Raw genomic sequence first — 115,343 nt, 5'->3', positions numbered from 1 at the left:
TCAACAACGCGGCGCGTGACGGGACAGAGGTAAGCGTGCGTCAGCGGCGCAATGAAAGCCTTGCGGAAAGAGTAAGCCAGCCGGTTGCCGCTCAGCTGCAGCATCGGACCGATGCGGTTCCACGCCTCACCGAGGCATTCGTCCAGATCGTCGCCATCGCCCGCGTTTGAACGGTCGAGACCCAAACCGTGGATAAGAAATGCCTTGGGCCGGGCATCCGCCATACCGCGAAAACGGTTTGGCCAGCCGAGTAGCCCCCTGTCCTTGCCAACCTCGCCGTCTGGCCCGACCAAACTTCTCGGCGATCCCTTCGGCACGATCCAGTGGAGCAGATCGCGCGACACGTCGATCGCCCGTCCTGCGCGCACGAAATGCGTCAGGAGCATTTCGAGATAGGCCTTCCAGTCGGCGATGCTCTTGCCTCGACGCCTGAACGCGGACGGCAACTGCGCTTCCGATAAGACTTCGATCGCGGGATTGCGAAGGCGTGCGAGCCCAAGAGTCTCAAGAGAGTTCGCTCGCTTCGGGCGGCGGTCGAACTCGCGAAGCAGCAGGAATTCGGCGACGCGACGGCTGTCGCCGAACTGGTCGCCGTCCCGCGCCTGCCAGACGTCCTTGATCCATTCGGAGACCTCCGGACGTTCCGCCAAGCTCTCGACCATATCCGGCCAAGGCACCCCATCAGTGCTGCCTGACGCGAGCGCCGTTTGCTGTTGCTTCTTGTCGGCAATGATCCCTGCCAGGACCGGCTGTTTTGTGGCAGAGAAAGCCGCCTCGAGTCCTGCAATCTCTCCATCCAGCTTGGCAATCTGATCGGCATCACCGGTGGGTCGCATCGAAATTTGAACCTGATGATAGACGAACGAGCGCACAAAATTGCGCTCCGCCTCGCGCTGAAGACGTGCGGCGATGCGTGCCGTTCCCTGACGGCTGTCGGTGAAGGACAAAAGACGTCGGCCGCCTGCGGGGAGCGGCGTTTCCGTGGCGAATGCGGGCTCGACCCCGTCGAGCAGGATTGGCGCCGTGTTGCCTAAGACGAAGGGTGCGCCGAATCGTAGTGACTTCAATCGCCGTGTCGTGCCCGTGCCGGACGGATTGCAGTGCGGGCAGTAGGTTGAGCCCTCGAAGCTCCGGTCGCGCTCTTCGTAGAGCAGCGTTGCGCGACCCTCGCCTGGGCCGTCAGCGACCCGCCAATCCTTGCTTGAATCGAGCCAGCAGTTGCGCGCGCCGGCGCTAGGCTGCGCCGCGAAGAGGATGCCCGGGTCCACAAGCTGGATTTCGGAGTCGTTGGATCCGGCATCTTCCGGCTCGTCTCCGTCATCGGAGGCCGTGCCGTCGCCGGCGCTGTCGAATGCAAACTCGTCGCGCGGCGGCGTCCGGACTGGCGGGTTCAGCCGGCCGGCGCTTTCCACGCCCTCCAGGAACGGCTCACCGCATTCCGTGCAACTGATGATTTCTAGCACCGACGCCTGGCATGATGGGCAGCGATCGGCCCGCTCTGCGAGGATCCGGCCGAATGGCCAGTTCTCGGCGCGTCCAGCGCAATCGGCATTGATACAGCTCCAGAACCCGGCAACCGCCCTTTCAAACGCGTGGATGCGGACCGGTGCGAGCCGCTCGAGTTCGCCGCCGGGAAGATGACGCGCAGCCTGCGCCATCAGCGAAACCAGATCGGTGGCATCGCGGTTGTATCCCGCAGCCGCTGCTGAGAAGGCCGACAGCGGCAGGCCGCCCCTGAAAAGACCCTCCACTAACTTCCACACCTCCGGGTTGGAACCGAGGGCATCGTAGAGTTGATGCGGGCTCGCCGTTTCCAGGTCAATGTCCGAGATTTTTGCTACCGGCCGATTAGGCAGACGGCGATCGCCCGCGATGACATGAACCGACGCCTCAGGGATACCCGCCACATCGGCGAGGAAACGCTGCAGCTGCTCCCTAACCTGCTCACCGCTTCCGATCGTCGCCGACGTCGCGACGAAACGAACATCGGCAGGCGAGACACCGAAGGCGAGTAAAACGCGCCGGAGCAGAAGCGCGATCTCGGCAGCCGCTGCCCCCACGAGCGAATGCGCCTCGTCGAGCACGATCCACCTGAGCTTGCCACGCGAGACATCGAGAATTGGCCGGTCTTCCGCACGCGCCAGCATGTATTCGAGCATTGTGATGTTGGTGACCAGGATCGGCGGGGGGCTCCGACGAAGCTGCTCGCGGTCAATGACTTGCTCGGGCTTTTGTCGCTGCTCGGAGGCAGGCCTGCTCCGTTCTAGGTCGCCATTGTAGAGGCAGAAACGCAATTTCCCGCGGAACGGCGCCGTCCATGCGGACAGGCGCTCGCGTTGGCTTTCGATCAAGGCATTCAGCGGATAGAGCATGATGGCCTGCACGCCCTCGAGCGCGCTACCTTCTTCGGCCTGCCGCACCAGATCGCTCAGGATCGGCAGGAGGAAGCATTCCGTCTTGCCGGACCCGGTTCCCGAGGTCACCAGAACCGACTGCGGATTGCCGGGCTGAAGCAAGCGCCGCCAGGCCTCCAATTGGTGTCGAAACGGCTTTCTGTCGGATGGGAAACGGTAATCGTGTCCAATAGACAACCGGTCCATCGCCTCCACAAGCGCCGTCTGTAGCAGCGGACCGGCCAACTGTTTCATCGTCGCATCAGCGGTAGTGAAGGGGTGGCTCCCCTCGACAAGCGGTTCCTGGAGCAGTGCACCAACCTTCGCATCCGCGCCCGTGAGCATCTCACGCAGTTGCGTCCGTAGTCCGTTATGCGCGAGGCCGGATTGAGCGATGATGGCCTCGGCAGTTCGAGTTTTCGCGGCGGAAAGGGTGTCGAAGGGCGTCATGATCACCGGTAGAATGACAGGAAATGTGGGAAGGCTGCGGCAACGTAGTGAGGATCCTCGCGTAATATCCTGCGGGACAGAAGCATCAGCTCGCGATTGAGCTTGAGACGGCTCTGGGCACCGGCAGCGAGCACAAGCGGCGCGAACAGGCCCGCGTGCTCTTCATGCGTCATCGACAAGATTGCCGGCGGTGTCTTCAAGCTCAAGGACGACAAATGGCTCGCGATCTGGTTGCGGCCGTGCTCAGCGCCCTCGGCACTACCGGCAACGTGCCGGCTCATCAGCTCGACAAGGCTTAGTTGCCCCGCCAATGGTTCCGCCGGAACACCCGCCTCTCGGAGAACCATCGCCAGCGCTGGCTCGATCGACGACAAATTCGCGGCCAGGCTGTATAGCCGATCCATTGCGAGCCGGGCGGCCTGCTCACGCCCGAGATGCGCCTCAAGTGTGGTGATCAGGCTTTCCATGTCGGCGCCGATCGCCTCCCTCCACGAAACGATCGGAAGTGCGAGCCAGAGGAACGGCAGTTCATTTTGCAGGCTCCAGACCAAATGACGCTCTTCGTCCGTGGCTGCCAAAAGTAACCGCACCAGGGCGCTCGGGCACTGCGGTAGCCGCGCCAATCCATCGAGAGCGCTCGGCGGCAGCCCATTCAGATTGGTGGCAGCGTCGAGGAGCCATCTCAGGTCCGCGGCGGCACCCTGACCCGCTCCAATCGCCTCAAGCGCAGCGACAATCGCGGCTTGCCGCGTGCCAAAATCCGGGTTGGCCAATGCCCTCAGCAGACCTTCAGCGGGAGCGCCGGCCGCTTGCGCGACATTCGCCGGCAGTGGCCGAGATACCACGTCCGGACCATCGCGAAGATAAACCAGACAGACGTTCGCGCACCTCTCGGGCAGACGCCAAACGCCATCGGTCTCGCGCTCGAGCGCGTGTTCGCGACGCGGATCGAGAACCATGCGCGCGACCAATTGCAGATTTGTTTCCGATGCGCCCGGTGACCATCGAACCTTTTCGGCATCAAAGCTCAACGTATGCTCGCCGTAACGGCTGATGCGGATTGGTGGTCGCGTATCGCCGAGAAACTCGACCTCAACCATGTCGTCCTGGTGAGCCGAGGCCCCGAGCATCTCCTGGATGCCGGAGCGTAGCGTGCCGAGCGGCAGTTCGCCATCAACCTTCGGCCGAAACCCTCCAGACCTGTCCCCTTTGAGCATGAGCTGAAGCCAGATGGGACGCGGCGAAGTCGCGACCGCTCCACGCAAGCTGCGCAGGTCTGTCACCGAACCAGGACGCAACACTTTGCCGTCCGCTAAGGCGATGCAACCTTCGCGACCGACGAGAGAGACAGAGACGTCGAAGCCCTCGCCTTGCGGTGGAACGAGACGCACGGTCAGCCGATAGAGCGGTCGTCCCGAAAAACGAACGGCCAGTCTTCCAGGTGTAACCTGCTCGGCCGAGCACTCGGAGCCTGGAACCACGATTGTCCAGCCGGGCAACCCAAGCGCTTCGATCTCTCCAGACTGGGCATCGACGAGCCTGCCTTTGAGCGACGCCCCGATTGGAACGAGTGCCAGAAGCTGCTTTTCGATCTGGATTCCGGCCATGGGGTCGCGCCATGACAGTTCAACCACGCCCGCGCCCCCCAATTGGCCAATCACGGGCTCCCAGCGACCACCTCGGTGGCGAACAGACAATTCGCCTCCGCGAAGCGGGCGCGTCTTTCCGCCCTTCCCGCGGATGGCCGGTGTCGAGGGCGAGGAGATCAGGTCACAACGCTCATCCGTGAGCACGAGATTGTGGATCCGTGCGAGTTCGAGTTCCTCCTCACGCTCTTCCGCGTTGGTTTCGACCAAAAACCGCGACGCGTCGGGGTCGGCACTGCGAAAATAGGCTGCTCCCGAGATCGTCACGAGCTTGCGCCCTATCCCCGGCAGCACGTCTTCGCTCAGAGTCGTTTCCCCGTCCTTCGCCTCCACCGACCATGACTCGGGACATAGCGCGTAGAGTTTTTTGGCTGACGACGCGACTGAGCCGGCACGCAAGAAACGCAGCAAACGTTCGTTTTGGGTGGCGCCGTCGTCATCCCTGAACACCAGTAGCTCGGAGCGCAGTGCCTCGCCCCCTGGCCACGTCCAATTGTGTGGAACACCTGACGACGTCAATGTGACGGTGACTTTCGCCTCGAGGGGGAAGCCTGGCATCAGCCGTGTCAGGCGGTTCGACGGCCTGACACGCCAGCGCCGCTGCACCCCCACCGGCGGCTCGAACACCGCGAAGTCGCCAGCGAGATGATTGCTTAATTCGCCGGTGGGAACGGCGCGAGCGCGGCCCAGGGAAGTTGTCAGGTCGGGAACCTTGGCCGCAGGGATCTCCCCGTCGGCGAGGACTTGCAAAGCGGGCTTCCAGCATCCGGCGCGCTGAATCAGGAAGCGCTTTGCACCAACCCCTTCGGTTGACAGACCGCCGAGCTTTTCGTCGACAAGGCCAGCAAGCAGTCCTTCGACCACGATTTCGTCGTCTTTGCCCACGTAGACAGGGAGCTCTTCCCGCCACAATGGATGCTTGGCGTCGAGCAATTGCGTATTGCGTAGCGCCTGCGCTGATCCAGAGGGTCCTGCCTCTCGTTCGGCAACAGATCGCCAGTGCAACAGCCGCTCCGCGAGCTCGGCGCAAATGTGGATGAAATCTTCATGGCGATAGCTCTTGCGGATCCGCCATCCCTCCTCGTCGGCGACGAGCAGAACGTCCTCTGGAGCCGAGACTCCGAGCGTGACCAATCGATGCATGACCGCGCGCAGATAGTCCTTAAGCCATCCCTTGGCCCCATCCCTGAGAACCTTGACAGGCACGCCCCCTTCAAGTGCAACCGTCAACAGAAACTCGCGATTGCCATTGATCAGGCGTAGCTGCCGCCTCCAGGCATTGAGACCTCGTATCGCGAGCTTTTTCTTGCTGGCGTATGGGACCCGAGGAAATAGGTCGGGCGCAGGATCGTCCCAGCGAAGAAACGTGGACGCGGACTCTCGCCGAAACCACTCCGCACAATAGGCGACGAAGAGCGCACCTGATCGATCGTCAGGTTGGTCGAGGCGGCCATCACCAGCGAGACGCCGCAGAATTACTTTCGCCTCTGCATATTCGGCGTCGTTCATGCGATAGCGGCAGAGTAGTCGACCGTCTGGCAGCTTCAGGCCACGCGCGGCAAAGAATGCGCCCAGCCATGAGCGGACGGGCCCGGTTGGTGGTGGCGACTTCTGACCCGGAGGCTTCGAGATGGCTCCGGGTGGGGAAGAAACTACTGCCGCACGCTTTCGCAACCGGAGACGCGCGGCTGACACGGCAGTATGCAATTCAACTGCAACGTCCGAATCCCTGGCCTTGAGTTCTTCGTTCAGCGCGGCCAGCAGGCGTGGCTCGTCCTTGCCATTCTTGAATAAGTCGACAAGCTCGATATCGCTTAATCGCTCGAGCTCAATATACTGCCCTTGCACCTCACTTTTCCTCCCGTCCCCCGGAGCAATTTCGCATACTTAAAGCCGAAGTTGAAGATATTACTACCTTTCCCGCCCCTGTGGATCCAACGTCGCCGACTTGGTGGATTGCGATAGTGAGGAAATGGCGTAGATGGCCGCATATACCTCAGGGACTCCATCTAATTTAAGCATATTCTAATGCAGGTTTTGCCGGCTGAAATCTCCGCCCGGCCTTTGGCGATCTCACGACCGCACCGCTAGCTACGCATCGATCAGATCGTCCAAAAACTCAGACGGCGGTCTACAGGCAGAGATCCACAGCCTTTCCCGTGCGCGTGTTGCCGCGACATAGAGCAGGTGGCGTTCCGTATCGTAGATCTCCTTGAGCGCCCGCTCGTCGGAAGCTTCCAGCAATCGGCTCTCGCTCGGCAAGACATCGGCATCGCAAGCCATCACCGCGACTGCGCGAAATTCCCGTCCTTTTGCGTCGTGCATGAGCGAAGGCTGGACATCGTTGGCGGAAGACGCAGCAACAGCGGCGCTCGCGCGGAGCAATTCTTTCTCGGAGCGCACCAGGACGGCGATCGTCTCCGGCGTGATCCCGTCCTCCAGGCAGCCGTCGATCCAGGCGCCGACGGCGGCGCTCTCTTCCTCGGGCGTGTCGAAAAGGCGCAGCTCGGGCGATGGCCCGTGAAAGACGGAGGATACGCCCAGGCGGTTGTCCTCGCCGCCGTCGGCCTCGATCAGGCGTGGCGGCAGAAGCATGTCCGACTTCGACCGGATCTGGTGCGAGGTGCGGTAGTTCACCTTGAGGCTGCGCGAGCGGCCCTGGATGTCGACGCCCGCCGCCTTCCACGGAAAGGGCGAGCGGAAGATGCGCTGGCCGATGTCGCCAGCGAAGAACAGGCCGTTGGGCCGACCTCCAGCCATGGCCGCGACGAGGTGCAGCTCCGGCACCGAGATGTCCTGGGCCTCATCCACAACGACGTGGGTGAAGGGAGGCTCTTTCAGCTCACGTGCCAGCCGGTGCATAAGCCCGGCCTCGGTTTCCTCGCCCCGCGCGTCAAGGGCAGCCCGGACGCGCGCGAAGATGCGCCACAATTCGTCGCGCCGTGAGGCTGCCATGCGCACCTTGCGGCCGAGCCGAGGCAGATCGAGATAGGTATCGGCATCGCGCACATCCCAGGCATCGACGATGAGCCGCCACTCATCGGCGAGGAAGCCCGGCGCGATGCTCGTCCCCTCGGCTGCTGCAGCTTCATCGAGCAACGGGGCGACTTCGGCACCAGATGCGATCCTGGCGTCGCCGAGGCGTTCAGCGGCAAGCCGGCGCGCGATCTGCGGCAGCGTGTCGACGGTGATGCGCGCGGCGACGTCCGGATGGCTACTGGTCAGCCGGGCAAGCTTGCCAGCAAGCCCCTCCGCAAGTTCGGCGGAGAAGGTCGTGAGCAGGACGCGGTGGTCTGGATCCTCTGCGGCGAGCCGGACGGCACGGTGGAGCGCGACGACCGTCTTGCCGGTGCCGGCGGAGCCGATGACGCGCGCCGGTCCGTTGAAGTTACGATCAACGAATTCGCGCTGAGCGGGGTGGAGGAAGATCGCCCAGTCGTCCCACGGCGCCTCCAGCGCCGCTTCAAGCTCGGTCTGGTCGTCAACGACGCGGAAGCGGCGCTGGGCGTCCGGATGGCTGTATCCGGCCTCGGTCGCCACCGCCAGGCGCACCGTCGGCGCCTCCCCGACGGCCACCGCGAGCAGCGCCTCCTGCGCTTCGCCCGGCAGATGGCCGGCGATGTCGAGCACGGTGTCCTCGGTCGCCTGCCGAACCGTCTCCAGCCAGTCCTGCGGCACGCCCCAGGAGAGCAGCGTATCGTCGCTCCGGCCGGCAAAGATCGGCGGTTTTCTGACCGCCTCCTCGACATAGCGTCGGATCACGATCTCCTCGACCGTCTCGCGGATCTCGACGAGTTGCGCCGCGCCCGTCGTAGGGTGCCGTTCGAGGCGATGGCGCTCGGCCCAGTCATAGGCGTCATCATGATGGCCGACATAGACGAGCGCCGTGTCACCGCTTCGCTTGTGGAGCACGATACGGATGTCGCGGCTGACGCGCGCCGACCAGAAATCGGGATCGCGGCTTTTGTCGATGCGGTGCAGCGACAGGCCAGGGTTTTCGGGGTCGCTCTGGATGTCGAAGGCCGTAACCTTAACCGTCGCCTGCTCCTGGCCCGTCAGTTTGGCAAGTGACTTGGTGAAGCTGGTGGCGATGAGGACGGTCACTGCAACTCCGCGTTCCCAACCTGGACACAGTGCGCTCGTCGTTGCACTGGCGTCCTTTCGTATGGTGTGGTGTGATGCCTTCCTACGGCTTCTTCCCTCGGCTCTTTCTCATGCCTTGCGGCTTTCCTTTTGGAGTGGGCTTGGGGGTAGTTGTAAAGCTGTCAAAAAGCACATCCCGCTTGATCAACAGGGGTGGGCCAAGATCGGCATCGACTGGCTTGAAGTTCATTTTCAGCAAACCACCGCCAAATTTCTCCGCTCGTCTTTTGGCCGCCTGCTTAGATTTTTCTTTGAAACCGCCAAATATTGTGACGACGGTTGAACCTCCGTTGTATCCACCCTTGCCCACGCCTATACCCCCAGCACCTTCATCACGTCGTCGCCGAGGTGGTTGATCACTTTCACGGCGATCCGCCCGCTTTTCGGCTTGGCGAAAGGCCGCGAGATGGTGAGCTTCAGCGAGTCCCAGGCCTCCTCGTTGATCTCGGCCTTGAGCGTCGAGCGCAGCGCCTTGTAGGGCACCTCGGCGCCAGGGAAATAGGCGTGGCGGACGAAGAAGCTTTCGCCCGAATAGTCGGTGTCGATGAACCAACAGGCGATATCGTCGGGCTCGGAACTCACCACCTCGCCGGTCGCCGGCTTGAAGATGTCGACGCCCTTGAGCTCGACGCGGTAGCGGTCGCCGTCCTGCTTCACCTCGATGTCCGGCTCGCCGAAGACGACGAAAAGGTTGCCGCCGCCGGCCTTCAGCTCGCCGGCCATGTGCAGGTCGGCGTTCATGCGTGCGTGCAGGATCGGCACGCGGCCAAGCCGGTGCAATTCCTGCGCATGCGCCTCGAAGTTGAAGGCGCAAGCGATGACTATGTCGAAGCCGGCGTCGGCCGCCTCGCGCGCGCAGGCGACGAGGTCGGCGCGGGAGACGGTGCCGTATTCCGGGCCGATGAAGATCGCAGCGCGGCGCTCTCTGGCGTCGTCGCCTTCGCCCTCGCGGTAGCGGCCTTCGGCGCCGATCCACTCGCCCGGCCAGGGCACAAGACTGTCCAAGCGGATAGCGTCGGCCTTGCCCGACTGGTGCACGCCGGCCTTGGCGAGGTTTTCCATGATCGCCTTGCGGTAGTTCTCTGCCTCGCGCTCGCCGGGCAGGTGCAGGCCTTCGGCGGCGTTGAGCACGTCGATCAGTTCGCCATGCTCGTCGACGGCCGAGATCGAATGCGGCGACAGGCTTTCGACCGTGAAGGGGCCGGCGACGCGAATGCGCTTCTTGTCCTCGTAGGGCTTGTCGTAAAGATTCTCGAACTCGGCTTTTGCGGCGATCGAGGCGTCGATCTCCCTCTGACGGGCGATGCGCGCCTTCCAAAAGGTTTCGAGGGTAGCCTTTGCGGGCTCCGGCCAAGCCTCCGGCGCCTCGCGCGGAATCTCCCAATCCATGAATCCGTTGGCGCGCGCGGTCTCGCCGGATGGAAGCGTCACCTCGCCCGTCGCCGAAAAATCAATCGTCTTGCCGGCGCGGCCGCCGGTCTCGACCTTGAAAGGCGTCCTGTGCCCGGCAAGGGCGGCGTTAAGCGCCTCCCGCGCGGCCTCGACCGCCGGCTGCATCCTTTCCCAGATCACGTCGATCTCGGTGTTGTTGGCGATCGACTTCAGCGTGATGTGCGGCACGCGCTCGTAGACGAAGCCGTGACGGACGTCGCCGAAGGTAGCTGCCGTCGCCGGCGCCGTGCGCGTCACCTCGGCGGTCTTGCGCTGGCCCTCCGGACTGTCGGCCAGGATATACCAGGGATATTTCGCTCCCATTATGCGGGCGCGGGCGAGCGCCAGCGCGACGCGCGAGGTGTCGATAGTGATCCAACGCCTGCCCCACTGCTCGGCGACATAGGCCGTGGTCCCGGAACCGCAGGTGGGGTCGAGGACCAGATCGCCGGGATCGGTGGTCATCAGGAGGCAGCGTTCGATAACCTTTGGGGAGGTCTGGACGACATAGACTTTGTCTACTCCGAACCCGCTGACACCTGTGTCGATCCACTGGTTCGATATCTGCGACACGGGATCGTCCTGAAGAAATCCAGCAAACCTCGCACTCTTGCCGATTGGATAAATGCGGTCAGCCTTTGAAAGCCGAATGCGTCCGTCCGGCGAGTGCGTCCAATAACGTCCGGTAGGAGGTCGATACGTTACCCCATCATGTCTGAAGTCTACTCGGCCAAGGTTGTAAGGTTTGTTGCTAGAAATGTCGGAGGAACGAAATGGCTTTCCTATCTCGGACGCCTTGCCACCGGTCAGCTCATCAATCTGGAGGCGTCGACGCGCGCCAGACCGCTCCTCAACGTAATAATACTGCCCAATTTCTTCGACCCCGACTCCTTTTTGGCGATACAGTCTCCGAAACTTTGTCGAACCGACATCCTTGGCAAACCATACGATTGAGTCGAACAACGCCGGCAAGAGGGCATCCGTCTGAGCAGCGGTTTTTGTAACTGCGATCTGCGCGACGAAATTCCCCTCCCCAAAAATCTCGTCCATCAGCGCGCGCACGCGATGCACGTTCTCGTCGCCAATCTGAACAAAACAACTGCCGCTTTCGGTCAGCAGTTCGCGTGCGACTGTCAGCCGGTCGCGCAGGTAGGAGAGATACGAGTGGATGCCGTCGCGCCAGGTGTCGCGAAACGCCTTCACCTGCTCGGGCTCACGCGTCAGGTGGTCGAGCTTGCCGTCCTTCACATCCCGCGAGGTGGTGCTCCACTGGAAATTCGAGTTGAAGCGGATACCGTAGGGCGGGTCGATGTAGATCGCCTGCACAGAACCCTTCAGCCCTTCGCGCTCGGCCAGCGAGGCCATCACCTGCAGCGAGTCGCCCAAAATCATGCGGTTCGACCATTTTCGCGTATGGCGGTAGAACTCGATCTCCGCCTCGCGATCCTCCCCGGTCAGGCCGAAATGGCCGAACAGATCATCCGCCTTCTCGCGGCCGTTCCTTAGATCGTCGATCAGCGCCTTGGGGTGCACCTGCTCCTGCAAATAGATCGGCGGCGCGTCGATCGTCAGCTCGGTCTGATCCGGATCCTTGCCGCGCCAGACGAGCTGCGGGTCGAGGTCGCGGTTGCGCCGTTCCCAGGCGGTGCGGATAGGCTTTTTGTCGGCATCCTCCAACACCGGCTCCAGCTCGGCCGGTGGAATGTTGGCGCGCTTGTTGCCGTGCTTGGTAAAGCCGACCGGTGTTTCGTCGCTCATGCGGCCTCCGCCTCCCTTTCTTCTTCCTCGGCGGGATCGTAGGGCACCGTGGGCATGGGCGTGCCGGAACGCACGACCGGCCGACGCATTGCCCTCTCGACGAGGTCAGCCAGGGCCTCGCGCCGTGCCTTCCAGAACGCATCGAAGTCGTCGGCGCGCAGATGAGCCGGCTCGATCAGGTGGGAGCGCAGTATCTCGTCGAGCACGGCGGGCTCGAGCTTGTCGCGATCCTCGATGCGCTTGAGGTAGACCGACGGCGCATCTCCACCGATCCTGATGTTGGTCAGTTTCGACAGCGGCGACTTGTTGATGATCGAATCGTAGGTCGATGCCGGAATGTCGGCCTTCCTGCACCAGTCCCGTGGAAATATGTGGTGGATGTCCACCTGCTGATCGAAGTAGGTCATGATCTCGAACCGCTCGCCTGAGACGAAGTCGCGCGCGCCGCTCAACATCAGCCGCGCGCTCAGCGCCTTGTAGGCTGCCGCAAGCCGGCTCCGAAGGGACTCCAGCCGGTCGATCCGGAAGACGGCTTCGCCGATCGTCGCCACACCCGCCTCAGCATCGCGGATCCAGGCGAGGAGTTCGGGGATGTCGCGCGCGATTCGGGTTTCGACCGAGCCGGCATAGAGTTCGCCGAAGACACTGCTCCAGAACCAGTGGTCGAGGCGATCGTTCGCTGTCGCGGTCCGCTCGGCCGGCGGCAATCGCGAGAACACGGCGGCGAGCGTGATGGCCTGCGATGGATAAGGGACGTCCTTGAACCAGATGATGCGGCGGGCCGACAGGAATTTTTTCGCTTGGAGAAAGCCTTCCTCAACACTATTGGCCAGGCGCCTGTATTCGGCCAGAGGCAGGCCGAGCATCGCGTCTCGGCGGATTGTGATGGGCGGTAGATCCTTTCCGGTGCGCCCTTGCGCTTCGGCCTCCCTTCTCCGATCCATTGTCGATAGAGCGGTGCAGGCTTGGAGGAAATCAGTGCTGGCCATATGGGCGAAGACATCGCGACGCTTGTCGCGATCGCGCAGTCGGTCCAGGCGCCCGATCATTTCCGGGCGTCCATGCTCCTTCGGAGTGCCCAGCCAGTCGGCGCGGAGGTTGAACTCCTCGGCCGCATAGACGGCGGTCAGCAGCTCGAACGCATCCAGCTTCTTGCCGCCGGTGTTGACCTTCTCGAAGATCGTGCAGATGGCCTCGCGGTTGTTGTTCTTGGCCAGCCGGATGATCGGCATCTCGTATCGATGGATCGGACGGATGACGTTGCGGAACAGGGCCTGATCCGTCTCGTGAACATCCTGCGCTCGTTCATGCCAGTAGTTCTTGTAGCCATAGAGCCAGTCATGTTCTCGGAAGACCCGATTCAGCGGGAAGACACGAGCCTCGTATTGCTTCGCCTCCGTGGAGTAGTCCCGATCAACCTTCCGCCCGAAATCGCTCGTCTCCCTTCCGTCGCCGCGCGTCATCACGATCCAGTCGGCCGGGTCGGCACCCGGCTGGGCGGCAAGCGTCAGATCGGCGAAGAACCGCCGCTCGACCGTCTCGCCCTTCGCGGTCTTGGTGAGGACCGGAGCGTCGCCGGTTAGGCACTGAACAAGGCTGGTCAGCCGTTGCTGACCATCAAGAAGAAACTCCTGTGGCAGCACGCCATTCGCTTCGATCGTCGCAAGAGGTCTCGGGAGAAACTTGACCTCACCTCCCGCCTCCAGGGTCAAAATGGCGCCGACGGGAAACCCTCGGACAATGCTCACGAGAAGCGAGTGAATGCCGTTCTCGTCCCAGACCCAATCCCGCTGAAAATCCGGCAACTGTAGCTTGCGCTCGCGCACATGTTCCAAGAGTGTGCGCAAACTTTCCTTCGTGCTGTCAAACAAGCGACTTTTCCCCCAATGATCTTGCGATCGCCGCGTCGAGCTCCGGCCCGAAATCATAGACGCTGCGTAGTTCCTCGAACGCCCAGCGGCCGTAGGCGCCGAGGCGATTGACTGCCGGGATCCACTTGTTGCGCATCGCCTCGGCCTTGAGCATGGCGTCGTGATTGCGAAAACCCTTCACCTCGAGCACGAGCGTGACGGGCGGCTCTCCGTCGGGTGTCCGCAGCCGCACCAGGAAGTCCGGCCGGTATCGATGCGGCTCGCCCTCCTTCGAATAGGGCACCTCGAAATGGAGATTGTGGTTCTTGGCGTAGGCCTCGACGTCGGGGTGGTCGTCGAGTAGCTCGGCGAGCTTGTTTTCCCAGTCCTGGTCGGTGACGATCCAGTTGACGTGGCTGCGCTCCGGGTTCGGCCAGTGGCGGCTGGCGCTCGACGTGTTGAAGCTGACGCTTTCGGTCGAACCTTCCGGTGCAAAGGGATCGAGCACCGCCCTTATGATGGGCTGACCACCCGGCTGGTCGAGCAGCGCGCCCATCAACAGGTCGCAGACCTCGTCGGCGAGCTGGCGGTAACGCAACTGCGCCGGTTTGGTGTCGCCCTTGCAGACCAGCCGGTCGGAGTTCAGCCATTGGAGCACGATGCGCTTGGCGTGCGGGAACAAATGCGTCTTCGGCGCGCCGTTCGGGTCGCGCAGCTTCTCGGACACCCAGTAGCTGGCGATGTCGAAGGCGATGCTGGAAAGGCGCCTGTCGTCCAGATGCTGGAGGCCGAGCTGGTGGCGCTCGCCGATGATGCCGGACATCTGCACGACCGTGGCGCCGACCTTGTCGGGCGTCAGCACATAGGGCTCCATGCGCGACAGGTCGACGTCGATGCGCTCCTTGGGGAAATCGGTGCGAAAACCCTCGACGCGCGGGAAGACGATCTCCAGATGGTCACGCTCCGGGCTGACGGCGTGGACGTGGATCACCTCCCGCGGCGGCTGCGGCGGAGCCGGCCGCGCCTGGTCGGAGAAGTTGAGGCCGTCGATGCCCATGATGTCGGCGTATTCGGTGCAGTAGAGGCCGGTCGCCGGATCGACGTCGTAGGAGAGGCGGCGCAGCGCGCGGCCGATGACCTGTTCGCAGATCAGCCGCGAGCCGAAAGCGCGCAGGCCCATGATGTGGGTGACATTGTTGGCGTCCCAGCCTTCGGTGAGCATGGAGACGGAGACGACGCAGCGCACCTGCTCACCGAGCTTGCCCTTGCGGCCGACCGTGTTCATCACCTCGCGCAGGATCTCGGCGTCGCTGATCTCGCCGGCGGTCGGATCGCGGCGGGTGCGCTCGCGCTTGAATGCCTCGATCTCGGTGGCGTGGGCGTCGCGAAAAGCCTTGTCGATCTCGCCACCCGCCTCGAGGGCCGCGGAGTCAATGAGGATCGTTCTTGGCCTATCTAGCCGCTGGTCGTGGTCATCGTAGTTGCGGAAGAGCTCGAACTCGCCGTTGCGGATACGTTCCTGGTCGTGCTCGTCGGTCCATGCGTAACCGGCGACGTAGTCGCGGACCATCTCGGAGTTGGTGGTGTTGTTGCAGACCGCGATGAAGACCGGCGGGATGCCGACCCGCTCTTGTTCCCATAACCGATAGGTCTTCTCATAGTGGCCGTAGAGCGCGTCGAGCGCCACCTTGAGCTCGATCGGCAGCTTGTGGGGGTCCGGCTTGCCCTCACCCTTCTTGCGCTTGTCCGGCATGCGTTGGCGGATTGCCGGCCAAAGGTTGCGATACATCACGTTCTGGCCGTCGGCGCGGTTGTCGGCGATCGGCACGCGCGGCAGCTTGACGATACCGCATTCGATCGCGTCCATCAGCGAGAAGTCGCTCATCACCCAGGGAAACAGCGTGCCCTCCGGCCAGTTCGAGCCGGAGAGGAAGAACGGCGTCGCGGAGAGGTCGTAAACGGCACGCACGCCCTGCTGGCGGTTGAGCGCCTCGAGGCCGGAGATCCACAGGCGGGCGGCTTCCGCATTCTCCTCGGCCTCCTTGCGCTCCTCGCCGGAGAGCTTGACCGCCTCCGCGGTGGGTCGTTCGCGATAGCAGTGATGGGCCTCGTCGTTGATGACGACGACGTTTTTCGTCCCCATCAGGTCGCCCATCACGCGCTGGATCATCTGGCCTTCAGTTTCGAGCGTCTGGAGAGCGTCTCCGTGGCCCTGGAGCACCTGGCGGGTGCCGCTGGCCGCATCGAAGGTCTCCCTTAGTTTGAAGGCGTGGTAGTTGGTGATGACGATGTCGGCGCGCTGGAGATCGGGCAGCAGGTCGTGCGGCACGAGCTTCAGCAGGTCGTAATAACTCTGCTCATCGTTCGGCATCAGCACCCGCAGCCGGTCGCGAATGGTGATGCCTGGCGTGACGATCAGGAAGCCCTTGGAAAAGCGCCTGCTGTTCGGCGAGCGCACGGCGTTGAGCGCCTGCCAGGCGATCAGCATCGCCATGACGGTGGTTTTGCCGGCACCGGTCGCCAGCTTGAAGGCGATGCGCATCAAGTCTGGAGCGGAGTCGGAGGGCGGCGTGCCCTCGGCCTGGACGGCAAAATTGTTGGCGATCGAGATCCAGTTGAGGAAGCGCCGGCCACGCCTCCCCATGTCAGGCGCCACCTCGGCCAGCCAGATCGCAGCCTCCACCGCTTCGAGCTGGCAGAAGAACGGCCGGATGGTCTGGCTCGCATCCTGCTGGATTGCGCGCCAGTGCTGAAGCAGGCGCTGCGTTGTCGGCGTAACCTTCCACTGCGCCGGGTTCGGCAGGTTGCGCCAGGTCTCGAGTTCCTGCCGAAGATCGTTGATCATCGGCGACGGATTGAACTCGGTCGCGTCGGTCGACAGATCGGTGTTGAACACCAGGCTTGCCTGCGCCGAGTTCTTCGTCGTCGAGGCGGCGCCAGGCAGTGCCGTCCAGAGTGCCGAGCCGCGTCGCTGCTCGACGATGACGTCGGTGGGGCGTCCATCGAGGTCAAGCTCCCAGTGCCGCGAAGGCGGCTCGTAAGGCGAATTGATGATCGGCCTGTCGAAAAAGCTCATGTGGCAGCGCGATTCTTGCCTCCCCAACCCCGGTTGTAGGAGAGCAAGGAATCGCGCGGTGAGCAAGATGGCTGGGGCCTGTGCCTGAACCGACGGTCACCAGACCGACTCAGTCGAGGTTGCTGGCGCGCGTTGGCGCGAGACTAGTGTGAGACAGCGGGAATCCGACGACGCTTGCCAGCGACCTTCTGTGAGTCAAACACGCCATATCTGATGCTGATCGACGCCGATGTGCTGGCCGTCGGCAATCTGATCGGCCAGAACCGAGTGAGAGCCGGAGGCGGGCATCCCGATGGTTCAACCCATGGGAGCCCGCCACGTCGGGATGAGCGGGGCAGAAGATCTGGCACGCCCCGGAAGCTCGTGCCGGTGGTAGTGCTTCGAATTCCAGCCTCAAGCATGCTGAAATACGTCCCGTGTTCGTCCGTTAGGCCGGAACAGAGATATTCCGGAGAAGGACATATCGGAGCTATGTGACGCAGCCCAATATATAAGTATTCTTCATTTTTAAGGGTTAATTATATTTTGGGCTGCGTCACCTGTTTTCTGGGCCGCGTCACCGGCTTTGCCTTTAGCTCGCGCTATTTCCTGACCTGTTCCGGCTGAGATCCCGGACGCGGTAACAACACAATCAAGGAAAAGAAGAAGTAGAAGGAGGGCTCCCCGCGCGCTTCTGGCGATACCGCTGCTGCCGGGCGCGCTGAAGTTTGAGCTTGCGTTCGCGGACGGGATCTGCCGACCCGGTCTTCTTCTTCAGGGCGGCGTCGACCAAGGCCGCCATGCCGGCGCAAGAATCTTGCTGCGGGCAGGCTGAACATGGGGCACATTCCTTCACCGGAGCAACAAGTCCGAAACAGGACTGCCAATCGCCGGTGCTCGTCAGTGGGGGCAGAGGCTCGCTTGCCGTCCCATAGTGCCGGACGTCTGATCGGAGCCGCTCGACCTGGTGCTGGAAGACGTCATCGCCTAACACGTCCGTGAATGCCTCAAGCGGGATCTGCTGCTTGACATGCGAAAGCACCATCATCCAACCCATCGGCGACGATTGAGAAGCCGCAGCGATACGGGTCATCCGGTCGCGAAAATTCACCTGCGCCGGGAGGTCGCGGAAATACTCCAGCCGATACGCCACCGCCTCGGGCATCTGGACGACACGGTCATCAAGCCGCTCGGACCAGAACGTGGTCCAGAATTCGAACCAGTAGGAAGCAGCGGCACCAGGGTGATGGAGTTGCGACATCGACAGCAGCATCCGCTTTTTCCTTTTGCCGGCGACAATCTTGACAGAACGCCTCCGCCAGAATTCGAACGATGCTTCCATATATTCAGGGTATGGCATTCCAGTTTCGTCAGCGCGTTGCCTCGCGCGCCAGATCTGGGTGCGCATTCCGACATCATTCAGTTGGCTTAAGCTGGCCCCCGCGACGCTCGCTGCCCTGCCTTTGTCGATCCAAGACGCGAACGCTCGGCGATATGCCTTTTGATATTCGAGCACGAACAGTTCAGTCCCCTCCCATGGGGACATGAACCGGTAGTCGAACCACTTTGACGTCAGCAACGCCCGCTCCCGGTCGATGTCGCTGCGGATGAAGAGTTCACCCATCCGCACGAGGTCGTCGAAACGCTGTTTCCTTGTTTGAGACATGACTTCTCCATTGGACTGGATACACCAGTCTGCTGTTCGATTTGAGATTGTGGGTTACCTGGCTGCCGGCGCGCTCGACCCGCGGCACACATGGCGCTCTGGCGTCGATACCATGATCTTCCTGCGGCAGTTCGAGGGGGGTGTTTTGATGGAGTCGCTTACGGCTGCTGGGGCGTTGGTGTAGTGGCAACCGTCTGCTTCTGCCGGTGAAGTTCCATCAACGCATCATAAAGGAGAACGGGACCGATCACCTCAAGGGCCCTGCCGATGACAGAAAAGCTGGATCCGAATGCCTTCCGGATATCAAAAGCGATTTTGGCTGCGGCCTTCTTGCGAGTCTCAGCATCCGACGGACGCTTGTCGGCTTCAGCCCTCTCCTGCGCCGCCTTCTCGCGAAGCTCCCGTTCGACCTCGGCCTTCTCGGCCCAGTTGTCGCGGGCTTTCTCGGCCTGCTCGTGTGCGGCCCTCTTCTCGGGCGTCATGCCGCCGAGCGTCTTGGCCTGCCGCTTGATGGGCTCCTGTTCTTTCGCCGGCCTAGCGGCTTCCTTCCCTTGCTTGATCTTCTCGGCGATCTGGTCGCCGGTCAGCACGATGCCGGCCTCGATCTTCTTCGCAATCTCGTCGCGGACTTCCTGCGGCGTGCCCTTTGCGACCAGCTTGTCGAGAGTGGCATGCGGCAGGGCCGCGACCACAGCCGGCGTATCGGCGAAGTGCCTGGCGTAGTTCATGAAACGCTGTGCCGTGGTGTTCGACCAATTGAACTCAGCGGCAAGCCAGGGGCCGAACTTGCCGTGGTCGAGAATATTCTTCGCCTCGAGCAAGTCTTTGCCATTTGCGAGCACGTCTGCGGCAATACGGTCGCACCGAGACCGGATGCGGCTGGCGGATGCGCAAAGCTCCTTCTTCTGCCTGTCGGTGATATCAGTCCAATCGAGTTTCGCACTGGCTTCTAGAACGGCGGAACTTGCGCCGTCGTCAAGGGCGGCGAAGTAGTAGATATCTTCTTCGGAGAGGTTGTGGGTCGCGGTCTTGGGCTGTGGCGCCTTCCTAGGCGGGATGATCTCCCCCTCGAGGACGACCGGCGGGGTGTTCTCTTCGGCGTCGGTCGTGGCATCCAATCCGGTGATGTCGGACTCGTCAACCACATCGCCCTGATTGCAGGCACTGCCGTGGTCGAGGTCTTCGATCTCTTCTTCAATGGTGTCAGAGGCGTTCGTATTTTCGTTCAAGGTCATGAGTATCTTTCCCGTCCCGTGAGGAATTCCCCACGTATGGGGGATTTCGTTGCGTTCGCATGTGTGGATATAGCGACGAGCGAAGGGCTGCGCCGATTTGCGGGTTTCCATAAACAGGGGGCCGGCCGCGAACTGGGCCCATGAACTCTTTGCCTTCGAGCTTGCTGTCGATCGCGCTGTTGCGACCGGATGGAGGAACGCGCCAGGCCCTTCAAAAGGATCGCCCGCGTTTCAGCGGAACGCCGACGCGCTACCACCCGGTCACAAATTCGAAGACTCCCCCCCGGCGGCGAACCGGCAATGAGAAGCCCGCCGCGAGCTGCACGCTTCTCACGCACACTTTGAGGGTCAGATCGCGCCGGTTACTCCATCGAAGCCCAAATTTCGTCGGACTCGGCCCTAAGTAACTTCGCCACGTAGCGGAGAGTCTTAGCCGACTGGTCAAGGCGGGCTGCGCGCCGTTCCAGCCGCCGCATCTCGCTCATGATGCCAAACGCTCGACAGCGATCGTCAGCCTGCACAAAAGACCTTTCGCTCGCCTTCGTGACCAATGCCCTAAGTGCCGGGGTCATTGCCATCACGCTGCCTCCTCCGCGCAAGCAGATCCGGGCTGTTTAAGCTGATCCATCCAAGATCCGCACCCTGCGCGCCGAAACGTATTCAATACCCCGATACGCCGGTTATCCTTGGGCATTCCAAGTGAATGAAGCCCTTCGCGCAGATCGCGAGGGATCTTCCGGTCGTCGTTCTGCATGACCTCAAGCCCATATCGAAGGGCATTAACATGCGGCGCAGTGATCTTCTGCCGGAGCGCCTCGACAACTTCCTTCAACGCGGCGGTAATTCCGAGCTGATCGACGTAGCCATTGCGGATGTCCCGAAGATTGGCGGCGATGCCATCGGCCCGCTCGATCGCCCCATCGATGTTGCCAAGGACATCCGGGGCGGCCTCGGCGTTCACGTCAAATGGATTGGTGAGAAGTGACGACAAGTCGTCAAGTTCCGCCTCTACAAAGCTGATGAGGTATCGACCAGGGTCGCCCTCGATATAGGTGCGAAACGCTTGAAGCTCCGCATCAGCAGTGTTTGCAAGCGCAACGGGAACGATGGTATTGTCGAATTCCGACATGTAGATCTCCAATGATTGGTCGGACTAGGGATCGGTGCTGGTAACACCGGATCTCTGGGCGGCGCGACTTAGGTCGCGCCGTTCGTCTTTGGGCTGTCTGGGTCGTCAGTCTCCTTTCACCTTCCATTGCGCCAGCGTCCAGCGCACATCCTTTTCAAGCTGGGCGCGAATCTTCGTCAGCTGGACGATGTCGGCCAGTGCGCGCTTTTTCGCGGCGGGGTCGCTGAGATCACTAGCTTCAATGTCGGCAATTGCTTTCGCAATCTGCTCGCGCTTGTAGCGGTTGACATAGATAGCCAGTTCACCCGCTGCATCGAGTAAGCACGCAACCATCAATTCCGCGCGGCCGATCGAAGTCTTGTATTGGTCGTAGTAGCCTTCGCTGGTGCCCCATTCATCAAAAACGGCGGTAACATCGGTCGCACCGCGATCATCAGTGAATGGCTCTATTTCAAAGCCGATCAGCCCAAGCTTGAAATTAACGTCATCCCACCCGCGACCCATCCATTCGAAAAATGGCTGCTGAAGATACGGACGAGTGGCGTCCACCTGATTGCGCTTCTGCTCGGGCGAGTTGTCCTTTTCCTTCTTGCGCTCGCGATAACGGCGCTGCTTCTCAGCCGGGGTCAGTGCCATGTCGTCAACCTCTTGTAACGGTAACAGACTTCTACGTTACCGTTATCGAAAAGTCAAGCAGGATTTTCCGCGGCCGGAAAGAAATTCTCTCAACGTTCCCGCCGCCGGCGATCGTCGGACCGCAGGGCATCGACTTGCTTCCGCGGAACGGACCTGCCGGTCATAGCGAGCCGCTGGACGCTGTCAGGAATTGGCCGGGGGTTCACGCACCTTTTGCCGAGCGCGCTCCTGGCGGGCTCGCACGACCTCCTTACGCGTGCCACGACGTGGGCGTCGTGTTCGCCGTCCTCGCTGGTGTCACTGGTGTCGGTATTGGGCTCGTTGGACGGGTGTGCGGATCAGGCCACCTGTGGCCTACCCCCCTATCGAGGCGTCAGCCGGCATTTGCGCATGCTACCCCGCGCGGGGTCCGACAGGTATGAACTGCGCTTGGTCGATCGGATCACCCAATCAGCGCAGCGCTAGCCGAGAGGCGCCCTTCCGATCTGAATTTCCCACTGGCAGTCAGGGGAGCCAGCTGGTGCGCACCGATGGTTCAGGATTGTCGGACATTGGTAACGGGCAGGGACAGGCTGAGGTCCGGAATATCAATAGCTGCCGGAAAGGTGGACAGGAATTGGTAGGGGAAGGATGTGGCTGGCGTGGCGCCCTACCCGCAGATGTTCTCGAGTTCCGTCTCTCGGCCCCGATTATCGCTGTATCCCGTTTCCTGCACCTGGACCCTACGCCTGACGCACTTACGCTCTCTACTGGGCAATCTCTCGTTCGCTCTAGGTTGCTTGCAGGAATTGGTCTCGAAGGGCTTGGTGGGCCTGAGCTTGCTCTGCTCTAGGTGCGCCTGCGCTTCTCTTCAGTGTTTCCGGGCGTCGGCGCGGGCCAGATCGGTCGCCTAGTTTAAGATCTTGCCGTTTTGTAAAGATCGGGGCCGGGTTCTTGGCACTTCGTCAATCTTGCGCCCGGCTCAAAATCGGTTTTCCTCCAAGAACGTGCCAAGAAAAGGCAAGATACGGTAAAGCGCTGTCATGGGCTGCCATGACAATGTCGGAAAATGTAAAGTTCCAGGGCCGGCCACGGTCTCGTCGAACAGAACTGGTTTAAGCCGGGTTATCTGGATCCCACGACCGTGGAGACGATGGACCAGGTCCACAATAATCGGCACGGGACTGAGCCAGAGGTAGGGCGCCCGACCGAAACAGGTGGTCTGGATTGCCGAACCTCCGTCCACAGGGGACAATAGGATCAAAAGCGACAGGATCTTTGAAAGACCTCGCATCTGCGGGGGGGCTTTCGCTCTTTCGGCGTTAATCGGTTCTTGGATTTGAGGCTCGTCGACCGGCCCCGCTTGCAACGGTCCCCCGATCAACTTGCGGAGACTCGGGTCACTGGCTGCTTGCTGGGCACGTCGTGCATCGGACACGCGTGTCCGATGTCTCCATGCACCGTCGAGGTCAGCCGCAAGAGTGTGCTGACTGCCTACGCAGAGAAGCCGGGATACAAGCCGGGCTCGATTTACATCGACACAAAATTCAGCGGCGGCGGAGCTGCAGGCGTGGCCGGCAACGTGCTGGTCGGCGGCGTGGTTGATGTAAGCGACGGCTTCGGGACGTGGATGCCTTAGATCACTCCCGACGGATCATCGAGGAAAGACGTGATCACCTCACAGGATGTGTTTCCTCTTGGCGCGCGTCTTCTTCGGCGGAAGGGCGGCCTCCCAAGCCATCCGGGTCATCTGCTTGAGCGCGTGGTTGACGAACGTGACGCGATCTACAGCAAGGAGCTTGCGCACCCGTGGCGCGGTCTTGCTCGAATAGCGACCCCAACCATAACCGTCATAGAGGCACTTGCTGTGCACCTGAGTTGAACCCGACTTACCCGAGATCTTGCCACCGGCAGTAGCCAAGGCCTTGTGGAAAAGTTTGCGGTGTTCACCAGTTTCGGCGCGCAGAACGGCGGCACCGTGTAGATGGAGGCGGTCGTTATCATCGAGGTCGAAGCCAAAAGCGTAAGGTGGCGTGTAGCCGAGGATGCGCCCACACTGGCGGTCGATCTCCTGGTAAAGTGAGCGCCTGGGGTCGTTCCCGTTGGCAGCCACGATCATCAGATCCTGGATCTTCCGTGGAGAGAGGTTCAACGACCACGCCACCCCGAGCTTGTCATGCGCGACCTGGCAGGCACCCTTGAAGACGCCGACCTCGCTCGCCTCCCGCCACTGCACCCTGGCGGGATTGACGTTCGATTCGGTCGTAGGGGGTGACGCTGACGCCTTGGGCGGCGCGGGAAACGGCGTTGGAGGCTGGGAGAGTGGCTGAGGTCGGGGAAGAAGAGGCAACTGGACAAAGAATGGCCGGAGCTGACCGAAACCCTTGCGTTTCCTGGGCTCCGCCATCGTTCTCGTTGTCGTTCGGTGCATCAAATTTGTTAAGCGCGCTGGCGCCTGTATCATCAAGATGATCGAGTGCTGCCAGGAGCGCCTCGGTCTCCGCCTCGGTGCGCAGGAGCACTGGAAAGCGCCTGCGCGGGAGATCACCGTGGGCTTTTGCGAACTTGCCCTCTTCGGTTTCGAGCCAGTCCGTCGGGTTCAGCGAGCGATCCGTGCGTTTGTGGTATAGGGGGAGCCAGCCGCGTCGGACGGCAGACTGCGTGGCCGCCGCAACGTGCGAAGCGCCCGACCAATCGGACGAGCTGCCGCAGCCCGCAACCGCCTGAGACTCGCGACCGCAGCGCTCGTCATTGTCGGCCACGAAACGAGGATCGCCGGCCCGCGCAGTCTCAGGACCGCTGGTTCGATGATGGGTCGTGTTCGGTGGCGTGAGCGCGACGCCGACAGAAATCATACCATGAGATGTAGAGGGTGGCTCATTTGAGCAACCTGAAAAACCCAACTCGCAATTGAGCAAATGGACAGCAGGCGTCATGGACGTTGAAGGCACACGTTCGGCTTGAGGTAGCGCTTTGGGGCGGCGGTGGACTCGAATAGCCCGGTGCCTAGTTTTGCAGGTGCCTCGGGGGCTAAAATCGTGGGCCAGATGGAGTGCGCAACTCCAAAGCCCCGCGAAGTGCTTCTATACTAAGTTAACACTGACTTAGTTTTCAAGACGAGAATACGTGCAGGGATGAAATTTTCCGCCTGGATAGCTATCCGGTGGACATTCCCGCTGTGGTGGATTCGAAATCCAGAGCCACTAGCATTGATTACGCAGGATAAATTTCGCCGTAGCCGAACCATACGGTGGCGGTGTGCCCATTGTGCGAAGCGAGCACCATCGGCTGAAACGTGGGATGAACACGCTCGGACACGACATCGTTTCGCAAGTCATTTCAGAGATCATCCTAAGCTATTTCATAACAAGAGCGACAGATCAAAGTCAATTCGCGCTCTGGAATCGATTGTAAGTAATGATGGCTATTGCCCTGAAAAGGATAAAGCTGCTATATTGGCTATGACGTTGCCACATGACGTCACCTCCAGACGGGCTCCGAGGATGCCAGCCGTTCGGAGCCCGTCACACCAGGGGCTTCTGCATAGGACGTGGCGACCTCCAACCTTCATGGACAAGATCACGTTCGGCGGCGTCTTACATCCTACGTGGTGCTCCCATACGACGAGGTGGTTAGGATCACCGGACGTCGGCCGACAGGGGGCATCCTGATCAACGCACATCGGATTTTTCTAGGACTTCGTGTTTTCTCGCGGCTCCTATCAGACCGACATCAGTCGGTTCCTGGGCTCAGGGAAATCAGCGATGGATCCCGCTCGTCTCGGTTCCCCGTGTTCTAAGAGTGAACGGTGCCGACCCCGGCACGACGTAATAGTCGTCGTGCCGGAAACGGTTGAGGCGGCGCCTACTATGGCGCCAGCATGGCCTTCAGCTCGGCGGCCTGATCAGGAGTGATCCGCGGATCGGAGCCACTGCTTGCTTGACGAATTGCGTCAATCCAACCGCGCTCGTTGACGGTGACGCTCACAACCAGTTCCCTCATCTGCTGGAAGAGATTGGGCTCGATATACTGTTCGAGCGCCAGGACAAATAGATGCGACGGATCGCAGCGAAGGGCTTCCGCGAGTCCCGGCACCCGGTCGAGCGGGACCTTGGCGCGGCCGCTCATGAACTGGTAGAGGATGTTGGCACTCGTAAATCCGGCCATGATGGCCAAGTCCCGATAGTTGTAATTTGAGGCATTGGCATACTCTTCGATATATTTACCAATGTTATTATTAGTCGAAGTTTCAGAGTTTCCCATGTATATCTCCATATTAATGAGAAGCATTATTGCTTCAACTTCAATATAGCGAAATTTTAGCGGCTTCACTGTGGAGGGTAATGGGGTCTGAAGCCCCCATATTTGATCAGGTCTCTTCGTCATACGGCTGCAATTCTCCGCGACACGTGTTCTGCGGCTCCATCAGACCCGAGTAGTTCGTCCGTTCAACGATAACGTCGAGCATAGGACTAGTCATGGAGGGGTCCTAATGTGGCAAAGCCCTCGCCATGGAGGTGGATGGCCCCGAAGTAGAGCCCCCACGCTGCTTGGACGTCCCCTGCCCCGCTGGTGTTCGGCGCGTGATAGGCACTATCCCCCGGATCCTGCCTCAAACGCAGGCATCCGTTTGTCGTCAGATCAGAACGGTGACCCGGAGTTTGTCAGACCGGCGGCTCCGGTTTTCGATATCTGAACGATAACAGGCGCAGGCAATCGCCACCGGTGCTTATTTGACAGCAACACCCGAGCCTCGTTATGCACTCCTGCAAAGCACGGTGCCTCAGCGATCAGCGCCACATCCCGCGCATTCGATCCCTGAGATCGACGCGAACTGCGGGCGCAGGTGATCTTTGATCAGTGGTGCCCGCCATCGGCCAGCCAACTCTGTCAAACGCTTCCAGGATATGGTCCGGTATGAAGCGGGTGCGCGAGGCGTAGACATGGCGGTCGCCGCGCGGCGCTTGGCCGCTTGTGTAGAAACGTTGCGGCGTGATCAAGTGGAGTGAATCCTTTGCCCGCGTCATCGCTACATAGAGCAGCCGGCGTTCTTCCTCTATGTCATCTTGCTCACCAGCGGCGAGATCGATTGGGATGCATCCGTCCACGGAGTTGAGCACGAAGACATTCTTCCACTCCTGACCTTTCGCCGAATGGATGGTGGAGAGGATAAGAAAGTCCTCATCGAGATTTGGCGGGCCGGCGCGGTCGCTCGTCGCCTCCGGCGGGTCGAGAGTCAGGTGGGTGAGGAATTTTTGGCGCGACGGATAGCCGGCCGCGATCTGTTCCAGTTGCAGCAGATCTGCGCGGCGGGTTGTGGCGTCTTCGTGGATGCGCTTGAGGTGCGGCTCATACCACAGGCGAACCTGTTCCAGATCAGCCGGCCAATTCGACTTTGAACGGAGCCTGGCGAACATATCGATGAATGCGGGCCAATCCTGATGGGCGCGTTGCGGCACACGGTGCGCGGACAGACCCAATACAGGATTCAAAGCCGTCGTCATGGCCTCCATCGCGGCAGCCGCCGACGACGGTCCGATCCCCGGCAGGAGTTGCAGCACGCGAAAACCGGCCACGCGGTCGCGGGAGTTCTCGGCGAAACGCAGGACCGCGAGCACGTCCTTGACATGGGCAGCGTCCAGGAATTTCAGGCCGCCGAACTTCACGAAGGGGATGTTGCGGCGGGTAAGCTCGACCTCCAGCGAACCGCTGTGATGGGAGGCGCGGAACAGCACGGCCTGCGATTTCAGGGCGGTTCCACCCTCGCGCTCGGCGAGGACACGGTCGCAGACGTAATTCGCCTGGTCCGCTTCGTCGCGCACCGTGACGAGCAGCGGTTTCTCGGCCGATCTGCGCTCGGTCCAGAGGTTCTTGGTGAAACGCTCGACCGCTTCGCCGATCACCGCATTGGCGGCGGCAAGAATGGCGTCGGTCGAGCGGTAGTTGCGGTCCAGCGTGACGACCTCGGCTGGTGCGGGGAACTGCGCGGGAAAGTCGAGGATATTGCGCACCTCCGCCGCGCGGAAGGAATAGATCGATTGCGCATCATCGCCGACGACCGTCAGGCCGGCGCCATCGGGCTTCAGGGTGAGAAGGATGGAGGCCTGAAGCCGGTTGGTGTCCTGGTATTCGTCGACGAGGATGTGATCGAACCGGGCGCTGAGCCGCTCGGCCAGCGCAGGCTCGCTCGCCATCTCCGCCAAATAGAGTAGCAGGTCGTCGTAATCGAGCACGTTCTCGGCCTGCTTGGCATCGACATAACCGGCGAACAGCCGCTTCAACTCGTCGTTCCAGTCGCGGCACCATGGAAACGCCTTAGCCAGAACCTCGTCCAGCGGCTTCTGCGCGTTGACGGCCCGCGAATAGATGGCGAGGCACGTTCCCTTGGTAGGAAACCGGCTCTCGGTCTTCGACAGGCCGACTTCATGCCGGACGAGGTTCATGAGGTCCGCGGAATCCTCGCGGTCGTGGATGGTGAAGGCCGGGTCGAGCCCGATATCGAGTGCACAATCGCGCAGCAGCCGCGCACCGACGGCGTGGAAAGTGCCGGCCCAAGTCAGGCCATCGGTGAGAACGGATGTCTTGTCGCCCAGCACCTCCCCAGCGATGCGCGCGACACGCCGCGTCATTTCCGCGGCAGCACGGCGTGAGAAGGTCATCAGCAGGATGCGGCGCGGATCGGCGCCCTTGACGATCAGATGCGCGACACGATGGGCAAGCGTATTCGTCTTCCCCGAGCCTGCACCGGCGATGATCAGCAGCGGCCCGGCGATAGTCCCGTTCCCATGCTCCACCGCAGCGCGCTGCCCGTCATTGAGGGCGGCCAGATAGGATGGCTGGAAAGCCGAATCATGAAGCGCGACGTTCATGCCGCCATGGAGCAGCGTTTCCGGTTCGTTCGCAATCTCCATAATTTTTCTGCGTAGAAATATAGCTCTAACCTCGCACACCTCCCGGCCCACTGTTGGTTAGAAAACAGATTAGCCGTGGAGGTGTCCGCCCGCCCCGATCAGTGGATTAAGGTTCGTGGGTCAGAGCAATCGCCCCTCGACACCGTCGAGGGGCGATTGTGAGCAAGCCGCCTATCGAGGCAACCCCGGCACAATCGGGCGGCTGCCGAGCGGGTCCAATTCGGACGTAGCGATTTCTTCATCGTCATAGTCGCTCCACCCGTCAGCTTCGTATTCGTCCCTTCGCCTGTTGACATCCACAGGTCCCGCCTGGCCCAGTATGGCGGTAGCTGCGTCAACATGTGCGTCATCGACACGGGCGGTGACGAGAGTGCCCCCGCGGCGAATTCCCTCGGCATAAACATGCGCGTCGCGTTCATCCACGCCTGCATCGGTCAACGAGCCGATAAGCCCGCCGGCAACTCCGCCGGCAGCGGCGCCGATCAAGGTCGCGGCCAGCCAGCCCGCGCCGACCACCGGGCCGATTCCCGGAATAACAAACGCGCCGAGGCCCGCCAGCAAGCCGCCCACGCCGCCTACGGCAGCACCGATACCGGCACCTTCTGCTGCGCCACTTTCGTCGTCACTGCTCGGGCCAACAATACTGATGTCGGCATTCGGGATATCTGCATCCTCCAGAGCCGAAACTGCTCTGTCGGCCTGCTCACGTGTATCGAATAGCCCGGTAATTATTCGCATGCATTTTCTCCTGTTGGAGAGACTAGAAGCTGCGCCGAGGCAAAGCGTTCCACACATGAGGATTTATTGCTTTGAGGTGCATCGCGAGGGCGGCGGTATTCGCCCTACGCTCTCGAAGGCCAGTTGATATCGCAGCGGTCTCCTTGAGGCGTGGGACCGCAACTCCCTGGAAACACCGGCTTGCCGGAACCAGACGACTACCGCGGCATTGTGAGAGACGCGCCTGCGCGCCCCAACTTTTCGAAGGAACAGCAATGGCCAAGCCATCGAGCCGGTCGTCCGGCCAGAAAGCGACGGTTCACGACCAGAAGCTCGATCGCGCCAATGGCGGCGAACTTCATCAAGTTGCCGAAGGCGACGTTCCTATTCTGACCACCGCGCAAGGTGGGCCAGTTTCTGACGACCAGAACTCGCTGAAGGTCGGTGCGCGCGGCCCGACCGTTCTGGAAGATTTCCACCTGCGGGAGAAGATCTTTCACTTCGACCACGAGCGTATTCCAGAGCGCGTGGTGCATGCGCGGGGTTACGGCGCGCATGGTTATTTCGAGACCTATAAATCGCTGGCCAAATACACGCGCGCCGACATCTTCCAGCGCGCAGGCGAGAAAACGCCGGCCTTCGTCCGCTTCTCGACCGTAGCAGGCAGCAAGGGCTCGGCCGACCTCGCCCGCGACGTGCGCGGCTTCGCGGTCAAGCTCTACACGCAGGAGGGCAATTGGGACATCGTCGGCAACAACATCCCAGTCTTCTTCATCCAGGATGCCATCAAGTTTCCCGATATCATCCATTCGGTGAAGCCGGAGCCCGACCGCGCGTTCCCGCAGGCGGCGTCCGCACATGACACGTTCTGGGATTTCATCTCGCTGACGCCCGAGAGCATGCACATGATCATGTGGGTGATGTCAGACCGGGCGATCCCGCGTTCCTTCCGCTTTATGGAGGGGTTCGGCGTTCACACCTTCAGGATGCTCAACGCCAAGGACGAGTCGAGCTTCGTCAAATTCCATTGGAAGCCCAAGCTCGGCCTACAGTCGGTGGTGTGGAACGAGGCGGTGAAGATCAACGGTGCCGATCCGGACTTCCACCGTCGTGACCTCTGGGAGGCGATCCAGTCGGGCAATTTCCCCGAATGGGAATTGCGCGTCCAACTCTTCGATCAGGACTTCGCTGACAGTTTCGATTTCGACGTGCTCGATCCCACCAAGCTCATCCCCGAGGAGCTGTTGCCGCCGATTCCGGTCGGCCGCCTCGTGCTCGACCGCATGCCGGATAATTTCTTCGCTGAGACCGAGCAGGTCGCGTTCATGACGCAGAACGTGCCGCCGGGCATCGACTTCTCCAACGATCCGCTGCTGCAGGGCAGGAACTTTTCCTATCTCGATACGCAGATCAAGCGGCTCGGAAGCACCAACTTCACCCACCTGCCGATCAATGCGCCGAAATGCCCGTTCCATCACTTCCAGCAGGACGGGCATATGGCCATGCGCAATCCGGTCGGGCGGGTGAACTACCAGCCGAACTCGTTCGGCGAGGGTCCCCGGGAATCACGGCAGCGTGGCTTCCGTTCTTTCGTAGAGGTGGAGGAAGGGCCGAAGCAGAGGCTGCGGGCGGAGAGTTTCGCCGACCACTACAGCCAGGCGCGGCAGTTCTTCAACAGTCAGACCGCGCCGGAGCAGAAGCACATCGCCATGGCGCTGACCTTCGAACTTAGCAAGGTCGAGACGCCTGTCATTCGAGAGAGGATCGTCTCACATCTCCTCAACATCGACGAGGGGTTGGCCGAAACGGTTGCCGAGAAGCTGGGCATAAAGGATCTGCCGAGGCCGGCGGACGCTGCCGTTCCCACACGCGATGACCTTGAAGCGTCGCCTGCGCTCAGCATCATCGAAAACGGACCCGACAGTTTTGCGGGCCGCAAGGTCGGCGTGCTGGTCAGCCCAGGAGCGGACGCCGCACTTTTGAAGAAGCTCCTATCAGCGATCGAAGAGGAAGGCGCCACGATGGAGGTGATCGCGCCGCAGGTCGGCGGGGTCGAGGCGGCCGATGGCAACGTCATCCCCGCCAAGCACATGATCGGTGGCGGACCGTCGGTGCTGTTCGATGCGGTCGTGTTGCTGCTTTCAGAGGAGGGCGCTGAGCGCCTGGCGGGGGAGGCGGCCGCGCGTGACTTTGTCGCGGACGCTTTTGCCCACTGCAAGTTCATCGGGTTTACGCCCGGAGCCGCTCCTCTGTTGCGGAAGGCCGGCGTCGATGCGGAGGCTGATGAAGGGCTGATGGTCCTCGGCGATCCGAAGGCAATTGCTGGTTTCATCGAGTCCTGCCGAAAGCTCCGCCTCTGGTCTCGAGAGACGGCGGTAAAGCTGTAGCGCGATTTGCAGGAACGCAGACCAAGGAGGCGGCAACGGCCGGCTCCTTCGTCAAACGCCTACCCCGATACGCACATTTTCGTCAGCGCATCAGCCCCGCGGTCCGCAAGGCTTCCTCGATAATCTTCTGCACGCCTGACGTCGGAGTCGTTTCCCGCTTCGGAGACGCGGAAAGCTGGGGAGATCGCGCTGACGTCCCTGGTCCGGCTTTCGATCGGGACTCGATAGGCGGAGGGGAGTAGACGACCATGTCCTGCTTCCACCCGGCAAAACCCCTCGACTCCCCTTCCGCGATCCCCCAGAACCGCGCGACCTCCTGCGTCGAGGAAATGCCGACGTCGAGCATGTAGGGTCCCGGCGTTCCGTAGCCGTTCCTGTCGACCGGCGTGCCATGGCCCATTCCGGCAACCATGTTAATTTCCAGGACGACCGCTCCGCTGGCATCGCACCAAAATTGCCTAGCATTCTTGCCTTCAGTGGCAGAGCTCGCGGGCTCGTTTACGATCTGGTGGACCCCGCGCCATTGGCTGGCGATTGACCAGGCGTTGGACGCGTCCACAGTCTGGTCGCTCGTCCCCTGCCAGATCGAAATCCTGGGCCACGGCCCTAGATGAGACGACGCGTCCCGGAGCATACGCCTCAGGTCCCCGTCCGAGGGGCTGCCATGACCCCGCATGCGGTCAAAGGCTTCCGGGACCGTCGTCGCGCTGCCGTAAGCGAGACCTGCGATAATTGCGCCACCGGCGAACACATCGGGATAAATTGCCATCATGGCCGCCGCCATAGCGCCGCCGGCAGAGAGGCCGGTGATAAAGATGCGTTTGCGGTCGAGCCGATGCGCCGCAATCATTGCCTCAATCATCTGGCGTATCGAAAGCGCCTCGCCGCCATCCCGCTTCACATCGGCAGGCTGGAACCAGTTGAAGCAGAGGTTTGGATTGTTGCTTCGCTGCTGCTCGGGATAGAGCAGCGCGAAGCCGGCTGCGTCAGCAAGCTGCGACCAGCCTGAATGTTGGTCGTATACTGCCGCGCTCTGGGTGCAGCCATGCAGCACAACCACAAGCGGCGCACCTTCCGGCAGGTCATCGGGAAGATAGAATTTCGCATTCAAAGCACCGGGGTTGGAGCCGAAGCCGGCTAGCGCCGAAAGACGGTCGGGCGTGCCGAGGTTCGCGGGAGAGGCTGAGTTTCGGGCCCGAAGCGCGGCAAGCCGCGCGATCGTGTCGGAGATTTTTCGCAAAGGAGCCGTCCTTGTTGTGACGCCCGGAATTGGACGGCAATAGGTGCAACGCACCTGCAGCAATATCGTTGCTGCACCGCACAATAACAAGGACTGTGCTTAGACGGACTTGATTTCTGACGTCAAGCGATGAGCTTGCCTGCCGCATCCACCAGCTTCCTGACCATTCCTGTGCGGCCAAAAGCGAACAGCCTTGCGTCCGTATCGTCACGCCCGGCGATGGCGGTTGCAATGATCTCCGACGCGATCTGCGAAAAGGTGATTCCGTTGCCGCCATATCCCTGCACGGCGAAGATGCCGGGATGACCACGCAGCTCACCGATATACGGCAACCCCGTCGTCGTGGTGCCGAAGCATCCAGCCCAGGCGAATTCGGCCGTGGTATCCAACTGCGGAAACAGCTGTTTCAGCTTGGTGGAAATCGTCTGTGTCTTAGCCGCGAGCAAACTGTCCCGCTTCGCCTCGTCGACGAAATTCTCGTCCTCGCCGCCGCAGATCACCCGTCCGTCGGCGGTCGCGCGCATGTAGAGATAGGGATCGGACGCCTCCCAGACGAAAGTCGCGCCGGGCCAAAGCGCACTCTTCTGCGGCTTCGTTGCGATGGCGTAGGTCGAGATCACGGAATGGGTGTCCGAAGGCACGATGTCCATAAGCTCGTAACCCGTCGCCAGCACAACCTGTCTGGAGGAGATCACCGGCCCGTCCTTGGTTTCCGCGCGAACGCCGGTCGGCCCGGTGGCAAAGCCTGCGACCTCGACGGGAGCGTAGAAGCGGGCTTTTCGTTCGAGAGCCTTGCCTAGAAAGCCAGCGGTGAGCTTGCGGGGATCGAGGGCGAGATTATCCTGGCTGAGAATTGCGCCCTTGCGGTCGATGCCGAACTTCTCCTTGAGAACAGCAGGCGTCAGATACGTCGCGCGTATGCCCGCGTCAGTCCTGGCCTCCGCCTCCAGGCGCAATTCTCCAGGATCGAGAGCGTTGCCCGCGAGATACAAGGACTGGGTTGCTGTCATATCGCAGGCGATACCGAGTTCGCTGATGCGACCCCGCAAATTGGTCACCGCCATACGCGATCGTCGCCACGCCTGTTCGGCGTCGGCTTGTCCGATCTTCCGGCTAAGGTCGGAAAGCGGTTGATCGATCTCGAACTGCACCAGAGCGGTGGTCGCCGGCGTAGAGCCGAGCATGCTGCCACGGCGATCAACGCCAATGACGGCGAGGCCCTGGGCGGTGAGCGCCTCGACCAGCATTGCGCCACTGATGCCGAGCCCTACCACAAGCACGTCGCACGTCACGTCTCGCGTCAGCTTTTGCGTCGCTATGCGGGGAGCGCGGTAGGCCTCCCAAACAGGAACGCCGGTCCGCAGTTCGAGCTTGCGCGTCATCGTGGTCGCCAGGGTATGAGGGAAAACATGAACCCCGGCGAATGATCACCGGGGTCCATCGAAGATAGGTGCTGGCCGAGCAGGCCGAGCAGGCCCGGCCGACAACCGGCTATCGCGATGTCGTCACGTAGGCGATCTCGTCATCGTCACGCTGCCTGCCGCCGAGCGCGGCGGCGGCACTGGCGATGAAGGCGCCGATCAGCAATGACAACGCGCCGACCAGCGCAAACGTCGCTCCGGCCTTGCGTGCCGTGTCGGCAGCTTCCTGCGCAGCGACCTTAGTCTGCTCGACCTGAGCCAGGACGGCGTCGACACGGGCGGTCGCATCGGCCTGAGACAACCCCGTGCGGGCTGCTACGAGTTGACCAAGATAGACCTTGTCATCCGCCGAGATTTCTCCCGCTGCCCCGCTGGCGATGAGGATCCGCGAGGCCTGCGCGGCAGCGGCCGTGTCGTCTTCCGCTCCCGGTGTCGCCAGTCTTGCAGCGTCGGCGGGACGGAACAGGGAATCGACGAAATAGGAGGTCGCATCGGTTCCACCACCGTCTCCGGCATTTGCGGATGCTCCCGCCGAGGCGCCCATCGCGGCTCCGGATGCCACTGTGGAAGCAGCCTGAACGCCGGTGCCGATTGTCGACGATAGTGCTGAGCCCAGAACGAAGACCACCAACAGAGTCGCCAGCGCCCAGGCCATAAAGCCATGCGCGGTGTCACGGAAGAAGGTTTCGTCGGTATGGATGCCGACCCACTTCGTGCGAAGACGGCCAGTCAGATAGCCTCCGAGCCCGGACGACAGCCATTGCACGATGACGAGCCAGATCGCCGTCGAGACCGCAAAGGTTGTCACGCTGGCGCCCGTGTTGGACCACGGTGAAATCATGGTGAGGCCGAGGCCGGAGCCAAGGAGCATCAGGATGAAAGTGAGCGTGGCGGCCGCGAAGGAGCCGGCAACTATAGCTCCCCAGCTGACGGCCGATGAGGACGATTCGACCGGGGCGGCCGCATCGGTGGCTAGGATGGTTGAAGCCATGATTGTCCACCTATCGCATGAACAGAGCGAGAAGGATGATGATCGGAATCGGAACCCCGAGCAGCCAGAGCAGAATGCCGCGACCCATGATTGTCTCCTGTCGGATAGATGAGAGCTGAAAGAAACCAGCCACCGCGGCGACGCCGGGTGGCTGAATGTGGGTCAGGCGGCCTTGGCCATCTCGTTGGCGGATGCGTCCGCCAGGCCGGTCAAGGCCTTGTCGGTCATGGACTCCTCGCCGAGGGTCTGGTCGAGCAGCTTGGAGGCCTCTGCCATACCGAGGACCTCGGCCCAGCGTTTGAGCGTGCCGTAACGCGTGATCTCGTAATGCTCTACGGCCTGGGCCGACGAGATGAGACCGGCATCGATCGCTGGCGTGCCCTTGAAGGTTTCGATGATCTCCTCTCCTTCGGAGATAATGCCTTCGATCGCGTCGCAGGTCTTGCCCTGAGGCCGCTTGCCCATCAGCTCGAACACCTGCTGAAGCCTCTCGACGTGGCCCTCGGTCTCGTCCTTGTGCTTTTCAAATGCCGCCTTCAGATCAGGCGAGCTGGCGGCGCGCGCCATTTTCGGAAGGGCCTTCAGGATTTTCCGTTCGGCGTAGTAGATGTCCTTCAACGTATCGTGGAAGAGGTCTTCCAGTGTCTTGTCCCTGGCCATTGGTCGGCTCCTTGTTGAGAGAGGGTAGTGGCGACAAAACCCCAGCGCAGACAAAGAGTTCCGGGTGCAAAAATAATAAGAAAGTCCCGCTTGGTTTTGCGCATAAATCCGGAGAAATGCACCATCGAAATGGGATCGCCCTGCTGGGGAGCAACCTGTTCGAGCGCCGACTAATAGCGCTCCCTCCGATTCCCACTGTTCGACGACGCTATTGCTGTCGCCACTGCCGAGACAAGTGCGATTAGCACGAGGGTAATGTAAGGGCTCCTGTTTGCACTCACCTGCGGCCGGGAAAGAATTGGATCATCAGGCGCTGATGTTGTGAGGCGCTTCAGGTCTGGCCTCGTCCCGAAGCTCGTGGCGTAGGCACGAGTGAGTTCTGCGCCGAGAAGAAAAATCGAGGATGAGTAGAACACCCACAGCAGCAATACGATCAAGCTGCCTGCCGCACCGTAGGAAGAGGCCACCGCGCTGGTTCCGAGATACCATCCTATCAATGACTTCCCAATCGTGAAGAGAACGGCCGTCGTCACCGCGCCGAAACGGACGTCTCTCCAAGCCAGGGACCGATCCGGCAGGACTTTGTAGATTGCGCCGAAAAGCAGAGCCAGGAGCGATAACGATACAATGGTGTTGATGAGTGACAGGATAGCTTCGCCGAAGGCCAAATGCGAATTGATGAAGTCTGCCAGCCCTGAAATAGCGGCGCTCGCGGCCAGCGAAACCAGCAGCAGAAACCCAAGCGACGCAACCAGTCCCAGACTGGCTGCCCGGGCTCTCACCAGCCCGGACAGGCTATTGGAGCTGGGTTCAACCTTCCAGATCTGATTGAGAGACGACTGCATCTCGCCGAATACGCCAGACGCGCTGGCGATCAGAGTGATCAACGCAATCGAGGCGGCGATCACTCCGCTTGTGCTGTTCGAAGCTCCCTCGATAATCGACTTGAGCAAGTCGGCGCCCTGCGGACCTAACAGGCCGGTCAGTTGCGCGGTTACCGCGAGTTGGGCAGCGTCTCGTCCCACCGCAAGGCCGGCGATGGCAATTACGATGAGCAGAATTGGCGCGAGCGACGTGGCGGCGTAGAATGCCATAGCCGCAGCATGGGTTAGCGCATTATCGTTGATGAAGCCCACGACTGCGGTTCTTGCGAGAGTCCAGACGCGACCAAGAACGGGTTTCATTTGCGCTCCCTCGGCCAGATCACACAGATCTGCAGTTCGTATCCAACCTTGAAGTCGCCGTGCGGTCGGATTGTTCCGCACCTTCATTGCCCGAATGCGCATGCCGGCCGGCCGGTCGCTGCACGACTCGAGCCACCTATGAATTCGGTCGAGGCAGAAGTGGCGTTATCAACAGCGCTGCAGGACGGTTTGGACGATCGGTTCCTGCCGTGAAAGCCACGGGTCCGCCTATGGCGATCGGAGTGGAAACATATTTGACTGACGAGATGCCGGCAGCGCGGTATCTTGTGTCGGAACTCGTCCGGAACAGGATTTGATGACCGTTTTCTCGGTGCGGCATTCGACGGTCTATCGCTACCAGCGTCCGGTTGAATTCGGTGAGCATCGACTCCTGTTCAGGCCGCGTGACAGCTACGACCAGCGTCTGCTTGAGGCGACACTCGACGTTGATCCCAAGCCGGAGTCCATCAACTGGGTTCACGATGTTTTCGGAAACTGTGTCGCGCACGTCGCTGTCGCGAAACGAGCGAAGGAGCTTCGCTTCGAGACCCATATTCGCGTCGACCATACCCCGTCCGCCGCGCCGGATTTTCGTATCGACGAGAATGCCCTGGTCTATCCGTTTCAATACCACCCCGACGAGTTGCCGGATCTCGCAAGCACCATCCGGCCTCACTATGCAGACGACGGCGGAGCGGTCGCGGATTGGGCAAACCAGTTTGTGCGGACCGGGTCGAAGATCGAGACGGGCAAGGTGCTTATGACCTTGTGCTACGCCATCCATGAGGGCTTTTCCTATGCGCGCCGCTCCGAACATGGGACGCAACCGCCACTGATTACACTGCGCTCGCGAAAAGGCTCCTGCCGGGACTTTGCCCTCCTGATGATGGAGGCGGTCCGTTCGCTCGGTTTTGCGGCGCGTTTTGTAACCGGCTACATCTATGTTGCCAGTCGTGACGGTCAGGCCAATCTCGGAGGCGGAGCGACGCATGCCTGGTGTCAGGTCTATCTCCCCGGCTCAGGTTGGGTGGAATTCGATCCGACGAACGGCATTGTCGGAAACCGCGACCTCATCAGGGTGGCGGTCGCGCGTGATCCCCGGCAGGCCATTCCACTGTCAGGGAGCTATTTCGGTCGCGCCTCCGATGATCTGGGCCTGACGGTTCAGGTTAATGTCACGACAGAATCCGCCCCTCAGGACGAGGTCTCCAGCATTGCCTAGAATCTAGGCATGGAACGGAGCCAGTAGTATCGGCGTTGCAGCGCACCCTCCTTCAACTTTTCTTCGAGAGTTTCATGAAAATCCGCGCTGGCTTCAATATCGCTTACGAATGTCCGCAGCCGACGCAGATGCTGCTGGCGCTCGATATTCATCCTACGCGGCGCGGCGACCTTCTCACTGGCCATGAACTGAGGTTTGATCCTGCGGTCGAGGCGTGGGGTTATGTCGACGGGTTCGGGAATGCCTGCACGCGGGTGACGGCGCCACCCGGCATCCTCAACATCGCTACAGAATTTGAAATCTACGACAGCGGGCGACCGGATATCGTCGCCTGGGATGCGATCCAGCACGAGGTGAAGGATCTGCCCGACGACGTTCTCGTGTTCCTGCTTGCAAGCCGCTACTGCGACACCGACCGGCTTGGCGATCTGGCGTGGTCGACATTCTCACAAACTCAACCGGGGTGGGCACGGGTGCAGGCAATCTGCGAATTCGTTCACAACCACATTGCCTTCAACTACCAGAATGCGGATGCCTTGCGCACAGCGCATGGCGGTTGGACTGATCGGACCGGTGTCTGCCGCGATTTTGCCCATCTGGGGATCACGCTTTGCCGGTGCATGAATATTCCGGCTCGCTACTGCACAGGCTATCTCGGTGACATTGGTGTGCCGCCAGTGCCTGATCCGATGGACTTCTCAGCCTGGTTTGAAGCCTATCTCGGCGGGCACTGGTATACGTTCGATGCCCGCCACAATGTCCCTCGCATTGGCCGCATCTTGATGGCGACAGGCCGCGACGCCACCGATGTCGCGCTCTCGACCAGCTTCGGTCCTGCCAGGTTGGTGCGCTTCGATGTCATCACCGAAGAAGTCCTCGCATAGACCACTTACCGAAAATCCCTCGGCTTGACCTTGATGGTGTCGATGTGAAGGTCGGGGATGTAGATGTCGCGGGGATTCGGTCGCTTGGGTGGCAGCGTGCGAGGATCGAGACCGGGGCTCCCCTGATGGAACTCGTCACCTCGACCATGCGGCAGAGGGAAAGCCATATCCCGGCTGCCGACGCTGGCCAGCTCCGCGGACAAGTCGGTGAGTTGGTGCGCGACGAGATGCACGACCTCGCCTTCGCGCTGGATGCGGCCGCGCACGGCAAACATGCTGGCGGCCAGGATGATGCGTCGTTGCCGTTCGAACAGTTTTGGCCAGATGACGAGATTGGCGATGCCGGTCTCATCCTCGATGGTTATGAACATCACGCCCTTGGCCGAGCCCGGCCGCTGACGCACCAGGACAAGGCCGGCCGCTTCCAGCCATTGGCGCTCACGAGCGTTCATCGCCTCCCTGCAAGTGGCGATGCGACGGCGGCGGAGATCGCCTCGCAGGAATGACATTGGATGGGCTCGCAAGGTCAGCCCGACATGGCCGTAGTCTTCGACGACCTCGCTGCCGGCAGTCATAGGCCGCAATGTGACGTCGGGCTCGACGAGTTCCGGAACCTGCACTTCCTCTCGCCTGGCAGCGGCTGCAAACAGTGGCAAAGGCTCGTCGCGAAGTCCCTTAATTTGCCACAGCGCCTCGCGACGTGAGATGCTCAGCGCTTCGCGAAACGCATCGGCTTCGGCGAGTTGCACCAGGGCGGCAATCGGCGCGCCGGCGCGGCGCCATAGATCATCGATGGATGCGAAATGCTGGTCGGCACGCGCGGCAAGCAACGTCGCAGCGTTGGCGTTGGACAGGCCGCGCACCATGCGCATGCCGAGCCTAATTGCAAAGGCTTCGTCCTCCAATGGTTCCAGCGTGCAGTCCCAGCGCGAGGCATTGATGCAGACCGGCCGGACTTCGACATTGTGATCGCGAGCGTCGCGAACGATCTGGGCCGCCGCGTAGAAGCCCATGGGTTGGGCGTTGAGGAGTGCGGCGCAGAAGACTTCGGGATGATGGCACTTCATCCAGGACGAGGCGTAGGCGATCAGCGCGAACGATGCGGCGTGGCTTTCAGGAAAGCCGTAGCTGCCGAAACCCTCAAGCTGCCGGAAGGTCCGCTCGGCGAACTCCTGTTCGTAGCCATTGTCGACCATGCCCTTGACCAGCTTGTCGCGGAAATGGCTGACCCCGCCGGTGAACTTGAACGTTGCCATGGCGCGGCGAAGCTGGTCAGCCTGGCCGGCGGTGAAGCCGGCACATTCGATTGCCACTCGCATAGCCTGCTCCTGGAACAGCGGGACGCCGAGTGTCTTGCCCAGCACCTTCGCCAGTTCCGGCTTGGGGTAGTGGACTTCCTCTTGATGTTCCCGTCGTCGCAGATAGGGATGGACCATATCGCCCTGGATCGGGCCGGGCCGGACTATAGCGACCTCGATGACCAGATCATAAAAGGTTCGCGGCTTCATCCGGGGAAGCATCGACATCTGCGCCCGGCTTTCGATCTGGAAGACGCCGAGCGTGTCCGCCTTGCGGATCATCGCGTAGGTGGGACCATCCTCGTTCGGGATGGTCGAAAGGTCGTGTTGGACGCCCTTGTGCTCGGCGAGCAGGTTGAAAGCCCGCTTCATGCAGGAAAGCATGCCGAGCGCCAAGCAATCGACCTTCATGAAGCGCAAAGCGTCAATGTCATCCTTGTCCCATTCGATCACCTGCCTGTCCTTCATCGCCGCCGGCTCGATCGGCACCAGATCGTCCAACCGGTCATTCGTAAGCACGAAGCCGCCGGGATGTTGCGACAGGTGGCGTGGGGCGCCCATGAGCTGGCGCGCTAGATCAAGCGCCAGCCGAAGGCGCCGGTCGCCGAGATTGAGGTTCAGTTCCTGGACATGCTTCGGCTCGACGCCTTCCTCCGACCAACCCCAGACCTGCGACGATAGCATCTTGATCAAATCCTCGGTCAGGCCGAGCGCCTTGCCAACATCGCGCAGCGCGCCCTTGGAGCGATAGCGGATCACGGTCGAGCAAAGAGCCGCGTGATCGCGACCGTAGGTGTGGAACACCCACTGCATGACGATTTCGCGTCGTTCGTGCTCGAAGTCGACATCGATGTCTGGTGGTTCCCGGCGTTCCTCGCTGACAAAACGCTCGAACAGCAGATCATTCATCGCCGGATCGATCGCAGTGATGCCGAGCACATAGCAGACGGCGGAATTGGCGGCCGAACCTCGCCCTTGGCAGAGGATGTCACGCGACCGTGCAAACCGGACGATGGAATTGACTGTCAGGAAGTATGGCGCGTAGCTCAGACGGTCGATCAACGATAGCTCGTGCCTGAGCGACGCCAAGACATGATCCGGCAGTCCTTCAGGATAACGTGTCGCCGCCCCCTCCCAGGTAAGCTTCTCCAAGGTCTGCTGAGGCGTCAGCGAAGGATCATCGCGTTCCTCGGGATACTGATAGGCAAGTTCGTCAAGCGAGAATTGGCACCGATCTGCGATCTCGACAGTTCTGGCGATCGCCTCGGAATAGCGGGCAAACAGCCGCGCCATCTCTTCGGGCGGCTTGAGATAACGATCCGCATGGCGCTCGCGCCGCGCGCCGAGATCGTCGATCGTGCAGTTGTGGCGGATGCAGGTGATGACATCCTGCAGCATGCGCCGTCCAGGCTCGTGGAAAAGCACATCATTTGTGGCGACCGTCAGGACTCTTGCCGCGCCCGCTAGGTTGGCCAACTCGTGCAGGCGAAGTTGATCGTTCGGCCGCCGTCGCAGGGTGAGCGCTAGATAGGCCCGATCATCAAATGTCTGACGCATTCGCCGCAGCCAAAGCGCACAGTCGTCGTCGGCCTGATCGGGCAGGAAGATGGCGACCAGCCCTTCAGCGTAGGCCGCAACATCGTCCCAGCGCAGATCACACTTGGCCTTTCCCGCGCGCTTCTTGCCGAGGGATAGCAGCCGGCACAGGCGCGAATAGGCTGCGCGGTCGGTGGGATAGACGAGGATCGAAACACCTTCCGCAAGATCGAGCCGACAGCCTACAATCAGTCTCAAACCGGTGGTCTTCGCTGCCTCATGCGCCCGGACGATGCCAGCGAGAGTGTTGCGGTCGACAATTCCTAGCGCCGGCATTTCCATGACGGCGGCTTGCGTAAACAACTCCTCGCAGGAACTGGCACCGCGCAGGAAGGAAAAATGCGACGTGCACTGCAGTTCGATATAGCGGACGGCGCTCATGCAAAAATGCCGTGCAGGAACCAGCGATGCGAGCCGGTGGCAAGGTTTTCGCCGTCACCGGCGCGGTAGATCCAGAAACGCTCGCCGGCATCATCCTCCACTTGGAAATAGTCGCGCACGGCGGCGAGTTCGGCGTCGCGCTTCCACCATTCGCCAAAGACACGCTCAGGGCCATCGGCACGCCTCACACGCCGGCGGCTGCCACGCCAGGTGAAACTTGCCGGCGGATGATCGGGCAGTAGCGCCAAGGCCTCGATCGGCTCCGGTGGTGTCAGCAGCCGCGCTGGACGCGGCCAGTGATCCGGCCAGGCATCGCCCACTTCCGGGGCGCTGGGTGCCACGCGCTGCACGGAACGCTCGGGCACATCGCTGGCGAGTGGTGCAAAGCGATAGAGCTGACCATCGCCAACACGGTTGCTGAGCGTATCGATCAGATCGGAGATGTCGGCCTCCGGCTTGTCGATCAGTGACGAGATCGTCTGCTTCGGCGAAAGCGGTTCTGCCCACGAGGCGGCCAGCCGCATCAATTCGATCCCAAAGCCCGGATCGATCTTTTCGATTTTGTCGCAAAGAAGCCGAGTCAGCCGTTTTGTGTCACGCACGGCAAGCGCTGTGCTCACCCGAACTGCCTCGACGGTGTTGTCGACGCGATGCATCAGGAGATCGAGGCGCTTGGCCCCTAGTCCTCGTGTCTCCAACTCCCCGCAAAGGCTACCCACCAGCTTGCCGATGTATTTTGCAATGGTATCGGCGGCGGCGATCGGTTCGCCAAAACTGCGGCGCACTTCGACAATCTCCGCTGGCCGAAGCGGATCGATCGGCTCATTCAGGATGCTCAGCGCCTGGTCCAGTCGGCGCCCGAGTTCTGGACCGAAGCGCAGCGTCATCGGTGCTCGTGGCTGCGCGAGCAGATCTCCAACGCGCTCGAAGCCAAGCACGCGAAGTCCGTCGACGATCGCACCGTCAAGCCGCAGCGCCGCGATTGGCAGCTCTGCTATAGTGGCCTGTGTCGCCTCGACCGGCACCAAGCTTGTCGGCTGCCTGACAAAGCGTGCAACGGCATGGGCCGCACCCCAGCTCTCGGCGACAGCTGCGCGTGCCAAGATGCCCGCATGGTCTAGGCGCTGCACCAGGTCTACGAGCAAGGCCTGCTCGCCGCCATGCAGATGACTGGCACCGGTGATGTCGATCACCAGCCCGTCCAGCCCGTCTACAGCCACGATGGGCGAATAGCGGCGCAATGTCCATAACGCCAGCCGCCCAAGCGCCTGGGCGTCTTCCTGCGGTCTGGCGTCGTGGATGACCAATCCGGGCACGAGCGCCTGCGCCTTGGTTGCCGGCATGCCGACGCGAAGTCCCTGCTTCAGTGCATTCGTGTCCGCCGCAAGAACAATGCGCCTGTTGCCGTCCCGTCCAACCAGAACCAACGGCTGATCAGGCGGCAATGATGCGGCGTCCGATCTCCTTCTGAGGCGATCCGTCGGCCATTGCGGAAGGAACAGCGAGACGACCCTTGCCATCGCAGGCCTCCACCTCAAAATCAGCACTCTCAGCACCTCGGCAACGGATCAGTTCTAGCCGCCAGCGAGCACGACCAACACCGGGCACCGGCAATGGTCGCGACGGCAGCACGGAGACGCGCCATCGCGTCACCGAGGCGGTCGGCTGTCCGAAATCCGTTGCATCGGCATGGCGCCGCCATCTTCGGATCGCAATGCCAATGCCCGAAGAAGTCTCGGCGGCAAGCTGAAGGCGGCGAGAGGCGGTCATCGGCAGTCGCGCCAGTTCGCCCAAAACTGCGCCGAGCCCATTGTGCCGAAGTCCTTCCTCGAAGCAGGCAAGCACAGACTTCTCGTCGCCGGCCTCGACGAAGATGACCCTGTCGGGAGACAGGCCTGCCTGCGCGAGCGCGGGGGCAAACAGGTCTTGTCGCGTCACGCACCAAAGCACCTTGCCCTTCGTCCGGGCCGCGATGCCGGCAGCAAAAAGAGCCGCCGCTGCGCCATCGACCGCGCCGTTGGCCCCGCCCGCCACCTCATGCAGGGCGCCCAGCGCCAGACCGCCGCCCGGCAAATGCCGGTCGATGTCCGCAAGCCCAAACGGCAGCACGCTGCGACCCTGATACCTGCCGCCCTCAAGGCTCCGGACGCGCTCCTGCAACGCGGAAATGACGGCGCGATCGGGTTTGGCAGGCATCTGGAGGCGGCTTTCAGGCATCGTTTGACGGCATCATTCGCCGATTTAGGAACCCATTCCTGCCAGAGTCAATCACCTCTTGACTCTTTTGTTCCTTTTTTGTTCACTGTGCAAGTCCGGCCAATGTTCAGGAGTAAGGCTATGGCTGCATCAACCAAGGAACAAAATCTGGCGGGCGCTCGCGCCTGGGCCGCCGCTCATTTCGCCGAGGACGCGGACATTGAGGCCGCGCAGCATCTGATTATGGACCTGTCAGGCCGCCTGACGCAGGCTAGGACCAATCCTCAGACGATGATGACAGCACTAACAACGCTCATTGCCAACTTCATCTGGAACACGGCTACGACCCCGAAACTCGGCGACAAGCTACTGGGCGACTTCGGGGAGGATATCGCGGACGAACTTGCCAAGCTCTATGCGAGCGAAGGTCCGCTGACCGAGCTTGAGGCGGCCGTTCCCCAGCTTGTCGAGGACATGATCAACGAGGGCTATTTCAGCGGCGAGCGGCTGGAAGACGTTGTTGCCAAGGCACTGCTCCACCGGACTGAGGACGAGCTCACGACGAGCGAGCACGAGTTGTATGAGGAGAAGATATTGCCAGTCCTCAAGGCGAGGTTCGAGAAGTCGAAAGACTGGAAGAAGGTTTATCGAATGCTGCGCACGGCAGCTTAGAGGCACGGCCATGGCCGAAATCATTCCACTGAACGCCAGAAGGGCCATGCCGCCTGACGATCTCCAGGGCATGGACAAGGCTCGGGCGATTGAGAAATTGCGCGAGATAGCCAAGCGTCCGCCGCGCTTCTGGACAGATGGTGACCAGCGGGATGTGTCGGACTGGACCGATCTCGTGGCGGCGGACGCTGATGAGTATTGCATGGCACATTATGTCTGCAAGGTCGCCAACACCGCCGGCGACATCCAACTGGCCCAGATGAAGGGCGCGGCATCAGACAAGCTACTCTGGCCGTTCGCGGTCGCGGTCGAGGCGCTCATCAAGGCCACCGAGCTGGAAGAACCCCATCTCGTCCTCACGCTTTGCGATCTTGTCTCGAATGGGCTCTTCGCGGCAGGCCGGCTGGAAGACCCAGTCGCTCAGAAACTCGCCAACAGTGTCGCCGTCGACCGGGAAGACGGCGAGTTCCGGCTCTACCAGGCACACGACTTTCTGGATGAAGACGAGTTGCAGACATATCGGGAGCGTATCAGGCCCATCCTGGAGATCGCCTATGATGATTGGCGGTCGCTCCCGGAAAAATATCTGGAGCGACGGAAGCCGGGATTTTACGAGCGCCCGGACAGCGATCAGCGCCAGCTCTTCGACATGGATCCCAAACCCAAACCGCTGCCGGTCGAGGATCTTGGTCTGTTCGGAGACCTTCTGAAGATATCGCCCTCCCGGCCGTTCTGTTCGACAGCAGCTTGGGACTGAGACCTTCCTTATGGATTTGTCGGGAGTGAACCCAGTATGACCCCGATCAAGATATCCATTCCGACGGCAACGCCAGATGAACTGCGCCGCGGTGTCGAGGCAGCAATGGCGGTATTCCGTCAGGCAAGGATCGAACCACTTGTCGCGGCCAAAGGCCGGTTCGCGCGGGAGGCCTGGGATATGTCGGGCTTCGATGACGAAGTGATCACCGCCGACCAGTATGAGGCCGCATCGGTATGGGACAAGGCTGAGACGGCGGCCGTCGAGGCGCCTGCGCTGCATGGGACGAGGAGCGTAGACCGGCATCTGCCAACCTGGAAATCGTCTTCGATCCCGAGGCGCAACTCGCCGACCGAGCGACGGCGATCGCAGCCTTACGCCGCTTGGCCCGGAAACGCATCTGGACCCGACAAGATGGCAAACGCATCTTGATCTACGCCTGGATCGTCGCCGCCGACATGGACGAACTCGGCATCCGCTCCTTCGTCGATGACGTCACGATCACCGCCCACAGTATCGAAATGGCGCGCGATGGCAAAGGCGACCCGAGCGCCACTCTCGCGGGATTCGGCACTGCTGTCGAAGCTTTGATCGAGGTAACCGAACCGCAAGCACGACAATTGCTCGATGGGGCACAGGCAACCAGGGTCTGTTGACGCCTACGGCCTGCGCGGCCAGGATGCGCCGATGTTGCGCAGGGCATCCTTCTGATGTGTAGCCGATACACGCGCTTTCTCCCTTGGTTGGAACTTCATCGGCTCTACCGGCTGACCCTCGATTGGGAAAAGCAGCGCAACGACGAGCCCCGCTACAACATCGCACCGACACAGAACGTCTTCTTTGTCACGGCCGGCGAGGGCGGCAATCACAGCCTCAAGGAGGGACGCTGGTGGCTGGTCCCCTGGTGGGCGAAAGAGATGCCCAAGCAGGCGATGTTCAACGCCTGAATCGAGACGGCGGCCACGTCCGGCGCCTTTAAGGATGCCTACAAGTCGAAGCGATGCCTGATCCCGGCGGACGGCTTCTATGAATGGACAAAAAGCCCGGCGGATGGCGGCAAGGCTCGAGCCGGCGACGCCGGCGGACGACCTAAGGGACATCCTGTCCCACGACATTGGCGGCGAGCTGCAGTTCCATGACAGAGTCCATCGGCCACACGGAAGCCAGCACAACTATCCCTGCCGAGCGCGCACGGGCCGCTCGTTGGTCTTTCAAAGATGTCCGCCCAGCGATCGGATCGCTGCTCTGGGCACACGGGCTGAAAGAGCCGCCCGCTGGGTGGATGTAGGGACGCCCGGCCACAGTTCCGCAGCCGCTTCACTCGATAGGATGTCCGCTTGTCTCGCGGCAAACGATACCTTGCATATTCCTAGCCTCGCGGATTAGCGACCTCCAGTTGGGGCCTAAGTGAACGACAAGCTCAGCCGCCTGCGCGTGGGTGATTCCAGTTTCCTTGACAAGCCGCTTCGCAAGCAAACGCTTGACTTCACCGCTCACCCATTCGCCGGGCTGTATCATCAGATTTCTTGATCGTCTGGGATCGGCTCCAGGCCCAGCCATTCGGGCGAATGCCCATCCTGAAGGAGAGCAAGGTCGATCGGGCGCACCTCGTAATAGTCACTACCGACGCGCACAGTCGCCGACCACATCTCCCCATCTGAAATGCGCTGGCTGATGATGCGAACGCGCTGGCGATCGAGCAGCTCTTTGACGGCCCTACGCTGACGAAGATGGTTGCCAATCGAAGGCCGCACGGCCGGGGCCCTTCGGCTTGCCGGTGCAGATACTCGGATGCCTTTGCCTTTGGCCCACATACGCAACACCTCTCGACTTGGGCGAATCAATGCGCAGGCAGGCGAGTCGTTGCAGAAATCGGCGTGGAAAAACTAATTGGGGACATCAAACTTTATTGCCACCGCTTCAACCGCGCGGTGACCATGCAAAGTGGCTTCTCTGTCAGAAGCCGCACCCGACCGGCTCGGCCAAACCCCAATGTTAGGGCCGGGGTTTCCCACAAGACAATAGGAGAGTGCATGCCAGGCGTCGACGTCATCGAAGAAGGCAGAGCCGCTTCTTGCGGAGCGGCGCCACGTTCATCTTGCCCCTATGAGCCTGGGACAGCCGCAAATGTCGAATGGCATTTCGGTTGGGATCAGGGGGAGGCAATCGATCTCGATGAGAAGGTGATCGATCTGAGCGCCTACCTTTCAGCAGTCGGACGTGAGGGCTCTACTTCGCGGCGCGCACCGATCCCAGAACTTCGGCGACTTCGGTGACGGTCTCTGCAACGGCGAGCTTTTTGTCGGCACCGAGCACCCTGTCGAAGACCAGCACCGAACCACCAAGGGCGGGAAGTGCCTCGGCGATCCAGCCCATGTTCACGAGAATGGGTAGGCCGTCCCTTTTGGCGAGCTGAAGCCACATCGGGTGTCACCTCGCGCCGTGAAACTCGAATTTTATCTGGTTATGGTTTCAGTTTTGTAAATGGCTGCACTACGACCGTGGCGGTGGTGGCACCTTTCACGGCTGGCGTCCATTTCCCGCCGGAAAGAAGTTTCCTGCCAACATCTCCTGACATAGCGAAGTTGCTCGCCCGTTCCCACGCCGTTCGCGTTCTGAGCAAATACTGTCGCTCTCACCGCCGTGGCGGGACGTTGTGCCACTTGGCTTACGTGGCGATTGAGAAGCAAGTGCGCCTCACGAACGAGAGATGGCCAGCTCGTCCCAATGAATTCTGCCGCTTGATCCTCGGTGACGCCGGTTTCCCTGACGAGGTCGGTCGACAATTTGCCTTATGTAGCGGCTCGATTGGCCGTCTTGATCCTCTGCCATAATGCCATCCTTCCCCTCGGATGCTAACGTGAGTGGGTCATCAAGTTCCCCATGAACGTCCGCCTCAAACGCTGATCCCATCCGCACCACTTCGGCTTTGCCGGTGGTCGGAGAGCTCCTGCCATATCTCGGCTTCTACCGTCGCGCCCTGCTGGAAGACGCGGACGACTTCTGCCGCCAACGCCTCTCTTTGCTCCATGTCCTTTTGAGACAGGAGGCGCTCTATGCACAATCGGTCGAAGGCCTTTTGAAGGATTGCGAGTTCGTCGGGGTTGAACACGCCAAAATATCTGGTGAAAGGCATAATGCTTTCTCCCTTGGTCGGGCGTAAGCGTGATCGTCTCTTTCAAACGCCCCCTTGCCGTCAGGAATGGCGGGGATTGAGGACCATCTCCACCGCTCGGGATGACCCTTGGGCGGCGTTACGCGGAGTTGAGGGCGCCAAGGATGCGAGCGCCCCCCGTCATGGCTCGCGGGTCTAGAAATGATTCACGGCCGAGCTTCCAGAACCATATTGAATGGCGTCTCGGCGGCGCGCCGGAATCGGGTGAACCCTCCGCTAGTCACCACCTGCCGCAACTTCGCTTCCCCAGCCTGAGCGCCAAGCCCCAGGCCAACCTCCTGCGCTTGTGACGCCGGCGTGCAGACGAAGGTGGAAGCGGCATAATAAACGCGGCCTACCGGATTGAGATTGGCGGACAGGTGGTCATGCGCGAACGGCTCGACGACCATCCACGTGCCGTCCGGCTTGAGCGATCGATGGACGTGAGCGGCTGCGCCTTCCGGATCACCCATGTCGTGCAGGCAATCGAAGAAGGCCACAAGATCATAGGCTCCCGGATAGGTTTTGGCCGACGCGACCTCGAACTGAGTGTTGTCAGAGACGCCAGCCTCCCTGGCCGCAGCACGTGCGCGCTCAATTGAGGGACCGTGATAGTCGAAACCGGTGAAGCGGGAATTCGGATGGGCCTTGGCCATCAGGATCGTCGAGGCACCATGACCGCATCCGACATCAGCTACATCAGCGCCGCGTTCGAGCTTTTCAACCACACCATCGAGGGATGGCAACCAGGATTCGATCAAGTTGGCATTGTAGCCTGGTCGGAAGAAGCGCTCGGTGCCCCGGAAAAGGCAGTTGCTGTGTTCGTGCCAGGCGACGCCTTTTCCCGACCGAAACGCCTGCCTCACCTTCTCCTCGTCCAACCACAGCGACGACAGGACCTCGAATGCACCCGCCATGAAGGCCGGGCTGTCTTCATTCGCGAAGACCAATTCCTGCTCAGGGTTGAGATAGAAGCGGTCGGTTGCTTCCTCATATTCAATGTAACCTGCCGCCGATTGCCCAGAGAGCCATTCTCGGATCAGGCGTTGATTAGTGCCGGTTCGCGCAGCGAGTTCGGCGGCGGTCATCTTGCCGCCCTCCCGCATAGCCGTGAACAGGCCAAGTCTATCCCCTAGCACCACTCCCGCGCCGGTCGCGATTGCGCCCAGATCGCCCACCATTTTTCCCAAGAACGCGTCCAGCTTCTCCTGATCATGCGGCATGTCGATCTCCTGATGTCCCCTGGACTGGGCAGCCGTCGACCGGACCCTCGTCCTTCGTCGTTCCTCCTTCAGAGAGCACATCGGCCGGTCGATATAGCGAATGCCTCGATGGCCCGCTGTCTATGAGCAGTTGATAACACATCTGCCTCTGAGCAACCACCAACTGGCCCGGTCCAGGAGTGTCACGCCGCCTCCCGCTTCTCACGTTCCTGTTGTCGTTTGCAGCCGGTCGAAAGTCGTGCCGCAACTCGTCTCCCCCGAGGGATTTTACGCGAGATGCCGCAGGTAGCAGCCCAGCCGGCTCCGATCTGATATCGCGCGCAGGTAAAGGCGGGCCGCCGCAGTGATCCAAGCTTAGCCGTGTCCGTATTAGGTGAAGGCCGCTGGCCTTGGGTGATTGGGGCGGGGTAAGGCCAGCCGCCCCGGGCCACGTGACCTAGAGACAACTATGACCGAAACGCGGGCGATCCTGCTTGCAGGCGGCCCGGACAACGCCACTGCACAGAACCGGCTCGCTAAGGAAGCGACGGCCTTTATTAATGAACCGGCAACGAGCAGCCCTCCTGGCCGACCAGTTGGCAGTGGCAATCAGCTTCCACCGCATGCTCGCCGAAATGAACAACGAAACGGTCGGGCCTTGCCGGGAGGCGCTAAGCATCCTCGACGAGATCGAGATCGTCAGCGGCTAGCTGACAGCTGCCATCAGATGAGCCTCGCGCACGAGCGACGGCCACTCTGTGCCAAACGTTGTGACGAGATCGCGCGCATCTTTCTCTCTGATGCCTGTTTCGCGAACCAACCGCCGTATCAGATGGGAAAGCCGCAACATATCGAGTTCACTGGTCATCTATCTCGCCTCCAGGCCGGCAAAATAGTAAGGTTTTGTTTCTGGAGGGTGCCGGCGCCATGGCGTCCTGATTCAACCTGCCCACGCCTGTCGCGGTGGTGGTGCGGGCGCTTAGCGGCGAGTGTCTATTCTCAGATAGTGGAAGATGAGCCTACCGGTTCGGTCGTGAACGTTCGCGCCGTCTTGCTCACCTGAGTCGAAAAGCCTCGCCAGTTCCTTCGCTTTCAACAAGTCCTCACAGCTCTCGCTGCGGATCGATTGGCCATCCTGGATGTATGTGATCGTGAATTTCATCCGTTCCCCGAAGCGACGAAGAACGAACGGAATGTGATTTGTGGCGAACTTCCGCGTTGCGGACGGAATAGTTTCGCACGAGCAGCCTATCCGAACTCGCCTCATTTGAAACGGGGCGATCCGGCTAGGTGCCGCGAAGGACGCCGGGATCTATCTGGGAGACTTTGACAGCCCACCCGGCCAACTGTCCGGCGCCGGCATGAGGCTGCGGCAGACGATGTGCTGAGCGAGCTATTGATAAGCCAGACCTCCGGACCAGTCCCGTGATACACCCAAGCGCCTGTAGATGCCCGCGATGTCACGGATGCCGAATTCGTGGGGCGTATAGGCGATCAGCAGGCCCATGGAAACCAGGCGCTTCAGCGAACGCACAACCGTTTCCACCGTCAGCCCGAGGTAGCTCGCAATATCGGCCCTGGACATCTCCAAATGCACGCGTGAGCCATTGGTCAACGTGGGGTTGGTGCGCCGGCCTATCTCGAGTAGGAAGTTGGCGGCGCGTTCGTCCGCCATCAGATGCAGCCGACGCAGGGTCTGGAATTGCACCGTCCACGGTTCGCTTTCCAGGCATGCCACGTATCTCTCGTGCATTTCATCACGAACTTGGTTCGCCTCGATGTCTTTCCTGCTACGCCGGCGAAAAAGGCAGTCGGACAAAGCTTCTGCCGAGCAGAGATATATGCCTCTGTGCGACATGTTGAAGACTTCGCCGGCTAAAGCGAATCCGCATATCACGCGATGCTCGTCGGACATAAAGCGATAAAAGGCGACAGTTCCCTTCACCAGATGATAGACATTGTCTCCATCATCTCCTTCGAAAAAGAGTGAATTGCCGGCGCGCAATTGCGACAGCGGCTTCGCGACTTCAGGTCGCTGCGGCCTGTTCGAGGCGCCCTGCAGCGATGCTGCTGCCACATTCGACCGAGGATAGTTGGCATTGATGACAGTCTGCACTACACCCACCCGTCAATGCGCGTGCTCGGCGCACTGCCCAGTTACCTTTTCCTCCCCTGGCGAATTCAGCCGATAAGTCGCCATTGTGGAGGTGAGCCCGGTCTCGATGACCTGACCCGGATGTGACGCACCGCATCATCTCCCGGCCATCTTCCCTGATCTGTCTTCCTGCATTGTGCCAAAATAGGCTTGCAAATTCAGTTGAAGCAAAAGCCGTGCCAAGCCGCCGACCTCATAAGCGCGACAGTTTGAGCAGAGATCAGAAAATCTTTCATAACCTTGCGTCGACCTGTCGGTTTGCTTCGATGGGCAAGTGGTCTGCGTCAAAAATACCATCTATGGTTGCGACCGCCTTGATGCCGTGATTGAGTGAAACATGCGTGCGGCCGTGCCTGAGCAAGGACGTGTGAGCGGCCTATTAGCGGACGTCGAAAAATTCACGATCAACTCCGTCACATGATCTGAAGTGATCCGTGGATCCGGCGTGTTATGTGCTCTGTCAGATTCTGTGGCCGATGCCGCTAGCGGCGACGTGGAGGTGCTTAGTCGCGATACGACATCTTCCGCCGGATCTCGTTCAGCTTCTTTTTCGGCGGCCAAGCGGTGAAGATCTGCAATCCGTCAGATGCGACGTAGACGCGCGCGCGCACCCGCTCGATCCTGACCGAGTAGATCACCTTGCGGGGCGTCAGCTTCATCATCGGCAAGGCGGCTCCGTGCTTGATGTCGCGCAGCATGCTGGCGAACTCGCCAGCCGCCAACACGATCCCGTAGCGGGCGAGCAGTTGCCGATGAAAATGCCAGTCGCGCTGCGGGATCGATTTGCCGTGCCAGCGCGCGTCGAAGCCGGCCGGCCACAACTCCGGATATTTATCGTTCATGCGCGAAACACCTGTTTCAAAAGTTGCACGCGCGCGAGTGTCGCTCTGGGATCGGTATCGCGTGATACAAGCCGGATGAACTCGATCCAGGCGCGCTCGTTCTCGGTAAGGCAGAAGGATTTCGGCACAGGGTGCACGGACAAGATCTTCATTTGCCGAACACCGCCCGTAGCGAGCGCCGCGCCTTGGTGGTCAGCGTCGGATCGGAATGATCCGACGCGTCGCGCAGTTCCTCGATCCAGGCGGCTTCGTTGGCGGAGACGGCGATCCTGAGGATCTCCCTCACGACGACCGCCAGCGCATTGTCCTGCTGCTCGAGCGCCAGGACGAACAGCCGGGCCGGGTCGCATTCAAGGGACTTTGCAAGGGCCGGCACGCGATCGAGCGGCAGCCTGCTGGTGCCGCTCTTGATCATGGAGAGCATGTTGACGGACAGGAAGCCCGCCTCGTCGGCGATCTGCTTCTGCGACTTCCTGGGCCTGAGTTCGAGGATCCGTTTCTCGAGGAACCTCGCGAGATTGGTATTGGCAAATGGCCTGCCGACGACCTTGGGCATGATAGATATCCTCTAGCAACATTCAGTGATTTACTGATATCACTAGATATAGCAAAACAAAGTAGGCTATACGTGTAGGGGTATACTTTAAAAACTCAAAATGAAATCAAGAAAGATGGCAAGAGACGGAAGTATAGGTTCCAAATAATCCTTGATGAATCCTTAACTTGGCATGAGGTGAGATGTTTCAAGGCCTGGATAGGCGACGGCGTTGATCATTTCGACGCGCTGCATGAGCGGCCCTTCTGGCATTATGCCGTATTGGCCCGTCGTGCTGTGCTTCGTGTGCCCGAGCAACATGCCAAACTGCTCGTCGAGGAAGCCGGCGCTGCGGAAGGCATCGGCGATGCCATGTCGGAAGGAGTAGAGGGACAAGCTGCGGCCCATCTTCATGCCAATGCGCGTGAGGTAGCGGCCAAACTCGCGTGAGAACTCGGCAACCATCTGACCGCGCGCGTTGCGTTGTGCTTCCGGGAACAACCGGGCGCGTCCTGCCGTGTGCATGTCGTCGCGGTATTTGATGAAGCCAAGTTTGATCAGTTCCGGGGGAATCGGCACGACGCGCATTGCGCCGCTGTAGAGCAAGATGAGCGGCACCGAAAAGCAGTGATCGCGGATCATGACATTGCCGGGCTTGGCGACGTTGCGCCATTCGTCGGCGGACTGACAGCCGGTAAACAGCGGCGACCTGAACAGGTGTTCATCTGGTCGGTGGTGAAGGGGATGACGTCATTGTCCTTTTTCTTCGCCAGGAACATGTCGGCTATGCGATTGAACTCGTATGTAGGCTGCAAGAAACGCGAGGGACGCTGGTATGACCGAGAGCTCACCCGACAAGCTCATTCGCCTGTTCATAGAGGGCGACGTCGACAAGGCGCAGCAACTGCTCACCGAGGCTCCCCAGGAGCAGGCCGATGAGACAGTGACCGGCGTCATCGAGGCGCTAAAGAAGCTGGACATGAGCGGCAAATGGCCGAACGGACACAAGCTCACCGAGCAGGATCGGGTGATGGTCCGGATGATGCAGGATCTCGTGCTCGATCCGAGCCGGCTGGCGGTCTGGAGAGACCAACGGAGGAACCAGCCCTAACGGGATGATATTTTTGTGGCAACCCAGACAAATTGCTCGGCGGCGTCCATCCTCTTTTGTCGTGCGATTGCCGGCATCGGTCGTTTCAAAAACCTTGGCCTTCAGTGAGCCGATAGCGCCGGCAATTAACGCGACGATAGCCGGCGCGCGCAGCGCGGTCGCGGCATTGATCGACGGGCGTGCGACAGTCGGAATCGCATCGAAAAGCTTCAGCGCGGCAGGGTCGCTCAACGTGACCGACCCCTGGCGAAAAAGTTTCCTGTCAGGAATTCAGGTCGTAGGTGGGAAGCCGGTCGATCGCCCGCTTCCGAGCGATCACAGTCACGTCGCCGTAGTTATCACCGGCAGTCCTGCCAGCATGACCTTGAATGGCGTCGGCTACCCTATCAGAAATTCCGATCTCCGTCGCAACACTCTTGAAGCGGTGCCGCCATCCGTGGTTCGGCTGGACGCCTTCCGGGACGACGCCAAGCGCCTGGAGCCACTTACTGATGCGACCGGCCACCATTTGAGAGGCCTTCACGCTGTCACGGCCCTTCGCTGCCCTGTAAAAAAGCGGACCAGTCGGCGAGGCGTCCACGAAGTCGAGGAAGCCCATATCAATAAGCTGTTGGTGTATCGGCACGTCGCGGTAGCCACCGGCCTTCACGGTGCCGGCATCAGCGGTCACGCGCATGACGTAGGCGTCGCCTTCCTTGCGAATGTCTTCTTTGCGAAGCTGTGTCATCTCAGAGACGCGCGCGCCGCTGTGAGCGCACAAGATCGGCGTCCAGCGCTTGGCGGCGGTTGTCTGCGGTAGCTCGTTGTTCGCGGGGTTGTCGGTCACCTTCGGACGGTAGTCGGACGCCACGCGAAGGATCGTTATTGCCTCAGGCAGGGTGAAACCCGGTTCGCGCGTCCGCACTTTCTTCGCCTTCTCCTGCCGGACATCCTTCGCAACATTGGAAGGCAGGCGCTTGTTGGCAACCGCCCACGAAAGGACGGTGCGAACCGATGCGAGGTAAACGTCCGCGACGGTCTTTGGGGCGAGTGTCTTCATGCGCTCGTCACGCCAAGCAATAAGGTTGTCATCGGTAAGACGACGCGCGTCATCGTGTTTGATGAATTTCCGCAGGTCTGCAAAGACGGGCGTCCACCGCTTGTCAGCACCCCTCCCTTTTCCGACCAGCCGCTTCGCGGAAATGTAGTCGGTGAGCAAACCGGTCAATGATACGGGCGGAAGTTCATCGGCCGGCGGAACAGCGTTAACGATCAACGGGTGGGTGGGCGTGCCGGTGTAGTCACCTTCGTTACGCTCGGCGACGCGCTCCAGCGCCTCGTATTCGGCAATACAGATGGCACGCGCCAGCGTTCGCCATTCTAGTGTGCCACGCTCGGCGGTCGTATTTCCGATTTGCCGGAAGCGCTCAATCCGATGATCGACCAATTCGGCGAGTTCGTCGTCACGAAGTTCACCAGCCATACCGCGGCGAAGCTGCGCGACCAAATCGTCATCAATGGACATTGCCGCCCAAGCTGGCGTGATATTACGGGCACGCTCGTCCTGCGCGAGCCGATCCTGATAGCTGCGTAACGCGATTTGATCTGGCGCGAGCGGATACCGTCCAACCGTGACGTTGCGTTCGCCAGCATCGATAGCGCGGCGCTCGCCGAGAGAAATATCATGGTGAAGGACGGCGACGGCTCCTGGTAGCATCTTCAAGGCCATTCGATAGTCGGAGCCAAGGGCTTTTCGAAGCTCCGTTTTACCGTCCATGAACGGACGAAGCTCCTTCGGAATGACAAGCCGGGCGAAATACCGGCCGTCCCGATTGAGAAGATTCCGCACCTTGCCAGCCATCGGCCCATGCCATTTTGTTACGTCAATTGTAACATCAATATGGGCGGCGGGCCTTTGTTTGCAAGGGATTCAATGATATCAAGGGGATGGAATGGTGCTGCCAGAGAGGATTGAACTCTCGACCTCTCCCTTACCAAGGGAGTGCTCTACCACTGAGCTACGGCAGCCCGTCGAATGGGGCGCCTTCTGCCACATGGGGCGGGCAAGCGCAAGGCGTCTATTGAATGCCTTGTTGTCGCCGGCGCCGTGTCATCAGCGGGCCGCATTCTTTTGGCCTTGGTCAACCGTCGATCGCGCGGGCCGGATATCCTATATTCATCCTGCTTTCGCGGCGATGCCGGACGGGGACATGGCGGACAAGACAAAGGACAGGACAACCGACAAAACCGGGCGCGCCGCCCGGCTGGCGCAGGAGCTGCGGGCCAATCTCGCCCGCCGCAAGCAGCAGGCGCGCTCCCGCGACGCTGACGGCAAGGCGAAAACCGGAAGCGACGCCAAGGCTCCCGATACGCAGACCGAGCCGGAAAAATGACGAAACCGGCCGCGCAAGGGCCGGGCACCCCCCGCGAACCGGGGCATTTCTTGAACCGCGCGGCGCTATCGTCTACAGCGTGCGCTTTGGGCAATCCTATGAAATCCGGGTGATTCGCCGGGAAAGTGACCTATATGGACCGCATAAGACTGGTCGGCGGCAACAAGCTCAACGGCCGCATCCCGATCTCCGGCGCAAAAAACGCGGCCCTGCCGCTGATGATCGCCTCGCTGCTCACCGACGACACGCTGACGCTCGAAAACGTCCCTCACCTTGCCGATGTCGAGCAACTGATCCGCATCCTCGGCAACCACGGCGTCGACTACGCGGTCAACGGCCGGCGCGAGAAGCAGCAGGAAGGCTATTCGCGCACCATCAGCTTTACGGCGCGCAACATCGTCGACACCACCGCCCCCTATGAGCTGGTCTCGAAGATGCGGGCGAGCTTCTGGGTCATCGGCCCGCTGCTGGCGCGCATGGGCGAAGCGAAGGTTTCGCTGCCCGGCGGCTGCGCCATCGGCACCCGCCCCGTCGACCTCTTCCTCGAAGGTCTCGACGCGCTCGGCGCGAAGATCGACGTCGAGAACGGCTACGTCATCGCCAAGGCCAAGAACCGGCTCAAGGGCAACCGCTTCGTCTTTCCGAAAGTCTCGGTCGGCGCCACGCATGTGCTGATGATGGCGGCGACGCTGGCGCGCGGCGAGACGGTGCTGGAAAACGCGGCGCGCGAGCCGGAGGTCGTCAACCTCGCCGACTGCCTCAACGCCATGGGCGCCAACATCGTCGGCGCCGGCACCAGCACCATCACCATCCAGGGCGTCGACATGCTGTCGGGTGCCCGCCAGAAAGTCATTCCGGACCGCATCGAGACCGGCACCTACGCCATGGCCGTCGCCATGGCCGGCGGCGACGTGCTGCTCGAGAACGCACGGCCCGACCTGTTGCAGACCGCGCTCGACGTGATCGCCCAGACCGGCGCCGAGATCACGCCGACCAATTCCGGCATCCGCGTCACGCGCAACGGCCACGGCATCCATCCGGTCGACGTCACCACCGAGCCCTTCCCCGGCTTCCCGACCGACCTGCAGGCGCAGTTCATGGGCCTGATGACCATGGCCAAGGGCCGCTCGCGCATCACCGAGACGATCTTCGAGAACCGCTTCATGCATGTGCAGGAGCTCGCCCGCCTCGGCGCCCATATCTCGTTGTCCGGCCAGACCGCGACCGTCGAGGGCGTCGACATGTTGAAGGGCGCGCCAGTCATGGCCACCGACCTGCGCGCCTCGGTGTCGCTGGTCATCGCGGGTCTCGCCGCCGAGGGCGAGACCGTCGTCAACCGCGTCTACCACCTCGACCGTGGTTTCGAGCGGCTGGAGGAGAAGCTTTCGGGCTGCGGCGCGGTCATCGAGCGGCTTTCGTCGTAGGGATCAGGCCTGCTTCGGGTGCGTCCTTCGAGGCTCGCCCGCTGAGGATTGCGCTCCATTTTCAGCGCGTTGCGGGCTCGCACCTCAGGATGAGGGCGGTCGTGTCTGCAACCGCCAATCTCCAAAGCCTCAGGGTATGCTGAGCATGGTATCAGCGCACCGGCCAGCGGTGCCAGGATTTTCACCGGCACAACCGCCATGCCTGGACATTACCCGAATGTAAGCGCTGACGGTGACGATCAACGTCGATGGCACGACCTCCCTCATCCTGAGGCGCGAGCCCGCAAGACGTTGAAAATGTGAGATAAACATCCGCGGGCGAGCCTCGAAGGACGCACCCCGACATCGCACTGCCGAGACTAGCCGGCACTCACCCCGCCGGCAGCCCGCGCGCAATAAGCCGGGCGAGCCGCTCGGAAAACGCCTTGGCGTCCACCGGCTTGTCGCCATCGAGCACGCGCGCCTCGTCATAGAGCAGGTGCGCCACGTCCTCCCTGAACGCCTTGTCGCCGTCGCCTAGTTTTGCCAACGCGGCGACGCGCTCGTTGCGCGGGTTGATCTCTAAAATCGGCTTGGCCGTCGCCTCCAGCCTGCCTGCGGCGCTCAGCAGCCGCTCGAACTGGCGGTCGGGACCGTGCTCCGGCGCAACCAGGCAGACGGCGCTCTCGCGCAGCCGCTCCGACGCCCGCACGTCGTTCACCGCATCCCCCAGCGTTTCCTTGACGAAGGCGAGGAACTGGCCGATCTCCGGCGCGGTTTCGGCGTCCGCCTTCGCCGCCTCGTCGAGCAGCGGGATCTCCGAAAGCTCGCTGCCGCCCTGGGTCACCGACTTGAACGGTTTTCCGTCGAATTCCGGCGCGTTCATCACCCAGAAACTGTCGACCGGATCGGTCAGCAGCAGCACCTCCAGCCCGCGCGCCCGGAAACCTTCGAGCTGCGGTGAGGCTTCCAGTCGCGCCCGGTCGTCGCCGGTCATGAAGAAGATCGCCTTCTGCTTCTCCTTCATGGCCGAGACATAGTCGGCCAGGCCGCGCCAGCCGTCGCTCGAAGCCGTCGAGCGGAAGCGCGCCAGCTTCAGAAGCTGCTCGCGGCGCTCGAAATCCTCGTAGATGCCTTCCTTGAGGACGACGCCGAAATTCTCCCAGATTTTTGCGTAGGCATCGGCGTCGTTTTCGGCGAGTTTGGCGAGGTCGCCGAGGACACGGCCGGTCACGCCCTTGCGGATTGCGGTCAGCAGCGGGCTTTCCTGGATCATTTCGCGCGACACGTTCAGCGGCAGGTCGGCGGAATCGACGATGCCGCGCACGAAGCGCAGGTAGCGCGGCACCAGCTCGGCGTCGTCGGTGATGAACACGCGCTTGACGTAGAGCTTCATCCGCCCCTTGCGGTCCTGGTCGAACAGGTCGAAAGGCCGTGAACCCGGCACGAAGGCAAGCACGCTGTATTCATGCCGCCCCTCGGCGCGGAAATGGATCGTGACGGCCGGCTCGTCATACTGGCCGGCAACGCTGCGATAGAAATCCGTATATTCCTCGGGCTTCACCTCGCTCTTCGGCTTGACCCAAAGCGCGGTGCCGTCGGCGATCTCCTTCGCCTCCTCGCCGGGCTTCTCGACCACCGAGATCGGCACCGGGACATGCCCGGACTGCGATTTCACCAGCCGCTCCAGTGTATAGCGCTCGGTGTAGTTTTTAGCGCCGTCCATCAGGTGCAGCACCACGCGCGTGCCGCGCTTCGGCGCTTCCTCCAGAGAAGCCGGGCCGATCTGATATTCGCCCTTGCCGTCCGAGGACCAGCGCCACGCTTCGTCGCTGCCGGCCTGGCGGGTGACGACGTCGACGCGGTCGGCCACCATGAAGGCCGAATAGAAGCCGACGCCGAACTGGCCGACGAATTGCGCGCCGTCCTTCGCGGCTTCGATGCGCTCCATGAAGGCGCGCGTGCCGGAGCGCGCGATGGTGCCCAGCGCCTCGGCCATCTCGTCGCGGCTCATGCCGATGCCGTTGTCCTCGACGGCGAGCTTGTTCGCATCCGGATCGGCGGCGATGGCGATGCGCGGCTTCGGGTCATCGCCGAGCAGTTCGGGCCGGGCGATCGTCTCGTAGCGCAGTTTTTCGCAGGCGTCGGCGGCGTTGGAGATCAGCTCGCGCAGAAAGACGTCGCGGTCCGAATAGACCGAATGCACCATCATGTGCAGCAGCCGCGCGACATCGGCCTCGAAGCTCTTTTTCTCGGTCGTTTCCGTCGTCATGTCTTTCCGTCCGTCCTTGCGTTTCCGGCGGACGAGATGGCGGGCCGCCGCGCGATTTTCAAGATGGATTCTGGCGGCGCCAACCGCGATGGACAATCATCTGTAGGGACCTGATGCGGGTAAGACACCAGAAGGGGAACGGCTCCGCCGGTTGTGGCGCGACGTCGGCCTCACCTTGAGGTCGGCAATATCTGCCATCGGGCCTGGGCCAAGGAGCGCGTCCCGCGATCCTTAAAGCAGTAGCAACTTCTTGAAAATCGACAGCAGCTCCTTGTACGGCATCTGCGTCGCTCCAGCGGCCACGAGCGGCAGCAGGGCGGCGGCAGACACCGGCAAGAGCGCCGAGCGGTCAACCAGGAACGTGGCCATCTTTCGAGATGCCTCGAACTGTTTCGCCGGATCGGCGACATCCGGATGTTCGTCGGCCTCGCCGGGATCAGGAGAAACAACGTTTTCTCCAAGCAGCTTGCGCTCGGCCTGCCGCTGAAACTGGGTGCCTTTTGCGCTTGTCACCAGCAGTGTGTTCTGTTTGAGCGCCATAAGGGGCTTCGAGAAAGCCAAAAGCGGATAGGCAAACAGTGCCAGGACAATCGCCAGCCATGCGCCCATCACGTAGGCCCAGGCCGTCAGTGAAATGGACGACCTAAGCAGTTGATGTGCCAGGCCTGCGGCGATGACGCAGCTCACTCCGAAGACGAACAGAGCAAAGACGTTCGGGTATCGGCCGACAAATGCCAATCCAGCCTTGCCGTCCGGATGTGTGGTCACCAGCCGCAATCGAAGAGCGGCAATTCGCCGAAGCAGCATCGACCATACGAAATGACGCCATAACCCTCGGAGCAGCAGGAAGAAAAACAGAGGGCTGCTCACCAGCACACACCACCAGCCCGCAATTGTCAGCGAGTGCCCCGCCGGGGAGGCGCTTACGGCCCAGGATTGATCGGTGCCGGTGGCGACATTGATCAGCGAGGCAAGGGAAAGAAGGTACGCCAAAATGAGGCAGACTATCTCGGCAATTCGTGAATCGCGGCGCCGAAGTGCTGCTGCGACCGCTGCAGCCGCCCCTTCGAATGACGCAGGCGATAGCAACGGGGCTTTGGTGAACTGTCTGAGTGTCTGCTTGAGTTGCTCTTCGACCCGCCCCTCGGCGAAAGTGAATGCAGCAATCGCAATCGCGAACCTCGCCCAAACGCCGAGATCAAAGAGGAACGGCCGTTCTGCCGCGGGTCCCACGGCACGCCCCTCGATAAGGCTGAGCAACATCGGTACGCCCCAGGCGAGCGCAACAAAAACCGCGGTTCGACGTCCGGCCTGGAGCGAATGCTGCTCCAGCAAATGGAGCCTCATCTGCATTTCGTAAAACGGGCCGCCTCGTGCCGAGAGGAAGTCGCCGATATTCTTTTTTTCAGATTGCATCGGCGCGACGCCTTCTTGGCGGATGCGGGTCCGCTTTTTTCAGGATGACCCTTGGTGAATAAGACCGCTTCCCGACAGCGTTGCTGGCCTGGATCACACCAAGTCGGTTCGAGAAGCCCAACGCGAAGTCGAAGTCTACGCCGCCCCGATAGAAACAATCTTGCCGTCGGCGTCGATGATACATCTCGTCGGCGTGCCTCCGGCGTTGAGCTCCACCTGATAGTTCTTCGCGTCCAGCTTGCGCGAGCTGACGGGCAGTACCTTGCTGCTTTCCACCCCGGCGGATCGCGCGGCCTCGTTGGCGCACAGGAGCTGCAGGTCGGCCGGAGCCGTTTCGAGCGTCGTCCTCGCCATCTGGTCGGGTGTCGGGCCGGACGTGCATGCACTCACGACCGCAACAAGACCGGCTGCAAACAGCCCGGGCAACGGCCCCGACCTGACTACCCATTTTACGGATGCAGTCATCATCCCCTCCTTGAAAGAAGTCAAACGCCCTTGTAGAGGGCCGCCCCCTGCATCAGCACGATGACCTTGGCGCCGACTTCGATGCGTGAATGCAGGTCGACGATGTCGTCATTGTTCATGCGGATGCAGCCGGACGAGACGTCGAGGCCGATTGTCCACGGCTCGGGAGTCCCATGGATGCGGTAGATCGTGTCCCTGTCGCCTTCGTAGAGATAGAGCGCCCTGGCGCCCAGCGGATTGTCGGGACCGCCGGGCTGGCCGCCGGCCCATTTGCGCGCGTTGGGATCGCGCGCGACCATCTCGGCCGGCGGCGTCCAGGTCGGCCACTCGGCGGTGCGACCGACACGCACGATGCCCGCCCAGCCGAATCCATCGCGCCCGACACCTATGCCGTAGCGGATCGCCTTCTGGCCGGGCTGGACGAGGTAGAGAAAATGCTGGTTGCCGTCGATGATGATGGTGCCCGGCTTCTCCGCGGTGCGGAACTTCACCATCTGCGCGCGGAAGGCTTCGGGAACCTGCTTGTGCTGGCGCCAGTATTTGGCGGCCTTGGTGCGGTCGTAGCTGATCCACTGCCGCGTCTTCGGATCATAGACCTGGGTTCCTCCCGCGGCGAACGCTGCCGCGGTGGCAAGCACGAGCCCGGCCGCCAACAGCGCGGCCAGCTTGGCGAGCCGGCCGCGCGCCGGGGCGCCGGACGAGGCCTGACGGTTGAACGGTTCGGTCATGGCTTTGCCCACCCATCAACGCGAGCCTGGTTCTTCGCCACCCACTGCTCGGCGAAGGCAAGAGGGTCCTGCCGCTCGACCTGCAGCGCGTAACTCATGTCGATCGCCTCTTCCGGCTTGAAGTCGATGCGCTCGAGGAAACGGACGACATCGGGATGCTTCTGGCGCAGAGAGGCCGCATAGGCGATGTGGTAGTGCGCGGCGTCCCACCCCACCGCCGCGTTGGATTTCGACAACCAGTCGGGATCCTCGGCCGGCAGGACCACTTTCCATTTGGCCGGGTTGTAGGCCGGCTCGGTCAGACGCACGATGTCGTGCAGCTTGAACACCGCATGCGGCGCGTAGCAGGCAAAGACCATCGGGCGCTGGGTGGCCTCGGCGGCGTCCACGGCCGCCATGCCGACATCCTCCTGAACCTCCAGCAGCGTCAGCGTCTTGGCATAGCCGTAGCTGTTGGCCCGGATGCGCTCGATCTCGGTGGACGACCAAGTCGGGGCGCCGATCCACAGCTCGCCGCGGCCGTCGCCGTCGGTGTCGAGCACGGCCGTCTTCTTCTCGTCGCTGAGATCCGAAATGTCACGGATGCCGTCCTTGTCGGCGGTTGTCCGCGTCGCGCAGATGCCTTGCCAGGCGGGCACGCCGATCGGGCTCATGGCGACGGTGCCGGCGTCCGTGACATAACGTTTGACGAGATTGTCGAGGTTGGGCAGCCAGACTTCCGGATGAATGTCCACCTGGCCGGAATCCAGCCCGGCGAAGGCGGTCAGCGTGCCCATCTCGACGGCCTCGGCATCGATGCCGAACTCTTTCTTCAGGCCCACCTTGATTATGTTGGCCGTCGCCTTGCCCGACCACCAGTTCGGCATGGCGATCGTCAAGTCGGCTGCGTTGGCCGGGCCGCTGACGTTGACGATGGCCGCCAGCGCAATCACGGCACTCTGGATCACTCGCCGCATGTGCATCCCCTGTTTTCGCCGGTATCAAGAAGACGGCCAACCGACTCGCGCCAGCTTGCCGTCTTTCGCTTTACTCCGCAATGCTTCGGGACCACTGGCCTTTAGGCCACCCGGACGTGTGCAGGCGCAAGCTCCGCCGAGGCCGTCGCAATCCGCGTCTTGATCGCAGCGGGCACCTGCCGGTGGCTCATGGCGCGTGGCTGCCGCAATTCCTCGATCGCCGCCGGAGCCGGGCCGTAGAGCGCTTCATATTCGGCGTAGTTGTCGAAACGCTCGCGCGTCACGTTGTCGATGAAGGTCTCGGCCGGAGTGCCTTCCGCCAGCACGATCTCGTGATTCTCCGTCTCGATGTGATAGACGACGAAGCGCTCGCCGAGTTCATTCTTGGGGATGCGGCGGATGGTCGTGCCGTTGACGAGCGCGCCGGCATGCACCAGCACGCCGTCGATCAGCAAGGCATGGGTGGCGGTGACGCGCAGGTCGCGCACCGGCAGCCCCTCACCCAAGGCGCCTGCCGACACGCAAACCGGCCGGCGTCCTTCCGGAAAGCCGAACATCGTCGACAGCGACTGGCGGCCAAGCCATTTGACCGGCACAGTCCGGCCCTCCGCCGTGAGGAGAAGATCGCCGATCGCCAGCGTCTCGACGGCGCGCTCTCCGTCCGGTGTCGCGATCAGCGTGCCGGGCAGGAAGCAGAGGGGAATGTCCTCGGCGGCAAAACCGTTGAGATTCGTTCCGATCGGGATGCTGTCATCGTTGGAAAACAGGAAGTACTCGCCGTTGGTGTCTTCCGCGATATAACCGGAAAATGGCGTGGCGTGCCCGACATAGGTGTAAGTACCGCCAAATTGAGCGTTCACACCAGGATCGGTAAAAACCACGTTGAATTCTTCACCGATCGAGGCTGTGTTTGTGCCGTCGTCGACCACCTCGGTGGCGGTGCCCCCGGCATTCGCCACCTGCGAGTCTACATGACCATTTGTGCTGTTGCCGTTCTGGTCCAGCTCATAGAAAAAGTTGGTTTGATAGGTTGCCATCGACATCACCTCCGTTCGTGGATGCGCAAGCGCAGCGAGGCCCGCCTCTCACCTCGCTGCGTCAACACAACAAACTGGCGCCCTGCCCCAACCTCAGCGCCTAACCCACCTCTTCACGTGCCGGTGCAAGCGCTGCAGCCGCCGTGGCGATCCGACTGCGTATCGCAACCGGCACCTGACGGTAGCTCATGGCGCGTGGCTGTTGCAATTCTTCCATCGCCACCGGCGCCAAGCCGTAGAGCGCTTGGTATTCGGCGTAGTTGTCGAAGCGCTCGCGCGTCACGTTGTCGATGAAGGTCTCGGCCGGGGCGCCTTGCGCCAGCACGATGTCGTGGTTCTCGGTCTCGATGTGATAGACGACGAAGCGCTCGCCGAGTTCATTCTTCGGGATGCGGCGGACGGTCGTGCCGTTGACCAGCGCGCCGGCATGCACCAGCACGCCGTCGATCAGCAAGGCATGGGTGGCGGTGACGCGCAGGTCGCGCACCGGCAGTCTCTCTCCCAAGGCACCTGCCGACACGCAGACAGGCCGCCGTCCTTCCGGAAAGCCGAACATCGTCGACAGCGTCTGCCGGCCGAGCCACTTGACCGGCACGGTCCGGCCCTCCGCCGTCATGACAAGATCGCCGATCTTTAGCGTCTCGACGGCGCGCTCTCCGTCCGGTGTCGCGATCAGCGTGCCCGCAGCGAAGCAAACGGCGAAGTCGCCGGTATCGATTGGCAACTCATCGTTTTGAGTGACTGCCGAGTTCGAGTAGAAGAAGAAGTTGCCGCCTTGCTGGGCGACGAAGCCATCGCCGGTATGGCCAATATACTGACCGCCGCCGCCGTTCGCGCCGGTGATGGTCAGATTATCCCCAACCTCAAAAGTCGTGTCGCCGGGCTGGCCGCCGCCCACCGGCTCGTTATCCGTGGTGTCGTTGACACCGGCTACGCTGTCGGCGGTGGCCGTGAAGATGCCTGTGCCAGCGTCATAGGTGCCCAGGGTAAAGAAGCTGCTGTTGAAATCTGCCATGGTCCATCTCTCCACCTGCGCCCGCTCGCACGACGAGCACACAAAAGACCCCGGTCGCCAACATCACCTAAACAGAATAGACAGGCTCGTCAATAAATTTCGTCCAACTCGACGATAATTTTAACTACAATAACTTCTCGCAGATTTTCACACTTTCTATACTAAACATTATTCGTATCCAAAATATTTTATATATAATTTCGATCTTCTATTTTAAGGCTCTCTCCCCGTTTTGTTACGCAGTTTCTTAGCTCAGAACCTGAATCCGACTCCGCCCTTGAGTGGCAGGTGGTCGTCGAGACCGTTTTTTCCGCAGTTCAACGGAGGAAATTCCGAACGCGGAGGCTTCCGGGGCGGCGGCGGGTTCCGCGGGGGTGGTTTTCACGGCGATGGCTTTCGCCGTAGAGGCGCCGCACTCCAAGCACTAAGCAGGTCGGGAATGTGTGGCTTATGCCACACCGCATCGTCGACTGCCTCCGGCCGAGCGCCGCAGCGACGTATCTTCTGGAAAACCGCTGCGTAAAGGTGATTATTAAGATTGAGTCTGCGGCAGTTTCCGGAGGGATAGATGCGTTCATACAGAGCGATGGCGCATTCGGCGTTTCTGGTCATTGCGGCCGCTGGCCTGATGCCAACAGAGGCCTTTGCAACCGAGGCCGCCATGGGCCGCTACATCCCCGGCGCCTTCGCGGTGCCAGGCATCGGAATCCTCCCCCCCATGCCCGGCGTCTACTGGCAAAGCAGCAACGTCTACTACCACGGAGAAGCGTCGGCCGATCTGGAGATCCCGATCGGCGGGTCGACGCAGTTCGGCCTTGAAGGCGATATCGCCGCGACCAACTTCACCGGCATCTGGGTGCCGGGGGGGATCGAACTCGGCAACAATCTGACCTTCGGAACGTTCGCCACCGTGCCCGTCCAATACATGAAGGTCGGCGCCTCGCTCGGACCGCTTGGCAGCGACGATGAGGTGACCTCGCTCGGCGACATCGCCTTCGGCCCGATGCTCGGCTGGCATTCGGGCACGCAATTCCTCACGGCCAGCCTGCGAATCTTTGCGCCGACCGGCAAGTACGACGAGGGCGCACTCGCCAACAACGGCCTGAATTATTGGACCTTCTCGCCAAACCTTGCCTATACCTACATCGATACGACGCGAGAGATGCAGTTCGATATCACCGGCGGCATCGACATCAACACCGAGAATCCCGCCACCGACTATACCAGCGGCGCCATGGCGCATCTGGATGCCGTGCTGACGAAGAGCTTCGGAAAGTTCGGCGTCGGAGTGTTCGGCTCCATCCTCTACCAGTTCGAGGACGACAAGGGCGGAGCCGCCGATCAGTTGGACGGCTTCAAGGGGAGGTCCTTCGCCATCGGCCCCGTGGTGAAATATACGGCGGGCACCGAGAAGAACCCGATCAATTTCTCCTTCAGTTGGGCGCCGGAATTCGGCGTGAAGAACCGGCTGGAAGGCAACGGCTTCTACCTCAACATTTCGGGATCGTTCTGAGCGGAAACCCGAGCATCTCGGCGGCTGCGGGCCGCGACCGACAAGATGCGTCAACATCCGCTCGCAGCAGCCCGTCGATGGTCGACTGTATCGATTCGGCGGTCGACAATGCGCCATCCCCGGAACCCCGCCCACTTCTCATGGGTCGACTTCCGGCCAATCAGCCCCCGGAATTGTCGGCCCATCGCGGATTGAGCGGCGGAAGCGCTTGGATGTGTCCGGCACGCCGCTGTTGCTTCGCTAGCAACGCATGCCGTGTCCTCGCCAAGCCCGTGCCGAGTCCCCGGAGGTCGAGTGCTGCGCCGTCCGCGCCGCCGAAGACCGACTTTTCAAACGTGGCATAGGCGCGCCGCGCATCGTCATCCCCATTGCGGCGCAGCCACTCGGCAACCGGGCCGATTTCGCAGCGCCGGGCCCATGCGTCCAAGCGCGCATGGACGGCGCGGGCGTCACGGCCCCGACAGGCCTGTTCGAAGCGACGGAAATAGGCTGGCTCCGAATTTTCCCGTTCCGCGCGCCGCGCGCGAAGATGGGTCAGAAGGCGCGGCAGGCCTGAGAGCAGCAGCCAGCCTGCCGCCGCGAGCACGGCCACCGCGAAACCGGCGACCGGCAGCCATCGCCGCCAGTCGATGCGCGTCCAGGCCGGCTGCGGTTTCTCGACAGGCGCGGGGGGCGCGATCGCGGGATTGCTCGCCGCCGCCTCGGCCACCGTCACGGCGACGGCCGGCGCGGAGGCCGTTTCGGCCTTGCCGCTTTGCGGATCGAACCAGTGGACCTCCACGGCGGGCAGGGAATAATTCCCCGCCTTCTCGAAGACATAGGTCACGGTGTCGGTGCGCCGGCCGGCGACGAACTCGCCGCGCGGCGTCCGCTGGTCTTCGAGCTTCGGGTCATGGCGATAGATGCGAACGCCCTCGGGCGCCTCGAAGGACGGTTCCGGGATCATCATCGCCTGCATGCCGTCGGCGGTGACGGTGACGGTGCGCACCAGCGTATCGCCAGCCTTCATCGCCTTGGCGTCGCGGTCCAGCGCCTGCTCGACGTCGACACGCGCCGCCGTCACCGAGGCGCCGTCCGTTTCCGCTCCGGGCTGGGCGGTCACGGTGAACCTGGTCGGCGGCAGCGTCACCTTGCCGGGCGAGGCCTGGCCGGGCACGGCGGCATAGGTGAAGGTGATCTCGACCGGCGGCAGCACGTAGTCGCCGGCCGCCTGTGGCGTGACCAGATAGCTGCGTCGGATACCGGCAAAACTTTCGCCATCGACGGTTTCGTTGAGATTCTCCGCGCCCGAGTCCGGTAGCGTCACCACGGCATTCGGCAGGTCGAACAGCGGAAACTGCGGCGGAGACATGAAGAAATTCGGCACGAGCACGTCGACGGTGACCGTGACCTGCTGGCCCGGATAGATCGTGCCCTGCGCATCGACGCTCGCGCGGGCGAACGGGTCAGCCGCATGTGCCGCCGCGATCGGTGCCAGCAGCAGAAGCACGACTGCCGCCATACAGCGAAAGACTGATGCGCAGCGGCTCATGGCGTCCCGCCCTTGGCCTCGATGGCGAATTTGCGGGCGAGCAGGTCGGCGGGTGTCACCTGGATGTTGCGCATCCACATCTCGGCGGTCTGCGCGGCGGCGTCTACCGTGCCGGCCTTGCCCTTCTTGCCCTTGTCGTCGAACTGGATCTGGTCCGGCTTTTCGTTGGGGTCCTGCGCCTCCTGCTCTTCGTCGTCCTTCTTCTTGGCGGCGGCGAGCGCTTCGGCGACGGCGAGGTTGGCCTTGGCCTCGGCCCAGTCCGGGCGCGTCTTCAGAGCCTGCTGATAGGCGGCCATGGCCTGCTCGGGCCTGGCGAGATGCATCAGCACATTGCCCTGATTGTAGTAGGCTTCCGCCGTGTCGGACTGCGCGAACGCATCCAGTGCCTCATCGAACTTTCCCGCCCGGTAAAGCGCCACGCCCCGCCACGCCGGGTCGCGGAACCGCTCCGCCGCGCCGGCATAGTCGCCGCGCTCGAAGGCGAGCCGGCCCTGCTGGTCGGGCGTCAGCCACATGTCGGCGAGACGCCGGTCCGCCGCATCCGCCCGCTCCGGCAGGGCGAAGAGCATGACGGCGAGCATGGCGCCGGTCCATTGCACGCTCCAGCCGCGACGGAACCAGAAGGCGCCGAGCGCCGCGATGGGGATGGTCAGCCACCAGCCCATGTCGCGCCAGCGCGTAGCCCCTTCGGCGGCCTTCTGCTGGAACGCAGTCTGTATGCGCCGCACGATCCAGTCGACGTCGGCGTCGTCGGCCGTCACCGTCGCGACCTGCACGGAGGACTGCCGCTGCAGTTCCTTAAGCCCGTCCACGTCGAGTTTCGCGAAGACGCGCTGCCCGCCGGAATCGGTCAGGTATGAGCCTTCGCCGGTCTTGACCGGCCCGCCTTCCGCCGTGCCGATGCCGAGCACCATGAGGTCGTGGCGGCCGCGATAGCCGGAAAAGGCGCCGAAAGCCCCCTGCTCCACGCCGTCGGTCAGGAACAAGATGGTGCCGGGCGCCTGTTCGTTGGCGAGGCCGGCCTCGGCCGCCTGCAGCGCCTTGGCGGTGTCCTTGCCGGGCACCGGCATCAGGCGCGTGGCGAGCGACGCCACATAGGTCTTGATCAATGCCGCGTCGTCGGTCAGCGGCAGCACCATATGGGCGGAGCCGGCATAGGCGAAGACGGCGGTGCGCGCGCCCTTGCGCCGGTCGAGCAGGTCCTGGATCTTGAGTTTTGCCCGCTCCAGCCGCGACGGCGAGACATCGGTTGCGTCCATGGTCTGCGACAGGTCAATGGCGATGGCGAGCGGCGCGGTGTCCTCGACGAAGGGCGGCCGCTCGCGCTCCCAGGTCGGCCCGGCCGTCGCGATTGCGCCCAGCGCGATCGCCGCCGCCGTCAGATGCACCGGATGCAGCCGCCGCGCCGCCTGCCGCGTAATCACGAGATGGTCGAGCAGGCCTGGCGCGATCATGCCGCGCCAGCGCGCCCGGACATCGGTCTGCCGGCCAAGCAGCCACGGCAGCGCGACGGCGGCGACCAGTGCCAGCAGCCACCACGGGCGCAGGAAGTGGAAATCCGCGATCATGCCTCGGCCTCGCGGACCGGCGTCGGCGAGGACCGCCGCCTCAGCGTGGCCCCGAGCCACATCGCGGCGTGATAGGCGATCAGCAGGATGAGTGCTGCGCCAAGCGGATAGTGGAAAAGCTCGATGCGCGGCCGCCAGGACAGCGTCTTCTGGTTCGCCGGCGTGATGCGGTCGAGCGTGGCGTAGATGTCGGCGAGCTGGGTCTGGTCCTCGCCGAAGAAATAGCGCCCGCCGGTCGCCTGCGCGATCTTCTGGAGTGCTGACTGGTCGAGCTTGTCCTCGCCAGTGGCGTTCGGATCGCCGATGCCGACCGTGTGGACGGTGATCTTGTTCTGCTTGGCGATGTCGGCCGCCTTGTCCGGTGGCATCTTGCTCGCCGTGTCGTTGCCGTCGGTCAACACCACCAGCACCTTGTCCGGCGCCGGGCTGTCGGCGAACATCTTTATCGCCAGGCCGATGGAATCGCCGAGCGCTGTGCGCGGGCCGGCCATGCCGGGCAGCGTGTCGGCCAGCATTGCCTGCACTGTTCTGTGGTCGAGCGTGAAGGGCACCAGCGGATAGGGTGCATCGCCGAAGGCGATCAGCCCGATCCGGTCGCCAGGGCGGCGGCTGACAAAATCGGCGACCACCTTGCGCACGGCATCGACGCGGGGCACAAGCTGGCCGGTGGTGTCGCGAAAATCGCGGGTATCCATGGACTGCGACAGGTCGAGCGACAGCATGAGGTCACGCTGCGGCTCCGTCTTCTCCAGCGGCGGCTCGACATATTGCGGCCGCGCCAGCGCCAGCACGATCAGCGTCCAGCAGACCGGCGCGATCAGCTTCTGCATCCAGTTGGTGCGCGGCACCACCGAGCCTTGCGTCGGCGACACGCCGGCGGCCCGCGTGATCTCGTCGAAGAAGGGCAGCCGCACCGACGCCGTCTCCTCGCGATAGGCCGGCAGCAGCCACCAGACGAGCAGGGGCAGCGGCAGCAGCGCCAGCAGCCAGGGATGGTCAAGCTGGTACATGATGCCCCTCGATCCAGCGGCGCGCGGCGGCGAGGAAAGCCTTTTCATCGGCCTTCGGGACGGCCCGGTCCGGCGGCCCGCGATATTCGGCGTCGTCGAGCAGCGCGGCAGCCGCGTCAGGGAAGGACGATCCGCCGGCGGTCTTGCGCAGGAAGGCGACCCAATCCGGTCCGCTCAGCGACGCCACCGTTTCGCGCGGCCAGGCGGCCAGCGCTACACGCTTCAGCAGGGCCGCCGCCTCGGCCACCGCGTCCGCACGACCTTCAGGCGCGCCAAGCCCGGCTTCGATCCGGGCGAGTTCGGCCAGCGCCTCGCGTCTGTAGCGGTTGCGCACGCGATGCCGGTGCCAGCGCCACGCGCCCCAGAAAAGCAGAGCCGCGACAAGCACAGCCAGCACCGCCCACCCCCAGGTCTGCGGCATCCACGAGACGAGCGGCGGCTGCGCTATGTCAGCGAGTTTTTGCAGCGCGGCGCGTGTGGCGGCGTCGAGTTGGGGCGCGGCGTCCGCGTCCATCGCTAGCGCCTCCTGCCGCGCGAGGCGAGCTGGCCGAGCAGTTTTCGGAGCTGCGGCGCGACCTCCTCGGCGGCCGAGACCGGTAGCATCGGCAGGCCGAGTTCCTGCTGCCAGGACCGCAGCTCTTTTCCACGATCGCGCGCGAAAGCCGTTATGCCAGCGCGAACACCGCCCTTTGCAAAGGGCAGTTCCGCTTGCAAGGCGCCGCCGCTCGCCACGATCTCGCCGGACTGCGGCAGTTCCAGCAGGAACGGATCGTAGATGAGAATGGAGATGACGTCGTTGTGGGCGGAGAGGGCGAGCAGCATGTCGCGCGTCGCCGGGCCATGCCCGTCGAAATCGCTGATCACGATGACCAGATGGTCGTGGCGGGCGACACCGCTGGCCGTCGAAAGCACGCGGTCGAGCTGGGCGGGCGTGCGCGGAACGGTGGACGCGGCGGTAAGCTCACAATTGCGGCGAACGATCGCCGAGGCGAGTGCTATCACCGCATCGCGGCTGCGATGCGGCCGCAGCTCGTCGATATCCGTATCGTTGAAGACGAAGCCGCCAACGCGGTCGCCGAGGTTCATCACCCGCCAGGCGCAGAGCGCGGCGGCCTCGGCGGCGGCGACCGACTTCAGCGCGCGCCGGCTGCCGAAGAACATGTTGATGCGCTGGTCGACCAGGATCAGCGCCGGCCGGTCCTTTTCCTCGTCATAGACGCGCACGAACGGCTTTCCGGTGCGCGCCGTCACCCGCCAGTCGATGGTGCGGATGTCGTCGCCCGGCAGATATTCGCGCAGTTCCTCGAAGGAGAGGCCGCGCCCGCGCATGCGCGATTCGTGGCGCCCGGCGAGCAGCCGGCGCACCGGCGCCTTGCGCAGGAACGTGAAGTCGCGCGCCGCCGCCTCCAGCGCGACCAGCTCCTCGACGGTGGCATAGACGCCCTTGGCGCCGGCTTCACCCTCGCTTCGGCTGCGGGCGATGCCCTTGGATCGTGCCAGCGCGGAAAGGGACTGGACCATGTCTGCCTCCGTTAGAGCAGGATGAAGCGGAACAGCGTCTTCACCTGCTCTAACTTTTTTGTTTTGCCGCACGATCTTGTCCGAAAAGTCTGCAACTTTTTGCTGCGCTGACCTTCGGTTCGGGATCGTGCTCTAGGCCACGGCGACGCGCTCCACCACGCGGTCGATCGCCTGGTCGGCGGTGATCCCGCCCGCATGCGCCTCGTAGGACAGGATCAGCCGGTGGCGGAACACGTCGTGGACGATCGCCTTGACGTCGTCCGGCGTGACGTAGTCGCGGCCCCTCAGCCAGGCATAGGAGCGGGACACCCTGTCGAGACCGATGGCGCCGCGCGGGCTGGCGCCGACCTGCAGCCACTTCGCCAGGTCGGCGTCGAGTTTTGCCGGATAGCGCGTGGCGAAGACCAGCGCCACCATATAGGTCTCGACCGCTTCCGAGACCGTGACCTTGCCGATCTCGGCGCGAGCGTCGAACACCGCCTTCTGCGCCAGCTTCTCCACCGGCTTCTTGGCCCCGCCCGACTTGGCCTCGTTCTCCTCGGCGCGGTTGAGGCGCACGATCGCCGCCTCCGACTTCTGGTCGGGATAGCCGACCTGCACATGCATCAGGAAGCGGTCGAGCTGCGCCTCGGGCAGCGGATAGGTGCCTTCCTGCTCGATCGGGTTCTGCGTCGCCATGACGAGGAAGAGATCGGGCAGCGGATGGCTTTTGCCGCCGACCGTGACCTGCCGTTCCTCCATCGCTTCCAGCAGCGCCGACTGGACCTTCGCCGGCGCGCGGTTGATCTCGTCGGCGAGGATCAGGTTGGCGAAGACCGGTCCTTCCTGGAACTTGAACTCGCCCTTGCCGCCTTCGCTGAAATAGACTTCCGACCCGGTGATGTCCGAGGGCAGCAGATCCGGCGTGAATTGGATGCGCGACAGCTCGGCGTCGAGGTTTTTTGCCAGGCTCTTGATAGCGCGCGTCTTGGCCAAGCCCGGCAGGCCCTCGACCAGGAGATGGCCATCGGCGAGCAGGCCGAGCAGCAGCCGCTCGACCATCGCCTCCTGGCCGATGATCGACTGGCCGATGCGCTTGCCAAGGGCAAGGATGTCGTCATGTGCGCTCACGAATGCTCCCGCGGCTGAATACGTCACTTTTCCGGAATGATGAAGGTGATGCCGGCGCGAACACCCCAATCGGGACCGCCCTCAGGTTTCTCGGCATAGTAGCGGGCGCCGATCTGCCAGCTCATCGCCTGGGCGCCGATGTGAAACACCTTCGAATACATGGCGTTGATCGGCACCGTCCACTCTCCGGCCGTCCAGTCGTAGGTCGTCTCGGTATTGAACGAAAGCGTCTGCCCGCCTCCCAGCGCATAAGCCAAAAAGGGTTGAAGGGATGTCAAGTTGACTTCCGCGCGGTCGCTGTCACCGGCGAACGACCAGGCGTGACTGGCCAGCATGCCGACGGTCCAGGGGGCCGTCTGCCTGAGGACGAGGGCGGTCGGCCCGGTGCCCCATTTGCCGGAGCCGAGCTGGTCGTCGGTCGCCGTCGGCAGCAGGAAGATTGGACCGACGCCCATGATCAGGTCGCCCGGCTTCGATCCGGCGGGAGTGAAGAACAAGCTTTGCGAGATGTCGCCAAGGCCCCAGACGTCGTCGCCGGGCAATCCGACATTGCCGGCAACCGGAATGATGGTGCGCGAGATCAGGTTCCAATCGTCGGTCAGCCGGAAGGGGATGACCGGTTCGATCTTGAGATTGTAGCTTTCGCCCTTGCCGTCCGGGCCGGCGCCGAAGTCGGCGTTGAACTGGAACGGCAGGCTGATCATCGCCGCTACGGGGTTTGAAAGCTTCTGCGCGATCTCGTCGGCGTCATCCGCCCGGGCGACAGGCGCGGACAACAGCAATGCAGCTAGGGCGAAGGTCACTCTAGTCATGCTTTTCCTCCCGTGATGCGGACGGACGGGCGGTCGGAGAGCAGTCGCCCTTCGACAGATATTCTCCATCGTGGATTGGGCGGCATGTATCATTGCGCACCCGACAAGAACCATCCGTAATATGGATTGTCCCCACCCCTGCGCGCGACCTCGTTCATCGCCTGCTGCCACGCCGTCCCGTCCCGTGCATAGGCGGCAAGCCCGGCCCGGTAAAAAGTGTGCAGGAGGTCGCGCTCGTCCCTCATGGCGGCCAGGAACGCGTCGTCGGCGCCCGCAAGCGGCGGCGCGGTCGTCAGTTGCAGCAAGTCCTCGAGCACCGGCGCGAAGGCGTCGCGCCGAACCCAGGCCGCATATTCGATGCTGGGCCTGTCGTCGGTGACGGCGGGCGCGTCGCCGACGAAGCCCTCCAGACCCGCGCGGTCGGTGACCCAGGTCGCCATGAGCGCCGTGGGCGAACCGATGCCCGCTTCCGCGAGCGCCGACTTGACGTTCGGCTGCCCGTAGCGGCGGGCGATCTCGGCCAGGTCCAGTTCGATCGGCTGCATCGAGCCGACCAGCATCATCTCGTGGAACTCGGTCGACCACAGCGTCGCGTAGGGGAAGACGTCGAGGAAGCTGCGCACCAGCGAGCGGCTGTCGTCGCCGTTCTGCGTCGGCAGGGGCAGCCATTGCGCCACCATTCCGCCAGGTTCCAGCCGGTCGGCCGCCAGCCTGTAGAAGTCAGTCGAATAGAGGTTGGCGACGCCGGCGGCGGAAGGTGGCGGCGGCTCCAGGGTGACGAGGTCGTAGCGTTCCTCGCTTCGCAAGAGTTCCCGGCGGCCGTCGGTCAGCCTGATGTCGAGGCGGGGGTCGCTCCCAGCGCCGAAATTGCCGGAGAAAAAGCCGGAGGTCTTGACGACGCCCGGTAGGAGTTCCGCGACGACGCGCCTGTCCAGCCCGTCGTAGTTCAGGAGCGCGCCCGCCGTGATGCCGGTGCCCAGCCCGATGACGAGGGCCGAGCGCGGCTCACCGGAATGGATGATCAGCGGAAGCAGGGCCTGGAGCCGCATGTAGCGCTTCGACGGTAGCGAATCGCCGGTATTGGAGACGCCCTGGATGTAGAGGCGGCGGAAGCGGCGTCCCTCCTGGCCTTGCTCGACCACGGCAACGGTGGCGCCCAGTCCTTCCTCGTAGGACACGATGTTTCCGCCGCGGGCGCCGGGGAGCAGGGAGGCCAGCCGGTCGGAGGGAACGAGCAGCGCCGCGGCCAGCGAGCCGGTCGCGACGGCCGCCGTCAGCGGGAGTGCGAAGCGCGCGCGTTGCCGTTCGCGGAAAATACAGACGAGCCCGATCGCCGCGGACACGACGGCGAGGATGCCGAGCGTGCGCACCAGCCCGAAGGACGGCACGAGCACGAAGCCCGTCAGGATCGAGCCGGCGATGCCGCCGACGGTGTTCCAGGCCACTACCAGGCCGACGCCCTGGCCGATCCGTCCGTCGGGAACGATGAGCTTGAGGGCGGCCGGAAAGGCGGCGCCCAGCAGCAGGGTGGGCGGCAGCACGACGAAGAGCGCGGCCACCGCGAAGCGCGCGCACATGCCGGCGAGATCGCTGTGCGTCCAGGTCAGCGTCCAGTATTCGGCGAAGGACTGCACCCACACCACCCAGCGACCGAGCACAGCGAATTCCAGCAGCGCGACCAGCCCGGCCGATGCGATCAGCAGGCCGAAGACGCTCCAGGGGCGGGTGACGCGGTCGGCCCAGCGGGCATAGATCGCCGCGCCAAGGGCAAGGCCGGTCAGATAGGTGGCGAGCATCACCGAATAGGCGAAGGCGCGGGTGCTCATGAACGGCACCAGCGCCTGCGACCAGACGACCTCGTAGCCGAGCGCCACCCCGCCGGCCACGCAATAGAGCAGCAGGGCGAGCCGTGCGTCCGCTCCCAAGGCGGCCGCACGGGCCGTTGCTGGCGCCCGATCGGCAGCGGAAACGGTCCGCTCCAGCGCCAGGGCGCCCAGTGCCGCTACGAGGCTCACCGCGGCGGCGAGAACGGCGGTCCCGGTCAACCCGAGCCACGGAATGAGAAGGAAGGATGCCAGCAGCGCGCCGACGATGGCGCCCGTGGTGTTGGCCGCGTAGAGGCGGCCGCCCTTGAGGCCGATATCGGCGGAGGTTGCCGCCTGGGCGCGGACCATGGCCGGCAGCGTGCCGCCCATCAGGAAGGCCGGGACCGCGACCAGCGCGATCACCATCGCCCAGGCGAGCCAGTTTGCATCACGCTCCAGGGTGGCGAAAGCCGGCGCGGAGCGCGCAAGCAGCAGCGTCGCGGCGACGCCGAGCACCGCGACGCCCGCTTCAAGAAATGCATAGAGGCGAAACGGGCGGGCAGCACGATCGGCGCTGCGCCCGAAGACGAGGCCGCCTATCGCCAGCCCGGCGAAAAACGCACTGACGCCGGCCGTCACGGCGTGGATGTCGACGCCGACGACGGTGGAAAGCTGCTTTATCCAGACGATCTGGAAGACCAGCGCCGACAGGCCCGAGCCGAACAGCAGCAGAGCGGGCCAGGCGAGCTTCAAGCCCGCTGCCGAGGTCACGTCTGTTGCCGGAACGCGCATCTCCAGCCGGCGCGTCATCGCTTTCATTTCGAATGCCATGAAAGAACAACATGCGTCCGGCGCATCGCTGCGCCGGCTCGCGGGTTTTGAAAGCACGTGATCGCCGTCACTGCTTCTTCTGCTGATCCATCTCTTCGAAATGCTTGTCGATCTGCTTGTGGACGGCTTCCTCCACCTGGTCAATCGAGAAGCTCGCCGGGCGCTGGCTCGGCGGATACTCGACGAAGGTCTCGAGGAACGCGGAGGCCTTCATCGTGCCGATGGCTGTGAGATAGCCATTCTTGCCCAGCCAGTCGTAGTACTGGTCGGACGTGATGTCAGCCCGCTCGTAGGGGTCCATGCGCAGATTGTAGAGTTTCGGCAGGCGCAGGCAGGTGAAGGGCTCCGCCCATATCAGGAGATTGCCAGGCGCCCGCTGTTCGCAGAAGACCAACTTCCAATTGTCCCAACGCACCGCAACGATCTTGCCGTCGTCGTTGAAGTAGTAGAAGTCGTTGCGCGCGCCCTTCGGCTGTTGGCCGGTGAGGTAGGGCAACTGGTTGTAGCCGTCGAGATGGACCTTGAAGTCCTTGTCGCCGACCTTCGTGCCCTTCAGCAACCGATCCTTGATGTCGGTGTCGCCTGCGGCCGCCAGCAGCGTCGGGAACCAGTCGAGCCCGGAAAACATCTCGGTGCTGATCGTGTCCGGCTTGACCTTTCCTGGCCAGCGGATCATGGCCGGCACGCGGAACGCGCCTTCCCAGTTGGAATCCTTCTCGCTGCGGAATGGCGTCATCGCCGAGTCCGGCCAGGACCACATGTTCGGGCCGTTGTCGGTTGTGTAGACGACGATCGTGTTCTCGGCGATGCCCTCGTCGTCGAGCGTTTTCAGAAGCTTTCCGACGTCGTTGTCGTGCTCGATCATGCCGTCGGCATATTCGTTGCCCGGCATTCCGCTGGCCCCCTTCATCGACTCCCGTACGTGCGTGTACACGTGCATGCGGGTGGTGTTCATCCAGACGAAGAAGGGTTTGTCGCCCTTGGCGTGTTTCTTGATGTAGTCGATCGCCGCGCCGGTGGTCTCGTCGTCGATGGTTTCCATGCGCTTGACGTTCAGCGGGCCGGAATCCTCGATCTTGCCGTCCGCCGTCGCCTTGAGAACGCCGCGCGGCGAAAAATTCTTGACGTAGGGATCGTTGGGATCCTTTGGCCAATAGGGGCGCTCGGGCTCCTCCTCGGCGTTGAGGTGGTAGAGATTGCCGAAGAACTCATCGAAGCCGTGCGCGGTCGGCAGGTATTCGTCGCGATCGCCGAGGTGGTTCTTGCCGAACTGTGCCGTGTTGTAGCCAACCCCCTTCAACGCCTGGGCGATGGTGATGTCTCGGTCCTGAAGTCCGACGGTCGCACCGGGAACGCCAACCTTGGACAATCCCGTCCGAAGCGGCGACTGGCCGGTGATGAAGGACGAACGCCCCGCCGTGCAACTGTTCTCGGCATAATAATCCGTGAACATCATGCCTTCATTGGCGATTCGGTCGATGTTCGGCGTCTTGTAGCCCATCAGGCCGTGCGTGTAGGCGCTGATATTCGACTGGCCGATATCGTCGCCGAAGATGACGAGGATGTTCGGTTTGGCCGCTGCCTGCTCCTGGGCGTGGGCCGGCGGCCCTGCGCTCAGGGCGGTCGTGGCCGTGAGCATCATTGCCCCCAGTAGTCCTCGCATACTCATGATCTAGTCTCCCGTGATACGGCTGTGACTCAGGACGGACACAATCACGCCCTGCGATAGTGTCCGCAGGCGCGGACGAGAATGGCGACTGCGACGAAGGCACAATGCTGCGGTGATTGCGATAAGGCAAGGCAGATTCCGTGCGCGTACACTTTCGTCCTGGGTGCAGGCGATGGGAGTCAACAACTTGCCGTGATTGGCTTTTTCTGGCGCAATCATCGCAGTCCGGTTGCGCCAAAGCCGCCAAGGACCGCAGGGCATGATCAAAGAATCTCTTGGTGCGTCGCCAGCGCGCCGATAGGATCGGGTCTGGACCGGCGGCAAGATGGAGAAGTTTTATGCATTCAAGGTCGATCAGGCAGTTGTCCGCTGTCGTCCTGTTCGTCGGCCTGCTTCTGGCCGGCGCGGCAGCCGCATTCGCACAAACCGATCCCCTGCCCTCGTGGAACGACGGCGCGGTCAAGACGTCGATCACCGATTTCGTCGTCAGGGTGACGACCGAGGGCGGCGCGGACTTCGTCGCGCCGGAAGCGCGCATCGCCACCTTCGACAATGACGGGACGCTGTGGTCCGAGCAGCCGCTCTATTTCCAGTTCCAGTTCGCGCTCGACCGCATCAAGGCGCTCGCGCCGGACCATCCCGAGTGGAAGGACACGGAGCCGTTCAAGTCGGCCCTGGCCGGCGACGTCAAGGGCCTCGTGGCGGCGGGCGACAAGGGCGTTGTCGAGATCCTGGAGGTCACCCATGCAGGCATGACCACCGACGAATTTTCGAAGACCGTCGCCGGCTGGCTGGCGACGGCCCGCCATCCGCGCTTCGACCGGCCCTACGACCAGCTCGTCTACCAGCCGCAGATCGAGCTGCTCGACTATCTGCGCGCCAACGGCTTCAAGACCTTCATCGTCTCGGGCGGCGGCGTCGAATTCATGCGCGCCTTCGCCGAGCGCGCCTACGGCATCCCGCCGGAGCAGGTGGTCGGCTCGTCGGGCGTGGTCAAGTTCGAGATGGACGCCGACGGCAAGCCGAAACTGGTCAAGGAACCGAAGGTGGAGTTCGTCGACGACGGCCCCGGCAAGCCGGTCGGCATCAACCGCTTCATCGGCCGCCGCCCGATCTTCGCCTTCGGCAATTCCGACGGCGACCAGCAGATGCTGGAATGGACGGCGGCCGGCGACGGCGCGCGCTTCATGGGCATCGTGCATCACACGGACGCCGAGCGCGAATGGGCCTATGACCGGAGCTCGCATATCGGCAAGCTCGACAAGGCGCTCGACGAGGGCACGACCAAGGGCTGGACGATCGTCGACATGAAATCCGACTGGAAGGTCGTCTATCCTCCAGCACAGTGACACGCCGGTACGAGGCACGCCGACATTTTGAAGGAAGGATGGCATGAAACCTTTCGACGCGGTCAAGCGGTTCAGGATCGAGGACGGAAAAGATTTCCGGCTGTCCTCGATCGATCCCGGCGACACGCTCGGCCTCGACATCGACAAGGACGATGCCAAGGAAATGCTGGCCGCCGGCATCAAGCGCCTGCGCAAGCTGCAGGAGCGGCTTTATGCCGAGGGCAAGTGGTCCCTGCTGATCGTCCTGCAGGCGATGGACGCCGCCGGGAAAGACAGCGCCATCGAGCACGTCATGTCGGGGATCAACCCGCAGGGATGCGACGTCCGCTCCTTCAAGGCTCCGAGCCCGGCCGAATTGCGGCACGATTTCCTGTGGCGCACCACGCGTGCGCTGCCCGAGCGCGGACGCATCGGCATCTTCAACCGCTCCTACTACGAGGAAGTGCTGGTCGTGCGGGTTCACAAGAACCTGCTGGCCGCGCAGATGCTGCCGCCCGGCCTCGTCCATGACGAGATATGGCAGGAGCGGTTCGAGGACATCCGCACCTTCGAAAACCATCTCGCCAGAAGCGGCACCGTGGTCCTGAAGTTCTTCCTGCACGTCTCGAAGGAGGAGCAGAAGAAGCGCTTCCTCGACCGCATCGAGGACCCTGACAAACATTGGAAGTTCAATGCGGGCGACGTCGCCGAGCGCGAGCACTGGGACGACTACATGAACGCCTATGAGGACATGATCCGCCACACGGCCACCGAGACCACCCCCTGGCATGTCGTGCCCGCCGACAGCAAATGGTTCTCGCGCCTGGTGATTGCGACGGCAATCGTCGAGAAGCTGGAGGCCATCGATCCGAAATTCCCCGAAATGGATGCGGCGGCGATCCGCGCGATGCAGGACGCGCGCGAGACCCTGACCGCCGGGAAGAAATCGTCGAAGACGTGACCGCGATGCAGACAGCCTCGATAGCAGCCGCCATGGCGGCCCCGGACAACATGCTCCACATCCCCGGCGGCACCTTCGTCATGGGCTCGGACCGCCACTATCCGGAAGAGGCGCCGGCGCATCCGGTGACGGTCGACGCCTTCTGGATGGACGTGGCGCCCGTCACCAACCGGCAGTTCCTGGAGTTCGTGAACGCGACCGGCCATGTGACGGTTGCCGAAAAGGCGCCGGACGCGAAAAACTATCCGGGCGCCGAGAAGCGCATGCTGCGGGCCGGGTCGCTGGTGTTCGATCCGCCGGACCATGCGGTGCCGACCGACGACATGACGCGGTGGTGGACCTTCACCTTCGGCGCCACCTGGCGGCGGCCCTACGGGCGCAAGTCGAGCATCGGCACAAGGCTCGACCATCCCGTCGTCCACGTCGCTTATGCCGATGCTAGAGCCTATGCCGCCTGGGCCGGAAAGGAGCTGCCGACGGAAGCCGAATGGGAGTTTGCCGCGCGCGGCGGGCTGGACGGCGCGGAATTCGCGTGGGGGGACGAACTGACGCCCAGTGGTCGCCACATGGCGAACATTTGGCAGGGGATGTTCCCGCACCAGAATCTTGCAGCCGACGGATTCGAGCGCACGTCGCCGGTAGGCAGCTTTCCACTCAACGGCTACGGCCTCGCCGACATGATCGGCAATGTCTGGGAATGGACGGACGATTTTTGGTCGTCGCGGCATCCCGAGCCGGCCGGCAGCCCATGCTGCACGCCGAAGAACCCACGCGGCGGCACCGAAGTAGGCAGCTTCGATCCACGTCAGCCGGCAATCCGCATCGCCCGGCGCGTAGTCAAGGGCGGCTCGCATCTTTGCGCGCCGAACTATTGTCGACGCTACCGCCCGTCAGCGCGGCACAATCAGCCGGAAGATACCTCGATGAGCCATCTCGGCTTCAGATGTGTCATACGAAAATAGGCAGCCTGCCGCCCCCAATCCTCTCATCGACTGGGCCGGTCGACAACAACCTGCGGCAGGCCTTTTTCAGATTTACGTCTATGACTCGCTTAGCCTCCCGCCGCGATGCCCCATCATCATTCTGGAGGCGTACATCGTGGGCGAGCGCTTGCCGGGCAGATTGGCTTCGAGAACGATCTGCTCGACAAACCCCTGGTTCATCTCGAACTCGACGCACTCGTCGAGCTTGTCGACTATCCAGAGCATGTATTTTTCCGGAGCCGTAGGATCGTACTTGTCGTGATAGGCACAGTCACCCAAAGGAATCCTCTGAGGAATGGCGGGTATCAGCATGATCTTTGGCTTTGGAAGATCGTAACAGTGACCTTCATATGAATAACCAACAATAACTCCGCAAGATACAGGATTTTTCTTGTCACTACTGGTTGCCAGAATATCAACTCGACGGTCAACACTTTTCAAATCAAATACTATCCAAGATGAATATGCCGAAAGAAACGATTCGTCGCCTTTTATTTCTCCATTCAATACATCCCTATATATATCTTCCTCAGATTTTCCAGCGTCTCGAAGTTTCTTTACTTCAGAGGAGGTATTGTTATTGTCTTTATACTTACCAGCAATGGATACAGTTGTAACTGTATTACTGTCTTTATGAGTTGTATTCTTTTTGTTCGCGGGGCTTACGACATAACTATTTTGCTTTATGCCGTAAAGTCTCACCTGGGTCGCGTTGTACGCGCCGTTTTCGAAAGTCAATGTCGGTTTGTGACAATGATCGCTCATTTCCGCGCTCCTCTATGGTTCGTCCTTCACAAGATTTCCCGCCACCTGAAATTTTCTTCAAAACTTGCCGGCACAGCCGGCCCGAGCCGGTCGGCCGCCTCGACGATGGCCGCAGCCGCGTCCGCGAATGTGAGGTTGTCGGCATCAAGGTGCGGCCATGCTCCTGCGAGCGCAAGGGCGACATCGTCGCGTGCCCTGATCAGCTCGCTCTTGAACAGGAACGGACGGGCCCGGAATGCATCGCCCGTGAAGTTTGAGATGTGCCGCATCTCGGCCTGACCGACCTTCCTGATATCGACGCCAAGCAGGCGGTTGTCGGCCAGGCCCTGTTTCACCAGGCCGGCGTGGTAGAGATCGACCAGGGTGTCAAACACCGCGCCCGTGAATGGGCGCGACCGGTCATGGATCTCTTCGGTCGCTTCCGACATCTTGCGCGCATTGCTGGCGAGGCGGATCTGGCGGTCGCCGGTCAGCTCGGCAATGCGGTTGAGCTCGTTGAGGACAAGCAGGTTGGCCTGGCTGTGCCTAAGCAATCGATCCATCCCGCTGTCGAAATGCAGAAACGACAGCAGCGAAATCAGATCAGCGTTGGCTTCGTGGAACGGGCCGAAGTCGCTGCCCTCCAGGCTTCCCGCAGGCACCCCGAAGAGGGAAAACAGCATGGCGTGACCCATTTCATGCGCGATCACATCGAAGTTCAGCGCATAGGGATGGCCGACCTCGTCACGTCCCTGCTCGCGGCCAAGCTCCAGATAGCCATACCCGGATTGCGCGTTCTCCCAATCGACCCATGGGATGATCTCGAGCCGCTCGTATGTGTCGGCGAAGTACCAGACAATCGGCTGGCCGAGATAACTTTCCCAGATGTCGAGCACCCGGCTCGCAGACGCAAACGCGTGTGCGGCCAGGAACTGACGGGACTGCGGAGCAAGCTCGTCGAAATGACCGTCTGGACCGGGCTCGGCTGGCGGGAAGGTCGCGCCGACGAAGGGCGGCAGGTAGGGATACTCGTACGGCTGCTTGTCCATCACGGGATCACGCACATACATACGATGATCCTCCGGGCCAGGAAGGACCCCTCCGGGCGATGTTGAAACCCAGACCGTCTCGGGTTTTTCGTATCCGGAAAGATAAGGCGCTTGCGGGTAGATACGGAAACGGGTTCCCGCCGACATCTTTGTCGGACCGGCGCCATCGAGCGCGTCCAGATGCTCATCCCCTCGCATAGTTTAGAAGATTAGCATGAAGCTTTCACTTCGTAAATTGCGCCAAGTATCACCGTTGCCTCTAAATTTAGATTGTTAAGCCGGCATCCTCAAGATCTTGGGCGAAAGTGACCGTCATTCTGAAGTTCTCCAATTTCCTTGGGATCACTATCCGGTCACGTGCGAATTTTAACGCTGAAAGTGCATCGCGCTTCTTTTGCTGAACGAAAGCTTCAGCAAGGATTTGCCTGCAGGCTTCGGTGCCGTGATCACTGGCCGCCGGCAATGCCTCGCGGACCATCCTCGACAGGGTACGTTCGCGAAAATTGAGGTTCCGGGCCGCATTCTCAAGTTTTCCTGACAGGTCGGCGGAGATCAGGTTCCGCCTCAAAGCGGAGCGGATAGTCATTCTCAAGTCGACCAAAGCATGCGTCAGCGGTGAAAAATTCACCTCCCTCGGGCCATGCAGCACTGCCACTGCATCATCCGGCAGGAAAGCAAAGCGGCGGTACCATCGATAGATCAGGCCAACGCCATGCATGTACGGGTAGAGCTCGGCGGCTCGTAGAGCACCCATGCTGGCAGCACCAATTACCGGGATGGACTGACTGATCGCCCACAGGATCTCCTTGTGTCTCACTGCCGGCTCGGATTGGAAAGCGCCGTCTATGATGACAATGGCAGCCGGGTCATAGCGCTGTACCGCAGCTATGATCGAGCCTTGCACCGCAGGCGCCAGGCAGATCACGTCGGCCATTGTCTGTGCCTCTGGATGCGATAGCGTGGGGCCGGTGAAAACAAGCCAGGGCCGCATTCGGTCACTCCACCAGCGGATATAGTTGGGGGATTACCATCCTGACCGCGGAGAGGCGGTTCCAAGGGCTCGTATCGAGGCGGACCAGGTACACGGCGCTGATTCCGGTTTCCTCCAGCCTGGCGAGGAGTCTGCACAGCAAGGTCTGGCCGCCCGCCGCTCGATAGGCAGGCAGGCGGGCGAAACTCACATCCTTGCGGCCGCCGGTGATCAACTGCCGGTGCGCCGCGATAAGCTGCCAGTCCGGGTATTTCGGATAAGATGCCCGGGTCATGTCATCCCGCGCGCCCGAGATCGCCGCGAGCCGCGCCTGCGCCGCCTCATGGATCGCCTGGACGACAGCCGCCGCCGGATCGTATGCGGCGGCCGAGCCATCGGCTGGCAGATGGAGCAATGCCGTCTCGCGAGGATTGTTCTCCATCAGATGACACCAGATCACAGGCAGCCCGACCGGCGACGGCACGAGCCAAAGGCCGACGACCATGTCCTTTCGTGCGATTTCAGCCAATAGGGCTAGGACCCTTGGGTCATCGATGGTCGCTGGATCAATTCGCTGGTGTTGCAGAAAACCATGCGTCCTGAGAGCACGTGCGATCGCATCCCGTTCGATGCATTCCAATATGCCGTGCGTTATGGCGTCTGTTTCATCAAGCGCGGCAGCCAGTCCGGTTGTCGTTTGCGTGAAAATTCCGTCACAGGGGCTGGGCGGCACAAGATAGGCCGTGTGCACCAATTCCAGCGGAACAAAATCGCGGCTTCCGCCCAGAAGGTTCTCCGCCTGGACCCAGGCCGTTTCACTGCTGCGCCAATCAGCAGGCGCGGGCTCTCGAAGCCAGGTTTCAAATATCCCGGAAGGTATCTCGAGTGACTTGGCCGAAGCGTGAGCGGCATCAAGATGTTCGATGCGCTCGGCAAAAAAACTCTCAGCGCATTCCAAGATGGCCGATATCGCGGCGCGAGCCAGGCTGGCTCCTTTTCCCTGCGCAACCGCGTTTGAAAACGAGAACGGCCTCGTTGCCTGCACGACCGGGATGCCGACGCGGTCCAGGCCGGTAATGTCCGCAATACGTGTGATGCCCAACGCTTGTCGCATCGACATCAGATAGGTCAGCGCCTCGTCTGCCGGAGGACCAACGCGCTCGTACTGTTCCACTATCGGCTGGCCCGCAGTTCCGGTTCGGGGTTTACGATCAGCGGCTCGCCAGGCTCAACCGACTTCCTAGCCGTTTCGACACGGTCATTGTAACGCTGAACTAGTTCGGGCGAGAGATTCGATGCGCTGAGCGTCTCATAGGCTGCGATCAGGATGGGCACGGCATTTTGCTCGGCTGCAGTGATGAGGCTCTTCTCGAAGGCCGCCGCCGCCCGGCTGCCTTCCGCGCTGTCAAGGGCGAGAAGTTGCGCGATTCGCCGGTGCAGTTCCGCCAGCCAGTAGCGGCTGCCGCCCGCCTCGGCCTGCGCCACCGCAGAATGAAGCAGCGCTAGCGCCTGGCCGATCTCGCCCGAGCGCGCGAGAAGTTCTGCCAGCATGCCGCAATAGACGGGCTCGTCCTCGGGCGTCTGCACCTGTCCATGCAGGCCGAGGCCCTCACGCATCTTTTCCTTGCCCCGCGCAAGTTCGCCTACGTTTCCATCGCACCATCCCTCGAAGATTTGTGCCGAGACGGCGAGCGAAGGCAGGTGATGACGCGCGGTCAGCTGTCGCAGATCGGCAATCACGTCACGCAGCGATGCGAAATCGCGGCGATAGCAACTGAGCATGGCGTCATTGATGCATGCATGCGTAATGCTGCTGACATGGCCGGTCCGCAGCGCCCAGCGCCGGGCATCGGACATGGAACCGAGGGCGCTCGTTGCGCGTCCCGAGAACCACAACGACAGTGCGCGGTGCGCTAGACCGCACACGCGCGCGTCATGCCCACCGAAACGGGTGGCATTCGCCTGACCCTGGCCCGCGTCGTAGAGCGGCAAGCCGGCATCAACCGCGGCTATGCATCCGCTATGGTCTCCGCGATTGAAATCGACGGCCCACAAACAGTGCTTGGCCTGCAGCTGGATCTCGGGGTCGTTGACCTCCCTCAGATCGCTGACGACGGCCTGCGCCCGCTCACCATCGACGATAGAGCCGGTGAACCACCAACCCCAATAGATCGGGAACCACTCCGCGCGCTCCGCGATCGGCCGCCGCCGTGCGATCTTTACGCCGTCGTCATAGAGCTTGCGGGCGTGCTCGGAATTCGGCCCTTCGACGGCCGTCAGTATCGGCCCGAGCACCACCATCGCCGAGAGCCTGAGCGTGTCCTGTCTATCATGATCAGAAACCTGCTCGCAAAGCGCAATCGCGTGCTCGAGCAACTGCCTCGCCTCGGTCATGGCCGAACGGGACGAGCTTTCCATGCCTGCATTGACGAACTCACCGATCGCTTCCTCCAGCAGGCCTCCTCGCTCGGCATGATCGGCAAGCGCTGCCGTCGTCAGCCAGCCGGCGAGGCTGCGGTTGCCGTCAGCCGCCGCATAGAGACGCTGATGCAGAGTCCGCCGCCGCTTCCGCAGCGTTCCATTGTAGATCGTCTCCTGGATAAGCGCATGCCGGAACGCGTACAGCGAAACGCCCGCGTGCCTGGCGCGGACGAAGCCTGCTTCGACCAAGGCATCGAGCGCCGCGGCAATTGCGTCATGGTCAAACTCCGGCAAGAGCGCCGACAGCAAATCCAGGCTGAACCTGTTGCCCGCGACGGCGGCCGCTCGCGCTACCTCGCGGGCACGGCCGAGAGGCTCCAGCCGGGCATCCAGCACAGTTTCCAGCACCGACGGCCGGCCGAGCGACGCGCGTTGTGGCAGTTGCTCCGTGCTGACGGCATACTCCGCCACCCATTGGCAAACCTCCTCGATGAACAGTGGCACACCTCCGGTAACTCGCTTGACCAGCTCGATCAGCTCGGGCTTGGGCGCTCGCTTGCCCTGCGGCCACATGGTGGCGATAGCCTGCAAGGTGTCGGCATGCTCGAGGGGCGCGAGCGTGACACGCTTGTGTCTTCCGTCCAGCCAATCGCCAAATCCTGGTCTCGTAGTTGCGATCAAGAGCACGGGACAACTGGGAACCAGCTTTGCAAGCTCGCCCAGCAGTTGCTTCGACGTCAGGTCGATCCAATGAATATCTTCAACAATCAAGACCACCGGGCCGCCGGCGCACGTTGCGTGTAGCACACGGCGCACGGCCCAATCGGCCTTCTCCCGGATCACTTCCGGATCCATCTCCTGGAACCCGGAACTTGTGCCTTCCGCACCGAGCAGAAAAGAAAATATGTCCACGACTTCGTCGTCATGAACGTCATGCGCGGCAAGCGTCTCGGCTACAAGCGACGAAGCCAGAGCATGCTCGCCGTCCTCGAAATTGCCCAGCATCGCCTGCCGCAGTGGATACAGCGTCGAGCGCGAGTAGCCTGGCATACATTGGAAGAGGAGCAACTTGTTGCGCTGGAAGCGCGTTCGCCGGCGCACCTCATGCAGGATGCGCGACTTGCCAAAGCCGGCTTCGCCCTCGATCAGGATGACCTGGCCCCGTCCCGAAACGGCTTCGTTCCAACACTGATCTATCAGCCCGGTCTCGTCCGTACGGTCGATCAAGGGGCTGGTGAGCCGTCCGAACGCGAAGAATCGGTCTACCTCCCGCTTGTGGCTCAGCGCCTGCCAGACCTGTTCGGGTTGCGCGAAACCTTTGATCGCGTGAGCGCCCCGGAAGCTGAACACGTGTGAGCGGCGCGTCAGATTGCGCGTCTCGTTGCAGAGGACGACCGTATCTGGCCGGGCGATCGCCTGCAGCCTGGTTGCCAGCGCAAATGCAGGGCCGGTAACGGTGTCCTGCGCTGCGGCGATGTCACCCTTGAGGATCAACGTCATCGAGGTCGCGACGCCGACCCTTACATGCAGATCGCTCCTCCCTTTCTCCGCCGCGAGGCGCCGGCATGCCGTGACGATCCCAAGCCCAGCGCGGATCGCTAGCGACGCTGCATCCTTGGCACCGAGATCGACCGGGAATACCGCGACGCCACCGTCGCCGGTTTCGACCCTCACGGTCCCCGAGCAGGACATGATCGCTCCCTTGGCGGCCAGTTGGAACGCGGAGATCAGGTCCTCGAAATCCTCGATGTCGAGCAGCCCGAGCAACTCGGTGGAGCCTACGAGATCGTAGCACAGGGCGGTCAGTATACGCCGCTCGGGGTGAGCCTGAGCGCCGTCGTCGGCCAGGCCCCTGCCGACCGGAAGGCGCGGGTCGATCCCGGCCTTCGCAACATCGCCTGGGCTCGTATCCGACATGTCGCCCTCGCTGACGGAGAAGGGCATACTATCAAAAGTACGGCAGAGGACAAACTACAGGGCGGCGATTGCCGAAACGTGCGACGGCTGCCCTCTCGCTGGTGGGTCGGCGGGGTTGAGCGCCGAATTTGTGCCTAAACGCAGGCATTCGACGGCCAAGTCACTCCCCGCGCAACCGCGGCCTCTAGCGCCGTCGTCGCCGATGTCTGCTTTCAGGAGGCGGTAAAGCCGGTCGCTACGGCTGAGATGAGGCGCTAGGCAGACATTGCCCGTGAAAGTCCACTGCGCGGTCACGCATGACTTGATGCCGCTGCGCGCCCAAAGCTTCAGCCTGTTGGCTGGTGCCCAGGGGCGGAATCGAACCACCGACACGCGGATTTTCAGTCCGGCATTTTTGTTGAGATGACAGAGGCTTGCTTTTGGAAAGTCTGTCAAACCGCGTGAAATCAACAATGGCTTGGAGCCCTTTTGTCAAACCCTATTTGCGTCTTTCGGAGGGTACTCAACACCCACTTTTGTCGCGCCAAGGGGGCACCTGCGGTGCCGCGATCCGTGCTCGGCAGTCACCGGCCAGACCTTGACCAACTACTTCCTGAGCTGGACAATGATCATGGACGCCATTGGCGTGAGCTCGCGCTGGTCCGTGGCGCATCATCGGAGGTGTGCGATCAGCGCTGTTGCGTATATTACCGTATCTTCGGCTCGCTTCGGCGGCTCGGCTCAAAAATCCGCTCTTGTCATGGTAATCTGTCAAATCTGAAACCTTGACCGGACCTATCGACATGGCCGCAGACAAATCGATCGACCCGAACGCACCTCCTATCTCCGCCGCCCAGCTCCGCCAGAAGCTGCTCGAAAAGGAGATGGAAAAAGTATCGCAATATCGAAGGGAACAGGACGCCAAGCAGAAGGAACTCACCAAATTCACGGACGAGTTCCTCAGCCATCACGTGACCCAGGAAGAGATCGCGACGGTGCGCCGCTTGGTCATGAACGCCGTCGAGGCGGGTAAGCTCGAGGCGATGGTCTACAGCTTCCCGTCGGAACTCTGCACCGACAGCGGACGAGCCATCAACAGCAACGATCCGACCTGGCCGCAGACATTGCAGGGCAAAGCCAAGGAGTTCTTCGAGCGCTACCAGACCTTCGGCAAACCGCAGGGATATAAACTCAAGGCGATGATCATCAACTTCCCGGGAGGCATTCCCGGCGACGTCGGCTGCTTCCTGAGCTGGGCCCCCGAGGCGAAGTGACAGAAGGGGTGTGAGCCCGCTCGCGCGGGTTCGATTGCACGATCCGCTACGGTGCCTGAGGCGGCGCCCCTCGAAGATGATTACACGCGCGCCGTGCTTGACCCATGCTGCAGATGGGCAACCTGTGACTCGCAGGCGGGCGAGCGCCTTGGTGTATTTGCCGCCGGCCTTATCCTTTTCAGGCTCCTTGTTCGGCTTCTGAGGCAGAATGCGCCTCCGCCGCTTCGGAGGTTTTCTCGCGAAGCTCCTGGTTGTCCGTTTTGTTGTTCTTCTGGCTCATGGTCGCTCCCTCGGCCGTGACGTTGGCGGCGCCGAAGCTCCGCGCCGATGCCGGCGCCGAAGCTAACCTGAAAGATCGCGGCCGACCCGGACCTACGATGTGCGCGCCTTCATTGGAGAACTGCGCCTTCGCAAGATCACTCCCCACATCGCCAAGGATGATCATGTGACCAAGACGGGGTAAGCGGTGCACCAGCGCCATCGACGGTCGAACCACGCGCCATCCCGGCTATGCCATCAGCCTGCGCATCCGCAAGCGTATCGAGATGGTCCTCGGCTGGGCCAAAACGACCGGTGGCCCGCGCAAAACCCGCCACAAGGGCACGGATCGCGTCGGGTGGTGCTTCACCCTGACCGTCGCTGCCTACAATCTGGTCCGCCTGCCAAAGCTGTTAGCGGTGACCTGACAATGCCCGCAATCCGCTTCAAAACGGCGCGACAGGGCCAAAAATGGCACCAGAAGCGCCCCGCCATCCAACGCCGACACGTCATCAGGGCTTTGCATTGAAGGAGAAACACGCCCTGACACCGCATTTTTCCGCAGCCTGCTAGAACTCCGTGGTCGGGGGTGCCATAGCAGCCGGGCGGCAGCATTGCGGTCCCACGGCGCTTGTCAGCGCGGCCCCAGGCGCGGCTTCGGACCTGGCCACGACCGTCCGCAGCTTGCGGATACGCAGCCCGTTCCATTCAACGACCCCGGGCGACGCTCGAAGAGCGGTGACGAGGGGTCGTGCAAGCCGTGCCCGATGGCGGTTACGCCATCCCGACACCAGCCGAAATCCACTTAGTCTTTACCCGCGGCCTGCGAGATCGTTGCTCAGGGACTTTGTTCGCCTGCCGGCGCTCACGTCTCCTTCAGAGTCAACCTCCATAGTCTCGAGGCCGAGAAACCGCTTAAGGCGTGAACGCGCCACGCAGACCGGCACTTCCGAATTCCGATCACAGGCTCGTCCGATTCCCGCTAGGAACCCAATCTATCTGCGGCGGCTGTTCCTTCCGGGAGAGGGATGTTTGCATTGCAGGTGTCGCAGTGCCTTTTGGCGCGCGTATCGAATGCTCACCTTTCTCTTTTTCTTCTCTCCCATCATCTTGAAAAATCAAGTAATTTGGGTTGCTATGGCCCCCCGCGAAAAGATTATGGTCCATATGGTCACCTGTAGGAACAGCGAGCTGATATGAACCGCGTATTCGGTGAAGTTCGCGCCAACCCTTTATTGTGGCTTCTGATATTTGTGCCCATCGTTCTTGTGGGCGAACATGTCTGGCCGGAACGGCACACGCTCCTCTTCCTGCTCTCCGTCGTTGCAATCGTCCCTTTGGCGGCTCTCCTGAGCCGGGCGACGGAATCTGTAGCCGAGCGGACGGGTGACGCTGTCGGTGGCCTGCTAAACGCGACGCTCGGCAACCTGACTGAACTCGTCATCGCGTTGACGGCGCTTCATGCCGGCCAATACCTCCTGGTGAAAGCTTCGATCGCCGGTGCCATCGTCACCAACACCCTGTTCATGCTGGGCGGTTCTTTCCTGATCGGTGGGCTTAGGCACCACGTGCAGCCGTTCAACCGCGTCAGCGCCCGCCTCCAGTCGAGCCTTCTCTTCCTCGCCACCGTAGCTCTGCTCGTTCCTTCGATCACCGCCCATGTCGACGGCAGGGAGGCTGTCACCCAGCCCCTTAGTCTCGGGCTCGCCTTGCTTTTGATTGTCGCTTACGGGCTGTCGATGCTGTTTTCGCTGAAGACCCACAAGGAGGTCTTTGTCAGCATTGGCCGTGGCGAGACCGGCGAGGACCCGTGGCCGATCGCCTTGGCTCTGGTCACTCTTGCGGTGGTGACGATACTCGTTGCACTGGTTAGCGAGATCTTCGTGTCGTCCGTACTCGTTGCTGCCGAAACCCTCGGGATGTCGCCCGCCTTCGCCGGTTTTGTCGTCGTGGCTCTCGTCGGCGCCGCGGCCGAAATGACCACCGCATTCGCCGCCGCCGCGAAAGACCGGCTCGACCTCAGTGTCGGCATAGCGCTCGGCAGCGCCGCTCAGATTGCGCTTTTCGTGGCGCCGTTGCTTGTTGTCCTGAGCTATCTTATCGGTCCCGAACCGATGAGCCTGCAGTTCTGGCCAGGTGCGATCGCGATGATGCTGATCGCGACGATTGCCGCGACCTTGATGACGAATGGCGGCCGTTCGGCCTGGTTTGTCGGGGTCATGATCCTGATGGTTTATGCTATTTTTGCGCTGACCCTTTTCATGCTGCCACCCAAGGCGTGACGCGAATGGGCACAGACCAGTCAATTACCCAGGGCGAGTCGATGGCTGCGAGAAAGTTTTGTCGCGTGCTCGACCCATCGGACCGTGCAGGCGAGATCCTGTTCGGCCTAATCATGGTCCTGACCTTTACCCTTTCGCTCGGAGCCACGACAATGGGCAGGGTCGACGTGCTGGCCGTGCTACTTGGAGCACTCGGCTGTAATCTGGCTTGGGGCATCATTGATGCAGTCATGTATCTAATGGGCGTGCGGGCCGAACACGGGCTTGCGGCCTCCACCGTCCGGGCCATCCGTGCGGCCGACACCCCCGCAGCCGCCCGCGCGATGATCGCCGAGCATCTTCCATCAGCCATTCTGCCCGCCCTGACGCAAACCGACCTGGAGCGGATACGGCTTCATCTTGGCACGTTGCCGCTTGAAAGCCTCATGCCGCGGATCGGGCGGGACGACTATCATGCCGCGATTGGCGTGTTCCTGCTCGTGTTTTTATCTCTGGTGCCGGTTGTTATTCCTTTCCTGTTTTTTGCAGACGTGGCTCTTGCCTTGCGCATCTCCAACGCAATAGCGGTAGGCCTGTTGTTCCTTACTGGCTTCACCTTCGGGCGTCATGTCGGAAGGCCCTGGCAGGTTGGTTTTTCCATGGTTGCGGTCGGCATCGCCCTCGTGGCCGTTGCGATGGCGCTCGGTGGATGAAATATCCCCGACTCACTCCCCTTGGTTGCCTGAGTCCAGGTTCGGTCCTTGGACGGTGCCTCTGTGCCGAGGTGGCCTGTTGGCGGATTTGGCCGTGACGAACGGCCGCAAGGCTGGCGGATCATGAAAGTTCTGCCGGCCGCGTTCTTGGACGCGAAAGCTCCGCAGCCTTGATATCGGTAGTCATGACTGAAGTAGTTTGGCCGAAGCGATCGAGCGCCAGCCCCGCAATCTCTCCATGGCGATCCGGAACTTCTCCTCGCCGCCGTTACACCGGCGTGCGATGCGGTGCCAAGACCACACAGATCCACGCCATCGTCAACGGCAAACGCGAATTGGGAATCATGTGACATGAATGTAGTATACGCCGCCTCAAACCACCCACGGCGGCCATCCTTGCGGCCGGTACCGAAGGAGTTCAAAGTGATGCATCGACATAGGAGCCCATGTTTGTAAGTCGACCGAGAGGGTGTAAAGTAGCGCGTCGCCATCCCAAACGGAGACCGACCATGAGACTGTCCGCGTTTTGCGCCTTACTAGTCTTTGCCTCTGCGCTGTTTGCGTCAGGGTGCCAGAGTGCGCCGCCGGACGAGCGCTTCGTGCCCTATGGCGGACGTAACCGTTAGGGGTCAGAACAAGACTAGTGCGAAATCGTACGTTTTGCCTCGCAAAGGGCTCCCGAAACCAGTGTTCGTGCCCAAATCGCGCTTTGAGTGGCTTTCTGCAGCCTAAAAACGAAATTTCTGTGCACGTAGCAAGCTACTGATACTATTAATATTTTTGGCTAACGTACGATTTCTTGCTAATCTTGTTCTGACTCCAGTTTCGCGGCCTCTGCAATGCCTGCAGTGAGACCGTGCAACATGCGAGATGTCGTGGCGAGAGGTCGCCGCGCTCATTCAGCCCATGCGACATTTCCCGTAAAGGCGATGGTAAGCCAACGATCGTGCCCCTCCTCTCCGATCGCCCGGCCCACCTCGTCGCGTATCTGGTCCCATTCCTCGATTAGCTTTGGGGGCTGCCCCGTTGGAACGATAAAGTAAATCTCGATCTGGACGGCGCGCCCAACCCGCGCGACATAGGCCCGGTGGGAGAGAAAGCCGTGCCGCTCGATGGTTTCGGCGGCAACCTGATCGACGCGGGCCTTCAGTTCCGTGGGGGCGATCAGCAGGATATCGGAGAGTGCCTGCCGCACCGTGCCGATCGGCAAGGGGATGATAACGACGCATATCAGCGCAAGGGCGGCTGGGTCCACGTAAGGGGCGATCCGGTCCAGCGGTGTTCCCTTCACGGCATAGCCGGTGACGAAGGCAATCAGCAGAGCAAGCGTGATTCCTCCCGACATGATCCAGGCCCTGACGTCCAGGGCGATGAAATCGGATTGCAGCCGACGGTTCGCCCGCCCCTCCAGCCAAGCCATCGTCAGGCATATGACCACCGTGATTGCGGCGTAGACGATTGCGTAGTCGAACCGAAGCTCATTCCCTCCTTCCAATATGTTGGCGATGGCATTGATCAGCGCGTAGACCGCGACGGCCATCAGCAAGGTGCCGTTGAGCAGCAGGACAATCGGCTCCAGATGCCAGAAGCCCATGGTGAAACGGCCATGAAGCTTTCCATACGGCTTCTCGCGCTGCGCCGACCTGACGATCAGGCTGGAGATCCAGAGGGCCAGCGCCGTCATACCGGCATCGCCGAGAGAATAGACACCGTCGAAGACGATGGAGAACGAGCCGGACAGCAATCCAAGTACAATGCCGAACGAGGCAACAACGACGGTTGCACAGATCGAAATGCGCAGAAGGCTTTGTTCGTTGAGCATTTCATTTCTCGAATGTTCATAGCCAGGCTACCAGCAGAAAACAGCAGCCGGCATGGGCGGCGGTCAACGGATGGGCAGCGTCACAAGCGTCAAACACCTTATGGCAACGTTTCCATACTAATGAAAATCATGAACATTATGGAATATGTACAAATCCAACCACGGCAGATCTGTGAAATCGAATCACCCTAAGATGAAACCTCAAATATGGCGATAGAAGTAAACTTTGTGCATTTCAGCCTACAGATTCCGAATTTTCCTCCCTTATAAATTTTCTCTTTTTGTCCGCTTTATGTCTTGGTGTTACCCCACAATGAATTCATCAGTTTCCGGGCGTGCTCTAGTGTGCCGCCGTTGCCAGACATATACTGGAATGCCCAGGAGCAGTAGAACCAAGCCGTAGAGGACCGGCTCGGCGCCGCAGCCGTAGAGCGTGAACATCGCAAACACAAATGCAACAACCTCAACAACGCTCACCTTCGGGACATACGCGCCATCGGTGACGCGGGCCGCGACAAGGCTGCCGGCAAGTGCGCAAAACGCGTAAGGGATGACCGCAGCCATTGTACTCAATCCGACAACCAGATTGTAGAATGAAGCGAATCCGCTGGCACCGACCGCCTGCACCAAAACAAGCACCGTGGCAAGGACAGCCGAGATCAAGATTCCAATTGCCGGGACACCGCGCGTCGAAATGCTACCGAACAATGGCGGGAATAATCCATCGCGCGCGGCCGCCATTGGCACCTGCCCCATCAACAGAGTCCAACCATTAAGCGCGCCAAGAGACGACAGGATCACGGCGATCGAGATCGAAATCTCGCCTGTGCGTCCCCACATCGCACCGGCGGCATCCGAGAACGGAGCAAGCGAATGTACAAGCTCCTGCCGAGGCAGCACACCCATCACCACCACGGTTCCGAGCACATAAAGGGTCGCTGCGATCATGATGCCCAGCACTGTCGAGCGAGGAATTGTGCGCTCCGGGTCTCGGACATCGCCAGCCGGCACGGTCGCCGACTCGAGTCCAAGAAAGGCGAACATCGTCAGGGGAGCCAACGCGGCGCTCGCCTGCAGCAATGGTTTCCCGCTCGGATTGAATTCGCTGAAATGCGATAGGTCTATGTAGATCAGCCCGATGATGGCGACGGCACCAAATGGCAGCAGCTTGGCGTAGGTTGTCACCTGCGCCACTACGCCGGCGGTCTTGACGCCTCGGAGATTGACGAAAACAACTATCCAGATCGCCACAAGGGTGAGAGCAGCGACTGTTGCCCGGCCGCGCACCATCGGGAAGAGGTCGACGATCGCGCCGGCCAGAGCCACGGCGATCAGTGGCAGCGAGGCCCAGATCGATATCCAGTAACCCCACGCTATGAGAAACCCGGGGAAATCACCGTAGGCCAAGCGGGTGTAAGCATAAGGCCCGCCGGTAGCGGGCGCCAGGCGTGCGAGCCTCGCAAAGGTCAGCCCAAGACAAATTGCGCCCCCGGCCATCACGATCCAGACGACGATGGCAAGGTTGCCATATGGCGCGACCGCAGCAGGCGACAAATAGAAGCCCGATCCAACCATGTTGCCGACTACGATGGCTGTGCACGCCGCCATTCCGAGGCTTTTTCGGCCATCCGAATGCACGGGAATGCCTTCCTCGGAAGGGTGTCCGCTCGTGGACTGTCTTGAACGACCCGTGGTTTTTGCTTTTGTCAAGCAGGCATCCGATCCGCGTTCGCCCGAGATTGCTGGTACGAGGCAATACCCCTGACGTCTTTTCCCAAATGTCTCCGCTTATCCCAGCAATCTACTACTCTGATCAAAGCTGGCGCATCTTCGCTGTGTAACTCCCCAAACCCGGCGCCTATCCCGAGTAAGTGAACACCATCGAGGCCATCTGCTCGTAACGTTATTCGCCGACCTCTGCCGGCGCGGTAAAGGACGCTCCAACTGGCTGCCTGGCGTGGAGGCCTGCTACCGCTCGGACATCCAGTCCTTGACCGCCGACCAACTCGTATCGAAGGAAACGGTTGCCCTAACCCTGGATTCGCAGCCATCGGCGAAACCACTACGAACTATGCACCCTTCCTCTGAAAGATCTGTATCTATATAGCGAACATCGAAGGTAAGCGTTTTCCAAGTATACGAGATACCTGCCGTCCACGCGAGCTGCTCGAACGCGTCAGGATCCTCAAGGAACTGATAGCCAATGCCACCATAGACCGCGAAGTCATGTGGCAACGGCACTCTTACGCCGGCGGCAACCCAGGTACCGGTAGTTCCACTTTGATTAAAATCCGGAGCAAAGAATACACGACCCCCCACCGTGAACATGTCATTGACATTGTAGTCAACTTTAGCAAAAATTTCTCCATAGTCTGGGCTGACGTGCTCCGGCGTATAGAAGTAGTGGACATAGCCAAGGTCAAATGAAAGCGGACCGAGTTCCGGTCTGATACCAGCCGCAACATCAATCTCGGCGCCCTCGAATCCTTCGCCATAGTCAACATTCGACGCCCAAATGTTGACATAAGTGGTGCCAACCACCGGCAGTTCGACACTTGGCTCGATATAGCCTTGGATTGCCGGTTTGCGGTCAGAATTGGTAATGCCGCGCGAGGCATATTCCGTCGATAGTGCGATGCCAAAGCCAACGTTGAAGGGCACAAGAGGCGTAGCCACAATCTCTTGCGGTTGTGGAGGCGAATCAGGGCCGATATCCTGTTCGATTGCGTCGGCGCGGCCTGTAAGGAAAATCGCAATCGAGACAACCGCTGCTTGTCTTAGTATTGGCCATTTATACGCGCTGACCTTGCTGCAGATCAATCCAATCATGTTCCGCTCCTCTTGGCCTTGCTGCGACTCCCTCAATTCTAGAGTACACTCGTTGTCGCTAACATAACAGCCGACTGGCTACCGTATGGGTCGTTGGGCGGAGCATGTGGTATTTCTGCATCAAGCCAACCTTCAGCGTCCGGCATCATTCCGGCAACGCGCTTTTGCGGAAGAAACTCAGGACGGTCTCGTCCACTCGACCGAACCATTTCGCGTAAAGATCACGAAATTCGTCCGTTCCAAAATATCGGCTCAACGATCGATCCACGACCAGGCGGAAGTCGTCGTCGTTCCTAGGAACCGCGAGCGCGTCAGGTTCGGACGTGAACATCCTCTCCAGCACGAAGAGATCACCTGGCGCCGAACTATGCGCCGCAGCTTCCACCAGCACGGAGTGTTCCCCGAAGAGGGCATCGCTCGTGCGCTCCAGCAGACGCTGGGCTCCCACGTTGTAGTCCTCGACCGGAGCGACGGTGGCCGCCAGCTGGAAATCATGCAGGCGATCGGCGAGCCACGTCTCCGCGGTCGTTCCGGCCACGACCGAGAAGGTCTTGCCGACCAGAAGCTGAGCCGGAAAGCCCCGCCAGATAGGGCCGGATGCCGGACGGCCGGCGAGCACGTCGTGGAGCGCCCTTGCGGAGTCTGTCCGCAGCATCACTGTAATGCCACCAGAGAAAATCGGGATGGAAAACGAGACCTGCTTGCGCCTTTCCAAAGTGACGGCAGAAGCGCCGCACAGGAGATCGATTTTGCCCTGTTCGATAGCCGTGTAGCGGTCCTCGATCGCGACCGGTATCCACTCGACGGCTAGTTCGGAGATGCCGACCTCAGCTCTGATCTCTTCGGCGATCTTCTCGCAGAGCGATATTGTATAACCGGTCGGCTTGCCCGGCTCCTCGGCGAAGGAGAACGGACGTGCATCGGCGTCGTAGAAGCCGAACGTCACCTTGCCTGCCTGGCGAATTCTATCGAGGGTCGCCGCGCCGGCCGAGGTAGCATCAAGAAACGACAGGGCGAGCAACGCACCAGTAGTTAGCCAGGTTAGGAGTTGATAACGGCAGAGGGTATTTTGGGTCTTGAACATGACTGATCTCCTCTCGGCGCCTACTCTGCGGCAAGTCCGTGCGCGGTGGACGCGAACTTGCCCGCCGTTTGCGTGTTTGCGGAGAAACGCGGCGCAATGAAGCCCCAGATGATGAAGGCGAGGGCAGTCACCAGCATGCCGCCCATCACCGCAGAATGGCCGGAAGCGTAGAGTGCGTAGGTGCTGTAGAGCATCGCCACAAGAACCACCGCGACGTTCAGACGGTATTTGCCCTGAGATACTCCGGCGGTCTTCATCATGATGATGAGCGCTGAGAGCGAGATTATGTAGGGCAGCACGTTCGTTACCACTGCCAGGTTAACCAGCGCCGCGAACTGTTCACTTAGGGTAGGCGAAATTGTCATCAAAGCCAGGAGCGATTGAACGATGCCGAGAACTATCATTCCTGTGATCGGCGCACCCATGCTGTTCACCTTCGTGAAGAAGGCGGGGAACATCCGCTCGTCTGCGGCGGATTTTCCGGTCTGTGCGATGGTGAACTGCCAACCCAGCAGCGAGCCCAAGCAGGCGACGATCGCAAGGATCATGATGATCGAGCCGACAACCGGGCTGAACATGTGGGCGTAGGCGAGACCAAACGGACCGGTCGATTTTGCGAGTTCCTCGTTCGGCACGATGCCTTGGATGACCGTGGTCGAAAGGATGTAAACCACGGCGGCGCCGAGCGTACCGAACAGGCACGCTAGTGGAACGTCGCGCTTCGGGTTCTCGACCGCGGACGAGTTCTGAGCGGCCGATTCCATGCCGAGAAAGGCCCATAGCGTGAGCGCGATGCTTGATCCCATGCCTTCCGCCAGGCTCAGGCCGTGCGGATTCCAGGCCGCGGCGAAGATGGTCGGGCTGAACCAGAACCAGCCGATGATCGAGAGCATCCCCACCGGGATGATGACGCCCCACACGGTGAACGAGCCTATCCGCCCGGTGACGCTTGGGCCTCCGAAATTCGCGACCGTCGTCAGCCAGAGGAGAACGATGACGCCGAGGCAGGTTGCCACGGGCGTGGAGGCAAGCCAGGGGAAGAAGGACGCGAGATATCCGACCGCCGATATGCCGATCGCCACGTTTCCGATCGCCAGCGACAGGAAATACAGCAGGAAGACAAGGAAGTAGCCGGATTTGCCGTAAGCATCCTCGGCATAGGCCGACATTCCGCCAGGCCGCTGGTTGAAGATTCCTGCCTGCGCGAACCCATAGGCGATCGCCATTGAGCCCAGAGCGGTGACGATCCACGACAGCAGCGATATGGCGCCGACCTTCGCCATGTTGGTCGGCAGCATGATAATGCCTGAGCCCATCATGTTGACAGCTACAATGAAGGTCAGTTGGACCAGGTTCATCTTTTTCGGCTGTTCAGCCATAGCCAATCCTCCCCAGTGTCTCGCCCCTGCCGGTCACTTGCGGACCACGTAGGTGTGGAACTTGATGCGGCCGTCGATCTTCTCCTGGAAGACGCCCTGCACCTCATAGTTGAAGCCCGGAAATCGATTGAACGACTCCTCAAAGGCGTGGAAGTAATCCAGCATCGGTTGGGCTCGTTCGTCCCACCGCTCGCCGGGCACGATCACGCCGATGCCGGGCGGGTAAATCAGCGCAAGCGTGGCCGATATGCGATCCTTGATCTCGTCCAAGGGTATATAATCCACGTCGTTCGCCACCAGCGCCGCGTAGGCGTCCTCCGGTGACATGGCGAGCTCCGGGAAACTCGTGGCCCGGAAGCATCGCCGCTGCAGTTCCTTGATGTTGGCGGAACGGTAGAAGTCATGCATCTCGTCGCAGATCTGGCGGATCGTGTAGCCGACATATCGCTCACTGTTGGCCGCGCAGACCGTCGGCAACACTTCTGCCAGCGGCGCGTCGCGGTCCCAAAGGTTCTTGAAACGGACCAGCTTGGCGATCAGCGTGTTGAGCTTGCTCTCGTCTTCGGCGGGCGTCATCAGGAAGAGTAAGCTGTTGAGGTCGCACTTCTCGGCCACCACCCTTTGTTCGCGCAGGTAGTTCGCGACCACGGTCGCGGGCACGCCGAAACTCAGATATTCGCCGGTTGTGCGATCGATGCCCGGCGTGAGCAATGCCAACTTGTTAGGGTCGACCATCGCATAGCCGTCGACGTAACCTGCGTAGCCATGCCAGCGCGCCTCCGGCTGGAAGTTCCAGCACTGTTGCTCGCGCCTCAGCACGTCGGTCGGCAGGCTTTCCCACGGAATGTCGGTGACGTCTTCCGTAACCTTTGAGTTCCGGATCGTCACCTTGTCGGGCACGAACGGGTCGAAGAACCATTTCTCCTGTTCGTCCCGGCCGTTGTCGCGATAGTATTGGCCGAATTCGCGGAACTTCTTCCGGCATTCGATGCCCAGCGCGATGCACCGGTCCCAGAGCATCTCGCCGGCCTTGCCTTCGTGGATCTTGGCGTTGACCTCGATGGAAGCGAAGAGCGGGTAGAATGGCGATGTCGAGGCGTTCATCAGGAACGACTCGTTGAACCGTTTGTGCTCGACATAGCGGCGCTGACCGCGGATGTGGTCGTCTCGTTTGTGGATTTGCGACGCCTGTGAGAAGCCGGCACCCTGCTTGTGAACGGACTGGGTGGAAAAGAGCCCGGCCATCTGAGGGTCGGGCGCTTCCAGCCGCATGGGGCTGTGATCTTCGAAAAGCGGGTGAAAGGCATTGTAGCCAATCCACGCCTCGTCCCAGAGCACGTAGTCGCAGAGATGGCCGATCTTCTCCAGGACCTTGCGGACGTTGTAGACGGTGCCGTCATAGGTTGCGAGCTGGATGCAGGCCAGCCGGAACGGCCGCTCCGCGTCAGCGCGCGCCTTGTCCTTGAGCAGGGGACTCGCGCGAATCTGGTCGCGCAGATAGGTCTCGTCCCAGGCATCCCAATCGACCGCGCCGATCATGCCGAAGGCGTTGCGGGCCGTCGGCAGGAAGATCGGGATCGCGCCCGCCTGCACCAAAGCGCCCTGGTGCAGGGACTTGTGGTTGTTGCGGTCGAAGAGGACGAGATCGCCACGCTTGAGCACGGCGTTTGTCACGATCTTGTTGGAGGTGCTGGTGCCGTTCAGCACGAAGTAGGTCTTGTCGGCGCCGAACACTTTCGCGGCGTAGCGTTGCGCCTCGACTGCCGGACCCTCGTGAATCAGCAGGTCGCCCAGGTCGACATCGGCGTTGCAAAGGTCGTTGCGGAAGATGCTCTCGCCAAAGTGCTTGAAAAAGAGCTGACCGGCGGGAGATTTCCGGTAGAACTGCCCGCCCTGGTGACCGGGACAATCGAAGGCGATGTTGGCTTCGCCGTCATAAGCCATCAGCCCGCCGAAGAACGGTGGCAACAGCGTCCGCCCGTACATCATCAGGCTGGCGATGACCTTCTTGGCGTAGAAGGCCGGCGTCTGCTGGCCGAGATAGATATAGCCATCCACCTGCCCGGTCAGGTCGAGGACAGCCATGTCGGCAAGCTTGCGCGAATCAGCCAGGGCCCAGAGCGGTGTCTGGAACCCGATACCGCGCACCGCTAGCGCGAGATCGCGCGCGCCCTGCAAGCGGTCCCCATCCACCAGGGCGATATAGGCGCCAACCTCCGAATCCTCGGAAACGTCGCGCGAAAGGTTGTCGCTGATTTCGATCTCGAAATTTTCCGCGGCAATGTGGTCGAGCAGCGCCCGGGTCTGGGGATTATTTTCGTCGACGATGGCGACGATCTTCAGCAGATGATTGAAGGGTATGGCGACTGTCGGAGCCTTCACATCGCGAGGGATCATCGTTGAGCGCCCTCTTTGACGCAGTCGATAAGGTAGCGCCGGCCATTCGGCGTGTGTTCGAAGCGCAGGCCGTGGATGTCGGTCTCGAAACCCGGAAACTTCTTGTCGAAATCGCGCGCGTAGATCAGGTAGTCGTGGATGGATGTCGTCGCCGCCGTGATCCGTTCTCCGGGCATGATCAGCGGGATGCCAGGCGGATAGGGGACGACCATCACGCCCAGCGTGCGGCCCATCAGATGGTCGATCTCGACGCTCTCGACGTTGCCGCGCACCAGGCATTCGTAGGCGTCGGCCGGCCGCAGCGCCATCTCGGGCAGGGTCGTGTACATGTCCCGCTGCGCCTTGGGCAGGTTGTCCTCGCGATAGGTGCGATGCACCAGGTCGCACAAATCCTTGAGGCCGGTGTTCGCGTAGGCTTCCGGATGCGCTTCGGCCAGCGCGGGCAGCACGGTCTTCAGCGGGGCATTCGCGTCATAAAGATCCTTGAAGTTGAGCAACTCGGTGACAAGTGTGCTCCACTTGCCCTTGGTGATGCCCATCGAGAACAGGACGAGGAACGAATAAAGCCCGGTCTTCTCGATCTCGATCCGCCTTGAAGAAAGGAATTTTACGACAACCGCCGCGGGAATCCCGAGATCCTGCATGTCGCCATTGGCGGAAAGACCAGGGCTGAGGATCGTCACCTTGATGGGATCGACCAGAACGTGGTTCTCGGCCAGACCCTCGAATCCATGCCAGCGCTCGCCCGGCTTCAGGATCCATTCGGCTTTCGTCTCGGCCGGCCGCTTAGCAATTGCGTCCGGCTGCCAGACGTCGAACCACCACGAAGCCTTGATCTGTTTTTTGACGGCTGACATTGCGCGGCGGAAGCTCAGCGCCTCCTCGATCGTCTCCTGCACCAGCGCCCGGCCGGCCGGCTGCTCCATCATCGCGGCGGCGACATCGCAGGAGGCGATGATGCCGTATTGCGGCGAGGTTGACGTGTGCATCATGAACGCGTCGTTGAAACGGGCCATGTCCAGCCGCTTGGTCTCGGCATGCTGCACATGGATCATGGAGGCCTGCGACAGGGCGGCCAGCAGCTTGTGGGTCGAGTGCGTGGTGAAGGTTATGGCGTTCCGCGAGCGGGCGGGATTGCCGGAGGATATGCCGTGAAAACCGTCGTAGAACTCGTGGAAGTTGGCATAGGCATACCATGCCTCGTCGAAATGCAGGACTTGGACGGTGTCACCGACCAGTTCCTTGATGGCGTCGACGTTGTAGCAGAGGCCGTCATAGGTTGAGTTGGTCATCACCATAAGGCGGACCTTGCCGTTCGTCTCCTTCGCAAAGTTGCTTTCAGAGATCTTCTTTTCGATCGACTTGCACGTGAACTGGTCCCGGGAGATCGGACCGATGATTCCGAGGCCGTTGCGCGACGGGATCAGATAGATCGGCGTCGCGCCGGTCATGATCAGCGAATGCAGGATCGACTTGTGGCAGTTGCGGTCGCAGAGCACGAGATCGCCACGGCCCACCGTCCCGTGCCAGACGATCTTGTTGGCAGTCGAGGTGCCGCCGACGACGAACAGTGTCTCGTCGGCGCCAAAGATACGTGCGGCGTTGCGCTCACCCTCGGCGATCGGCCCGGTATGGTCTAGGAGCGAGCCGAGCGAGCCCACCGACACGGAAATGTCCGAGCGCAGCGTGTTTTCGCCGAAGAATTCGTAGAAGAGCTGGCCTACCGGGCTTTTGCGGAAAGCGACGCCGCCGCCATGACCCGGGGTATGCCAAGAGTAGCTCGCCTGGAGCGTGTACTCCATCAACGCCTTGAACATCGGCGGTGGCAGCCGGTCCAGATAGAGTTCGGCGGCGCGCACAATGACGCGCGCGATGAATTCCGAGGAGTCTTCGAACAGGCGCATGAAGGCGTTGGCGTGCTTCATCACGCTTATCGGGACCATTTCCGCCGTCATTTCGTCGCCAAACAGGAAGATCGGCAGGCGGTCGTTGCGGCTTCTTTTTGCTGCGAGCACCTCCTCGAGCACTTGCCACTTTGTCTCCGCGTCCTCCGAGCCGTCGACGGATACGAGCCAGCAGGATTCGTTGTTGAAGATTTTGACGAGCCGTCGGGCATCCTCGTAGGTGACCCCGGCCACCACACGAAAGCCTTCCTTTTCGATAGCGGCGGCGAGCTGCTGCATGCCCCGGCCGGCAGCGTTCTTGCCCTCATAGTCCTCGTCGATGATGGCTATTGGGAACGCTTGAACTTCGCGCATAGACTACTCCGACTGCCTGAAGTCCGCTGACGTGTTGCCCGAAGGCGTTGTAGTCGAGTTCGGAAACGCTTCCCGTCGAGAGATATTGTTGACAACCCCACGACGAGGGTGGCCGTTTCCCAGCCCAAAAGAACCACCGTCCGAGCTTGGCTGGTGGTCGACCGCCCGACAAGGGTGGTAGTGTAAGTTACAGTAGCGGCTTAGGGGCCTGACGTAATGTGCCGCCGGCGCATTCGGGCTATAAGTTAAATTGAGTTGGTGCCAGCACGAGGTGCCGAAAATATCCAACGAATTGGCAGCAAATGTGAGCAAACTCCCAGTTGCCAGCGTTTTGGCTTACCTCAAACCGGCAAATGTCAGGGAAGTGAGGCGTTCGAAAGCAGCTCCGCCCGATATTCCCGCGACAAGGATCGCAAGCCTCCACGCGCGTAGAATACGCAAATGTGGCTTCAGGTAAAAGCTGGGGTTACAGTATGTTACTCCTTGAATGTTGTGCTCCTGGGAGGCCATGCGCCAATCTTTGGACGTCGTGCTTGCTTCTCAATGAATGCTATGCGCCGAGCGATGTAGCTCTTGAGGCAGTGGCTGGCTGCGATGCGTTGCAGCGCTACGATTAACCGCCGAGATTCTTCATCAGCCAGGAGGGGGGAGTATGACCGATACGGGTGCCAAGCAGTTCCGACCCCGCGCATTGATCATCGACGACGATCTTGCCAAGCTTGAGACGAGCCTTGGCAGAGCTGCCGAGAACCTTGCGCGAACGCTGGAGGAAAGAGGCGTCGACGTGGCGCGAGCTTACTCGTTCGAAGATGGGCAAGCCGTCGTGGTGGCCGACGCTTCGATTCAGGCCGTGCTTCTGGACTGGGACCTCGGTGCTGACGACGACGGTTCTCATCGCCAAGCGATGGAACTCCTGGAAAAGCTACGAGAACGTCACGGCGAGGTGCCAGTCTTTCTCTTGGCTGAGCGCACGATCGCGGCACGGACGATTACTATCGAAGTAGCGGAGATGGTCGATGAGTTCGTCTGGATGCTTGAGGACACGCCGGATTTTATCGCGGGCCGTGTGCTGGCGGCGATAGAACGGTATCGGGCGTCCGTGTTACCCCCGTACGCGAGGGCGCTTGCCGACTATGCGCGGCTTCGCGAACACTCGTGGTCCGCGCCCGGCCACCAGGGAGGCATTGCGTTTATCAAGACTCCGGCGGGTCGTGCCTTCTTCGATTTCTACGGCGAGAACCTGTTCCGTACCGATATGGGCATCGAGCGAGGCCAACTCGGGTCTCTGCTTGATCACACTGGTCCTGTGGCGACCAGCGAGCGGTATGCGGCACGGGTGTTTGGCGCACACCGGAGTTACTCGGGTGTCGTCGGCACCTCCGGGTCCAACAGGACAATAATGCAAGCCTGTGCCAATGAGAACGACTTGGTGATTCTCGACCGGAATTGCCACAAGTCGATCGAGCAGGGTCTCATTCTGACGGGCGCCCGGCCCGTCTATTTGATCCCCACACGAAACCGTTACGGAATTATCGGTCCAATTCCCCCCTCGCAGTTAGAACCCGCGGCTCTGCAGGCCAAAACGGAAGCAAGCCCACTAACGCTGGGATTGATCGGACGCAAGCCAGCCTATTCGGTCATAACCAACTGCACTTACGACGGTCTCTGCTACAACGCCACAACGGCGCAAAGTTTGCTCGAAAAGAGCTGCGACCGCATTCATTTCGATGAAGCTTGGTACGGATACGCCCGCTTCAATCCGATGTACGACGGTCACTTCGCAATGCGTGGCGATCCTGCAGAGCACCAAGGCGCTACCATTTTTGCCACACACTCTACACACAAGTTGCTGGCTGCACTTTCACAGGCTTCGTATATCCACATTCGGGACGGTCGGGGAGCCATCGACCATCAACGGTTCAACCAAGCCTACATGATGCATACGACCACATCCCCGCTATACGCAATTTTAGCGTCAAACGACATATCCTCGGCAATGATGGATGGCCGGACCGGCTATTCCCTAACTCAAGAAGTGATCCAGGAAGCAGTCGATTTCCGGCAGACGATCGGTCGCATTCGGAAGAAATTCGACGACAAGGGCGATTGGTTCTTTAAGCCCTGGAACGCGGAAACGGTCCTAGATCCGAAGACCGGCCGCAAGATCGACTTCGAGGATGCTCCTGCGGAATTGCTCTGCACTCAGCAAGATCCCTGGCTGATGCAGCCGACGGACAAGTGGCATGGTTTTGACGATATCGCGCCCAATTGGTGCATGCTCGATCCCGTAAAGGTGAGCATCCTTGCTCCCGGCATGGGAGACGACGGCCAGATCCTGCAGACGGGCGTCCCGGCTGCGCTGGTGAATGCCTATTTTACGCGCTTCGGCATCGTTCCCACTCGCGTTACCGACTTCCAGATCATGTTCCTTTTCTCCATCGGAATCACCAAGGGGAAGTGGGGCACTCTGGTAATGAATCTGCTTTCGTTCAAGCGTCACTACGACAAGAACAGCAAGGTAGCGGAAGTACTGCCGGAGCTTACCGCACAACATGGCGGGCGATACCAAAACATCGGACTGCGTGACCTTGGCGATGAGATGCTCGAATACATCCGACAAAATCGCCCGGGCGAGCTTTTAAACCGTGCATACGAGACGCTGCCGACGCCAGACCTAACTCCTCGGGAAGCGTATGGGCGAATAGTCTCGGGCGACGTCGAGCATGTGCCTGTTGATGCACTTGCACATCGCACGGCAGCCAACGGTGTCATGCCCTATCCGCCGGGTATCCCTATGTTGATGTCTGGAGAGAACTTCGGTGCCGACGACGGCCCCCAGATTGGATATTTACGCGGCCTCGCGGCGTGGGACCGGCAATTCCCGGGATTCGAGCATGTCACTGAAGGTGCTGAAGCTATCGACGGCACCTATCATGTGCTTTGCGTTCGATAGAGCTCCAATCTCACTGTTGCCTCGAGGAGGATTCGATGGCTCAGACAGCTATGTCACCATTGAGCATTCTGCTGGCGTATGGTGACATCCCAAGCGAGACAACACTGGCGCGTTCAGGGATAGCTCTGATTGAGCAGTTGCAGGCGCGCGGCTTCGAGGTGGTACGGGCGCGTTCAGCCGACGACGGCGAGTCGGCAATCCGAGCCGATCCGTTGATCGGCGCAGTGATTGTCGATGCCGATATCGATCCGTCAGGCGGAGCCGAGACTGTGCTGCGCGCGTTTCGTGCACGAAATGATCGTGCGCCGGCGTTCTTGTTTGGCGAGCGCAGCCATATTCCCGAGATCCCTTTAAGCACGCTCAAACTGGCGAACGAGTTCATCTGGCTGGTCGAAGATACCCCTTCGTTCATCGCGGGCCGAATCGAAGCTGCAATCCAGCGCTATCGGGAGAATCTGCTTCCGCCGATGTTCTCTGCGATGCTCGCCCAGGCCAATGTTCGCGACTATGCATTTGGAACACCTGGGCACCTCGGTGGCACGGCATTCCTGAAGACGCCGGTATCGAAGGTGTTCTTCGAATACTTCGGCGAGAACATGCTACGTTCCGATCTTTCGATCGGTATGGCTGCGGTAGGCTCTCTGCTCGATCACAGCGGGCCAATCGGCGAAAGCGAAAGATTTGCCGCGCGGGTATTTGGCGCACATCGGTCCTATACGACGACCAACGGAACATCAGGCTCCAACCGAACTATCTTCATGGCAAGCCTGACCCAGAACGACATCGCGCTGTGCGACCGGAATTGCCACAAATCAATCGAGCATGGGCTGGTGATGACGGGAGCCATCCCGGTCTATTTGGTGCCGCACCGTAATCGGTATGGCATCATCGGTCCAATATATCCTGAAGACCTGCAGCCGGAAACAGTGCGGGCGCGGGCAGACGCGAACCCGTTGACCACCAGCGCTAATAGATTGAAGCCGCGGCATACGATCATCACCAATTCGACATATGACGGATTGATCTACAACGTCGAGCGGGTGATCGAGATCGGCGGCGACGTTATCGACCGGCTGCACTTCGATGAGGCCTGGTACGCCTACGCCCGTTTCAATCCGCTTTACAGGGGCCGTCATGCTATGTTCGGCGACCCGGCGGAGTATACGGACGGGCCGACACTGTTCGCGACCCATTCGACACACAAGCTATTGGCTGCGCTTTCGCAGGCCTCTTTCATCCACATAAGGGACGGACGCGACCCTATCGAGCATGCCCGCTTCAACGAGTCGTTCATGATGCACGCATCGACATCGCCGTTTTACCCCATCATCGCTTCGAACGAGATTTCCGCTGCGATGATGGAGGGAGCGAGCGGCGTGGCATTGACAACCGAGGCTATCCGGGAGGCAGTGAGCTTTCGACAGACAGTCGGCCTGATCAAGCGGCAGTACGCTCAAGCGGACCAATGGTTCTTCAGCACATGGAATGCGACTGAAATTACGGATCCAGCCTCGGGGCAGCGCCTCGCTTTTGAGGACGCGCCCGAGGCACTCCTAGTCACTGACCCTGACTGCTGGGTGTTGCACCCAGACGATGCTTGGCACGGCTTCGACGGTCTTGAAGACGGTTACTGCATGCTCGATCCGATCAAGGTCACCGTCGTAGCGCCCGGCGTCGCCGGCGACGGCCAGTTGGAACAGCGGGGTATCCCTGCCTCGATCATCGCAGCCTATCTCGTTCGCCACGGCTTCGAGTACGAAAAGGTGCAGGACTTCACTATTCTGTTCCTTTTCTCGATCGGGATGACAAAGGCCAAATGGGGCACGTTGCTGACCACGCTGATAAAATTCAAGGAAGACTACGATGCGAACATCAAATTGGAGGTGATACTGCCCGGTCTCGTCACTGCGTATCCCGAGCGCTATGGCACTATGGGCTTGCGCGATTTGAGCGACGAGATGTTCGATCAATACAAGCAGTCGGGGCAAATGCACCATTTGCAGCAGGCCTTCTCCACGCTGCCAAGTCAGGAGATGATTCCGGCCGAGGCCTATCGGCGACTGGTCCGCAACCAAGTGGAACGCGTCAGGCTGGACGAGGTTGCGCATCGGACAGTTGCGACAAGCATAGTGCCGTATCCACCTGGCATCCCAATGATGATGCCTGGCGAGAGCGCCGGTCCTGCCGATGGACCATGCATCGGTTATCTCAAGGCGCTACGGGATTGGGACCGACGCTTTCCGGGATTTACGCATGAAACGCACGGGATCGAGGTGCGTGGTGGCGAACATTATCTCCAATGTCTGAAGCAGCCGACTCAGTTTGAACGCGATTAACGTGCTCCGGAAAGGCGCATTCTTTCAGTAGCGAAATGGGTACGAGGTCATGCACATGACAAATCGTGTAATGCAGGTGGCGGCATTTTGGCTGTTTGTCCTGAGTGTAACCGGCCAATCGCTGGCTGCGTCGCTCGATGCGTTGCAAGGCGCGTGGACCATGGAAGGAACGGAGTGTGGTGATACGTTTAAGAATATTGGTGGACGAATTGAGTTCAATGACCAAGGATCGTCATTGAATACTGGCATTATTATCCGTGGCGCTACTATAACTGGGCCACTCGCAACCTGTACGATTCAAAACATTCGGCAAATGCAGAATCATTTTTCTGCACGCCTGACGTGTTCCGATGCGATTATATTTGGGAGCATATCTGAGTCTTTTCGAATTGTGGATGAGAACAAATTTGAGCGGTTTGACGCTGAATTTCCCGACTTTTCCACTGCTTACTATCGTTGCGTATTCTGAGTGTACCTGATCTGAGATTTAATCTCTGGGTTAAGAGAGAGTCTGGGTTCATTGCGGTGCTTCCAATTTTGGATCGCCCGGCTGGGTCAGACTGCCGGGTCTGTATGCGGTCTGAACGCAGGACCATGACTCCACGGATGAAAGGCAACGCGAGCGGCGACCGTTCGATGAATTGGCTCGAGGAGGGACACCCCCCAAAACCTTTGCCGTGTTCACAGCGGCTGTCGCGATTTCTGCAGAAATTGCTCTATCTCAACCTCAAGTTCTGGAATGAGCGTACGGAAATCGCGGACTTCCTGCCTGTTGTTGCCGTCGGGAAGTGCTTCGAACCATGATAGGCTTGCGCGCGCGAGCATATATTCCTCGCAGATCGCGCGGAATGTCTCGTCTTTGAGCATCAGACGGCGTATCAGCACGCCGTCCCCAGGGAAGCGGGCGACAATCTGTTCAAGATTGAGGCGTGGTGTATGTGACGTTGTCACATTGCCTCCCCTAAGTTGCAGACCTCATGATATCGCATCCATGATTGAGACGGGTGTTAATCACTGTCTCATGGATGTTAACTCCGCTGTATCAATATTCTAACAAACTGCTATCGTGGCTGGTCATATAGATGAGAAGGTTGCGGGGTTCCCTTCACGCTCTGTGGAGTCGACGACCATGCTCGAGACCGAGGTTGGTGGAACAGATCGACAGCAGGGGCCTCCGCCGCAGGCGGTTCGCGAAGCCCTGTGCCGGATTTTGACTTCACCTGATTTCGACAGGACGGAGCGGGTCCGCGATTTTCTCACCTATGTAGTCGAGGAAACGTTGCAAGGACGACCCTCGCGGATAAAAGGCTACAACATCGCAACGTCCGTCTTCGGACGCGACGAAAGCTTCGACGCGCAGGTGGACTCGATTGTGCGGATCGTTGCAGGTCGCCTGCGTCGGTCAATCGAACACTACTATCTTACCAGCGGTTGCGACGAGGCGGTTCGTATCCGAATTCCTAAAGGCTCCTATGTCCCCGTCTTCGAGACTGTTGGCGAGGGACAACCGGTGGCAGCGGTCCCCATAGAAGGTAAGCTATCGATCGTTGGAGGTGGACCGTCACTATACGTCGAACCCTTCACGGAAGAGGGTGATCATTCGGCTTTCCCGCATTTTACCAAAGGGCTGACCCGTTCATTGGTGGTCGGACTTAGCCGCTTCACCGCGTTGCGTGTGTTCGGCCCGGAATCGGAGGCTCATACTGAAGAGGCTCTTGCAACCAAGGCCAGGTATGTACTGCGTGGCGGCGCTGCGATCGCCAGTGACCGGTTCTGGCTGGATATCGTTTTTGCGGAACAACGCACCGGCCGAACGATCTGGGCGGAGAGCTTCGAGCGACCAATGAACCCATCCGAAATGTTTACACTGCGCAATGAGGTCGCTAACCGCGTCGTTCAAACATTGGCTCAGCCGTATGGAATGATCAGCAGCGACCGTGCGAGGGATGGAGACGGAGAACCTCCGGATCAGTTGAGCAGCTACGGCTGCGTTCTCCATTTTCACCAATATTGGCGAACATTCGATCCTAAATTGCTACCAGAAGTTCGCGCTTGCCTGGAGCGCACAATTAGGCGGGAACCCAACTACGCAGACGCTTTCGCGTGCCTGTCGCTGATCTACTCCAACACCTACCGCTTCCACGGCGAATCCGTTCCGCCAGACTCCGACCTGCTCGATCGTTCCCTAGCTCTTGCTGACCGCGCGATCGAACTGGCTCCAAACTCAAGCTGGAGCCATTATGCGCGGTCTTTGGCGTATTGGTTCCTTTTTGACTTGGAATCCAGCATTGCTTCTCTTGAGATGGCCCGCGCACTTAATCCCAACGACACCTCGATCACCGCCGATCTTGGACAGCGATATGCCATGCTTGGCGAATGGCGGAAGGGTGTTCCGCTTCTCGAAGAATCCTACGCGCGGAACCCAGCTCAGCCCGGTAGCTACAGAATAGGTTTATTCCTTTATCACTATGCACATGGACGGTATGAAGAAGCTCTGATGCAGGCCCGGAAAATGGGCGCTCCTGGGATTTACGGACCCGTGGCAATAGCTATGGCGGCGGCCCAGCTCGGCCACACTGAGGAGGCTTGTCGGGCTGTCAAGCGCATCCTGGCGCAGGATCCCAGCTACGGCGATCATGTGGGGCCCGATATGGAAAAGCGCAGTCTGCGTCCCGACCTGGCAAGAATGGTCGTCGACGGGTTGCGCGAGGCTGGCCTGCCCGCGGCGGAGACGGACCCGCGCAGTCAACGTGGCTGCAACCGAGAAGCGTTATAGCCGGAACAGGGGGGCTTACTGTAAGTCACCCCGTCACGCTCGCTCCACTGTTCACCTTTCTCTTATCCTGATGCTTGGCTCAATGGGCATCTCGCATGGACAAGCAGATCAATCCTCTCGCGACCCAACACCTGCCGCCTTTTGTTACAGCACCGGGCGAAACCGACATCCTCTTCAATGTCATGGTCGTCATACTAGTCGTGATGATCCTGCTCCTCGGCGCCTTCTACTTCCGGCTTCATGCCTTGCCGGAACGTATGGCACACCGGGCAAACCGAACGCAGATCGAGATCATCGGCGTGCTCGCGCTCATCTCGCTGTTTACCCATAACCATCTGTTCTGGATCGCGGGATTGCTTCTCGCAATGGTTCAATTCCCGGATTTCAGGACGCCGATGGTTTCGATTGCGGACTCTCTCAACAGGATTGCCGGCCGATACGACCAGCCAACGGCGACTCAGGCAATTCCAATTCCTTCCGAACCTGAGGACCAACCCATATCTCAGGCTCTGCCGCAGTCTGTCGCAAACGTGCCCGTCACCAAGGCGTGAGATATGCTGGAAATCTTCCTTTGTTCGTTGCTGACCGTCGTTCCTGACTATTTGTTTCGACGCTTTGTTCAGGGCAAGCGGATCGGCCGGGAGATCACCATCTACACGGTCTGGTACGAGTTGCGGTGGGGAATTACCGCATGCCTTGTCCTGGCGGTCACGCTGATCACGCTCATCTT

The 115,343-nt window shown here is 61.3% G+C and carries 87 protein-coding genes, 1 tRNA gene and 3 pseudogenes (1 of these 91 running past the window's edge); 28 read left to right on the top strand and 63 right to left on the bottom strand.

Annotated features, from left to right (window positions below):
- The 11 genes from RB623_RS21595 to RB623_RS21545 form a co-directional block, all read right to left on the bottom strand.
- Positions 1-2,843: the start of a DEAD/DEAH box helicase gene (locus RB623_RS21595; RefSeq protein ID WP_308059043.1), read on the bottom strand. It extends 3,265 nt beyond the left edge of the window; the window shows 2,843 of its 6,108 coding nt (coding positions 1-2,843); its start codon is at positions 2,841-2,843; its stop codon lies off the left edge, out of view.
- Positions 2,844-2,845: 2 nt separating this feature from the next.
- On the bottom strand, positions 2,846-6,337 hold the full coding sequence (locus RB623_RS21590) for an STY4851/ECs_5259 family protein (RefSeq protein WP_308059042.1): 3,492 nt from the start codon (positions 6,335-6,337) through the stop codon (positions 2,846-2,848).
- A gap of 243 nt (positions 6,338-6,580) precedes the next feature.
- Positions 6,581-8,593 (bottom strand): 3'-5' exonuclease, encoded by a 2,013-nt coding sequence (locus RB623_RS21585; RefSeq protein ID WP_308059041.1) that lies wholly within the window; start codon positions 8,591-8,593, stop codon positions 6,581-6,583.
- 82 nt (positions 8,594-8,675) lie between these two features.
- Positions 8,676-8,942 (bottom strand): hypothetical protein, encoded by a 267-nt coding sequence (locus RB623_RS21580; RefSeq protein WP_308059040.1) that lies wholly within the window; start codon positions 8,940-8,942, stop codon positions 8,676-8,678.
- A 2-nt stretch (positions 8,943-8,944) separates the two neighbouring features.
- Positions 8,945-11,821: a site-specific DNA-methyltransferase gene (locus tag RB623_RS21575; RefSeq protein WP_308059039.1), complete on the bottom strand. Its 2,877-nt coding sequence runs from the start codon at positions 11,819-11,821 to the stop codon at positions 8,945-8,947.
- Complete coding sequence (locus tag RB623_RS21570) at positions 11,818-13,749, bottom strand: DUF262 domain-containing protein (protein WP_308059038.1); 1,932 nt, start codon at positions 13,747-13,749, stop codon at positions 11,818-11,820. The genes RB623_RS21575 and RB623_RS21570 overlap by 4 nt, the downstream gene beginning before the upstream one ends.
- Positions 13,685-16,747: a BPTD_3080 family restriction endonuclease gene (locus RB623_RS21565; protein WP_308059037.1), complete on the bottom strand. Its 3,063-nt coding sequence runs from the start codon at positions 16,745-16,747 to the stop codon at positions 13,685-13,687. Before RB623_RS21565 ends, RB623_RS21570 begins: the two co-directional genes overlap by 65 nt.
- A 631-nt stretch (positions 16,748-17,378) precedes the next feature.
- Positions 17,379-18,392, bottom strand: coding sequence for a hypothetical protein (locus tag RB623_RS21560; RefSeq protein WP_308059036.1), 1,014 nt, complete (start codon positions 18,390-18,392; stop codon positions 17,379-17,381).
- Positions 18,393-18,550: 158 nt separating this feature from the next.
- Complete coding sequence (locus RB623_RS21555; RefSeq protein ID WP_308059035.1) at positions 18,551-19,627, bottom strand: DUF3102 domain-containing protein; 1,077 nt, start codon at positions 19,625-19,627, stop codon at positions 18,551-18,553.
- Positions 19,628-20,204: 577 nt separating this feature from the next.
- Positions 20,205-20,756 carry a hypothetical protein gene (locus tag RB623_RS21550; RefSeq protein WP_308059034.1) on the bottom strand — a complete coding sequence of 184 codons (552 nt, stop codon included), beginning with the start codon at positions 20,754-20,756 and terminating at the stop codon, positions 20,205-20,207.
- 105 nt (positions 20,757-20,861) lie between these two features.
- On the bottom strand, positions 20,862-21,392 hold the full coding sequence (locus RB623_RS21545) for a hypothetical protein (RefSeq protein WP_308059033.1): 531 nt from the start codon (positions 21,390-21,392) through the stop codon (positions 20,862-20,864).
- A 1,426-nt stretch (positions 21,393-22,818) separates the two neighbouring features.
- Between RB623_RS21545 and RB623_RS21540 the strand changes: the two genes are divergently transcribed.
- Entirely contained in the window at positions 22,819-23,010 is a 192-nt protein-coding gene (locus RB623_RS21540; RefSeq protein ID WP_308059032.1) for a hypothetical protein, read from the top strand.
- 39 nt (positions 23,011-23,049) lie between these two features.
- Here RB623_RS21540 and RB623_RS21535 read toward each other — a convergent pair whose 3' ends face one another.
- The 4 genes from RB623_RS21535 to RB623_RS21520 form a co-directional block, all read right to left on the bottom strand.
- Positions 23,050-23,778: a hypothetical protein gene (locus tag RB623_RS21535; protein ID WP_308059030.1), complete on the bottom strand. Its 729-nt coding sequence runs from the start codon at positions 23,776-23,778 to the stop codon at positions 23,050-23,052.
- 1,460 nt (positions 23,779-25,238) lie between these two features.
- Positions 25,239-25,634, bottom strand: coding sequence for a hypothetical protein (locus tag RB623_RS21530; RefSeq protein ID WP_308059029.1), 396 nt, complete (start codon positions 25,632-25,634; stop codon positions 25,239-25,241).
- A gap of 527 nt (positions 25,635-26,161) precedes the next feature.
- Positions 26,162-28,240 carry an ATP-dependent helicase gene (locus RB623_RS21525; protein WP_308059089.1) on the bottom strand — a complete coding sequence of 693 codons (2,079 nt, stop codon included), beginning with the start codon at positions 28,238-28,240 and terminating at the stop codon, positions 26,162-26,164.
- Positions 28,241-28,453: 213 nt separating this feature from the next.
- Positions 28,454-29,020, bottom strand: a complete 567-nt coding sequence (locus tag RB623_RS21520; RefSeq protein WP_308059028.1) for a hypothetical protein — start codon at positions 29,018-29,020, stop codon at positions 28,454-28,456.
- Between the two features lie 254 nt (positions 29,021-29,274).
- Between RB623_RS21520 and RB623_RS21515 the strand changes: the two genes are divergently transcribed.
- Positions 29,275-31,386 (top strand): catalase, encoded by a 2,112-nt coding sequence (locus RB623_RS21515; RefSeq protein WP_308059027.1) that lies wholly within the window; start codon positions 29,275-29,277, stop codon positions 31,384-31,386.
- Positions 31,387-31,468: 82 nt separating this feature from the next.
- Here the strand turns inward: RB623_RS21515 and RB623_RS21510 are convergent, their stop codons facing one another.
- From RB623_RS21510 to RB623_RS21490, 5 genes are all read right to left on the bottom strand, one after another.
- A complete protein-coding gene (locus tag RB623_RS21510; RefSeq protein WP_308059026.1) occupies positions 31,469-32,626 on the bottom strand; it encodes a PHB depolymerase family esterase in 1,158 nt (385 codons plus the stop codon).
- 122 nt (positions 32,627-32,748) lie between these two features.
- Positions 32,749-34,008: an FAD-dependent oxidoreductase gene (locus RB623_RS21505; protein ID WP_308059025.1), complete on the bottom strand. Its 1,260-nt coding sequence runs from the start codon at positions 34,006-34,008 to the stop codon at positions 32,749-32,751.
- Between the two features lie 109 nt (positions 34,009-34,117).
- The gene (locus RB623_RS21500) at positions 34,118-35,038 is read right to left on the bottom strand and encodes a hypothetical protein (RefSeq protein WP_308059024.1); all 921 of its coding nucleotides are present in this window, start codon (positions 35,036-35,038) and stop codon (positions 34,118-34,120) included.
- A gap of 162 nt (positions 35,039-35,200) precedes the next feature.
- A complete protein-coding gene (locus RB623_RS21495; protein WP_308059023.1) occupies positions 35,201-35,698 on the bottom strand; it encodes a ferritin-like domain-containing protein in 498 nt (165 codons plus the stop codon).
- A gap of 170 nt (positions 35,699-35,868) precedes the next feature.
- Positions 35,869-36,882: a YihY/virulence factor BrkB family protein gene (locus RB623_RS21490; RefSeq protein WP_308059022.1), complete on the bottom strand. Its 1,014-nt coding sequence runs from the start codon at positions 36,880-36,882 to the stop codon at positions 35,869-35,871.
- A gap of 316 nt (positions 36,883-37,198) precedes the next feature.
- Between RB623_RS21490 and RB623_RS21485 the strand changes: the two genes are divergently transcribed.
- Positions 37,199-38,104: a transglutaminase family protein gene (locus RB623_RS21485; protein ID WP_308059021.1), complete on the top strand. Its 906-nt coding sequence runs from the start codon at positions 37,199-37,201 to the stop codon at positions 38,102-38,104.
- 74 nt (positions 38,105-38,178) lie between these two features.
- Positions 38,179-38,988, top strand: coding sequence for a transglutaminase family protein (locus RB623_RS21480; protein WP_308059020.1), 810 nt, complete (start codon positions 38,179-38,181; stop codon positions 38,986-38,988).
- Positions 38,989-38,993: 5 nt separating this feature from the next.
- Here the strand turns inward: RB623_RS21480 and RB623_RS21475 are convergent, their stop codons facing one another.
- From RB623_RS21475 to RB623_RS21465, 3 genes are read right to left on the bottom strand one after another with little or no spacing between them, the layout of a single operon-like run.
- The gene (locus RB623_RS21475) at positions 38,994-42,263 is read right to left on the bottom strand and encodes an error-prone DNA polymerase (protein WP_308059019.1); all 3,270 of its coding nucleotides are present in this window, start codon (positions 42,261-42,263) and stop codon (positions 38,994-38,996) included.
- Positions 42,260-43,783 (bottom strand): DNA polymerase Y family protein, encoded by a 1,524-nt coding sequence (locus tag RB623_RS21470; RefSeq protein ID WP_308059018.1) that lies wholly within the window; start codon positions 43,781-43,783, stop codon positions 42,260-42,262. Before RB623_RS21470 ends, RB623_RS21475 begins: the two co-directional genes overlap by 4 nt.
- Positions 43,698-44,459: an ImuA family protein gene (locus tag RB623_RS21465; protein WP_308059017.1), complete on the bottom strand. Its 762-nt coding sequence runs from the start codon at positions 44,457-44,459 to the stop codon at positions 43,698-43,700. The genes RB623_RS21470 and RB623_RS21465 overlap by 86 nt, the downstream gene beginning before the upstream one ends.
- Positions 44,460-44,600: 141 nt before the next feature.
- Between RB623_RS21465 and RB623_RS21460 the strand changes: the two genes are divergently transcribed.
- The 6 genes and pseudogenes from RB623_RS21460 (at position 44,601) to RB623_RS21435 (ending at position 47,418) form a co-directional block, all read left to right on the top strand.
- Positions 44,601-45,131, top strand: a complete 531-nt coding sequence (locus RB623_RS21460; protein WP_308059016.1) for a hypothetical protein — start codon at positions 44,601-44,603, stop codon at positions 45,129-45,131.
- Between the two features lie 10 nt (positions 45,132-45,141).
- A complete protein-coding gene (locus RB623_RS21455) occupies positions 45,142-45,888 on the top strand; it encodes a hypothetical protein (RefSeq protein WP_308059015.1) in 747 nt (248 codons plus the stop codon).
- 36 nt (positions 45,889-45,924) lie between these two features.
- Positions 45,925-46,320: a hypothetical protein gene (locus tag RB623_RS21450; protein WP_308059014.1), complete on the top strand. Its 396-nt coding sequence runs from the start codon at positions 45,925-45,927 to the stop codon at positions 46,318-46,320.
- Complete coding sequence (locus RB623_RS21445; protein ID WP_308059013.1) at positions 46,317-46,544, top strand: hypothetical protein; 228 nt, start codon at positions 46,317-46,319, stop codon at positions 46,542-46,544. Before RB623_RS21450 ends, RB623_RS21445 begins: the two co-directional genes overlap by 4 nt.
- A gap of 54 nt (positions 46,545-46,598) precedes the next feature.
- Positions 46,599-47,027, top strand: a pseudogene (locus RB623_RS21440) (SOS response-associated peptidase).
- A gap of 268 nt (positions 47,028-47,295) precedes the next feature.
- A complete protein-coding gene (locus RB623_RS21435) occupies positions 47,296-47,418 on the top strand; it encodes a hypothetical protein (protein WP_308059012.1) in 123 nt (40 codons plus the stop codon).
- Here RB623_RS21435 and RB623_RS21430 read toward each other — a convergent pair.
- The 4 genes from RB623_RS21430 to RB623_RS21415 all read right to left on the bottom strand — a co-directional run bounded on the left by RB623_RS21430 (position 47,406) and on the right by RB623_RS21415 (position 50,265).
- On the bottom strand, positions 47,406-47,642 hold the full coding sequence (locus RB623_RS21430; protein WP_308059011.1) for a hypothetical protein: 237 nt from the start codon (positions 47,640-47,642) through the stop codon (positions 47,406-47,408). The genes RB623_RS21435 and RB623_RS21430 overlap by 13 nt on opposite strands.
- Before the next feature lie 475 nt (positions 47,643-48,117).
- On the bottom strand, positions 48,118-48,312 hold the full coding sequence (locus RB623_RS21425) for a hypothetical protein (RefSeq protein WP_308059010.1): 195 nt from the start codon (positions 48,310-48,312) through the stop codon (positions 48,118-48,120).
- Between the two features lie 472 nt (positions 48,313-48,784).
- The gene (locus RB623_RS21420; protein ID WP_308059009.1) at positions 48,785-49,024 is read right to left on the bottom strand and encodes an RNA-binding protein; all 240 of its coding nucleotides are present in this window, start codon (positions 49,022-49,024) and stop codon (positions 48,785-48,787) included.
- 185 nt (positions 49,025-49,209) lie between these two features.
- Positions 49,210-50,265, bottom strand: coding sequence for a class I SAM-dependent methyltransferase (locus RB623_RS21415; RefSeq protein ID WP_308059008.1), 1,056 nt, complete (start codon positions 50,263-50,265; stop codon positions 49,210-49,212).
- A 539-nt stretch (positions 50,266-50,804) separates the two neighbouring features.
- Here RB623_RS21415 and RB623_RS21410 point away from each other — a divergent pair.
- Complete coding sequence (locus tag RB623_RS21410) at positions 50,805-50,954, top strand: hypothetical protein (RefSeq protein ID WP_308059007.1); 150 nt, start codon at positions 50,805-50,807, stop codon at positions 50,952-50,954.
- Here the strand turns inward: RB623_RS21410 and RB623_RS21405 are convergent.
- The 5 genes from RB623_RS21405 to RB623_RS21385 form a co-directional block, all read right to left on the bottom strand.
- A complete protein-coding gene (locus RB623_RS21405) occupies positions 50,951-51,112 on the bottom strand; it encodes a hypothetical protein (RefSeq protein WP_308059006.1) in 162 nt (53 codons plus the stop codon). The two genes, RB623_RS21410 and RB623_RS21405, sit on opposite strands and share 4 nt — an antisense overlap.
- A gap of 525 nt (positions 51,113-51,637) precedes the next feature.
- Positions 51,638-52,360 (bottom strand): helix-turn-helix domain-containing protein, encoded by a 723-nt coding sequence (locus RB623_RS21400; protein ID WP_308059005.1) that lies wholly within the window; start codon positions 52,358-52,360, stop codon positions 51,638-51,640.
- Between the two features lie 542 nt (positions 52,361-52,902).
- Complete coding sequence (locus RB623_RS21395; RefSeq protein ID WP_308059004.1) at positions 52,903-53,241, bottom strand: hypothetical protein; 339 nt, start codon at positions 53,239-53,241, stop codon at positions 52,903-52,905.
- A gap of 148 nt (positions 53,242-53,389) precedes the next feature.
- Positions 53,390-53,797 (bottom strand): helix-turn-helix transcriptional regulator, encoded by a 408-nt coding sequence (locus tag RB623_RS21390; RefSeq protein ID WP_308059003.1) that lies wholly within the window; start codon positions 53,795-53,797, stop codon positions 53,390-53,392.
- 162 nt (positions 53,798-53,959) lie between these two features.
- Positions 53,960-54,418, bottom strand: a complete 459-nt coding sequence (locus RB623_RS21385; protein ID WP_308059002.1) for a hypothetical protein — start codon at positions 54,416-54,418, stop codon at positions 53,960-53,962.
- Between the two features lie 193 nt (positions 54,419-54,611).
- Here RB623_RS21385 and RB623_RS21380 point away from each other — a divergent pair, with 193 nt between their 5' ends.
- Positions 54,612-54,887, top strand: coding sequence for a hypothetical protein (locus RB623_RS21380; RefSeq protein WP_308059001.1), 276 nt, complete (start codon positions 54,612-54,614; stop codon positions 54,885-54,887).
- Positions 54,888-55,149: 262 nt separating this feature from the next.
- On the opposite strand, the gene RB623_RS21375 is transcribed toward RB623_RS21380, so the two are convergent.
- Together RB623_RS21375 and RB623_RS21370 are read right to left on the bottom strand one after the other, a co-directional pair.
- Positions 55,150-56,727, bottom strand: coding sequence for a hypothetical protein (locus RB623_RS21375; RefSeq protein ID WP_308059000.1), 1,578 nt, complete (start codon positions 56,725-56,727; stop codon positions 55,150-55,152).
- Positions 56,728-56,819: 92 nt separating this feature from the next.
- Positions 56,820-56,894, bottom strand: a tRNA-Thr gene (locus RB623_RS21370).
- A gap of 182 nt (positions 56,895-57,076) precedes the next feature.
- On the opposite strand from RB623_RS21370, the gene RB623_RS21365 reads away from it, so the two are divergent.
- Positions 57,077-57,259, top strand: a complete 183-nt coding sequence (locus tag RB623_RS21365; protein WP_308058999.1) for a hypothetical protein — start codon at positions 57,077-57,079, stop codon at positions 57,257-57,259.
- A gap of 134 nt (positions 57,260-57,393) precedes the next feature.
- Entirely contained in the window at positions 57,394-58,683 is a 1,290-nt protein-coding gene (gene murA / locus RB623_RS21360) for a UDP-N-acetylglucosamine 1-carboxyvinyltransferase (RefSeq protein ID WP_308058998.1), read from the top strand.
- 370 nt (positions 58,684-59,053) lie between these two features.
- Here murA and htpG read toward each other — a convergent pair whose 3' ends face one another.
- The 7 genes from htpG to RB623_RS21325 all read right to left on the bottom strand — a co-directional run bounded on the left by htpG (position 59,054) and on the right by RB623_RS21325 (position 66,551).
- Complete coding sequence (gene htpG / locus RB623_RS21355; RefSeq protein WP_308058997.1) at positions 59,054-60,934, bottom strand: molecular chaperone HtpG; 1,881 nt, start codon at positions 60,932-60,934, stop codon at positions 59,054-59,056.
- Positions 60,935-61,165: 231 nt separating this feature from the next.
- On the bottom strand, positions 61,166-62,350 hold the full coding sequence (locus tag RB623_RS21350; protein WP_308058996.1) for a hypothetical protein: 1,185 nt from the start codon (positions 62,348-62,350) through the stop codon (positions 61,166-61,168).
- Between the two features lie 135 nt (positions 62,351-62,485).
- Positions 62,486-62,818 (bottom strand): hypothetical protein, encoded by a 333-nt coding sequence (locus RB623_RS21345; RefSeq protein ID WP_308058995.1) that lies wholly within the window; start codon positions 62,816-62,818, stop codon positions 62,486-62,488.
- 17 nt (positions 62,819-62,835) lie between these two features.
- Positions 62,836-63,543: a L,D-transpeptidase gene (locus RB623_RS21340; protein WP_308058994.1), complete on the bottom strand. Its 708-nt coding sequence runs from the start codon at positions 63,541-63,543 to the stop codon at positions 62,836-62,838.
- On the bottom strand, positions 63,540-64,499 hold the full coding sequence (locus tag RB623_RS21335; RefSeq protein ID WP_308058992.1) for a glycine betaine ABC transporter substrate-binding protein: 960 nt from the start codon (positions 64,497-64,499) through the stop codon (positions 63,540-63,542). The genes RB623_RS21340 and RB623_RS21335 overlap by 4 nt, the downstream gene beginning before the upstream one ends.
- 101 nt (positions 64,500-64,600) lie before the next feature.
- Positions 64,601-65,536: a Hint domain-containing protein gene (locus tag RB623_RS21330; RefSeq protein WP_308058991.1), complete on the bottom strand. Its 936-nt coding sequence runs from the start codon at positions 65,534-65,536 to the stop codon at positions 64,601-64,603.
- Between the two features lie 100 nt (positions 65,537-65,636).
- Positions 65,637-66,551, bottom strand: a complete 915-nt coding sequence (locus RB623_RS21325) for a Hint domain-containing protein (RefSeq protein WP_308058990.1) — start codon at positions 66,549-66,551, stop codon at positions 65,637-65,639.
- Positions 66,552-67,119: 568 nt separating this feature from the next.
- Here RB623_RS21325 and RB623_RS21320 point away from each other — a divergent pair.
- The gene (locus RB623_RS21320) at positions 67,120-68,064 is read left to right on the top strand and encodes a transporter (protein WP_308058989.1); all 945 of its coding nucleotides are present in this window, start codon (positions 67,120-67,122) and stop codon (positions 68,062-68,064) included.
- 160 nt (positions 68,065-68,224) lie between these two features.
- Here RB623_RS21320 and RB623_RS21315 read toward each other — a convergent pair whose 3' ends face one another.
- The 9 genes from RB623_RS21315 to RB623_RS21275 form a co-directional block, all read right to left on the bottom strand.
- The gene (locus tag RB623_RS21315) at positions 68,225-69,553 is read right to left on the bottom strand and encodes a hypothetical protein (RefSeq protein ID WP_308058988.1); all 1,329 of its coding nucleotides are present in this window, start codon (positions 69,551-69,553) and stop codon (positions 68,225-68,227) included.
- Between the two features lie 38 nt (positions 69,554-69,591).
- Entirely contained in the window at positions 69,592-71,163 is a 1,572-nt protein-coding gene (locus RB623_RS21310) for a VWA domain-containing protein (protein ID WP_308058987.1), read from the bottom strand.
- Positions 71,160-72,173 carry a VWA domain-containing protein gene (locus RB623_RS21305; protein WP_308058986.1) on the bottom strand — a complete coding sequence of 338 codons (1,014 nt, stop codon included), beginning with the start codon at positions 72,171-72,173 and terminating at the stop codon, positions 71,160-71,162. Before RB623_RS21305 ends, RB623_RS21310 begins: the two co-directional genes overlap by 4 nt.
- Complete coding sequence (locus tag RB623_RS21300) at positions 72,160-72,687, bottom strand: DUF4381 domain-containing protein (protein ID WP_308058985.1); 528 nt, start codon at positions 72,685-72,687, stop codon at positions 72,160-72,162. The genes RB623_RS21305 and RB623_RS21300 overlap by 14 nt, the downstream gene beginning before the upstream one ends.
- Before the next feature lie 2 nt (positions 72,688-72,689).
- A complete protein-coding gene (locus tag RB623_RS21295; RefSeq protein ID WP_308058984.1) occupies positions 72,690-73,694 on the bottom strand; it encodes a DUF58 domain-containing protein in 1,005 nt (334 codons plus the stop codon).
- Between the two features lie 132 nt (positions 73,695-73,826).
- Complete coding sequence (locus RB623_RS21290; protein WP_308058983.1) at positions 73,827-74,804, bottom strand: MoxR family ATPase; 978 nt, start codon at positions 74,802-74,804, stop codon at positions 73,827-73,829.
- Between the two features lie 23 nt (positions 74,805-74,827).
- Complete coding sequence (locus tag RB623_RS21285) at positions 74,828-75,616, bottom strand: transporter (protein WP_308058982.1); 789 nt, start codon at positions 75,614-75,616, stop codon at positions 74,828-74,830.
- 89 nt (positions 75,617-75,705) lie between these two features.
- Entirely contained in the window at positions 75,706-78,240 is a 2,535-nt protein-coding gene (locus tag RB623_RS21280; RefSeq protein ID WP_308058980.1) for a fused MFS/spermidine synthase, read from the bottom strand.
- Between the two features lie 79 nt (positions 78,241-78,319).
- Positions 78,320-79,915 (bottom strand): arylsulfatase, encoded by a 1,596-nt coding sequence (locus tag RB623_RS21275; protein WP_308059088.1) that lies wholly within the window; start codon positions 79,913-79,915, stop codon positions 78,320-78,322.
- Between the two features lie 344 nt (positions 79,916-80,259).
- On the opposite strand from RB623_RS21275, the gene RB623_RS21270 reads away from it, so the two are divergent.
- From RB623_RS21270 to RB623_RS21260, 3 genes are read left to right on the top strand one after another with little or no spacing between them, the layout of a single operon-like run.
- Positions 80,260-81,270, top strand: a complete 1,011-nt coding sequence (locus RB623_RS21270) for an HAD family hydrolase (RefSeq protein ID WP_308058979.1) — start codon at positions 80,260-80,262, stop codon at positions 81,268-81,270.
- 43 nt (positions 81,271-81,313) lie between these two features.
- The gene (locus RB623_RS21265; RefSeq protein WP_308058978.1) at positions 81,314-82,210 is read left to right on the top strand and encodes a polyphosphate kinase 2 family protein; all 897 of its coding nucleotides are present in this window, start codon (positions 81,314-81,316) and stop codon (positions 82,208-82,210) included.
- 5 nt (positions 82,211-82,215) lie between these two features.
- The gene (locus tag RB623_RS21260; protein ID WP_308058977.1) at positions 82,216-83,172 is read left to right on the top strand and encodes a formylglycine-generating enzyme family protein; all 957 of its coding nucleotides are present in this window, start codon (positions 82,216-82,218) and stop codon (positions 83,170-83,172) included.
- Positions 83,173-83,250: 78 nt separating this feature from the next.
- On the opposite strand, the gene RB623_RS21255 is transcribed toward RB623_RS21260, so the two are convergent.
- The 5 genes from RB623_RS21255 to RB623_RS21235 all read right to left on the bottom strand — a co-directional run bounded on the left by RB623_RS21255 (position 83,251) and on the right by RB623_RS21235 (position 90,294).
- Positions 83,251-83,958 (bottom strand): hypothetical protein, encoded by a 708-nt coding sequence (locus RB623_RS21255; protein ID WP_308058976.1) that lies wholly within the window; start codon positions 83,956-83,958, stop codon positions 83,251-83,253.
- A gap of 26 nt (positions 83,959-83,984) precedes the next feature.
- Positions 83,985-85,184: a hypothetical protein gene (locus RB623_RS21250; protein ID WP_374121724.1), complete on the bottom strand. Its 1,200-nt coding sequence runs from the start codon at positions 85,182-85,184 to the stop codon at positions 83,985-83,987.
- A 67-nt stretch (positions 85,185-85,251) separates the two neighbouring features.
- Positions 85,252-85,920 (bottom strand): TfuA-like protein, encoded by a 669-nt coding sequence (locus RB623_RS21245; RefSeq protein WP_308058973.1) that lies wholly within the window; start codon positions 85,918-85,920, stop codon positions 85,252-85,254.
- A 61-nt stretch (positions 85,921-85,981) separates the two neighbouring features.
- Complete coding sequence (locus RB623_RS21240; protein ID WP_308058972.1) at positions 85,982-87,130, bottom strand: YcaO-like family protein; 1,149 nt, start codon at positions 87,128-87,130, stop codon at positions 85,982-85,984.
- The gene (locus RB623_RS21235; RefSeq protein ID WP_308058971.1) at positions 87,130-90,294 is read right to left on the bottom strand and encodes an AAA family ATPase; all 3,165 of its coding nucleotides are present in this window, start codon (positions 90,292-90,294) and stop codon (positions 87,130-87,132) included. Before RB623_RS21235 ends, RB623_RS21240 begins: the two co-directional genes overlap by 1 nt.
- Before the next feature lie 782 nt (positions 90,295-91,076).
- Between RB623_RS21235 and RB623_RS21230 the strand changes: the two genes are divergently transcribed.
- The 4 genes and pseudogenes from RB623_RS21230 (at position 91,077) to RB623_RS21215 (ending at position 94,779) form a co-directional block, all read left to right on the top strand.
- Positions 91,077-91,547 carry a histidine kinase gene (locus RB623_RS21230; RefSeq protein ID WP_308058970.1) on the top strand — a complete coding sequence of 157 codons (471 nt, stop codon included), beginning with the start codon at positions 91,077-91,079 and terminating at the stop codon, positions 91,545-91,547.
- A 367-nt stretch (positions 91,548-91,914) separates the two neighbouring features.
- Positions 91,915-92,233 (top strand): annotated as a pseudogene (locus tag RB623_RS21225) (transposase); the annotation flags it as partial.
- A 768-nt stretch (positions 92,234-93,001) separates the two neighbouring features.
- Positions 93,002-94,087 (top strand): calcium/proton exchanger, encoded by a 1,086-nt coding sequence (cax, locus tag RB623_RS21220; protein WP_308058969.1) that lies wholly within the window; start codon positions 93,002-93,004, stop codon positions 94,085-94,087.
- 5 nt (positions 94,088-94,092) lie between these two features.
- On the top strand, positions 94,093-94,779 hold the full coding sequence (locus tag RB623_RS21215) for a VIT family protein (RefSeq protein ID WP_308058968.1): 687 nt from the start codon (positions 94,093-94,095) through the stop codon (positions 94,777-94,779).
- An 895-nt stretch (positions 94,780-95,674) separates the two neighbouring features.
- Here the strand turns inward: RB623_RS21215 and RB623_RS21210 are convergent.
- From RB623_RS21210 to RB623_RS21180, 7 genes are all read right to left on the bottom strand, one after another.
- A complete protein-coding gene (locus tag RB623_RS21210; protein WP_308058967.1) occupies positions 95,675-96,601 on the bottom strand; it encodes a cation transporter in 927 nt (308 codons plus the stop codon).
- A 303-nt stretch (positions 96,602-96,904) separates the two neighbouring features.
- On the bottom strand, positions 96,905-98,209 hold the full coding sequence (locus tag RB623_RS21205) for an amino acid permease (RefSeq protein WP_308059086.1): 1,305 nt from the start codon (positions 98,207-98,209) through the stop codon (positions 96,905-96,907).
- 360 nt (positions 98,210-98,569) lie between these two features.
- Complete coding sequence (locus RB623_RS21200) at positions 98,570-99,430, bottom strand: TorF family putative porin (RefSeq protein ID WP_308058966.1); 861 nt, start codon at positions 99,428-99,430, stop codon at positions 98,570-98,572.
- A gap of 145 nt (positions 99,431-99,575) precedes the next feature.
- The gene (locus RB623_RS21195; RefSeq protein WP_308058965.1) at positions 99,576-100,514 is read right to left on the bottom strand and encodes an amino acid ABC transporter substrate-binding protein; all 939 of its coding nucleotides are present in this window, start codon (positions 100,512-100,514) and stop codon (positions 99,576-99,578) included.
- 20 nt (positions 100,515-100,534) lie between these two features.
- The gene (potE, locus tag RB623_RS21190) at positions 100,535-101,893 is read right to left on the bottom strand and encodes a putrescine-ornithine antiporter (RefSeq protein WP_308058964.1); all 1,359 of its coding nucleotides are present in this window, start codon (positions 101,891-101,893) and stop codon (positions 100,535-100,537) included.
- A gap of 33 nt (positions 101,894-101,926) precedes the next feature.
- Entirely contained in the window at positions 101,927-104,290 is a 2,364-nt protein-coding gene (gene speC, locus RB623_RS21185) for an ornithine decarboxylase (RefSeq protein ID WP_308059085.1), read from the bottom strand.
- Complete coding sequence (locus RB623_RS21180) at positions 104,287-106,548, bottom strand: arginine/lysine/ornithine decarboxylase (RefSeq protein ID WP_308058963.1); 2,262 nt, start codon at positions 106,546-106,548, stop codon at positions 104,287-104,289. The genes speC and RB623_RS21180 overlap by 4 nt, the downstream gene beginning before the upstream one ends.
- 652 nt (positions 106,549-107,200) lie before the next feature.
- Between RB623_RS21180 and adiA the strand changes: the two genes are divergently transcribed.
- Genes adiA through RB623_RS21165 form a run of 3 tightly spaced genes read left to right on the top strand, consistent with a single transcriptional unit; the run spans position 107,201 to position 112,306 of the window.
- Positions 107,201-109,501 carry an arginine decarboxylase gene (gene adiA, locus RB623_RS21175; RefSeq protein WP_308058961.1) on the top strand — a complete coding sequence of 767 codons (2,301 nt, stop codon included), beginning with the start codon at positions 107,201-107,203 and terminating at the stop codon, positions 109,499-109,501.
- 35 nt (positions 109,502-109,536) lie between these two features.
- Positions 109,537-111,837, top strand: a complete 2,301-nt coding sequence (locus tag RB623_RS21170; RefSeq protein WP_308058959.1) for an Orn/Lys/Arg decarboxylase N-terminal domain-containing protein — start codon at positions 109,537-109,539, stop codon at positions 111,835-111,837.
- A 55-nt stretch (positions 111,838-111,892) separates the two neighbouring features.
- Positions 111,893-112,306, top strand: coding sequence for a hypothetical protein (locus RB623_RS21165; RefSeq protein WP_308058958.1), 414 nt, complete (start codon positions 111,893-111,895; stop codon positions 112,304-112,306).
- A 212-nt stretch (positions 112,307-112,518) separates the two neighbouring features.
- Here the strand turns inward: RB623_RS21165 and RB623_RS21160 are convergent, their stop codons facing one another.
- Entirely contained in the window at positions 112,519-112,788 is a 270-nt protein-coding gene (locus RB623_RS21160; protein WP_308058957.1) for a hypothetical protein, read from the bottom strand.
- Positions 112,789-112,966: 178 nt separating this feature from the next.
- Between RB623_RS21160 and RB623_RS21155 the strand changes: the two genes are divergently transcribed.
- From RB623_RS21155 to RB623_RS21145, 3 genes and pseudogenes are all read left to right on the top strand, one after another.
- Positions 112,967-114,613, top strand: coding sequence for a hypothetical protein (locus RB623_RS21155; protein ID WP_308058956.1), 1,647 nt, complete (start codon positions 112,967-112,969; stop codon positions 114,611-114,613).
- 95 nt (positions 114,614-114,708) lie between these two features.
- The gene (locus RB623_RS21150; protein ID WP_308058954.1) at positions 114,709-115,164 is read left to right on the top strand and encodes a hypothetical protein; all 456 of its coding nucleotides are present in this window, start codon (positions 114,709-114,711) and stop codon (positions 115,162-115,164) included.
- A 3-nt stretch (positions 115,165-115,167) separates the two neighbouring features.
- A pseudogene (locus RB623_RS21145) lies at positions 115,168-115,343 on the top strand (HlyD family secretion protein); the annotation flags it as partial.

Origin of the sequence: Mesorhizobium sp. LHD-90 (genome assembly GCF_030929505.1) — a bacterium.
Lineage (GTDB): Bacteria > Pseudomonadota > Alphaproteobacteria > Rhizobiales > Rhizobiaceae > Kumtagia.
The sequence above is the reverse complement of the archived record's forward strand: the minus strand, read 5'-3'. Positions and strand labels throughout refer to the sequence as shown.

Coding starts and splice junctions, on each gene's coding strand:
- RB623_RS21575 (WP_308059039.1), bottom strand. CDS start 11,821: ATGAGCGACGAAACACCGGTCGGCTTTACCAAGCACGGCAACAAGCGC.
- RB623_RS21570 (WP_308059038.1), bottom strand. CDS start 13,749: ATGATTTCGGGCCGGAGCTCGACGCGGCGATCGCAAGATCATTGGGGG.
- RB623_RS21565 (WP_308059037.1), bottom strand. CDS start 16,747: ATGAGCTTTTTCGACAGGCCGATCATCAATTCGCCTTACGAGCCGCCT.
- RB623_RS21560 (WP_308059036.1), bottom strand. CDS start 18,392: ATGTCTCAAACAAGGAAACAGCGTTTCGACGACCTCGTGCGGATGGGT.
- RB623_RS21555 (WP_308059035.1), bottom strand. CDS start 19,627: ATGACCTTGAACGAAAATACGAACGCCTCTGACACCATTGAAGAAGAG.
- RB623_RS21550 (WP_308059034.1), bottom strand. CDS start 20,756: ATGTCGGAATTCGACAATACCATCGTTCCCGTTGCGCTTGCAAACACT.
- RB623_RS21545 (WP_308059033.1), bottom strand. CDS start 21,392: ATGGCACTGACCCCGGCTGAGAAGCAGCGCCGTTATCGCGAGCGCAAG.
- RB623_RS21540 (WP_308059032.1), top strand. CDS start 22,819: ATGTCTCCATGCACCGTCGAGGTCAGCCGCAAGAGTGTGCTGACTGCC.
- RB623_RS21535 (WP_308059030.1), bottom strand. CDS start 23,778: ATGGCGGAGCCCAGGAAACGCAAGGGTTTCGGTCAGCTCCGGCCATTC.
- RB623_RS21530 (WP_308059029.1), bottom strand. CDS start 25,634: ATGGGAAACTCTGAAACTTCGACTAATAATAACATTGGTAAATATATC.
- RB623_RS21525 (WP_308059089.1), bottom strand. CDS start 28,240: ATGAACGTCGCGCTTCATGATTCGGCTTTCCAGCCATCCTATCTGGCC.
- RB623_RS21520 (WP_308059028.1), bottom strand. CDS start 29,020: ATGCGAATAATTACCGGGCTATTCGATACACGTGAGCAGGCCGACAGA.
- RB623_RS21515 (WP_308059027.1), top strand. CDS start 29,275: ATGGCCAAGCCATCGAGCCGGTCGTCCGGCCAGAAAGCGACGGTTCAC.
- RB623_RS21505 (WP_308059025.1), bottom strand. CDS start 34,008: ATGACGCGCAAGCTCGAACTGCGGACCGGCGTTCCTGTTTGGGAGGCC.
- RB623_RS21500 (WP_308059024.1), bottom strand. CDS start 35,038: ATGGCTTCAACCATCCTAGCCACCGATGCGGCCGCCCCGGTCGAATCG.
- RB623_RS21495 (WP_308059023.1), bottom strand. CDS start 35,698: ATGGCCAGGGACAAGACACTGGAAGACCTCTTCCACGATACGTTGAAG.
- RB623_RS21490 (WP_308059022.1), bottom strand. CDS start 36,882: ATGAAACCCGTTCTTGGTCGCGTCTGGACTCTCGCAAGAACCGCAGTC.
- RB623_RS21485 (WP_308059021.1), top strand. CDS start 37,199: ATGACCGTTTTCTCGGTGCGGCATTCGACGGTCTATCGCTACCAGCGT.
- RB623_RS21480 (WP_308059020.1), top strand. CDS start 38,179: ATGAAAATCCGCGCTGGCTTCAATATCGCTTACGAATGTCCGCAGCCG.
- RB623_RS21475 (WP_308059019.1), bottom strand. CDS start 42,263: ATGAGCGCCGTCCGCTATATCGAACTGCAGTGCACGTCGCATTTTTCC.
- RB623_RS21470 (WP_308059018.1), bottom strand. CDS start 43,783: ATGGCAAGGGTCGTCTCGCTGTTCCTTCCGCAATGGCCGACGGATCGC.
- RB623_RS21465 (WP_308059017.1), bottom strand. CDS start 44,459: ATGCCTGCCAAACCCGATCGCGCCGTCATTTCCGCGTTGCAGGAGCGC.
- RB623_RS21460 (WP_308059016.1), top strand. CDS start 44,601: ATGGCTGCATCAACCAAGGAACAAAATCTGGCGGGCGCTCGCGCCTGG.
- RB623_RS21455 (WP_308059015.1), top strand. CDS start 45,142: ATGGCCGAAATCATTCCACTGAACGCCAGAAGGGCCATGCCGCCTGAC.
- RB623_RS21450 (WP_308059014.1), top strand. CDS start 45,925: ATGACCCCGATCAAGATATCCATTCCGACGGCAACGCCAGATGAACTG.
- RB623_RS21425 (WP_308059010.1), bottom strand. CDS start 48,312: ATGTGGCTTCAGCTCGCCAAAAGGGACGGCCTACCCATTCTCGTGAAC.
- RB623_RS21420 (WP_308059009.1), bottom strand. CDS start 49,024: ATGCCTTTCACCAGATATTTTGGCGTGTTCAACCCCGACGAACTCGCA.
- RB623_RS21415 (WP_308059008.1), bottom strand. CDS start 50,265: ATGCCGCATGATCAGGAGAAGCTGGACGCGTTCTTGGGAAAAATGGTG.
- RB623_RS21410 (WP_308059007.1), top strand. CDS start 50,805: ATGAACCGGCAACGAGCAGCCCTCCTGGCCGACCAGTTGGCAGTGGCA.
- RB623_RS21405 (WP_308059006.1), bottom strand. CDS start 51,112: ATGACCAGTGAACTCGATATGTTGCGGCTTTCCCATCTGATACGGCGG.
- RB623_RS21395 (WP_308059004.1), bottom strand. CDS start 53,241: ATGAACGATAAATATCCGGAGTTGTGGCCGGCCGGCTTCGACGCGCGC.
- RB623_RS21390 (WP_308059003.1), bottom strand. CDS start 53,797: ATGCCCAAGGTCGTCGGCAGGCCATTTGCCAATACCAATCTCGCGAGG.
- RB623_RS21385 (WP_308059002.1), bottom strand. CDS start 54,418: ATGATCCGCGATCACTGCTTTTCGGTGCCGCTCATCTTGCTCTACAGC.
- RB623_RS21380 (WP_308059001.1), top strand. CDS start 54,612: ATGACCGAGAGCTCACCCGACAAGCTCATTCGCCTGTTCATAGAGGGC.
- RB623_RS21375 (WP_308059000.1), bottom strand. CDS start 56,727: ATGGCTGGCAAGGTGCGGAATCTTCTCAATCGGGACGGCCGGTATTTC.
- RB623_RS21365 (WP_308058999.1), top strand. CDS start 57,077: ATGGCGGACAAGACAAAGGACAGGACAACCGACAAAACCGGGCGCGCC.
- murA (WP_308058998.1), top strand. CDS start 57,394: ATGGACCGCATAAGACTGGTCGGCGGCAACAAGCTCAACGGCCGCATC.
- htpG (WP_308058997.1), bottom strand. CDS start 60,934: ATGACGACGGAAACGACCGAGAAAAAGAGCTTCGAGGCCGATGTCGCG.
- RB623_RS21350 (WP_308058996.1), bottom strand. CDS start 62,350: ATGCAATCTGAAAAAAAGAATATCGGCGACTTCCTCTCGGCACGAGGC.
- RB623_RS21345 (WP_308058995.1), bottom strand. CDS start 62,818: ATGATGACTGCATCCGTAAAATGGGTAGTCAGGTCGGGGCCGTTGCCC.
- RB623_RS21340 (WP_308058994.1), bottom strand. CDS start 63,543: ATGACCGAACCGTTCAACCGTCAGGCCTCGTCCGGCGCCCCGGCGCGC.
- RB623_RS21335 (WP_308058992.1), bottom strand. CDS start 64,499: ATGCGGCGAGTGATCCAGAGTGCCGTGATTGCGCTGGCGGCCATCGTC.
- RB623_RS21330 (WP_308058991.1), bottom strand. CDS start 65,536: ATGGCAACCTATCAAACCAACTTTTTCTATGAGCTGGACCAGAACGGC.
- RB623_RS21325 (WP_308058990.1), bottom strand. CDS start 66,551: ATGGCAGATTTCAACAGCAGCTTCTTTACCCTGGGCACCTATGACGCT.
- RB623_RS21320 (WP_308058989.1), top strand. CDS start 67,120: ATGCGTTCATACAGAGCGATGGCGCATTCGGCGTTTCTGGTCATTGCG.
- RB623_RS21310 (WP_308058987.1), bottom strand. CDS start 71,163: ATGATCGCGGATTTCCACTTCCTGCGCCCGTGGTGGCTGCTGGCACTG.
- RB623_RS21305 (WP_308058986.1), bottom strand. CDS start 72,173: ATGTACCAGCTTGACCATCCCTGGCTGCTGGCGCTGCTGCCGCTGCCC.
- RB623_RS21300 (WP_308058985.1), bottom strand. CDS start 72,687: ATGGACGCGGACGCCGCGCCCCAACTCGACGCCGCCACACGCGCCGCG.
- RB623_RS21295 (WP_308058984.1), bottom strand. CDS start 73,694: ATGGTCCAGTCCCTTTCCGCGCTGGCACGATCCAAGGGCATCGCCCGC.
- RB623_RS21285 (WP_308058982.1), bottom strand. CDS start 75,616: ATGACTAGAGTGACCTTCGCCCTAGCTGCATTGCTGTTGTCCGCGCCT.
- RB623_RS21280 (WP_308058980.1), bottom strand. CDS start 78,240: ATGAAAGCGATGACGCGCCGGCTGGAGATGCGCGTTCCGGCAACAGAC.
- RB623_RS21275 (WP_308059088.1), bottom strand. CDS start 79,915: ATGCGAGGACTACTGGGGGCAATGATGCTCACGGCCACGACCGCCCTG.
- RB623_RS21270 (WP_308058979.1), top strand. CDS start 80,260: ATGCATTCAAGGTCGATCAGGCAGTTGTCCGCTGTCGTCCTGTTCGTC.
- RB623_RS21265 (WP_308058978.1), top strand. CDS start 81,314: ATGAAACCTTTCGACGCGGTCAAGCGGTTCAGGATCGAGGACGGAAAA.
- RB623_RS21260 (WP_308058977.1), top strand. CDS start 82,216: ATGCAGACAGCCTCGATAGCAGCCGCCATGGCGGCCCCGGACAACATG.
- RB623_RS21255 (WP_308058976.1), bottom strand. CDS start 83,958: ATGAGCGATCATTGTCACAAACCGACATTGACTTTCGAAAACGGCGCG.
- RB623_RS21250 (WP_374121724.1), bottom strand. CDS start 85,184: ATGCGAGGGGATGAGCATCTGGACGCGCTCGATGGCGCCGGTCCGACA.
- RB623_RS21245 (WP_308058973.1), bottom strand. CDS start 85,920: ATGGCCGACGTGATCTGCCTGGCGCCTGCGGTGCAAGGCTCGATCATA.
- RB623_RS21235 (WP_308058971.1), bottom strand. CDS start 90,294: ATGTCGGATACGAGCCCAGGCGATGTTGCGAAGGCCGGGATCGACCCG.
- RB623_RS21230 (WP_308058970.1), top strand. CDS start 91,077: ATGGCCGCAGACAAATCGATCGACCCGAACGCACCTCCTATCTCCGCC.
- cax (WP_308058969.1), top strand. CDS start 93,002: ATGAACCGCGTATTCGGTGAAGTTCGCGCCAACCCTTTATTGTGGCTT.
- RB623_RS21215 (WP_308058968.1), top strand. CDS start 94,093: ATGGGCACAGACCAGTCAATTACCCAGGGCGAGTCGATGGCTGCGAGA.
- RB623_RS21210 (WP_308058967.1), bottom strand. CDS start 96,601: ATGCTCAACGAACAAAGCCTTCTGCGCATTTCGATCTGTGCAACCGTC.
- RB623_RS21205 (WP_308059086.1), bottom strand. CDS start 98,209: ATGGCGGCGTGCACAGCCATCGTAGTCGGCAACATGGTTGGATCGGGC.
- RB623_RS21200 (WP_308058966.1), bottom strand. CDS start 99,430: ATGATTGGATTGATCTGCAGCAAGGTCAGCGCGTATAAATGGCCAATA.
- RB623_RS21195 (WP_308058965.1), bottom strand. CDS start 100,514: ATGTTCAAGACCCAAAATACCCTCTGCCGTTATCAACTCCTAACCTGG.
- potE (WP_308058964.1), bottom strand. CDS start 101,893: ATGGCTGAACAGCCGAAAAAGATGAACCTGGTCCAACTGACCTTCATT.
- speC (WP_308059085.1), bottom strand. CDS start 104,290: ATGATCCCTCGCGATGTGAAGGCTCCGACAGTCGCCATACCCTTCAAT.
- RB623_RS21180 (WP_308058963.1), bottom strand. CDS start 106,548: ATGCGCGAAGTTCAAGCGTTCCCAATAGCCATCATCGACGAGGACTAT.
- adiA (WP_308058961.1), top strand. CDS start 107,201: ATGACCGATACGGGTGCCAAGCAGTTCCGACCCCGCGCATTGATCATC.
- RB623_RS21170 (WP_308058959.1), top strand. CDS start 109,537: ATGGCTCAGACAGCTATGTCACCATTGAGCATTCTGCTGGCGTATGGT.
- RB623_RS21165 (WP_308058958.1), top strand. CDS start 111,893: ATGACAAATCGTGTAATGCAGGTGGCGGCATTTTGGCTGTTTGTCCTG.
- RB623_RS21155 (WP_308058956.1), top strand. CDS start 112,967: ATGCTCGAGACCGAGGTTGGTGGAACAGATCGACAGCAGGGGCCTCCG.
- RB623_RS21150 (WP_308058954.1), top strand. CDS start 114,709: ATGGACAAGCAGATCAATCCTCTCGCGACCCAACACCTGCCGCCTTTT.